Source organism: [Clostridium] aerotolerans DSM 5434, from assembly GCF_000687555.1.
GTDB lineage: Bacteria > Bacillota > Clostridia > Lachnospirales > Lachnospiraceae > Lacrimispora > Lacrimispora aerotolerans.
Map to the genome: position 1 here is coordinate 1 of NZ_JHWJ01000017.1, position 115,343 is coordinate 115,343.

The 115,343-nt window shown below is 42.0% G+C and carries 95 protein-coding genes, 3 tRNA genes, 1 rRNA gene and 2 pseudogenes (1 of these 101 running past the window's edge); 47 read left to right on the top strand and 54 right to left on the bottom strand.

The window, feature by feature from the left end:
* From T546_RS0119065 to dnaA, 13 genes are all read right to left on the bottom strand, one after another.
* A 16S ribosomal RNA gene (locus tag T546_RS0119065) occupies window positions 1-117 on the bottom strand; the annotation flags it as partial.
* A gap of 368 nt (window positions 118-485) precedes the next feature.
* A tRNA-Ser gene (locus tag T546_RS0119070) sits at window positions 486-573 on the bottom strand.
* A gap of 86 nt (window positions 574-659) precedes the next feature.
* Complete coding sequence (locus tag T546_RS24025) at window positions 660-1,373, bottom strand: lysophospholipid acyltransferase family protein (protein ID WP_034600006.1); 714 nt, start codon at window positions 1,371-1,373, stop codon at window positions 660-662.
* A complete protein-coding gene (locus tag T546_RS0119080) occupies window positions 1,370-1,927 on the bottom strand; it encodes a Fe-S-containing hydro-lyase (protein WP_026893005.1) in 558 nt (185 codons plus the stop codon). The genes T546_RS24025 and T546_RS0119080 overlap by 4 nt, the downstream gene beginning before the upstream one ends.
* A gap of 24 nt (window positions 1,928-1,951) precedes the next feature.
* Window positions 1,952-2,794 (bottom strand): fumarate hydratase, encoded by an 843-nt coding sequence (locus T546_RS0119085; RefSeq protein WP_026893006.1) that lies wholly within the window; start codon window positions 2,792-2,794, stop codon window positions 1,952-1,954.
* 92 nt (window positions 2,795-2,886) lie between these two features.
* The gene (locus T546_RS0119090; protein WP_026893007.1) at window positions 2,887-3,336 is read right to left on the bottom strand and encodes an RrF2 family transcriptional regulator; all 450 of its coding nucleotides are present in this window, start codon (window positions 3,334-3,336) and stop codon (window positions 2,887-2,889) included.
* A 191-nt stretch (window positions 3,337-3,527) separates the two neighbouring features.
* A complete protein-coding gene (locus T546_RS0119095; RefSeq protein WP_026893008.1) occupies window positions 3,528-4,850 on the bottom strand; it encodes a hemolysin family protein in 1,323 nt (440 codons plus the stop codon).
* 179 nt (window positions 4,851-5,029) lie between these two features.
* The gene (gyrA, locus tag T546_RS0119100) at window positions 5,030-7,588 is read right to left on the bottom strand and encodes a DNA gyrase subunit A (RefSeq protein ID WP_026893009.1); all 2,559 of its coding nucleotides are present in this window, start codon (window positions 7,586-7,588) and stop codon (window positions 5,030-5,032) included.
* Window positions 7,589-7,602: 14 nt separating this feature from the next.
* Window positions 7,603-9,516: a DNA topoisomerase (ATP-hydrolyzing) subunit B gene (gene gyrB / locus T546_RS0119105; protein ID WP_026893010.1), complete on the bottom strand. Its 1,914-nt coding sequence runs from the start codon at window positions 9,514-9,516 to the stop codon at window positions 7,603-7,605.
* A 24-nt stretch (window positions 9,517-9,540) separates the two neighbouring features.
* A complete protein-coding gene (gene recF, locus T546_RS0119110; protein WP_026893011.1) occupies window positions 9,541-10,626 on the bottom strand; it encodes a DNA replication/repair protein RecF in 1,086 nt (361 codons plus the stop codon).
* 8 nt (window positions 10,627-10,634) lie between these two features.
* A complete protein-coding gene (locus tag T546_RS0119115) occupies window positions 10,635-10,844 on the bottom strand; it encodes an RNA-binding S4 domain-containing protein (protein ID WP_024837897.1) in 210 nt (69 codons plus the stop codon).
* Between the two features lie 43 nt (window positions 10,845-10,887).
* A complete protein-coding gene (gene dnaN / locus T546_RS0119120) occupies window positions 10,888-12,009 on the bottom strand; it encodes a DNA polymerase III subunit beta (RefSeq protein WP_026893012.1) in 1,122 nt (373 codons plus the stop codon).
* 258 nt (window positions 12,010-12,267) lie between these two features.
* Window positions 12,268-13,644 (bottom strand): chromosomal replication initiator protein DnaA, encoded by a 1,377-nt coding sequence (dnaA, locus tag T546_RS0119125; protein WP_024837895.1) that lies wholly within the window; start codon window positions 13,642-13,644, stop codon window positions 12,268-12,270.
* Between the two features lie 461 nt (window positions 13,645-14,105).
* Here dnaA and T546_RS0119130 point away from each other — a divergent pair, with 461 nt between their 5' ends.
* The gene (locus tag T546_RS0119130) at window positions 14,106-14,735 is read left to right on the top strand and encodes an ECF transporter S component (RefSeq protein WP_026893013.1); all 630 of its coding nucleotides are present in this window, start codon (window positions 14,106-14,108) and stop codon (window positions 14,733-14,735) included.
* Between the two features lie 54 nt (window positions 14,736-14,789).
* Here T546_RS0119130 and T546_RS24785 read toward each other — a convergent pair whose 3' ends face one another.
* From T546_RS24785 to T546_RS0119190, 12 genes are all read right to left on the bottom strand, one after another.
* On the bottom strand, window positions 14,790-15,713 hold the full coding sequence (locus T546_RS24785; protein WP_026893014.1) for a DUF2628 domain-containing protein: 924 nt from the start codon (window positions 15,711-15,713) through the stop codon (window positions 14,790-14,792).
* A gap of 328 nt (window positions 15,714-16,041) precedes the next feature.
* Window positions 16,042-17,013, bottom strand: coding sequence for a phosphate acetyltransferase (gene pta / locus T546_RS0119140; protein WP_026893015.1), 972 nt, complete (start codon window positions 17,011-17,013; stop codon window positions 16,042-16,044).
* Window positions 17,014-17,133: 120 nt separating this feature from the next.
* Window positions 17,134-17,910, bottom strand: a complete 777-nt coding sequence (locus T546_RS0119145; protein WP_026893016.1) for an SDR family NAD(P)-dependent oxidoreductase — start codon at window positions 17,908-17,910, stop codon at window positions 17,134-17,136.
* A gap of 386 nt (window positions 17,911-18,296) precedes the next feature.
* On the bottom strand, window positions 18,297-18,665 hold the full coding sequence (locus T546_RS0119150) for a hypothetical protein (protein ID WP_026893017.1): 369 nt from the start codon (window positions 18,663-18,665) through the stop codon (window positions 18,297-18,299).
* 9 nt (window positions 18,666-18,674) lie between these two features.
* Window positions 18,675-20,045, bottom strand: coding sequence for a PAAR-like protein (locus tag T546_RS24790; RefSeq protein ID WP_051629983.1), 1,371 nt, complete (start codon window positions 20,043-20,045; stop codon window positions 18,675-18,677).
* Between the two features lie 13 nt (window positions 20,046-20,058).
* Window positions 20,059-20,580: a hypothetical protein gene (locus T546_RS0119160; RefSeq protein WP_026893018.1), complete on the bottom strand. Its 522-nt coding sequence runs from the start codon at window positions 20,578-20,580 to the stop codon at window positions 20,059-20,061.
* Window position 20,581: 1 nt separating this feature from the next.
* Window positions 20,582-21,181, bottom strand: a complete 600-nt coding sequence (locus tag T546_RS0119165) for a hypothetical protein (protein WP_026893019.1) — start codon at window positions 21,179-21,181, stop codon at window positions 20,582-20,584.
* Entirely contained in the window at window positions 21,181-22,578 is a 1,398-nt protein-coding gene (locus T546_RS0119170; protein ID WP_026893020.1) for a contractile injection system protein, VgrG/Pvc8 family, read from the bottom strand. Before T546_RS0119170 ends, T546_RS0119165 begins: the two co-directional genes overlap by 1 nt.
* 3 nt (window positions 22,579-22,581) lie before the next feature.
* Window positions 22,582-23,181, bottom strand: a complete 600-nt coding sequence (locus T546_RS0119175; protein WP_026893021.1) for a hypothetical protein — start codon at window positions 23,179-23,181, stop codon at window positions 22,582-22,584.
* Between the two features lie 34 nt (window positions 23,182-23,215).
* Window positions 23,216-23,716 (bottom strand): hypothetical protein, encoded by a 501-nt coding sequence (locus T546_RS0119180; protein ID WP_156951374.1) that lies wholly within the window; start codon window positions 23,714-23,716, stop codon window positions 23,216-23,218.
* A 13-nt stretch (window positions 23,717-23,729) separates the two neighbouring features.
* Window positions 23,730-23,954: a hypothetical protein gene (locus T546_RS0119185; protein ID WP_026893023.1), complete on the bottom strand. Its 225-nt coding sequence runs from the start codon at window positions 23,952-23,954 to the stop codon at window positions 23,730-23,732.
* A 2-nt stretch (window positions 23,955-23,956) separates the two neighbouring features.
* Complete coding sequence (locus T546_RS0119190; protein ID WP_166429840.1) at window positions 23,957-25,624, bottom strand: contractile injection system protein, VgrG/Pvc8 family; 1,668 nt, start codon at window positions 25,622-25,624, stop codon at window positions 23,957-23,959.
* Between the two features lie 357 nt (window positions 25,625-25,981).
* Here T546_RS0119190 and rpmH point away from each other — a divergent pair, with 357 nt between their 5' ends.
* From rpmH to rsmG, 8 genes are all read left to right on the top strand, one after another.
* A complete protein-coding gene (gene rpmH, locus T546_RS0119195; protein ID WP_013274848.1) occupies window positions 25,982-26,116 on the top strand; it encodes a 50S ribosomal protein L34 in 135 nt (44 codons plus the stop codon).
* A gap of 72 nt (window positions 26,117-26,188) precedes the next feature.
* Window positions 26,189-26,536, top strand: a complete 348-nt coding sequence (gene rnpA / locus T546_RS0119205; RefSeq protein ID WP_026893025.1) for a ribonuclease P protein component — start codon at window positions 26,189-26,191, stop codon at window positions 26,534-26,536.
* A gap of 4 nt (window positions 26,537-26,540) precedes the next feature.
* The gene (yidD, locus tag T546_RS25145) at window positions 26,541-26,756 is read left to right on the top strand and encodes a membrane protein insertion efficiency factor YidD (protein WP_081752374.1); all 216 of its coding nucleotides are present in this window, start codon (window positions 26,541-26,543) and stop codon (window positions 26,754-26,756) included.
* A gap of 19 nt (window positions 26,757-26,775) precedes the next feature.
* Entirely contained in the window at window positions 26,776-28,059 is a 1,284-nt protein-coding gene (locus T546_RS0119210; protein ID WP_026893026.1) for a YidC/Oxa1 family membrane protein insertase, read from the top strand.
* Window positions 28,060-28,073: 14 nt separating this feature from the next.
* Entirely contained in the window at window positions 28,074-28,739 is a 666-nt protein-coding gene (jag, locus tag T546_RS0119215) for an RNA-binding cell elongation regulator Jag/EloR (protein ID WP_024837886.1), read from the top strand.
* Between the two features lie 72 nt (window positions 28,740-28,811).
* The gene (gene mnmE, locus T546_RS0119220) at window positions 28,812-30,191 is read left to right on the top strand and encodes a tRNA uridine-5-carboxymethylaminomethyl(34) synthesis GTPase MnmE (RefSeq protein WP_026893027.1); all 1,380 of its coding nucleotides are present in this window, start codon (window positions 28,812-28,814) and stop codon (window positions 30,189-30,191) included.
* A 53-nt stretch (window positions 30,192-30,244) separates the two neighbouring features.
* Entirely contained in the window at window positions 30,245-32,173 is a 1,929-nt protein-coding gene (gene mnmG, locus T546_RS0119225; RefSeq protein WP_026893028.1) for a tRNA uridine-5-carboxymethylaminomethyl(34) synthesis enzyme MnmG, read from the top strand.
* Entirely contained in the window at window positions 32,157-32,888 is a 732-nt protein-coding gene (rsmG, locus tag T546_RS0119230) for a 16S rRNA (guanine(527)-N(7))-methyltransferase RsmG (protein ID WP_026893029.1), read from the top strand. The genes mnmG and rsmG overlap by 17 nt, the downstream gene beginning before the upstream one ends.
* Before the next feature lie 96 nt (window positions 32,889-32,984).
* On the opposite strand, the gene T546_RS0119235 is transcribed toward rsmG, so the two are convergent.
* Window positions 32,985-33,935 carry an alpha/beta fold hydrolase gene (locus tag T546_RS0119235; protein ID WP_026893030.1) on the bottom strand — a complete coding sequence of 317 codons (951 nt, stop codon included), beginning with the start codon at window positions 33,933-33,935 and terminating at the stop codon, window positions 32,985-32,987.
* Window positions 33,936-34,163: 228 nt separating this feature from the next.
* On the opposite strand from T546_RS0119235, the gene T546_RS0119240 reads away from it, so the two are divergent.
* The 4 genes from T546_RS0119240 to T546_RS0119255 all read left to right on the top strand — a co-directional run bounded on the left by T546_RS0119240 (window position 34,164) and on the right by T546_RS0119255 (window position 37,383).
* On the top strand, window positions 34,164-34,934 hold the full coding sequence (locus tag T546_RS0119240; RefSeq protein ID WP_026893031.1) for a ParA family protein: 771 nt from the start codon (window positions 34,164-34,166) through the stop codon (window positions 34,932-34,934).
* A gap of 2 nt (window positions 34,935-34,936) precedes the next feature.
* Window positions 34,937-35,884 carry a ParB/RepB/Spo0J family partition protein gene (locus tag T546_RS0119245; protein ID WP_026893032.1) on the top strand — a complete coding sequence of 316 codons (948 nt, stop codon included), beginning with the start codon at window positions 34,937-34,939 and terminating at the stop codon, window positions 35,882-35,884.
* Window positions 35,885-35,908: 24 nt separating this feature from the next.
* Window positions 35,909-36,415 carry a DUF4446 family protein gene (locus T546_RS0119250; RefSeq protein ID WP_024837879.1) on the top strand — a complete coding sequence of 169 codons (507 nt, stop codon included), beginning with the start codon at window positions 35,909-35,911 and terminating at the stop codon, window positions 36,413-36,415.
* A gap of 572 nt (window positions 36,416-36,987) precedes the next feature.
* Entirely contained in the window at window positions 36,988-37,383 is a 396-nt protein-coding gene (locus T546_RS0119255) for a pyridoxamine 5'-phosphate oxidase family protein (RefSeq protein WP_026893033.1), read from the top strand.
* Window positions 37,384-37,389: 6 nt separating this feature from the next.
* Here the strand turns inward: T546_RS0119255 and coaW are convergent, their stop codons facing one another.
* Entirely contained in the window at window positions 37,390-38,232 is an 843-nt protein-coding gene (gene coaW, locus T546_RS0119260) for a type II pantothenate kinase (protein WP_024837877.1), read from the bottom strand.
* Window positions 38,233-38,708: 476 nt separating this feature from the next.
* Between coaW and adhE the strand changes: the two genes are divergently transcribed.
* Together adhE and T546_RS0119270 are read left to right on the top strand one after the other, a co-directional pair.
* Window positions 38,709-41,324 carry a bifunctional acetaldehyde-CoA/alcohol dehydrogenase gene (gene adhE / locus T546_RS0119265; protein ID WP_026893034.1) on the top strand — a complete coding sequence of 872 codons (2,616 nt, stop codon included), beginning with the start codon at window positions 38,709-38,711 and terminating at the stop codon, window positions 41,322-41,324.
* A 155-nt stretch (window positions 41,325-41,479) separates the two neighbouring features.
* Window positions 41,480-42,100, top strand: a complete 621-nt coding sequence (locus T546_RS0119270) for a DUF3267 domain-containing protein (RefSeq protein ID WP_026893035.1) — start codon at window positions 41,480-41,482, stop codon at window positions 42,098-42,100.
* A 67-nt stretch (window positions 42,101-42,167) separates the two neighbouring features.
* Here T546_RS0119270 and nudC read toward each other — a convergent pair whose 3' ends face one another.
* Both nudC and T546_RS0119280 read right to left on the bottom strand, forming a co-directional pair.
* Window positions 42,168-43,013 carry an NAD(+) diphosphatase gene (gene nudC / locus T546_RS0119275; protein WP_026893036.1) on the bottom strand — a complete coding sequence of 282 codons (846 nt, stop codon included), beginning with the start codon at window positions 43,011-43,013 and terminating at the stop codon, window positions 42,168-42,170.
* Between the two features lie 135 nt (window positions 43,014-43,148).
* Window positions 43,149-43,745 carry a biotin transporter BioY gene (locus T546_RS0119280; RefSeq protein ID WP_084326536.1) on the bottom strand — a complete coding sequence of 199 codons (597 nt, stop codon included), beginning with the start codon at window positions 43,743-43,745 and terminating at the stop codon, window positions 43,149-43,151.
* A gap of 269 nt (window positions 43,746-44,014) precedes the next feature.
* On the opposite strand from T546_RS0119280, the gene T546_RS0119285 reads away from it, so the two are divergent.
* From T546_RS0119285 to T546_RS0119300, 4 genes are all read left to right on the top strand, one after another.
* Window positions 44,015-59,548, top strand: coding sequence for a doubled motif LPXTG anchor domain-containing protein (locus T546_RS0119285; RefSeq protein ID WP_026893038.1), 15,534 nt, complete (start codon window positions 44,015-44,017; stop codon window positions 59,546-59,548).
* Between the two features lie 170 nt (window positions 59,549-59,718).
* Window positions 59,719-61,053 (top strand): NADP-specific glutamate dehydrogenase, encoded by a 1,335-nt coding sequence (gene gdhA, locus T546_RS0119290; protein ID WP_026893039.1) that lies wholly within the window; start codon window positions 59,719-59,721, stop codon window positions 61,051-61,053.
* A 139-nt stretch (window positions 61,054-61,192) separates the two neighbouring features.
* Window positions 61,193-62,080: a DUF3881 family protein gene (locus tag T546_RS0119295; protein WP_026893040.1), complete on the top strand. Its 888-nt coding sequence runs from the start codon at window positions 61,193-61,195 to the stop codon at window positions 62,078-62,080.
* 84 nt (window positions 62,081-62,164) lie between these two features.
* A tRNA-Arg gene (locus tag T546_RS0119300) sits at window positions 62,165-62,238 on the top strand.
* Window positions 62,239-62,303: 65 nt separating this feature from the next.
* On the opposite strand, the gene T546_RS0119305 is transcribed toward T546_RS0119300, so the two are convergent.
* From T546_RS0119305 to T546_RS0119315, 3 genes are all read right to left on the bottom strand, one after another.
* Window positions 62,304-62,891, bottom strand: a complete 588-nt coding sequence (locus T546_RS0119305) for a hypothetical protein (RefSeq protein WP_156951375.1) — start codon at window positions 62,889-62,891, stop codon at window positions 62,304-62,306.
* Between the two features lie 28 nt (window positions 62,892-62,919).
* Window positions 62,920-63,552, bottom strand: coding sequence for an RNA polymerase sigma factor (locus T546_RS0119310; protein WP_084326538.1), 633 nt, complete (start codon window positions 63,550-63,552; stop codon window positions 62,920-62,922).
* A gap of 75 nt (window positions 63,553-63,627) precedes the next feature.
* Window positions 63,628-64,158 (bottom strand): DUF4367 domain-containing protein, encoded by a 531-nt coding sequence (locus tag T546_RS0119315; protein WP_026893043.1) that lies wholly within the window; start codon window positions 64,156-64,158, stop codon window positions 63,628-63,630.
* A gap of 429 nt (window positions 64,159-64,587) precedes the next feature.
* Between T546_RS0119315 and T546_RS0119320 the strand changes: the two genes are divergently transcribed.
* The gene (locus T546_RS0119320) at window positions 64,588-65,406 is read left to right on the top strand and encodes an alpha/beta fold hydrolase (protein ID WP_026893044.1); all 819 of its coding nucleotides are present in this window, start codon (window positions 64,588-64,590) and stop codon (window positions 65,404-65,406) included.
* 53 nt (window positions 65,407-65,459) lie between these two features.
* On the opposite strand, the gene T546_RS24795 is transcribed toward T546_RS0119320, so the two are convergent.
* The gene (locus T546_RS24795) at window positions 65,460-66,689 is read right to left on the bottom strand and encodes a hypothetical protein (protein WP_051629985.1); all 1,230 of its coding nucleotides are present in this window, start codon (window positions 66,687-66,689) and stop codon (window positions 65,460-65,462) included.
* 372 nt (window positions 66,690-67,061) lie between these two features.
* Between T546_RS24795 and T546_RS0119335 the strand changes: the two genes are divergently transcribed.
* From T546_RS0119335 to T546_RS0119350, 4 genes are all read left to right on the top strand, one after another.
* Entirely contained in the window at window positions 67,062-68,015 is a 954-nt protein-coding gene (locus T546_RS0119335) for a cell wall-binding protein (RefSeq protein WP_026893045.1), read from the top strand.
* A 146-nt stretch (window positions 68,016-68,161) separates the two neighbouring features.
* A complete protein-coding gene (locus tag T546_RS0119340; protein WP_456300580.1) occupies window positions 68,162-69,256 on the top strand; it encodes a ComEC/Rec2 family competence protein in 1,095 nt (364 codons plus the stop codon).
* A 26-nt stretch (window positions 69,257-69,282) separates the two neighbouring features.
* Window positions 69,283-69,495: a DUF3006 domain-containing protein gene (locus T546_RS0119345; RefSeq protein WP_026893047.1), complete on the top strand. Its 213-nt coding sequence runs from the start codon at window positions 69,283-69,285 to the stop codon at window positions 69,493-69,495.
* A gap of 11 nt (window positions 69,496-69,506) precedes the next feature.
* On the top strand, window positions 69,507-70,499 hold the full coding sequence (locus tag T546_RS0119350; protein WP_026893048.1) for a 3'-5' exonuclease: 993 nt from the start codon (window positions 69,507-69,509) through the stop codon (window positions 70,497-70,499).
* Here T546_RS0119350 and T546_RS0119355 read toward each other — a convergent pair.
* The 5 genes from T546_RS0119355 to T546_RS0119375 all read right to left on the bottom strand — a co-directional run bounded on the left by T546_RS0119355 (window position 70,496) and on the right by T546_RS0119375 (window position 75,297).
* The gene (locus T546_RS0119355; RefSeq protein ID WP_024837863.1) at window positions 70,496-71,206 is read right to left on the bottom strand and encodes a response regulator; all 711 of its coding nucleotides are present in this window, start codon (window positions 71,204-71,206) and stop codon (window positions 70,496-70,498) included. The two genes, T546_RS0119350 and T546_RS0119355, sit on opposite strands and share 4 nt — an antisense overlap.
* On the bottom strand, window positions 71,199-72,290 hold the full coding sequence (locus T546_RS0119360; RefSeq protein ID WP_026893049.1) for a sensor histidine kinase: 1,092 nt from the start codon (window positions 72,288-72,290) through the stop codon (window positions 71,199-71,201). Before T546_RS0119360 ends, T546_RS0119355 begins: the two co-directional genes overlap by 8 nt.
* 16 nt (window positions 72,291-72,306) lie before the next feature.
* A complete protein-coding gene (locus tag T546_RS0119365) occupies window positions 72,307-73,839 on the bottom strand; it encodes a D-alanyl-D-alanine carboxypeptidase family protein (RefSeq protein WP_034600018.1) in 1,533 nt (510 codons plus the stop codon).
* A gap of 86 nt (window positions 73,840-73,925) precedes the next feature.
* Window positions 73,926-74,621, bottom strand: coding sequence for a TIGR01906 family membrane protein (locus T546_RS0119370; protein ID WP_026893051.1), 696 nt, complete (start codon window positions 74,619-74,621; stop codon window positions 73,926-73,928).
* Window positions 74,622-74,640: 19 nt separating this feature from the next.
* Entirely contained in the window at window positions 74,641-75,297 is a 657-nt protein-coding gene (locus T546_RS0119375) for a trimeric intracellular cation channel family protein (RefSeq protein WP_026893052.1), read from the bottom strand.
* Between the two features lie 197 nt (window positions 75,298-75,494).
* On the opposite strand from T546_RS0119375, the gene T546_RS0119380 reads away from it, so the two are divergent.
* Complete coding sequence (locus T546_RS0119380) at window positions 75,495-75,914, top strand: MarR family winged helix-turn-helix transcriptional regulator (RefSeq protein WP_026893053.1); 420 nt, start codon at window positions 75,495-75,497, stop codon at window positions 75,912-75,914.
* 20 nt (window positions 75,915-75,934) lie between these two features.
* Complete coding sequence (locus T546_RS0119385) at window positions 75,935-76,615, top strand: DUF554 domain-containing protein (protein WP_026893054.1); 681 nt, start codon at window positions 75,935-75,937, stop codon at window positions 76,613-76,615.
* 73 nt (window positions 76,616-76,688) lie between these two features.
* On the opposite strand, the gene T546_RS0119390 is transcribed toward T546_RS0119385, so the two are convergent.
* Complete coding sequence (locus T546_RS0119390; RefSeq protein ID WP_330371966.1) at window positions 76,689-79,370, bottom strand: calcium-translocating P-type ATPase, PMCA-type; 2,682 nt, start codon at window positions 79,368-79,370, stop codon at window positions 76,689-76,691.
* Between the two features lie 302 nt (window positions 79,371-79,672).
* Here T546_RS0119390 and T546_RS0119395 point away from each other — a divergent pair, with 302 nt between their 5' ends.
* Window positions 79,673-80,320, top strand: coding sequence for a lactate utilization protein (locus T546_RS0119395; RefSeq protein WP_330371964.1), 648 nt, complete (start codon window positions 79,673-79,675; stop codon window positions 80,318-80,320).
* Between the two features lie 91 nt (window positions 80,321-80,411).
* Here T546_RS0119395 and T546_RS0119400 read toward each other — a convergent pair whose 3' ends face one another.
* From T546_RS0119400 to T546_RS0119445, 10 genes are all read right to left on the bottom strand, one after another.
* Window positions 80,412-81,035, bottom strand: a complete 624-nt coding sequence (locus tag T546_RS0119400; protein ID WP_026893057.1) for a V-type ATP synthase subunit D — start codon at window positions 81,033-81,035, stop codon at window positions 80,412-80,414.
* 11 nt (window positions 81,036-81,046) lie between these two features.
* Window positions 81,047-82,450, bottom strand: a complete 1,404-nt coding sequence (locus T546_RS0119405; RefSeq protein WP_026893058.1) for a V-type ATP synthase subunit B — start codon at window positions 82,448-82,450, stop codon at window positions 81,047-81,049.
* A gap of 14 nt (window positions 82,451-82,464) precedes the next feature.
* Window positions 82,465-84,231: a V-type ATP synthase subunit A gene (locus T546_RS0119410; protein ID WP_026893059.1), complete on the bottom strand. Its 1,767-nt coding sequence runs from the start codon at window positions 84,229-84,231 to the stop codon at window positions 82,465-82,467.
* Entirely contained in the window at window positions 84,224-84,826 is a 603-nt protein-coding gene (locus T546_RS0119415) for a V-type ATP synthase subunit E (RefSeq protein ID WP_026893060.1), read from the bottom strand. The genes T546_RS0119410 and T546_RS0119415 overlap by 8 nt, the downstream gene beginning before the upstream one ends.
* Window positions 84,827-84,842: 16 nt before the next feature.
* Entirely contained in the window at window positions 84,843-85,151 is a 309-nt protein-coding gene (locus T546_RS0119420; protein WP_026893061.1) for a V-type ATP synthase subunit F, read from the bottom strand.
* A gap of 2 nt (window positions 85,152-85,153) precedes the next feature.
* Window positions 85,154-85,591 (bottom strand): ATP synthase subunit C, encoded by a 438-nt coding sequence (locus T546_RS0119425; protein WP_026893062.1) that lies wholly within the window; start codon window positions 85,589-85,591, stop codon window positions 85,154-85,156.
* A 24-nt stretch (window positions 85,592-85,615) separates the two neighbouring features.
* Window positions 85,616-87,544, bottom strand: coding sequence for a V-type ATP synthase subunit I (locus T546_RS0119430; RefSeq protein ID WP_026893063.1), 1,929 nt, complete (start codon window positions 87,542-87,544; stop codon window positions 85,616-85,618).
* Between the two features lie 17 nt (window positions 87,545-87,561).
* Entirely contained in the window at window positions 87,562-88,608 is a 1,047-nt protein-coding gene (locus T546_RS0119435; protein ID WP_026893064.1) for a V0D/AC39 family V-type ATPase subunit, read from the bottom strand.
* Between the two features lie 4 nt (window positions 88,609-88,612).
* Entirely contained in the window at window positions 88,613-88,924 is a 312-nt protein-coding gene (locus tag T546_RS0119440) for a hypothetical protein (protein WP_026893065.1), read from the bottom strand.
* A gap of 217 nt (window positions 88,925-89,141) precedes the next feature.
* The gene (locus T546_RS0119445) at window positions 89,142-90,263 is read right to left on the bottom strand and encodes an SH3 domain-containing protein (RefSeq protein WP_026893066.1); all 1,122 of its coding nucleotides are present in this window, start codon (window positions 90,261-90,263) and stop codon (window positions 89,142-89,144) included.
* Between the two features lie 213 nt (window positions 90,264-90,476).
* Between T546_RS0119445 and trmB the strand changes: the two genes are divergently transcribed.
* The 3 genes from trmB (at window position 90,477) to T546_RS0119460 (ending at window position 91,535) form a co-directional block, all read left to right on the top strand.
* Entirely contained in the window at window positions 90,477-91,115 is a 639-nt protein-coding gene (gene trmB, locus T546_RS0119450; protein ID WP_026893067.1) for a tRNA (guanosine(46)-N7)-methyltransferase TrmB, read from the top strand.
* An 85-nt stretch (window positions 91,116-91,200) separates the two neighbouring features.
* Entirely contained in the window at window positions 91,201-91,353 is a 153-nt protein-coding gene (locus tag T546_RS25605; RefSeq protein WP_166429841.1) for a hypothetical protein, read from the top strand.
* A 109-nt stretch (window positions 91,354-91,462) separates the two neighbouring features.
* Window positions 91,463-91,535: transfer RNA gene (locus tag T546_RS0119460), tRNA-Lys, on the top strand.
* 295 nt (window positions 91,536-91,830) lie between these two features.
* Here the strand turns inward: T546_RS0119460 and T546_RS0119465 are convergent.
* Entirely contained in the window at window positions 91,831-92,412 is a 582-nt protein-coding gene (locus T546_RS0119465; RefSeq protein ID WP_026893068.1) for a hypothetical protein, read from the bottom strand.
* 1,019 nt (window positions 92,413-93,431) lie between these two features.
* Window positions 93,432-93,603 (bottom strand): annotated as a pseudogene (locus T546_RS26495) (IS630 family transposase); the annotation flags it as partial.
* 1,744 nt (window positions 93,604-95,347) lie between these two features.
* Between T546_RS26495 and T546_RS0119470 the strand changes: the two are divergent.
* The 8 genes from T546_RS0119470 to atpC all read left to right on the top strand — a co-directional run bounded on the left by T546_RS0119470 (window position 95,348) and on the right by atpC (window position 101,610).
* Window positions 95,348-96,010 (top strand): F0F1 ATP synthase subunit A, encoded by a 663-nt coding sequence (locus T546_RS0119470; RefSeq protein WP_026893069.1) that lies wholly within the window; start codon window positions 95,348-95,350, stop codon window positions 96,008-96,010.
* 30 nt (window positions 96,011-96,040) lie between these two features.
* A complete protein-coding gene (gene atpE, locus T546_RS0119475; protein WP_026893070.1) occupies window positions 96,041-96,259 on the top strand; it encodes an ATP synthase F0 subunit C in 219 nt (72 codons plus the stop codon).
* 87 nt (window positions 96,260-96,346) lie between these two features.
* The gene (gene atpF, locus T546_RS0119480) at window positions 96,347-96,814 is read left to right on the top strand and encodes a F0F1 ATP synthase subunit B (RefSeq protein ID WP_242842263.1); all 468 of its coding nucleotides are present in this window, start codon (window positions 96,347-96,349) and stop codon (window positions 96,812-96,814) included.
* The gene (gene atpH / locus T546_RS0119485) at window positions 96,795-97,298 is read left to right on the top strand and encodes an ATP synthase F1 subunit delta (RefSeq protein ID WP_026893072.1); all 504 of its coding nucleotides are present in this window, start codon (window positions 96,795-96,797) and stop codon (window positions 97,296-97,298) included. The genes atpF and atpH overlap by 20 nt, the downstream gene beginning before the upstream one ends.
* 5 nt (window positions 97,299-97,303) lie before the next feature.
* The gene (gene atpA, locus T546_RS0119490; protein WP_026893073.1) at window positions 97,304-98,812 is read left to right on the top strand and encodes a F0F1 ATP synthase subunit alpha; all 1,509 of its coding nucleotides are present in this window, start codon (window positions 97,304-97,306) and stop codon (window positions 98,810-98,812) included.
* Between the two features lie 3 nt (window positions 98,813-98,815).
* Complete coding sequence (atpG, locus tag T546_RS0119495) at window positions 98,816-99,712, top strand: ATP synthase F1 subunit gamma (RefSeq protein WP_026893074.1); 897 nt, start codon at window positions 98,816-98,818, stop codon at window positions 99,710-99,712.
* Between the two features lie 61 nt (window positions 99,713-99,773).
* Window positions 99,774-101,168: a F0F1 ATP synthase subunit beta gene (gene atpD, locus T546_RS0119500; protein WP_026893075.1), complete on the top strand. Its 1,395-nt coding sequence runs from the start codon at window positions 99,774-99,776 to the stop codon at window positions 101,166-101,168.
* Window positions 101,169-101,184: 16 nt separating this feature from the next.
* Window positions 101,185-101,610 (top strand): ATP synthase F1 subunit epsilon, encoded by a 426-nt coding sequence (gene atpC, locus T546_RS0119505; protein ID WP_024837832.1) that lies wholly within the window; start codon window positions 101,185-101,187, stop codon window positions 101,608-101,610.
* Window positions 101,611-101,770: 160 nt separating this feature from the next.
* Here atpC and T546_RS0119510 read toward each other — a convergent pair whose 3' ends face one another.
* The gene (locus tag T546_RS0119510; RefSeq protein WP_026893077.1) at window positions 101,771-102,577 is read right to left on the bottom strand and encodes a ZIP family metal transporter; all 807 of its coding nucleotides are present in this window, start codon (window positions 102,575-102,577) and stop codon (window positions 101,771-101,773) included.
* Between the two features lie 164 nt (window positions 102,578-102,741).
* Between T546_RS0119510 and T546_RS0119515 the strand changes: the two genes are divergently transcribed.
* Window positions 102,742-104,280: a C40 family peptidase gene (locus tag T546_RS0119515; RefSeq protein ID WP_026893078.1), complete on the top strand. Its 1,539-nt coding sequence runs from the start codon at window positions 102,742-102,744 to the stop codon at window positions 104,278-104,280.
* A gap of 91 nt (window positions 104,281-104,371) precedes the next feature.
* On the opposite strand, the gene T546_RS0119520 is transcribed toward T546_RS0119515, so the two are convergent.
* Both T546_RS0119520 and T546_RS0119525 read right to left on the bottom strand, forming a co-directional pair.
* Window positions 104,372-106,642: a sensor histidine kinase gene (locus T546_RS0119520; protein WP_026893079.1), complete on the bottom strand. Its 2,271-nt coding sequence runs from the start codon at window positions 106,640-106,642 to the stop codon at window positions 104,372-104,374.
* An 8-nt stretch (window positions 106,643-106,650) separates the two neighbouring features.
* On the bottom strand, window positions 106,651-107,346 hold the full coding sequence (locus T546_RS0119525; RefSeq protein ID WP_024837829.1) for a response regulator transcription factor: 696 nt from the start codon (window positions 107,344-107,346) through the stop codon (window positions 106,651-106,653).
* A gap of 994 nt (window positions 107,347-108,340) precedes the next feature.
* On the opposite strand from T546_RS0119525, the gene T546_RS0119530 reads away from it, so the two are divergent.
* From T546_RS0119530 to T546_RS0119565, 8 genes and pseudogenes are all read left to right on the top strand, one after another.
* Window positions 108,341-108,775 carry a hypothetical protein gene (locus tag T546_RS0119530; protein ID WP_026893080.1) on the top strand — a complete coding sequence of 145 codons (435 nt, stop codon included), beginning with the start codon at window positions 108,341-108,343 and terminating at the stop codon, window positions 108,773-108,775.
* A gap of 263 nt (window positions 108,776-109,038) precedes the next feature.
* On the top strand, window positions 109,039-110,121 hold the full coding sequence (locus T546_RS24800) for a fibronectin type III domain-containing protein (RefSeq protein ID WP_051629986.1): 1,083 nt from the start codon (window positions 109,039-109,041) through the stop codon (window positions 110,119-110,121).
* Between the two features lie 1,041 nt (window positions 110,122-111,162).
* Window positions 111,163-112,308 carry a glycosyl hydrolase family 18 protein gene (locus T546_RS0119540; protein ID WP_026893081.1) on the top strand — a complete coding sequence of 382 codons (1,146 nt, stop codon included), beginning with the start codon at window positions 111,163-111,165 and terminating at the stop codon, window positions 112,306-112,308.
* Window positions 112,309-112,552: 244 nt separating this feature from the next.
* Window positions 112,553-112,678 carry a hypothetical protein gene (locus tag T546_RS26185; protein ID WP_278246329.1) on the top strand — a complete coding sequence of 42 codons (126 nt, stop codon included), beginning with the start codon at window positions 112,553-112,555 and terminating at the stop codon, window positions 112,676-112,678.
* Between the two features lie 12 nt (window positions 112,679-112,690).
* Window positions 112,691-113,125, top strand: a pseudogene (locus T546_RS0119550) (phage tail protein); the annotation flags it as partial.
* Between the two features lie 283 nt (window positions 113,126-113,408).
* Window positions 113,409-113,990 (top strand): phage tail protein, encoded by a 582-nt coding sequence (locus tag T546_RS24805; protein ID WP_026893083.1) that lies wholly within the window; start codon window positions 113,409-113,411, stop codon window positions 113,988-113,990.
* A gap of 370 nt (window positions 113,991-114,360) precedes the next feature.
* The gene (locus T546_RS0119560) at window positions 114,361-115,224 is read left to right on the top strand and encodes a response regulator (RefSeq protein ID WP_026893084.1); all 864 of its coding nucleotides are present in this window, start codon (window positions 114,361-114,363) and stop codon (window positions 115,222-115,224) included.
* A 5-nt stretch (window positions 115,225-115,229) separates the two neighbouring features.
* Window positions 115,230-115,343, top strand: partial view of a chemotaxis protein CheX gene (locus tag T546_RS0119565; protein WP_330371965.1) — the 5' portion only. Its footprint extends 333 nt past the window's final position; the window shows 114 of its 447 coding nt (coding positions 1-114); its start codon is at window positions 115,230-115,232; the stop codon falls past the right edge of the window.

Consider the following 115,343-nt stretch of genomic DNA (forward strand, 5'->3'; position numbering starts at 1 on the left):
GCCGCTAAGTCATCTTAAATTCCATCCGAAAACTTCCTTTAAAATGCTTCGCTCGACTTGCATGTGTTAAGCACGCCGCCAGCGTTCATCCTGAGCCAGGATCGAACTCTCAAATTAAATGTTCAATCCACGGTCAAAATCAACTACTAGCTAATTTATTTCCCGTTTTACTTGTTGTTTGGTTCGTATACAATTTCTTGTATTCGTTCTGAATTTCTCATTCAAAGCCGCTCAAACGCAGCTTATTATTAGAATTTTCAGGGTTTTACATACTGTTCAATCTTCTGTTTTCAAAGTGCTTTTTGTGTTGTCCGCTTCAGGAGCAACTCGTATATCTTATCATACTGAGTTGTCTTTGTCAACAACTTTTTTGTTTTTCTTTTTTCGCTGTTTTTCGACAGCTGGTATATATTAACATATCTTCACGATCATGTCAACAACTTTTTTCACTGTCAAACCGGAAAAAGATTTCATTTGGAAATGAGCGGAGAAAGAGGGATTTGAACCCTCGCGCCGGTTGCCCGACCTACACCCTTAGCAGGGGCGCCTCTTCGGCCTCTTGAGTATTTCTCCGTAGTTCATAGCTTCCATATGATGCGTCATTCAACTATTAGGTTTCCCAGACGCATTGACAATTATACATAATATATTTCGACTTGTCAACCCATTTTTTGATTTATTTCTTCCTGAATTCTGTCGTGTACGATTTCCGCTATCTGGGTGGTTTTTAAGGTCTGATAATCTTCGGGATAGAGAGGCTTTAAAAAGGAGATCTGTACCTTCTGCCTTTTGGATGATTTCTCATCGAATGGCTTAAAGCAGTCGATCAGCGCTACAGGTACAACGGGACATTTGGCATTTACGGCACTTTTAAAGGTCCCCCCCTTAAAGGATAAGAGCTTATTTCCTTCCCGGCTTCTTGTTCCTTCGGGGAATATTACATAATTGAAACCTTCTTTTACATTCTCTGTCATCTGCATGATTATTTTCATAGAAGCTTTGATATCCTGACGGTCTATGAAAAAGCCATGTAAGGCATTGATGACCTGCTTTACTAAAATCAGGTTAGATGCTTCTTTTTTTACTACTACACTTAAGGGCTTTGGACTTGCTTCTATAAGGGCCAGCATGTCAAAGAGCCCCTGATGGTTGGGGAAGAGGATAAAACCTGGCTCGGATGGAAGATTTTCAACTCCATGGACTTCTACTTCTACTTTTCCGGACTTATTTACTTTTTTCACTACATTGCGTATGTAATCGTAACGCTCTCTATGGGAATGGTCATCACCTGGCTGGCCAAATTTCCAGATTCGGTAAAACCAGAATGGGACCCGGCCTAGATTTTTTATTACCATATAAACAATTCGGTTCATGTTAATTCCTCTCCATAGGCTTTTATGGCAGTCTCATATAGGTTGCTTCCTTTGCTGTCTATGACAACGATAACCGGCAGGTCTTTGATTGTCAGGCGGCGGATGGCTTCTGTTCCGAGATCTTCATAGGCTATTACTTCTGAAGAAAGGATGCATTTTGATAACAGGGCTCCTGCTCCTCCTACAGCGGCAAAATATACGGCTTCATTTCTTACGATTGCTTCTATTACTTCCTTGCTTCGTTTTCCTTTGCCGATCATGCTGCTCATCCCAAGATCAAGAAGGGTTGGCGTATATTTGTCCATCCGGCTTGATGTGGTGGGTCCTGCTGATCCAATGGGGCGTCCTTCTCTTGCTGGGGATGGTCCCATATAGTAGATGGTCTCGCCTGATATGTCAAAGGGAAGAGGTTCTTTCCGGTCGAGAGTTTCTATCATTCGCTTATGGGCTGCATCTCTTGCTGTGTAAATAGTTCCTGTTAAGTATACGTAATCTCCTGATCTCAATTTTCTGGCATCCTCTTTGGTGATAGGAGCATTGATATGATAATCCATGATTTCCTCCGATTCAGTTTGATATTATATAATACGGTGTGCATGTCTGTTTACGTGGCAGCAAATATTGACAGCAACAGGGAGACCGGCAATGTGAGTTGGATATGTCTCTACATTTACAGAGAGAGCTGTTACACTTCCTCCAAGGCCGCCAGGACCAATACCAAGCTGATTGATTTTTAGAAGCATCTCTTCTTCCAGCTCTCTGACGTATGGAATCTCAGGTTTTTCATCTAGATTTCTTGTCAGGGCATGTTTTGCCATCTGGGCACATTTTTCAAAACTGCCTCCGATTCCTACTCCAACTACCATTGGTGGACATGCATTGGGACCAGCTTCTTTTACTGTTGTTAAAATGGCTTCTTTTACTCCATCCAGACCGTCGGCTGGTTTCAGCATAAAAATACGGCTCATGTTTTCACTTCCAAAGCCTTTTGGGGCTACTGTGATATCGATCTGGTCACCGGATACGATTTCATAATGAATGACGGCTGGCGTATTGTCTTTTGTATTGATCCGTTCTATGGGTTCTACAATGGATTTTCTTAAAAATCCTTCGATATAGCCTTGGGAAACGCCTCGGTTAATGGCATCGGTTAAGTTTTCTCCTTCTATGTGTACATCCTGGCCTACTTTTATAAATACAATTGCCATTCCTGTATCCTGGCAGATTGGAATCATCTCTTCCCCGGCAATCTTTAGGTTTTCCTGCAACTGGCAGAGGACCTGACGGCCAAGGCTGGATTTTTCAGTATTGACTGCATTTAAAAATACTTCTTCCATGTCCTTTGACAGCACATGATTGGCTTCGATACACATTTCCTTAATGTTTCTTGTTATTTCCTCGCTTTTTACTATCCTTAACATGGCTTCCTCCATACATAGGGCTTCTTCGTATTTTTTTATCATATATGATTCAAATGATGAAATCAAGAAAAAAATGATGGCAGGGTATGATGTTATCTCTCATCCCCTGCCATCGTTTCTAAATTAAGACGATTGCGTATTAGTTTTCCCTGTATGTCCTCAATTGTAATCTGTTCCATTCTGCTTCTGCATAAGTCATTTAACTCTCCATATATATCATCCATGACGCCAGACATACCGGAGGCTACCATGCAGGGAAGATTTTCATCTCCTGATTTCCATGATGAGGCTACAAAACTGACATCCAGTGCATCACAGATCTGCTTTAAATTGATGTCTGACGGTTCCTTTACCAAATGATAACCGCCTTCCAGTCCTTCCTTGGTTTCTATGATGCCTGCTTTTTTTAGCTTTGACATTACCTTCCGGATTCTTGCCGGGTTGGTGCATACATTGGAAGCCAGCTCCTCGCTGGATGTTGTAATCTGTCTCTGGTTTAAATATACTACGCTATGGACAGCGACTGCAAATTCACTTGTCATACTAATTCCCCCATTTTCACGAACATCATATGACACCTCTTATCTGTAATCATATTGGTTTCAGTTTGTATCTTATCAAATTTGCCGGCCTCTTGTCAAGGGAACTGCATAAAATAAGCTCCAGCTTCTGAAAAAATGAAGCTGGAGCTTATTTTTAATAGCCAAAGGTTTTTCGCCCATGGAATGTAGTTTTACTCTAATTTATCCTTTATCTGTACAATGACATCCTTTATGACCTTATCCTTCATCTCAAGAATGGTATATTTATTCTTCTCATCCTCAAGTTCCAGAGGCATCTGAGATTCCTTTGGGATAAAGCCTAAAAGTTCAATTAAGTATCCGGACAAGGTATCGCAGGAGCTTTCAATCTCATCATGAAGAACCTCATCAATATCATACAGGGAAATACTTCCTGATGCCTTATATACAAACGGTTCAACTTCAACCAGCTCAGGTTCTTCATCCTCATACTCGTCATGAATATCACCTACGATTTCTTCAATCAGATCCTGCATGGTGATGAGTCCCGATACACCGCCGTACTCATCAATGAGTATTGCCATATTCTTCTTATGCTTCTGCATGTCCAGAAACAGATCATCGGTCTTTTTATTTTCCGGGATGAAGTAGGGCTTTTGCAGGATTGGTCGTATATCAATATCTGCAAGCTCATTCTTATGCATCTCGATGGTAAAGTCCTTCATGGACAAAATACCGATTATATTATCAATCTCTCCATCATAAATCGGGATTCTGGAATGACGACTGTCCAATATCTCATTCAGTACCAGTTCAAGAGGCTGGTTAATATCCACGGCCACCATGTCCTGTCTTGGGATCATGATCTCTCTGGCCCTTTTATCATCAAACAGGAAGATAGATGTAATCATGTCTTCTTCGATCTTGTTGAATACTCCACTCTCACGTCCTGTCTGGAGCATGGACCTGATTTCCTCTTCTGAAACTTCTTCTTCTAAATTGTCTGTCTTCATACCAAGCAGCTTTAAGACTCCGTTGGTCGAAACGGAAAGCAGCTTTATAAACGGCGCCAGGATTCTTGAAATGATATAAATGGGGCGGACAGCAAATAAGCTGAACTTCTCTGCTCGCTGAAGTGCCACTCTCTTTGGTACCAATTCTCCAAATACCAGGTTAAAATAAGACAGGATAATGGTCACCCCTACCATAGCTATGCTGTGGCTGTAGGGAATACCCATCAATTCAAGCTTTCCACCAAGAATCTGTGATATACCGGTTGCCGCTGATGCACTGGAAAAGAATCCGGCAAATGTGATGGCTACCTGGATGGTTGATAAAAACCCCGTAGAATCTTCTGATAATTTTTGAATCAATGCTGCCTTTTTGTTACCGCTTTCTGCTAACATACGAATCCGGTTCTTATTGACCGATACAACGGCCATCTCTGCCCCTGAGAAAAATGCATTCATTATGGTGAGGGCAATCAATAATAAAATCTGTGCGACTATCTGTGCCGCGCCTGGGTCACTCTCCAAGCTGGTATTCCTCCTTTTTTTCGGACTATGTCCTGCAGGCTGTGCCTGCTTAATTTCAATATGCAAAAGACCTTGATTGCAGTAAGTTATTGCTGCGTTCAAAGTCTTTTACCGCTTTTATTGATGACTAGTATTATAATATAAATATTAAATTATTACAATAGCTATCTTGTTAAGATTTATTCCTCGGTTTCACTTGTGCTGTCTGGAGCCTCTTCCATCAGTTCTTCGGACTCTCCATCAAGCTCATCAAATTCTTCGTCATCGGATTTGCTTCCGTCATCCCGTACCTTTGCAATGCTCGCTACACGGATATCGGAATCCTGGTCAATGTTCATAAGACGGACACCGGATGTATTTCTTCCAATGACAGAAATATCATTGACAGAAATACGAATTACAATACCTTCAGTGGTGATAAGAAGAAGGTCATGGTCATCCTCAACCAGCTTTGCACCAACGATATCTCCGGTTTTATCTGTAATCTTATAACAGAGTACACCTTTACCGCCTCTTCTCTGAGGGGAGAATTCTTCCGTTGGGGTACGTTTGCCCATACCATTTTCAGATACGATTAATAGTTTTGGACCCTGAGTCTCCATCTGCATACCGATTACCTGGTCGTCATCATTTAACTTCATACCGATAACACCCATGGATACACGTCCGGTCACGCGGACATCTTTTTCATGGAACCGGATACACTGGCCTTTTCTTGTTACCAGGAAGATATCCTTGGTATCGTCTGTTGCCTTTACTTCGATAAGCTCGTCATTTTCCCGAAGGACAATGGCCTGAAGTCCGTTCTTTCTAACATTGGCGTATTCCATCATCGGAGTTTTCTTTACCATACCGGATCTGGTGGCCATGAATAAGAATTTCTCATCGTCGTATTCCTTCATCGGAATGATGGCTGTAATGCTCTCTCCCGGAAGCATCTGCAGAAGGTTTATAATGGCGGTTCCTCTGCTGGTTCTGCTTCCCTCCGGTATCATATAAGTCTTTAACCGGTATACACGGCCTGTGTTTGTGAAGAACATCAGGTAGTGATGGGTGGTTGTCATCATCAGGTCTTCGATGTAATCCTGGTCAATGGTCTGCATTCCCTTGATTCCCTTGCCACCGCGGTTCTGGTTCTTGAAATTGTCTATTGACATTCTCTTGATGTAGCCCAGCTTTGTCATGGCAACAATGGTGCTCTCATCCGGAATTAAATCTTCCATGGACATATCGTATTCATCGAATCCGATAGAAGTTCTTCTGTCATCTCCGAACTTTGCTGAAATGATGGAAATCTCTTCTCTGATAACGGCTAACAGTTTATTCTCATCTGCAAGGATGGCCTGTAGCTCTGCGATACGGGCCTGTAATTCCTTGTATTCGTTCTCTAACTTCTCCCGTTCCAGACCTGTTAACGCACGGAGACGCATGTCTACAATCGCCTGGGACTGAACGTCGCTTAAGCCGAAACGCTCCATTAATTCTGCTTTGGCAATCTGGATGTTCTGGGATCCACGGATAATTCGGATTACCTCATCAATGTTATCCAGGGCAATCAGTAAGCCTTGTAAGATATGGGCTCTTTCCTCTGCCTTGTTTAAATCGTAACGGATTCTTCTTGTTACGACTTCTTTCTGATGTTCCAGGTAATAATTAAGCATCTGAAGGATGTTAAGTACTTTTGGTTCCAGGACTCCGGCACTATTCTTAACCAGTGCGATCATGATAACGCCGAAGGTATCCTGAAGCTGTGTATGCTTGATCAGCTGGTTAAGTACTACGTTTGCATTGGCATCACGTCTTAACTCAATACAGATTCTCATACCGGTACGGTCAGACTCATCTCTTAAATCCGTAATACCGTCTACTTTTTTATCTTTTACAAGCTCAGCGATTTTTTCGATTAAGCGGGCTTTGTTTACCATGTAAGGAAGCTCTGTTACAATGATCCGGCTCTTGCCGTTTGGCATGGCCTCAATATCACTGACCGCTCTGACCCGGATTTTACCTCTTCCGGTTCGGTAAGCTTCTTCGATTCCCCTTTTTCCCAGGATGGTTGCTCCTGTTGGGAAATCTGGTCCTTTTATGATTTCGAGAATCTCTTCCATGGTGGTTTCCCGGTTTTCTTCCACCTGGTTATCAATAATCTTGACAACGGAGTTAATGACTTCCCTTAAGTTATGAGGAGGTATATTGGTTGCCATACCTACGGCGATACCGGAGGTACCATTGACTAAAAGGTTAGGATAACGGGATGGTAATACATCTGGCTCACGCTCTGTCTCATCAAAGTTAGGACTGAAATCTACCGTATCTTTGTTGATATCCGCAAGCATCTCCATGGAAATCTTACTTAAACGGGCTTCCGTGTATCGCATGGCCGCGGCTCCGTCTCCGTCCACGGAACCAAAGTTACCGTGACCATCCACCAGAGGATATCTGGTGGACCATTCCTGAGCCAGATTTACCAGAGCGCCGTAAATAGAGCTGTCACCATGAGGATGGTATTTACCCATGGTATCACCGACGATACGGGCACATTTACGGTGGGGCTTATCAGGACCGTTATTAAGCTCGATCATGGAATACAGGACTCTTCGCTGAACTGGCTTTAGGCCGTCTCTTACATCAGGCAGAGCTCTGGAAGCAATGACACTCATGGCATAATCGATATATGATTTTTCCATGGTCTTTTTTAAGTCCACGTCATGAACTTTATCAAAGATATTTGGTTCCATTTTATTTCCTCCAATTAAATATCAAGATTCTGTACGTATTTGGCATTCGCTTCGATAAATTCACGTCTTGGTTCTACCTGATCTCCCATCAAAGTGGTAAAGGTTAAATCCACCTCGGATTTGGACTCTTCATCCATATTGACTCTTAAAAGAACTCTTCGTTCCGGATCCATGGTGGTTTCCCAAAGCTGCTCGGCATCCATCTCGCCTAATCCTTTATAACGCTGGATCTTATTGTTGGTGTCTCTTCCAATCTCTTTTAAGATAGCATCCAGCTCTTCATCGCTGTACGCGTACCATACTTTTTTATTCTTCTCAAGCTTATAAAGAGGCGGCTGTGCCAGATATACATGGCCTTCCTTGATGAGGTCCGGCATGAACCGGTAGAGGAAGGTTAATAACAGGGTACTGATATGAGCTCCGTCAACATCGGCATCGGTCATGATGATAATTTTGTGGTATCTTAACTTGCTTAATTCAAAATCATCATGGATACCCGTACCAAATGCGGTAATCATAGCTTTTATCTCTGCATTGGCATAGATTTTATCAAGCCTTGCTTTTTCTACGTTTAAGATTTTTCCTCGAAGGGGGAGGATGGCCTGGGTATTTCTTGAACGGGCTGTTTTTGCGGAACCGCCCGCACTGTCTCCCTCGACGATGTAAATCTCACAGTTTTCCGGATTCTTGTCAGAACAGTCTGCAAGCTTACCAGGAAGGGCCATTCCTTCCAGAGCGGTCTTTCTTCTTGTTAAGTCTCTTGCCTTTCTGGCCGCTGCTCTGGCTCTCTGGGCAAGAATAGACTTGTCGCAGATGGTTCTGGAGAGACTTGGATTCTGCTCTAAATAGTAGGTAAACTGCTCTCTAAGGAGGTTATCTACGGCTCCTCTTGCCTCACTGTTACCAAGCTTCTGCTTGGTCTGTCCCTCGAACTGAGGTTCTTCAATCTTAACACTGATAATTGCGGTGAGACCTTCTCTGATATCTTCTCCTGAAAGGTTTGCTTCGCTCTCTTTTAAAAGCTTATTCTTTCTCGCATAATCATTCAGGGTGGTGGTCAGAGCACTTTTAAAGCCGGCTAAATGAGTTCCGCCTTCCGGGGTATTGATGTTGTTTACAAAGCTGTAAATATTCTCTGTATAGGAATCGTTGTGCTGCATGGCAACTTCAACGTAAACACCATCCTTTGTTCCTTCGCAGTAAAATACCTGATCATAAAGAGAGGTCTTACCCTTGTTTAAGTATGTGACGAACTCTTTGATTCCGCCTTCATAGTGGAATACGTGCTCATGGCCGTCTTCTCTCTCATCCTTAAGCACAATCTTAAGATTTTTTGTTAAGAATGCGGTCTCCCGAAGACGGATCTTTAAGGTATCGTAATCGTATACGGTCTCTTCAAAAATATCTTTATCCGGAAGAAAGGTTACCGTTGTTCCGTGTTCTTCCAGGCTGCACTCTCCGATGACCTTTAATGGATACATGGTCTTACCTTTTTCGTAGCGCTGCTTATAGATCTTTCCTTCGGTACGGATTTCTACTTCCAGCCACTGGGAAAGGGCATTAACTACGGATGCGCCTACTCCATGGAGTCCGCCGGAAACTTTATATCCTCCGCCGCCGAATTTTCCACCGGCATGAAGGATGGTAAATGCGACTTCAACGGCTGGAATTCCAGCTTTTTTCTGAATTCCAACCGGGATTCCACGCCCGTCATCCACAACTGTGATGGAGTTGTCTGGATGGATTACTACTTCTATGCTGTCACAGTATCCGGCCAGAGCCTCGTCTACCGCGTTGTCCACGATTTCATATACCAGATGATGAAGCCCCCGGATGGACGTACTGCCGATATACATACCGGGTCTTTTTCTTACTGCTTCAAGTCCTTCTAATATCTGGATTTGATCTGCACCATATTCTTGACTCATTTTACCACGCTTCCTCCTGAATGGTTAATTTTCACTACCTACGGTTCCGTTTACTATCCGGAATATCTTATCGATATGGAACCGGTCATTTACAAAATCCTCCAGTCCCGTGCAGGTAATGACAGTTTGTATGTGATTAATCCCTGCCAGCAATTGATTTTGTCTGCTGCTGTCAAGCTCAGACAAAACATCATCCAGCAAAAGAATTGGATAATCATGTACAATATGTTCTACCAGTTCTATTTCTGCAAGCTTTAGGGATAAAGCAGCGGTCCTTTGCTGTCCCTGGGATCCGAACCGACGTATGTCGATTCCGTTTACCATGAAACTTAGATCATCCCGGTGGGGACCTGTTAAGGTTGTCCTTTGCTTTAAATCCTGTTGCCTGCTCCGCCTTAATGTATCTTCAAACGCATCTGCCTCTACATTTGGTTCGTAGAGAATGCGCAGAGATTCCTTGTTCCCGGAAAGCTTCTGGTGGATGGGTCCTATGATACCATCCAGCCGTTCCATAAACTCTTTCCTGTAATAAATAATTTCTTTGCCGTATTGAATCAGCTGCATGTCCCATATGTCCAGAGTCTCTTCATAATCAGGCCGAAAGGCCAGATCCTTTAACAGTTTATTTCTCTGGGTAATGATCCGGTTATACTGGACCAGAGAATGGACATAGAGTTTATTTAGTTGACATAATTCCAAGTCAACGAACCGGCGTCTTTCAGCCGGCCCATTTTTTATGAGATTTAAGTCTTCCGGAGAAAAAAATACAACATTGACAATTCCAAACAACTCGCTGGCTTTCCGTATGGGAACACCGTTGACAGCCACGCCTTTGGCCTTGTTTTTCTTCAAATGCATGTCGATCCGGTATGGAATGTCATTCTTTCTGATGTTTAGCTTGATATGTGACTCATCCCTGTCAAACTGTATGATTTCTTTATCTTTGCTGCCTCTGTGGGATTTTGTCGTTGCACAGACATAAATGGCTTCTAAGACGTTTGTTTTTCCCTGGGCATTGTCCCCATAGAGTATATTGGTTCCATGACTAAAATCCATATGTAGTTCATCATAGTTGCGGTAATTCTTAAGCTCTATCGACTCAATGATCATGGATTATATCATTCCTCAATTTTAATGGTATTGCCGTCAAAGGTAACGACATCTCCGCCCCTTAGTTTTTTTCCTCTCTGATACTCCACCTGTCCGTTAACAGAAACCAGACCATCCTCGATTACGAATTTTGCATCGACTCCGGATCCTACGAATCCTGCGGCCTTTAGGGCCTGTCCCAGCTTGATGTATTCGTCTCTCAGTTTAATTGTTTCCATGATTTCTCCATTCTGTGCCGCCTAAAGGGCACTAAAACAATTCCTATACGGATGCCGCATTAAAGTTAACTGGCAGTATCAGATAGATATATTTTCCTTCGTCATCCCGGATAAAGCATGGGGACTTTGGATTTAACATATAAAGGGTCACTTCCTCATCATCGATGATTCTTAGTGCATCCATTAAAAACTTAGGGTTAAAGCCGATCATAATATCGCTTCCGGTCTTGTGAGTCGGTACCTGGGCATTCATGGAACCAAAACTGGAATTCATCTTAAGCTGCATTTCCTGCTCTTCAATGTTGATGATGAGTGGCTTCTTATCATTTTCACGTACCAGGATGGTTGCCCGGTCGATGGAATCGAGAAGCTCCCGTCTGTTTGCAGTGACCTTTGTTTCATAGTCGCTGGAAAGCATCTGGTCAATGCGGAAGTATTCTCCTTCAATCAGGCGTGATACAACCATGGTGTGATCAAACTCGAACAAAATGTGGTTGGCTCCAAAGAAAATAAGCACTTCTTTTTCATTGTCTCCCCCAAGAATTTTGCTGACCTCGCTTAGAGTCTTGCCAGGAACAATGACTTTTATATCATGGTAGCTGTCTTTTAATTCAATATTTCGGATGGAAATGCGGTGACCATCCAGAGAAACTACTTTTAACTGGTTCCCAGTTACCTGGAAAAGCTCTCCAGTCATCATCTTATTGCTGTCGTTTGGAGCAATGGAGAAAATGGTCTGGCGGATTACTTCTTTTAAGGAGAACTGGGATAAACAAATGTAATGATCCCGCTCTATGTATGGGAGATAGGCAAACTCTTCGCCATCCCGTCCCTGAATATGGAAAACTGAATTTTCACAGGAAATGGTAGTCGTAAACTTTTCGTCACTTTCAATGGTTACCATGGAATCTCCTGCAGAGGAAAGCTTTCTTACGATTTCTGAAAGAAGCTTTGCTTCCAGAGCGATTTTACCACGCTCCAGGATGGTTCCTTCTACCTTTGTTTCGATACCAAGTTCCATGTCATTGGCTGTCAGCTTAATCTCAGATCCGCTGGCATCAATAAAGATGCATTCGAGGATGGACATGGTTGTCTTGCTGGGAACTGCTTTTAGTACAATATTAATGCCGTTTAAAATGGCATCCTGATGAAATGTCAGTTTCATAATTGTTGATAACTCCTTTGCTCTCGAAATTACAATAAATAGATGGATGATATAGTTAAATTCCGTCGTATTAGTAGTAGGGGCTGTGGGTTTGTGTATAAGCCCTCATAAGCGTTATAAAGGCTCGAAATTCTGTGTTCATAAAGATGTGAATAACGTCCACAAAAACCAAGGAAAACTTTCAAGTTATCCACAAGATGATGAGAAACGATTTGAGGGGCTTTATTATCCACATGAAATTAACATCTAATGCACAGGTTATTGTGGATTAATCTTCTTCTTTAAGATCTCAATGGTATTGCTTAACGTATCGTTCTTGTCCACATCTGCCGTAATCTTATCAATTCCATGAATAATGGTGGTATGATCCCTTCCTCCAAGGAACTTTCCAATCATCTGAAGTGGTGTGCCAACCATCTCACGGCATAGGTACATAACGATCTGACGGGGATAGACGATTTCCTTGTTACGCTTTTGGGAACAGATATCAAGGGGCGTTAAACCATAATGGTCAGCAACCACCTGGATGACAAGCTCCGGCGTGATTTCTCTTTTATCATTAGGTGAAATAATATCCTTTAATGCTTCCTCTGCCAGTTCCACCGTGATTTCTTTGTTATCGAGACGGGAGAGTGCGACAATCTTTGTTAAGGCACCTTCCAGTTCTCTGATGTTGGATTTTATGTTGGTGGCAATGTATTTGATTACTTCATTGTCGATGTTATAGCCTTCCATCTCTTCTTTTTTCCGTAAAATGGCCATTCGGGTCTCATAATCCGGAGACTGTATGTCCACAGTAAGGCCCCATTCAAAACGGGAACGAAGCCGTTCTTCTAAGGTCTCAATTTCTTTCGGAGGTTTATCGGAGGAGATGATGATCTGCTTTTTGGCTTCATAAAGGGCATTGAAGGTATGGAAAAATTCTTCCTGTGTACTTTCCTTGCCGATAATAAACTGGATGTCATCGATTAAAAGAACGTCGTTGTTTCTGTACTTTTCCCGAAATTCAGTGGGAGAGAAGTTGTTTTTATTACGGATCGCATCGATCAGCTCGTTGGTGAACTTCTCACTTGTTACATAGAGTACCTTTGCATGGGGATTGTTCTTTAATATAAAGTGTCCAATGGAATGCATCAGATGGGTTTTTCCAAGTCCAACGCCTCCGTATATGAAAAGAGGGTTGTATATCTCACCTGGAGATTCCGCCACCGCCAAAGATGCGGCATGGGCTAAGTTATTGTTGGCACCCACCACGAAGGTATCAAATATATACTTCGGGTTTAAGTTGGCAGTGATGATAGCAGACTGGCTGACCGGGTTAACCGAGTTTGTAATGAGTGTATTTCCTGCAGGAGCAGGGGCGGTCTCCTTTTGAATCTGATTTTCGACAACAAAATCAACGCTGCATTCAAAGCCAGTCACTTCTTCGATGGTGATCTTCAAAAGAAACCCGTATTTTTTGCGGATGTATCCTAAGAACTCTACATCCGGAACTGTGACGATGGCTTTTTCGCCATCCACAGCATAAACTTTCAGCGGGAGAAGCCAGGTTTTGAAAGACACGTCTGTGATTTCGTGCTCTTCTTTTAAATTCAATAAGATTTCGTCCCATTTTTCCTTTAACTTTTCTAACATTGTAAGTCTCCTACATCTAAAAAATGCAAATATGCGCATTTGCCCAATCTAAACTTCATTTTATACCATTTTGAAATAATTTTCAATGAGAATAGTAAAAAATTGTGGATAAGTGTGTGCAGAGGCTGTGTATTGCTTGTGAATGAATTGTTGATAATCATCCAGAGAGAGAGTTGTCCACAAAAAAGCGTACTTTTACAAGTCACGTTATTCACATCCTGGAAAACTTGTATTTTTCTGGGATGGGAGGACAGGCTTGTGAACAACTAAAGGGTTATCAAGATAGTATCAAGATAGTTTTCCACAAGTTATCCCCATAATGTTGATAACTTTATGTAAATTAACAAATTTCGTGTGTTTTAGAGAACAGGATTGACGAATGCCTTGGGAAGTAGGTATAATGCAGGTGTAACAAGTTGCATTGTATCTTTCAAAAGAACAGTAGCACAGGAGGTTAAAGGATGAACATTGAAAACAAAACACGTAACCTGGTACTGGCAGCTGTATTTGCTGCTATTATCGTAATCCTGGCATTTACGCCTTTGGGGTATATTCCTCTTGGTTTTATGAATGCCACCATCATTCAAGTTCCGGTCATAATTGGAGCCATTATTCTTGGACCAAAATATGGGGCATTTTTAGGAATGATGTTTGGTCTCACAAGCTTGTGGAAAAATACCTACATGCCCAATCCAACGTCTTTTGTATTTTCTCCTTTTATTAAGGTAGGAGAGTACGGAGGCAATTTTGGAAGTCTCATCATCTGCATGGTTCCCAGAATTCTAGTGGGAATTGTTGCATATTATGTGTTCCGGGCAGTGATAAAGGCGCTGGGGAGTAAAACAGGGAAACGGACCATCGCGCTTGCAGCCGCTGGAGTAGCTGGATCATTAACCAATACACTTTTGGTAATGAATCTGATCTATTTTCTGTTTGGCAAGGAGTATGGACAAGCTGCTAAGGGTCTTACGGATGGAATTTATTCTGTTATTTTAGGGATTATTTGCATCAATGGAATTCCTGAGGCAATCGTAGCCGGAATTCTTACGGTAGCGGTTTCTCAGGCATTGCTTAAAGTGATGAATCGATAGGAATGATGAAAAGGCACCTCTTATAGAAATTTAAGAGGTGCCTTTTTTGGTGTTTTATAAGGTATCGTTTGGTCTGACACTTGATATGGTATCCGCGATTTCTTTGCTGACACGATCCCAATCGCTTGGTCTGATTGTAAATGTGGTCAGTACATAATATTTGTCAAATTTCTCGCAGGTGAAGTAGAAATATAGTATGTTTGTGCCTATTGTGCTTTTATATAGGGTTTGAGGGGCCTGGTGGTCCAAGTTTAACATTTCTTTGTTGTTGACTGGACTGAGAGTATATTCTGTATTAAAATAATCTATCATGTTATCCATGAAATATTGCTCATTGACGGTATCCTGATAATCATCTTTATAATATATGTTAAATATTAATTCAGAATCTTTGATATCATCGTATAGATATAAATCATTTGAATTATCTGTTTCCCGTTCATAACTCTTTGGTGCTGTAGCAATGATTTCCTTGTTTACTGAAATTGCATCATAGGTATTTTCGTTTGGAGCTGAGGTGGTGCTGGAAGTATCTGCCAGTAATGTGAGTCCCCAAAAGATGGTGCCTATAACAATTAATATGGCGGCTATGGTGAGAATTACACCCAGGAAGTTTGTTCCACCTTTCCTTTTTAGGTATGACAGGGCATCATCATTATTATACTGTGAGGCTGTTCTTATTGTGGTGTTACAGGTTTTATAATACATGTAATTAGCATAAGCACCTGCCAGGCCATGGAGAATTAATCCTATTGGAAGGATATATCCAATTATGCTTGCGAGAAAAAAGAAGAATGAATATAAATACATTTTACGATAAATAAGCCAGTAGAAGGGAAAGAAAAATGCGGCCCAGTTCCAGCTGGTGAAGGATCGTTCAGGTGTTTGGTGTTCCCATTTTGTTTTATAATAGTAGTAATTATCTCCAACAAAGGTTTCGGTTGCCCAGTCATCCCAGGTTTTTTGTACTTGTTCCATGTAAAATCTCCTTACGTTAAGAATTATGGAACATATTATATCAGCAAAATTCGACAAAATATTTTATGGTGTAATAAATAGCAGGGTACGTGTAAAAATTAGCTGAGAGAGATGTAAATACTGGGGGATTATATGGTCAGGTGTTAAATCTTTGGTGATTATTAGATGAAAAATGGGAGAGTAATAGTGTAGAATAAGGGATAGAGAGAGGATGTTTTATCATTGATTATAAGGTGGATTATGTTAACTGGATTAAAAAGGGAAGAGTGGTGACTGGAGAGTTACCATTCTTCCCTTTCTTCATATTAAATGTGTTTAAGAATATTATTTATATTAAGGATGCTGTGATGATAGACATTTTATAAACTTCATCAGCATTGCAGCCTCTGGAAAGGTCATTGATTGGGGCGTTTAATCCCTGGAGGATGGGACCAAAGGCTTCAAAACCACCAAGACGCTGGGCAATTTTATATCCTATGTTTCCGGCGTTGATGTCTGGGAATACAAAAACATTGGCATTACCTGCTACGGCTGATTGGGGTGCTTTTGTTTTGGCGACAGTTGGTGAGAATGCAGCGTCGAACTGCAGTTCGCCATCCACTGGAAAGTCCAGATTCATGGATTTTAATTTAGTGGAAGCGTTTCTTACTTTATCTACGGATTCTCCTTTTCCGGAGCCAAGGGTGCTGTAGGAGAGCATTGCAACCTTTGGATCTATGGAAAAGGTTTTGGCTGTTCTTGCAGTTTCATATGCGATTTCAACCAGCTCATCCTCTGAGGGATCTAGATTTATGGCACAATCCGCCATGGCATACATTTCAGTTCCGTTTTCTGACTGGCGGTATAGGATAAAGCAGCTTGATACGATTTTACTGCCTGGCTTGGTTTTGATTAACTGAAGGGCTGGTCTTACGGTATCGGCAGTGGAATAGGTGGCTCCACCAAGAAGACAGTCGGCCTTTCCCATTTTCACCAGCATGGTACCGAAATAATTGGACTTTTGGAGCGCAGCTCGGCAGGAGGCTTCATCCATTTTTCCTTTTCTTAATTCTACCATTAGAGAGACCATGTCCTCCATTTGGTCGTAGTTGTTTGGGTCGATGGTTTCAATTCCATCTACGGACCATCCAGATTTTGTGGCAGCTTCTTTGATTTCAGTTGGGGTTCCCAGTAGGATAGGGGTTAAGATGCCCTCGGTGTGGAGGCGGCTGGCGGCTTCTAGGATTCTTGGGTCAGTGCCTTCGGTGAATACGATTTTTCTGTTTTCTGTTTTTAGAGTGGTGATCATTTGGTTGAACATGTGGGTTTCCTCCTGGATTTGATGGATGGTTTTGAGTTAAGTATATATTTTAGAATCAATTACCTTTTTTCATATTTATTATATCGTTCATTGATCGAATAACAAAGGTGGGTATTTACTCTATACAAGAGCGCCGCCGCCATCTACGATTATGAACTGACCTTGAACATAGCTGGAACAATCACTGGAAAGGTAGAGAATGGTACCATTTAATTCTCCTTTTTTCCCAGGGCGTCCGGATGGGTTCGATGCATTGTATTTGTTTAAAAACTCTTCTGACTTAAATAAGGTTCCACTTGTCATTTCACTTTCAAAAAGAGCCGGTCCAATGGCATTTACTGTGATACCATATTTCGCATAGGAAGCTGCCATACCTCTTGTTAAGCCGACCACGGCCGCTTTGGAGGAATTATAGGAGTGTCTGATAAAGGCATCAAATTTATCTGCAACCACTGCATTAACCGATGCAATATTAACGATTTTGCCATAACCTCTCTCCATCATTTGCGGTAGTACATATTTGCTTGCTAAAAAGATTCCCTTCACATTTGTATCGAAGGATTTATCCCAATCCTCCACTGACATGCTGTCTACTCCGCCGCGTACGGCTACGCCTGCATTATTTAATAAGATATCAATGTGACCGAAGGATTCAAGCACGGTTTGTATCGTTGTTTTTACGCTTTCCTCCTTGGTAACATCACACCCGACCGCAACTACCTTTCTGCCTAACTGCTCAATTTCAGTTTTTACCTCATTGAGCTTTTCTATCCGTCTTGCCAGTAGTGCAACATCTGCTCCTGCTTTTGCATAGGCAAGTGCCGCATCTGCTCCTAGTCCTGAACTAGCTCCTGTTACAACAGCTACTTTACCATATAAATCAAAATAATTTTCCATGCATTTACGTCCTTTCTTTTATTAAAAGAGATTACAAATGATAGATGAATAATAACAATATTATAGTATACATACATTTTAATTTCAATAAATTGGTAATATAAAAGCGGGACTTAAAGGTCCCGCCCAGATAGCTGATAGCTCTATCATAATTTACTTTGTACATCCTTGCTTGCCGCCTGTAGAAGTTTAACAATGTGGTCACGGTCTTTAATCCACGTTTAGTTTTGGGCCTACAATCGCCAGACTTGTATAATTGAATGGCTTTTTATACATACCTTTGTTAAGATATAGGCTTCCGTATGGCTTTTCCAGTAATTCCTCTAGCTAGAGATACTATTGACCAATCCCTTTCATTAACAATATCTGCTTGTCTTTTTATCATATTATTCATATGATATGTATACATTATTATTTTCTTCAATAGATTTTTTTAATAGTTCGAGTATTTTCTCAAGTATTTCCAATTCCAATTCATCAAGCTTATTCTTATCTATACCTTTAAATTGTTCGTATGCACCTTCAATATTTTCTATTAACCAAGGACTTTCATCGTACCATCCTATATTAAGATTGTAATAATATGATAATGCTGTCCATTTTCCTTCTACTGGTGTAATTTGCTGCATTATATTATCAAAATAACCAGACCATAAACTTAATCCTGATTTTTCATTGTCTTGTTTAACAACAGTAAAAATTATTTCTGGTTCTCCCTCAAATCCTAAGTAGTATTTATTATTTAAATGTTCCATAGTTTCTCCTTATTTTGCCTGATAATGACCATTTTGTAATATTTGCTTTTGTGCTTCTGTAGCTGTTCCAGATTGATTAGCTTTAACTGCTTGATTCCAGACTGACTCATTAACCCATGAATCTCCAACTTTTACCTCCACTACTTTTTGAACACCATTTGCATTACCTGGTGTTGTTTTGGTAACTACCCACGTAGTTCCTCTATCATATTGTACGGCTCCTGGTGTTTCTGTATGCCATCTTGCTTCATAATTATAATTACCATCATTCCATTTATATTTTATTTGTTGATATCCATTTTTAGATTGAGCAATTACTTTAGTTTTTTCAGGTATATTAACTGGTGAACCACCATTATTTCGAATATCTGTTGTAACTTTTACTAAGTCATCACCTGATAAAGAATCAAATTTAATATTATCATATTTAGTTTTGCCAGCCCCCTTAGCCTCAACTTTCTGAGTCACAGATTTACTATACTTGCTTTGTCCGTTACTTACGTTTTTAATACCACTATACATTATAGCCGCGTATGCGATCGTATTAACACCGTCTGCTAAAGCACTGGAAAAAACTTTATTTTCTTCCTGCCATCTATAAAAAGGTTTTGTATCGATATTATGTGCTGTTTCCTTACAATCCTTTTTAAGAAATTCAATTGTTTTCGTATTTATTTTAAGTTCATTCCAACCTTCATCATTAGATATGCCTTGTCTTACTCCGCCTGTTTGCATACCATTAACGAAACCTTCCATTGTCGAAGTATCACAGTAGGGCAGAAGATGTCCAAAAGCACTTCTTAAATAATTTCCTTCTACATTCTTCTCATCAAATAGGGTATAAAGGTCTATATCTCCTTTCTTTAGGGTCTGATCTTCAATAAACTTAATGGCTTTATTGTACATTCCTTTGTTAAGATAAAGGCTTCCGTATGGATTTTCTAACACCTCCCGAAGTCCGGGGTACTTTTGATCCATCTCTTCACAAAATAATATCTGCTTGGCAAATATTCCATCCTGTCCGGAACTAATGATTTTAAACTCTGCTCCTACAACCCTACATGCGAGAAGAGACTCTGTAGTAATGATTTCTTTTCCATTAACCTTCTCTCCTTGCGGAACTGGATTTTCCCATTTATTATTTAGATTCATTAGGGTTTCACAAGAACCTCCGGCGTAACAGTCACCAAAGGGCAGGATATTGAATAAAGCTTTAGTATCGTCTACACAAGCTTTGGGTAGATTGTTGATTTTTATATCTTCTGAATCAACATATAAGTAACTGTCTTGAGAACCATATGGGCATCGCAGTTTAGCACCTAATACCAATGGTTCTGGTGGTTTTTTTTCCTTACCAAACAGCCAGTCAAAAAATCCCATGTAATTCCTCCTTTCATTTTATCATAAACTCTTTCATTCTCATACCCGTTACCTCTCTTCGGTGAGCACTTTCTACAAAGTCCAGGTTTGCTATTATGTATCTGCCTTTTATTCCGCCAAGGCGGAAGACTGGGAATGATGGAATATTTTCTTTTGATAATATTCCTGTTATGATTTCGCTTTTGTCCTTGCTGATTTCACTATTTTCATGCAGACAGTCAATCTCTGGTAAGTTGGGTATCTGGAAGAATGCTGTTCTTTGGTTTGTTTTATCAAATAGGGTTGCATATTTAAATTGGACTTGAGGCTGGTAGAGGCGGATTAAGGATGCAAATTCTTTGGATACCATAAAATACGGATGCGATATTAAATCCATAAACTGAATTTCTTCATTCAGATCTACTAAAAAGTGGTTATGATCTTGAATTTCACAATATATTTCATGATCTGATCTACCAGGTTTAATTTTGTTGTACCAGTCCAGGAAAAGGGGCTGGGGATTTTTTGTATCAGAGTAAATACTAAAATATCTCATTTTAGAGTTCCTTTCCCAAGATATAAAGAATATCTGCTTGTCCCATGTATTCTCCGAAAAGTATGTGGACTTGATTGTCCAGACGGTCCTTACAGGGCAAAAATCCTTCTACTGATATAGCTTCATTAAGCATGGAGTGGATGAAAGCTTTGGTTATTCGATGGTAATAAGGTATATAGGCATAGCGGATATAATCAACCTCATATTCACGGATTCTTGGTAAATATGTTTCTATCTGTTTACTAATGGCTTTAACATCTTCCTCAAATAAATAATATATGTTTCGTGCGTCCCAATAGGAGGTTGAAGAGGTCGTGTCACTATAAAAGCTGCTATCCATCATATCTATTCTTATCAGGTAGTTCTTAAGAAATATACTGCTGTACAGATTAGAAAAAAGTATGTAGGACAGCTTCCCTTTTTCATCATTATCTTGACAAATCATTGCCTGTTCTTTAGCGCTCATAAATGCTTTTAGAAATTCATGAACCATTTCTCTGCTATTTTCTTCACAGGATGCAGCAATTAGTTTACTGCTTTTTATAAACTGTTCAGGAATAAGCTTGTTAATGATATTTAGTAGATTTTCTTTTCGATCCATTATTGTATCCTGAACTTTCCACCCTTAAAGGAGATGTCTTTATCAATATAGAGCCCCGCCCCGCCTTGTTTAATGTTAACACGATCTGTTCCGGCTATTGTAAGAGAGGAATCTTCACTTGATATAGTCATGTTTCCTTTGGAAGTAATGGATATATTCTTATTGCTTTCTATTCGTATTCCTTCTCCATCTTTTATCTTAATGGACATTCCTTTATTGTTTGTCATCTCTATGCTATCTGGGGTAAATAATAATTCCTTTCCGTACTTTGTTTTAAATGATTTATGATCTGGATTTACTCTGCCATTGTTGGTTTTTAGATGTATGGAACTTATTACATATCCTTGTTCTTCGATTGGGCCTGGAATTTGAAGTCGTACATGATCTTCAGGCTCTGGCATACAATACCACCCTGATCCATCTGGTGACGAATATCCGGTAGAGTAAGGAAACCATTTGTTTATGCTTTGATTAGAATTTTCATCATCTATCAGTTGGACTTTTACCATGTCACGTTTTACTTCTTTAACAATGGCCTGAAATGAGCAGCCTTGTATCTTATCATTCAAGCGCTCCATGGTTTCTAACCCACTTTCTGGTCGGAAGAAATAGGAGTGATTTAATTCTCCATTTAAATATTCACTTTGAATTTTATATATGTATCCGCCTTCATTGTTCAATATCAGCTTGTCCCAAATGTGATAAATTTCTCTTGAAGATATATGATATTCCAGATAATCATGCTCCATTGGGGAACCAATACCGTTAGATTTCTTAACCATATATTGATCCATATGTTTGCTTATACCTATAGAAACGGAATTTGGAAGTTGATAGGTAGTGATGTTTGCATTACCGATGTAGTAAAAAGCTCCTTCTTTTTCGATGGCAGGTGTAACATTCAATCCAAAGCGACTGGCAATACGAAGAATAAACTCCCAGTCAGTTTCTTTATATTGCAATAAAAAGTCAATTGTGGCAGAAGATAAGCCTCCCGTCTCCTTAACTCCCGATTCTCCATATGTCTGATTTATAGTATTTAATACCTCTAGATAGGATATCCCCGATGTTTGAAAGGAGCGAAAATGAAGGGAAGTATCCATAAGATAGGTTCCGCTTTTTAGTATTAGAGTGAGATTAGTGGTGTGTGCCTTAGACTCTAAGGAAAATCCAGCAATAACTCCAGTCATTAAGATTTTTTTTGATCCCTCATTATCCTCGGTAGTAATAGTGACCCATTTTTGTTCCATTAGCTTTCTTTTGTATTCTTCCACATCCGTATCACGTATGCAGCCAGTACAGACGGCGGTAGCGTGTTTTCCTATTTGCTGATCAATCTTAAGTGTTTCTAAAGTTAAAAATTCAAAGTGAGAAAAAAATATTTTATCAGCTTTCATCTTTTAATCTTCCTTTCTTCCAATTTTTATATAATCCAGAGATTTAAGAATGGGTTCCTTCCATTCATCGTAAAAGCACATCCTGCAATTAAACGTCCCAGCCAGCAGGTGTTCATCTGTAAGAACTAACAATTGTAAGTTATAGGTTTCATCGTCCAGTGTGAAATTTTTGTACTCGAACCACATTCCTTCTGCCTTTTCTGGCTGAAAGCAGCCTTTTCCATAAAATACAGTCTCAGGAGCAGTTTGCAGCACTGATTCCATCATTTTTTTAATAAGCTCGTCTAATTTGTTATATTCCTGATAAGCATTTCTGTTTAACAGATGGAACCCTAGATTTTCATCATAAGATGGGGAGGTGAGCAGTATGGGGGGACGATAATTGCTTATATATCGGACTTTCGCAATATTCTCAGGCATATCAATAAAATAATCAGGAACCAGAATTGTTAAATTACCGTCAAAAAGTAATTGAGGTAAAAATCGAACCTTTTTTCCGCGGATATGTATTTCATCTTTAAGTAAATGAAAGGAGGTAGTCTTACTCTGATAATAGTTTTTTAACTTAATGATCTCTTCATCCGCATAGTTACCTATATTCATAAAATTCTCCTTTTAAAGATAATGTCTATTTGACTTACGAACAATTACTAATGCGCCGATAGGAGGGGGTTCTTTCTGGGATTTCAAGAGAGTTCATTATCTGCATTAACTGTCTTACTCCGTCCTCATCTTCTAAAAGACATCCCATGGTTCCCAACATCATGCATCCCTCCACGGAAAGAATGTACATAATGTTCCGTAGAATTCCTTCTTTGCTATGTGTTTTAAAGGTAAAATATCCAAAGATTTTTTCCTCTTTTTCTAAAAGCTGTGGTGCCTCAATCAAGCAGGTAGGATAAAGACTCATAATGGAATTAGAAATGGATTGGATTCCTTGTTCTACCTGAAAATTGGATAGCTTTTGATCCTTTAGCAAAGAAAAGGTGCAAAATCTGTTAGCTTCTATCTCTTCGTAAATGAATTGTGGTCTATCTTCATTTGGAAACATTAACTCTAACTTTTCCCAATTCATTGATTCAAAGGAACTAGGAAGAGTGAGGGAAAGCAGGTTATTAAAAAGAATTATTTGATTCATGGACGTCCTCATATCATTCCTCCGAATTTAGCCTTAAGTTGCAAAGCTGATTTTTTATTTCCTTCTTGCATTTATCAAAGGATACTGGGACATCGGGATAGAGTATCTGATTGTGTCCGGTTACAACCTGTTCCATTTGCATTGGAACCTTTTCCTTGACTTGTCCTACAGATAATTGGTTTAATTTATCTATCATAGGACTTTTTCCAACAGCTCCATTTATAACGGAATATGCCATGCTTATTCTCCTTTCATTCTTCCGGCGATAGGTCGGAATCCGGCTGCGATCTGGGATAATTTATTTTTTTCTACTACTTGAGGGATGGAGGAGACAACATTAATAATTGACTTTCCTAACTCATAAGTTCGTTTGTCTTCTTCCTCTGACAGTTTTTTTAGCTGTAGGTCAAGTTTCTCTTTTACTTCCTTTTTTCTATCTTCCCTAAGATTATTTGATATAGAGGTACCTTCCGTAAGAACCCCAGGCCCTTTTGATGATGAGTTTTCATCCTTTGCCTCCAGATTTGTAAATACACTGTTTTCTCCCATGGAATCCAGATTGTGGCAAAGGTTTACAATTGCGGGACTTCCTAGCTGCCTTTTTATAGCAGTAACTTCGGTAGGGGCATTTAGTTCGATCTGTGTTCCATAAATAGAGATTTTCCCTTTTGCCTGTATGAATATTTCATTGTTGCTTTGTATGGAATTTCCAATTTCGTCCTGAATGGAAATACTAGATTGATTTCTATTAGAGGAAAAATTAATACCAGAGGGTTTGAGTGACATTGCTTTTTCGTTCTCTGTAATAAACCACCGATTTTCCGGAGTTTTTGATTCTTTTTCCAGTGATTCATTTTGCTGTGCGCAGTTAATGGCTATTGCTTTTTGTTCATCCTCTCCAGGTATTAGAAGGTTGACTCTGCTTCCAATTTCCGGCATGCAGTAAAGCATATTACCAGATTCAGGTGACCAGGGATACAAGTAAGCGTTGCCAGTATCTTGTTTTTCATCGATATTCAGATGGATACTAATTGACTCTTCCTTTTGACTTAAAACGGTGCCGGTAAAAGAAATATTTTTCAAGTTGGGATTATAGGATATAGGAGTAAAATAATGTTTATTTACAGCTAATTTGCAAATACAGTGCAGAAGGCCTTTATGTAGAATTAAACTGATGTGGTATGGCCATAAAACTTCGTTTTGAAAGAGGACACATTCATCTAAATGAAGAATCTGACTTGTATCCACTTCGTAATAAGTTGCTTCTTCGGTTCTCCAGTAAGGTGATCGATTCATTTCTGCATCCATGCACCATTTTTGCCTGGTCACATGCAGTTTTTGAGGGATTTTTTCATCCTGGAACCCGAGATAGAATCCATTGCTGTCATAATTTGAGGAAGTAATAACCGGGGCGTTTAGATGAGTTGCCAGCCTTAATATAAACTCCCAGTCTGTTTCTTTATACTGAATAAATGGTTGGGTGATTGATTGGTCTGTTGCAGAACATAAAAACTGAAAGGAATTTTCCTGCGCTATTTTTTTTATAAGTCCTGTGACTGAATCATTACAATCCTGAAAGGATCTGTTTTTTCTTTCTAAATCCATAAGCCAGGTTAAGGAGACTGCGGAAAGAGATATCGTTTCGTATATTGACTCTTTTTCAATATGGACTTTAGTAATTACCCCAGTAAATATCAGATGCTCTTTATGATCCTTTACATAATAGAGTTTAACAGGCTGATTCATAAGCTCTGTACTGGACGGGCCTAAGCTTTCAGATTCTATATTTGCCTTAATTTCAGCCATGGCATGGGAACCAATCCTTTCGCTTACAGAAAGCTGAAGGATGCGGTTTACTTTTATGTTGCATTTGATTTTAATTTCACCATATGTAATGTATTCAGCCATATATTTTTCCTTATTCTCCTTTATTATTTTGTTACCGCTTTTAAATGGAATTATTTCTATATAAGTAAGAATAATACAAAAATCGACAAAAAAATCTGTATGTATAAAATAACCCCCTGTAAGTAAAAATTTGTAACCCATCCAGAGGAAAAACTGGATGGTCATGGAAATGAATGGGAGAGGGCTTCTTAATTTGCCGGGAAAATCCGCCTGAATGCAAGGAAAATTGCATTTTTCCCTTGACGAACTATGCTTTGTTCTATATAATTGAAACGATGTTTAACTAAAATAGTCTCAATATGTTTCATCATATTGCCTATGATAAGCTATTGTAACAAGAGGAGGTGTCCGTACATTATGAAAATGACGTTTCAGCCAAAGAAGAGACAGAGATCCAAAGTTCATGGCTTCAGAGCCAGAATGAGCACTCCGGGCGGAAGAAAAGTTTTAGCTGCCAGAAGAGCAAAAGGAAGAGCAAAATTATCAGCTTAATGGACCAGGCCGCAATTAATTGTGGCCTTTTCTTTTCTCAAATTCCAGATAAACGGAAAAGGAAAGATTTTTATGAAACATTTTAATTCGATCAAGAAAAACAAGGATTTTCAGGCTGTTTATCAGAATGGGAAATCCTATGCCAATAAGCTTCTTGTGATGTATGTAAAAAAGACGGACATGCCTAAATCAAGGATTGGAATATCCGTCAGCAAGAAGGTTGGAAACAGCGTTGTGAGGCATCATATAACCAGATTAATCAGAGAAAGCTTCAGGCTTCATGAGGACATGGTGGAGGCCGGGTTAGACATCGTAGTCGTTGCCAGGGCGGCGGCAAAGGAAGAAAATTACAAAACAATCGAAAGTGCATATTTGCACTTGTGCGGACTTCATAACATTATAAAAAAAGAATCGAAGTGATCTTATGGTGAAAAAAGTCATGATTTTGTTGATCAGAGGATATCAGAAATATCTCTCTCCCCTTAAAATAAGAACTCACTGCATATACACGCCTACGTGCTCTCAATACGCCATTGAAGCACTTAATAAGTATGGCGTGTTAAAAGGTACGTTTTTGGCTTGCTATCGGATTCTTCGCTGTAATCCGTTTGCAAAAGGCGGTTATGATCCAGTTCCGTAACAGATGAGGAGGTAGTTCATTGGAATTCTTAGTACTGACTAAGGTAGGGGGCATTCTGGGCCCATTTGCAACTGTTCTGGGTGTTATCATGGATTGGCTGTTCCAGCTGACCAGCATATTTGGAATCCAGAATATTGGTTTATGTATTATCTTATTTACTCTAGTAACAAAGCTTCTTATGTTTCCACTGACGTTAAAACAGCAGAAATCTTCTAAGCTGATGAGCGTCATGCAGCCAGAAATTCAGGCCGTACAGGCAAAGTATAAAGGTAAAACTGATCAGGAATCCATGCGCAGACAAAACGTAGAGGTTCAGGCAGTTTACGAGAAATATGGAACTTCCATGACAGGCGGATGCATTCAGCTAGTCATTCAGATGCCTATCCTGTTTGCTCTTTATCAGGTAATCTATCAGATTCCTGCATACGTACCAAGCGTAAAGCGTGTATTTGAAAATGTTGTTACTGCCATTGGCTCTTTAAATGTGAACCATGTGGAGATGTTAAAGCAGTTTGCAACGGATAATAAGATAAATCTTACAAGAGTCCACGACATGTCCACAAGCAATGGAATGGTAGACTTTTTGTATCAGTTAAATCCCACACATTGGAATCAGCTTCAGGATTTATTCCCAAGCGTAAAAGATGTGATTGCAACCAATGCCGCTCAGATTGCCCATATGAATTCCTTTTTGGGAATCAATCTTGCGTCAACTCCGTCAAGTGTTATTTTCCCGGCAGGCGGCGGTTTTCATTTCAGCTTAGCTATCTTAATTCCGATTTTTGCTGGTGTCAGCCAGTGGTTCAGTGCTAAGCTTATGACAGTTAACCAGGCTCAGCCCCAGAAAGCAGGGGATGATGGTAACGCTATGGCTCAGTCCATGAAGATGATGAATACGGTTATGCCGCTGATGTCTGTTTTCTTCTGTTTTACATTTCCAGCTGGTATCGGTATCTACTGGATTGCCTCCAGTGTGTTCCAGATTATCCAGCAGCTTGCAGTAAACCGTCATTTAAACCGCATCGATATGGATGAGATGATTAAGAAAAACGTGGAAAAGGCTAACGCAAAGCGTGCAAAGAAAGGCCTTCCTCCTCAGCGGGTATCCCATAATGCGACCGCTAATTTAAAGAATCTTCAGGCCGCTGCTGAGAAAGAAGAAGCTGATCTGGATGTGAAGAAGGAAAAAATCAAGGAGCAGGTCAAAGCCTCCAATGATTATTACAGCAAGGATTCTTCCAATCCAAACAGTCTTTCATCAAAAGCAAGGATGGTACAGAAGTTTAACGATAAGCAAAAATAGCAGGAGGGTGACCTATGGATATGATTACAGTTTCAGCAAAAAGCGTTGATGAAGCGATTACAAAGGCATTAATCGAATTAGAGACAACCAGTGACAAACTGGAGTATGAAATTGTTGATAAGGGCAGTAATGGTATTCTGGGATTTATCGGCCAAAAACCTGCTGTCATCCGTGCAAAGAAGAAGGAGACTCTGGAAGACAAAGCGGAATCATTTCTTTCTGATGTGTTCGGAGCCATGGACCTTGTGGTCAACATGGAAATTTCCTACCATGCAGGTGACAGAGAGCTTTCCATCGTTATGTCAGGTGATGACATGGGCATATTGATTGGTAAGAGAGGACAGACCTTAGATTCCTTACAGTATCTGGTGAGCCTAGTAGTAAACAAAGAGAGCGATGATTATATCCGGGTGAAGCTGGATACGGAAAATTACAGAGAGAGACGAAAAGAAACACTTGAAACTCTCGCAAAAAATATCGCTTACAAGGTAAAACGTACCAAACGTAACGTTTCCCTGGAGCCGATGAATCCTTATGAGAGAAGAATCATTCACTCCGCACTTCAAAATGACAAGTTCGTTGTTACCAGAAGTGAAGGAGAGGAACCTTTCAGACATGTTGTGATATCTCTGAAAAGAGAATATCCAAAAAAGGACCGGTATCAGGAAAAGGATAAATAGTCAATCAACAATGAGGGGTTGGGGCTGTCGGAAGGCACCTCACCCCTTTTCCTTATAAACAGGTGAATAAAAATGAAGATGAATACAATTGCGGCTATCGCCACTGCCATGTCTAGTTCCGGGATCGGAATCGTGAGAATCAGCGGCGAGGAGTCATTTCAAATTATAGATAAGATTTTTAAGGCAAAGGGAAGCGGGAATAAAAAGCTTTCCAAGGAGCCTTCCCACACCATCCATTACGGTCATATTTATGATGGAGATGAAATGGTTGACGAAGTCCTGGTCATGATAATGAGAGGTCCTAAAAGCTTTACGGCCGAGGATACCATTGAGATTGACTGTCATGGCGGTGTTCTTGTAACAAAGCGGATTCTTGAAACTGTGTTAAAGCACGGAGCAAGACCAGCGGAGCCGGGAGAATTTACAAAGCGGGCTTTTTTAAATGGAAGGGTGGATTTGGCCCAGGCTGAGGCTGTGATTGATGTTATCAATGCCAAGAATCAATATGCCCTCAAATCCTCTGTGAGCCAGCTGGAAGGCTCTGTATCCAGGCGCATTAAGGATATGAGAGAAAAGATTATATATCATATTGCATTTATTGAATCAGCTCTTGATGATCCGGAACATATTTCTTTAGAAGGCTATGGCGATACTCTTTTAGAAACATTATCACCCTTAAAGGATGAGATTCAAAGCCTGATTCGTTCTGCGGATAACGGAAGAGTTCTTTCCGAAGGAATTGAGACGGTGATTCTTGGAAAGCCAAATGCAGGGAAATCTTCTCTTTTAAATGTTCTGGTGGGAGAGGAGAGAGCCATTGTAACAGATATTGCCGGAACCACCAGAGATACTTTAAGGGAGCAGATTCGTTTAGAGGAGTTAAGCCTTAATATCATCGATACGGCGGGTATTCGTGAGACGGAAGATGTGGTAGAAAAAATCGGGGTCGAGAAGGCCAGGTCAGCGGCAGAGGGAGCGGACTTAATCATTTATGTGGTGGATGGTTCCCGTGACCTTGATGAAAATGACCAGGAGATAATAGATTTTATTCAGGATAAAAAGGCACTCGTCCTTTTAAATAAAACGGATCTTGATCCGGTTGTGACGAAGGAAAGGCTAGAATCCTTAACAAACCATCCAGTCATATTAATTTCTGCAAAGGAAAGAACCGGTATCAAAGATCTGGAGGAAGAGATTACTTCTATGTTTTATGAAGGGAAGCTGGATTTTAACGATCAGGTGTATATCACCAATGTAAGACATAAAAATGCCCTGGCAGAAGCCTTAAATAGCCTTTCTATGGTAGAGCAGAGCGTGAGAAATGAGATGCCGGAGGACTTTTATTCCATTGATTTGATGGATGCTTATGAGCAGTTAGGGACCATCCTGGGAGAATCGGTTGAGGATGACCTGGTAAATGAAATATTTAAAAAGTTTTGTATGGGAAAATAGAGTCAGAATACCTTTAGCCTAAATGAGGGCACGAAAGAGGAAGGGAGAATCAAATGCAGTATTTAGAAGAATCATATGACGTTGTGGTCGTTGGTGCCGGCCACGCAGGCTGCGAGGCATCCTTGGCCTGCGCACGCCTTGGTCTTGAGACCATTGTGTTTACCGTTAGTGTCGACAGCATTGCCTTAATGCCCTGCAATCCCAATATCGGAGGAAGCTCCAAAGGACATCTAGTCCGGGAGCTTGATGCCCTTGGCGGGGAAATGGGAAAAAATATAGATAAAACCTTTATTCAGTCTAAGATGCTTAACCAGTCCAAGGGGCCTGCAGTGCATTCCCTTCGGGCACAGGCGGATAAGCAGGATTATTCAAGGGAAATGAGACGAACCCTAGAGCGTACGGAGCATCTGACCATACGTCAGGCAGAGGTAACGGAAATCATCACGGAAGATGGAGCCATTGCAGGCGTAAAGACATATTCCGGGGCTATTTACCGTTGTAAGGCGGTTGTTTTGGCCACTGGAACGTATTTAAAGGCCAGATGTATTTACGGCGACGTAAGCGAGTATACAGGCCCTAACGGATTGAAGGCTGCCAATTACTTAACGGAGTCCTTAAAAGCCCATGGAATTGAAATGCTGCGGTTTAAAACAGGTACTCCAGCCAGAGTGGATAAAAAGAGCGTGGATTTCTCCAAAATGGAAGAGCAGCTTGGAGATGAGAGAGTGGTACCATTTTCTTTTTCCACGGATCCGGAGACCATCCAGAAGGAGCAGATTTCCTGCTGGCTTACTTATACCAACGAAAAAACTCATGGAATTATCCGGGAGAATTTAGACCGTTCTCCTCTTTATTCCGGAGCCATTGAAGGCACCGGGCCGAGATACTGCCCATCCATTGAAGATAAGGTAGTAAAGTTCCCGGACAAGGACCGCCATCAGGTGTTTGTTGAGCCGGAGGGAATTTATACCAATGAAATGTATTTAGGCGGCATGTCAAGCTCACTTCCTGAGGACGTCCAGTACGCCATGTACCGCACGGTACCAGGCCTTGAAAATGTAAAAATTGTTCGTAATGCCTATGCCATAGAATATGACTGCATCAATTCCAGACAGCTTAAGCCTACTCTCGAATTTAAGGGGGTAGACGGACTCTTTAGCGGCGGACAGTTTAATGGAAGCTCTGGCTATGAGGAAGCGGCTGTACAGGGCTTTATGGCTGGAGTCAATGCTGCCATGAAGGTTCTTCATAGGGAGCCCAAGATTCTCGACCGTTCCCAGGCTTATATCGGAGTTCTCATTGATGATCTGGTAACCAAGGAAAATCATGAGCCATACCGTATGATGACCTCACGGGCGGAATACCGTTTGCTTCTTCGCCAGGACAATGCAGATCTGCGTCTCATGAAGATAGGCCATGACATCGGCCTTATATCAGAAGAGCAGCATGAGAATCTTCTTAAGAAAGAACAGTCCATAGAAACAGAGATGAAGCGCCTTGAGTCCACCAATGTGGGAGCATCCAGAGAGATTCAGGAGTTTTTAGAGGCAAATGGGAGCACACCGTTAAAAACAGGAACCACCTTGGCAGAGCTGGTAAGAAGACCAGAACTTAATTATCTTATGTTAACTAAAATAGATAAAAACAGGCCGGAACTTCCTTGGGATGTAGCCCAGCAGGTAGATATCAATATTAAGTATGATGGTTATATCCGAAGACAAAAGCAACAGGTCTCCCAGTATAAGAAACTGGAAAATAAGAAGCTCGATGTAACCTTTGATTATGAAACGGTCAAAGGATTGAGGCGTGAGGCCATCCAGAAATTAAATCTTTATAAGCCAATGTCAATTGGTCAGGCATCCAGAATCTCCGGAGTATCACCGGCTGACATTTCTGTATTACTGGTGTATTTAGAACAGCTCAGGTATCAGAAGAGTCAGGAAAAGAAGGAGGATGAAGGCAGCCATGATGGAGAGCTTTAAGGAACAGTTTCAGAAAGAATTGAACTTGTTAGATATAAAATTAGAAGAGAATCAAATAAAGCAATTTTATGATTATTTTGAATTATTAGTTGAATGGAATGAATTCATGAATCTTACGGCGATAACGGAAATGGGAGAAGTGATTACAAAGCATTTTGCAGACAGCCTTTCCCTCATAAAGTCGGTGCAAGATCTGAATGAAAAAGAGTATAAGATAATTGATGTGGGTACTGGGGCAGGATTCCCTGGTATTCCACTAAAAATAGCATTTCCTCAATTAGAGATTACACTCATGGATTCTCTCAATAAAAGAGTGAAGTTTTTAAATGAAGTGATTGATAAACTGGGATTAAAGGGAATACAGGCCATGCATGGAAGAGCCGAAGATATGGGACGTGATAAGAAGCATAGAGGACAATACGATCTTTGTGTTTCAAGAGCGGTAGCAAATCTCAGCACATTATCTGAATACTGTATGCCTTTTGTAAAAGTAGGGGGTGCCTTTATTCCCTATAAGTCAGGGAAGATAGAAGAGGAGTTGGGAGCAGCCAAGCATGCAGTATTTTTACTTGGAGGTAAGGTAGAAGGATTAGAGACATTTTTACTTCCTGGTACTGATGCAGAAAGATCCTTGGTGATGATTCGTAAGAATAGTGAGACATCTGGCAAGTATCCGAGGAAAGCTGGAATGCCATCAAAAGAACCGTTAAAATAAATGTTTCACGTGAAACATCCAGGAGCATGTGCTCCGCTGTTAAACAGGGATGTTTCACGTGAAACATTTTTTTGTATATATACTTATAGAATTGGTTTAAACGAAAAACATCTGTATGGTATGGAGAAGCTCGGCAGGATTTTCCAGTTGTGGTAAATACTTGGAATTGTTTATAAATGAGCTTTCTATAGCTGGATTATATCTTTGATATTCGTGAATAATATCTTCCATATTTTCAACATCTTTACCACCAACGATATAGATGCTGTTATCGATTTTCTTCAAAGGATTAACAATGTTGCACTTGGTGTAATTACAGGTCACGCTGGCATATAAGGATTTTGGAGAATCCCCAAGGTGGGCGGATTCATAATAGGTATCAATCAGAGAATTCTTTACAGAGTAGGGATTGGAAAAATAATCTTTTGTAAATTCCTCTTTGATGGCCTGCTTGCTGGTAGCAATGTTAAATAGCAGCGTACCGATGATAGGTAAATCTAAAATGAATTTATAGACCTTACTGTGCTTGTTGGGAATCTGGCTGCACATCAATAGACTGTCTGGATTGATCAGCATAAGTTGGTCGAATAATTCGGGAGCATTGTTACATGCCATCACTGCCAGAGCAGAAGAGGAGCCAGTAGCAATTACATTGGTCCGATGTCCAATTTCAGATTTGATAAAATCAGAAATCATCTGCACGTAGAGATAGTTAGTATAAGTAAGGTCTGGTTTTTCAGATCTTCCACATCCTAAGAGGTCAATGGCATAAACCGTGTAGTGATCTTTTAGACTATTGATCATCTGATTCCATTCTACGCCGCTTCCGTGAGCGGATAGATTGTGAATTAGTAATAGTGGTTTTCCAGTTCCTGTTTTTGTATAATGAATATTGCCGAAGCGCCATTTATAACAATGAGCCTTCGTATCAGATAATAGATTCTTGGAGGTTGCAGATAGCTTAATACATTTATTAATGACAGCAGTAGCAGCTGCGGCACTGGCGGATAAAACGAGAAGAGTCAGTAATTTGTTCTTTGTTTTCATTATTTCCCTCCTAATGTAGAATAATCTCTTCCTATTATAATATAATCAATATGGACTTACAACGGCAAACATATTAATTTATTCTTAAGCTTGGAAAAATGTTTCACGTGAAACATTTTTTATAAATTCTGTATTTTTTTTACAGGAAACCATAGGAAAAAAAAATAAAGTATGCTATACTCTAGTTTGAACTGCAATTTCCGGATGTTATACAGGAGAAAACGAATAATGGGAAGAATCATTGCGATAGCAAACCAGAAAGGCGGAGTCGGTAAAACGACTACTGCAATCAATTTGTCCGCATGTCTTGCTGAGGCTGGACAACGGGTATTAGCTGTGGATTTTGATCCACAGGGAAATGAAACCAGCGGGCTTGGAATCGAAAAAAGCACCGTGGAAAAAACCATCTATGATCTGCTGGTAGGAGAGTGTGAAATTGATGAATGTCTGATTACCAATATCCAGGATAACCTGGATTTACTTCCCTCTAATGTAGAGTTGGCAGGAGCTGAAATAGAGCTGTTGGAAATCGAGAACAAAGAAAATCTCCTTAAAACATATCTTGAAAAAATCAAGAAAAACTATGATTTCATTATCATAGATTGTCCCCCATCACTTAATTTATTGACAATCAATGCCTTAACCGCCGCAAACACTGTTTTAGTACCGATTCAATGTGAATATTATGCTCTGGAAGGACTGAGCCAGGTACTAAATACCGTAGGTCTGGTAAAGAAAAAGCTGAATCCTTCTTTAGAAATGGAAGGCGTTGTTTTTACCATGTACGATGCCAGGACAAATCTTTCCCTGGAAGTTGTGGAAAGCGTAAAGAATAATTTAAATCAAAATATCTATAAAACCATTATACCCAGAAATGTCAGACTGGCGGAAGCTCCCAGTCATGGAATGCCAATCAATTTATATGATTCCAGATCAGCCGGAGCAGAAAGCTACCGGTTACTGGCGGCCGAAGTAATAAGCAGAGGAGAAGATATCTAGATATGGCAAAGAGAACAGGTTTAGGAAAAGGACTTGGAGCAATTTTTGGAGATGAGGTCATGGAGTCGGCGGCAGAGGAGCAGGAAATAAAGAACCATCAGAAACAGGAAGCAGCGGAAGCAGCTGCAAAAAAGTCTGAGGTTCCAGATTCTGAAACCGGGAAAGAGATGTTTTTAAAACTATCTTCCATAGAGCCTAACCGGGATCAGCCTAGAAATGAATTTAAAGAAGACTCACTTTTGGAATTAGCAGAATCCATGAAAGAATATGGGGTTCTGCAGCCACTTTTGGTACAGAAAAAAGGGGATTTCTATGAAATTATTGCCGGTGAACGTCGGTGGAGAGCTGCGAAACTGGCAGGTCTGAAAGAAGTTCCGGTGGTTATCCGGGAATATACAAAGCAGCAATCCATGGAAATTGCCTTAATTGAAAACGTTCAGAGAGAAGATTTAAATCCCATTGAAGAAGCAAAGGCGTACCAAAGACTGATGCAGGAATTCAGCTTAAAGCAGGAAGAAATTGCTGCCAGAGTTGCGAAGAACAGGGTTACCATTACCAATAGCATGCGGCTTTTAAAGCTGGATGAAAGGGTCCAGGATATGCTTATCCAGAACCAGATTACAGGTGGTCACGCAAGAGCTCTTCTTTCCGTTGAGGACCCAGAGCTTCAGTTCCAGCTGGCTGGTAAGATTGTAGCGGAAAGCCTAAGTGTCCGGGAAGTGGAAAAGCTTGTAAAATCCTTATCCAAAAAGAAGGAACCAAAGGAAAAGAAGGAAGAGGACGTGAGTCTTTCTCTGATTTTCCGTGAATTAGAAGATCGGATGAAATCTGCTATGGGTACCAAGGTCAGCATCAACCGGAAAGATAAGAATAAAGGAAGAGTGGAAATCGAGTATTATTCTGAGGTCGAATTGGAAAGAATAGTAGAATTGATAGAATCCATAAGGTAACATCATAAAAGTGAGGACGAACGAATGGATAACAGTATGTTAACTCAGCTGCCGGTTGACCCAGCTTTTTTAATCTTGGGGTTGGCAGTGCTTACCATATTATTAATGATTATAGTAATCATATGTCTGATTCAGATGAGAAAGCTGTACCGCAGATACGATTATTTCATGAGGGGGAAGGATGCGGAGACCCTGGAAGAAATCATTATGGACCAGATGGAAGACATCTCAGAGCTAAAGGCAGAAGACCGGGCCAATAAGGATTCTCTTCGTAATACCAATAAAAACTACAGAAGCGCCTTTCAGAAGTTTGGGCTTGTAAAATATAATGCATTTAAGGGAATGGGTGGCAACTTAAGCTTTGCCATGGCAATGCTTGATTACACCAATACCGGTTTTGTTTTAAACTCCGTTCATAGCCGGGAGGGATGTTATGTATACATTAAAGAAGTAGATAGAGGCGAAACAGACGTTTTACTGGGAAGCGAAGAAAAGGATGCCTTGGAAATGGCCTTGGGATATCATTCCTAAATAGAATAAAAAGCAGGTGCAATTGGCTTGTACGATACTTTCAAAGTAGATTTGGTTCATTACCGGATCTATTTGAATGAGGAGTCGTACAGCTGAGCACCTGCTTTTTATATGCCATAAGGGGATTGGATATTTACATAAAAAAGTCACTTCGGTCGGAAGGGACATTACAAGCTATAGGATGATTTTTACTAAGGTGATAGAAAATCAGCTTAAGGGTCGCCAGATCGACAGTACATCAACCCTGGAGGTAATAGTGTGACAGAGCATTAGGCATACATACAGTTAATGACGTGAAAGAGCGTTAGTTCTATAGTCACTATCAGGACAAAGTATTATCTGTAGTTAATTAAGAAGCAGAGACGAATGTTAACCACGTTACCCATATACGCATATACCTGCACACGTATTTTGAAGTAATGTGTCTCAGTTACTTGCGTTCTACTATGTCCAGCGTAATCAAAATCTTTCATATAGAAAGAAGCATTATATATTTTTCTTGTAAATTTGGAACCATGATATATAATAATTATAATCAAAAAATGTAGTTTCAGGAAAGGAACTGAATGTATATGGAAGAGATTTTAAAATATTTAAAAGAATGTGGTACCTTTTATCTTGCAACCATGGATGGGGATCAGCCGAGAGTTCGTCCATTTGCGGCAGTATGTGCCTTTGAAGGAAAGCTTTACATTATCACCAATAATAAAAAGCCAGTATTTCAGCAAATGCTAAAGAATCCAAAGATTGAGATCAGTGGTATGAGTAAGGGAACCTTTATCCGGCTGGAATGTGAAGTGGTACCGGATGACAGAAGAGAAGCCAGAGTCGCCATGATGGAAGAGTATCCAGGATCTTTAAGTAAAATGTATTCGGTTGACGATAACAAGATGGAAGTCCTTTACTTAAAGAATGCCAAAGCCTCCATAAATACTCTTACCGGCGAAAGCAAAGTGATTGAATTTTAATTAAATTTATAATACCTGTTTCATGGCCATGCCCCGTTCTTCCGTGAGGGCGGCTCCGATGGCAGTGCTGTATTCTGCCTGCTCCGGAATAATAAAATGAACGTCAAACATGGTCTCCAGAGATTGGAAAATCTCCTTGCACTGAGGAAATTTAGCAAGATTTCCGGTCATTACAAAATCGTGGATGTTGCTGTTAAGCGATGAAAGGATAGCTGATTTTCCTATGACCTGGAGTACCATATGAATGATTCCGATTGCAATATCTTCCTCAGATACCAGATTGCGCACCTTGCCAAAGTTAGAGGCGGTAGCGGTCAGAGGAAGGCCAGGCAGCGGATTCTTTGATATATCCTGAATCTGTAAATCTATGTTACTTAAATCACCTCTGCTGGCTAAATCCATGATCTGGGTAATGTCCTGAGTCTTTAATAACAGACTGGAAAGTCCTACAATGGTTCCGCCGCCAATGCCGATGCCGCCAGTGTGTAAGATCTTATCTCCATTTACCTGGACAAGTGAGGTACCGGTTCCCATACTTACAACGATCAAGTCTTTTAATCCTGTAAAATATTGTCCTCCTAAACCATTTGAGGTAAATTCATCTACCTTATAGGTGGGAATTCCGTAAAGAGGCTGTTCCACATATGCACTCCCTACCCCTGTGAGCATGATTTTCTCTATATCATTTAACTGAATGTTATTGTCATATATGAATTTTCCCAAAGCACCAAAAAGAGAGGCAATGGGATTATCTGCCTTAACAAAGGTGGGTATTTTTAATGTATGATCCTGAAATCCCACGATTTTCGTAGTACTTCCTCCAAGATCGATTCCGATGGTTATTTTCATAATTCCAAAATCCCCTTATATCTTTTCTAAAACCCAAGCCATACAATGATGAAAAAAACAAGAAATTCATGTTCTGACTTATAGTATGGTTCCAGGGCTAACTATAACATACATGATATTGCTTGCCAAGTTTTTAAATCCGTTCATTAGCACTGCTTCTTAGGAATGGCAAGAAAAGGCATTTGGCAGGAAATGGAAGAGCCTAAGAGATTCCGGGATATTTTAGCCTGATAAAACCTATTAAAACACCGATTTCCTTTATAATAAAGGAAATATGACGTTAATAAGTAATTTTAATAAGTAAAAATGTATTGATATTAGGTGAGTAACAAAAAACGGAATGAATGAATAAAATGATAAAAAAATATATTGACAAAAAAATAACAATGTAATATAATGAAGTCACGATAGATCGTTAAAAAAATATCGAACTTAGTTGACCCACTATGCTCATATAAAATTGGAGGATATTCAAGATGGCAAAGAAAGAAGAACAGGTAAGAATCCCTGAGATCATTGATAGTGTAGATTCCCTCATCGCTAAGATGGACGCCATGAGAGAGGCTCAGAAAGTATTTGCTACCTTTACACAGGAACAAGTAGACAAGATCTTTTATGAGGCAGCAAGTGCAGCAAATAAATTAAGAATTCCATTGGCTAAGATGGCAGTGGAAGAGACGGGCATGGGTGTTGTTGAAGATAAAGTCATTAAGAACAACTATGCAGCTGAATATATCTACAATGCCTACAAGGATACAAAGACCTGCGGAGTCATTGAAGAGGATAAGGCATACGGCATTAAGAAAATTGCAGAACCCATTGGTGTGATTGCAGCCGTTATTCCTACCACAAACCCAACCTCAACCGCAATTTTTAAAACACTTATCAGCTTAAAAACAAGAAATGCCATCATCATTTCCCCACATCCAAGAGCAAAGAACTCTACCATCGCAGCAGCTAAAGTAGTGCTTGATGCGGCAGTGAAGGCGGGTGCACCGGAAGGTATTATCGGATGGATCGACGTTCCTTCCTTAGAGCTGACCAACGAAGTTATGAAGGGTGCAGATATCATTTTAGCGACAGGCGGACCTGGCATGGTTAAAGCAGCTTATTCCTCTGGAAAACCAGCCCTTGGTGTTGGTGCAGGTAATACCCCTGTTATCATTGATGATACGGCTGACGTTAAGATGGCTGTTAACTCCATCATTCTTTCTAAGACATTTGACAATGGTATGATCTGTGCTTCTGAGCAGTCAGTCACCGTTCTTGAAAAGGTTTATGATGAGGTGAAAAAGGAATTTGCAAAGAGAGGATGTTATTTCCTTAAGGGAGATGAGGTTGATAAGGTTCGTAAGACCATTGTCATCAACGGCGCCCTTAATGCAAAGATCGTAGGCCAGAAGGCTCACACCATTGCAAAGCTTGCAGGAGTTGATGTACCGGAATCCACAAAGATCTTAATCGGTGAAGTGGAAAGCGTAAACATTGAAGAAGAATTTGCTCATGAGAAGCTTTCTCCGGTTCTGGCTATGTATAAAGCTAAGACTTATGACGAGGCCATTGAAAAAGCAGAGCAGCTGGTAGCTGACGGCGGATATGGCCATACAGCTTCCCTGTATGTGAATGTAAATGAAAAAGAAAAATTAGAAAAGCATGCGGCTGCTATGAAGACCTGCCGTATCTTAGTGAATACACCTTCTTCCCACGGCGGTATCGGTGATCTTTATAACTTTAAGTTAAGACCATCCTTAACATTAGGCTGCGGTTCCTGGGGCGGAAACTCTGTGTCTGAAAATGTAGGAGTAAACCACCTGCTCAATATTAAGACCGTTGCTGAGAGGAGAGAAAACATGCTGTGGTTCAGAAATCCAGAGAAGGTTTACTTTAAAAAAGGCTGTATGCCAGTAGCACTGAGCGAATTAAAGGATATCTATAACAAAAAGAGAGCATTCGTTGTTACGGATTCCTTCCTATATATGAACGGCTACACAAAGCCGATTACTGATAAGCTTGATGAGATGGGAATCGTTTATACCGTATTCTCAGATGTTCAGCCTGATCCGACCCTTGCAAATGCACAGGCAGGTGCTGCAGCGATGAGAGCATTCCAGCCAGATACCATTATCGCACTGGGCGGCGGTTCCGCAATGGACGCAGCTAAGATCATGTGGGTTATGTATGAGCACCCAGAGGTAGATTTCCAGGATATGGCAATGCGTTTCATGGATATCAGAAAGAGAGTTTACACCTTCCCTAAGATGGGCGAAAAAGCTTACTTTGTAGCCATTCCAACCTCTTCCGGTACCGGTTCTGAGGTAACCTCCTTTGCGGTTATTACAGATCAGGAAACAGGGGTTAAATATCCTCTTGCTGACTATGAGTTAATGCCTAATATGGCAATCGTAGATGCAGATAACATGATGAGCCAGCCTAAGGGCTTAACAAGTGCTTCTGGTATTGACGTTTTAACCCATGCATTAGAGGCGTATGCTTCCATCATGGCTTCCGATTATACCGATGGTCTTGCATTAAAGTCCATGAAGAATGTATTCAACTATCTGCCAACCGCTTATAATGACGGTACCAATGTTGAGGCAAGATGTAAGATGGCAGACGCTTCCTGTATGGCAGGTATGTCCTTTAACAACGCATTCCTTGGAGTTTGTCATTCCATGGCCCATAAATTAGGTGCTTATCACCACATTCCACACGGTGTGGCAAATGCCCTTCTCATTACCCTTGTAATGGAATTTAACGCATCAGAGGCACCTGCAAAGATGGGAACCTTCTCCCAGTACCAGTATCCTCATACACTGGAGCGTTATGCTGAATGTGCACGTTTCTGCGGTGTAGAAGGAAAAGACGATGCTGATGTATTAAAGAAATTCCTGGTTAAGATTGAAGAGCTTAAAAAAGCCGTTGGCATCAAGGCAACCATTAAAGATTACGGCGTAGATGAGAAATACTTCTTAGAAACTCTTGATGAGATGGTTGAGAATGCGTTTGATGACCAGTGTACCGGTGCAAACCCAAGATATCCTCTGTTCAGCGAGATCAAAGAGATGTATTTAAAGGCTTACTACGGAAAATAATAACAATCAAACAAAATAAAGGTTTGATGAGAAAGGGCATAGCCATAACTGGCTATGCCTTTTTTGGCAGGATGGAACCTGGGGTGGATAGACGCTCTCATTTATGTTAATATATAAGATAGGAACTAATATTGAAACGAATTGAGGGATGTAAGATGAAATTTATTAAAAAAATACCCCCAGAGGATGAAAAGAGATCAGAAGAACTGGCGCAGCATGGTTATAGGAAGCTGAAGGAACCAAAATCTGTAGGTGCTGCCATAGCAATTTCACTGCCACTTTCCATGGTTCTTATGGTTCTGGCTGGATTCTGGTGTTATTTTTTAAACCCATCATTTTTTGATTTTATGAGCGAAGAGGGGATGTCCATAGTGTTGACCTTTAATCTTTCCTCTATTCTCTATCTGGCAGGAATGGTTCTCTGCCTTTTGGTTCATGAGTTGATTCATGCCATATTTATACCCAAGGTATGGAGGTCGGAAAAGACCTACTGGGGATTCAATGGTTTGTTTGGCTTTGTTTATACCGAAGAGGAGCTTACCAAAGAACGGTTTCTTCTGGTATCAATCATGCCCCTTATCCTCATTTCCTTTGTATTCCCTGTCATCCTCAATGCTCTTGGGATTTGGAGCCACTATTTGATTTTCTTAAGTGTGTTCAATGCAGGAGGAGCCTGTGTGGATCTTTTGAATATGGTACTTGTAACGGCTCAGGTTCCATTTCGGGGATATGTGGTTTCTAATGGGTATTCTTCCTTTTATAAGAAAGCTTCTTAATGGATGAAATAAAAAGGTGCTTTGGATGGTCAGTCATGACGATTCCAGGCACCTTTATTAATTATAATTATTGTGTTATCTTACCTTCTTTAAACAGCAGAATCATTTCGTGGGTAAGGCTTAAATTGGTGAAGTCATTGGGGATATCTTCTGGAGCCATCCAGACGGCTGTGGATAATTCGGTTTCATCCAGATGAATATCTGGAGAACCGTCAAGCTCAGCCCAGTATCCCACTAATATGGAATCGCTAAATCCCCAGGGCTGGTTCTTGTAATAACGGATATTCTTTACCTTGATCCCAACCTCTTCCATGGTTTCCCGCCTTACCGTATCCTCAAGGGTCTCCCCAAACTCCGTATATCCTGCAATGAGGGCGTACCGGGTATATTCTCTGCCTGCATATGTGGTCAGCAACAGCTTACCATTGTGAGTCACGCCTACTATGACGGCCGGAGATATCTTGGGGTAAATTGTGTTTCCGCAGGAAGTGCAGACTGCGGCTCTTTCTTTTTTGCTTTTCATGGTAGGAGATCCGCAGCAGCCGCAAAAACGGTTGGAGATGTAAAAGCGGTGGAGATGCTGGGCTGAGACCGCAGCAAAGGAAACCCACATGGGAGTCAGTTCTCTTATGATGCTAGCTTTATAAAGCTTTAAATGATGGACTTCATTTAAGGAAACCTGGGATTCATCGACCAGATAGAAATCCATCTCATCGATGGAAAAGAGATAGTCGCAATGGGACATAGCCTCTTCTTTAAGAGAGTCAAGTTCCTTAAATTGGGGAATGGTTTCTGAGCCTTCGTCTGAAAGCAGGATGCGTCCATCCAGAAAATATAAAAAATAGCTGTCCTGATCTGGAGTTTTAATTGCAAAATCATTGCAGAATCTATGAGGAAAAATTTCCTGTATCATGGTGAATACCTTCTTTTTATCTGATTTTTAATGCATTAAAAACTATTTTAAATTCTATCACCAATCCTGTCAAGCAACCCAAGGAAAAATAAGGAAATAAAAAGCCAGTACACAGGAAAGGTACTGGCTTTTTTGTCATATTAATTTCTGAACTGCCTTTCTCACTGGAATTCCAATGATGACTGCCAGGATGGTCAGAAATATGTCCTTTGGTACAAATGCCACCATGGAATAGGTAAATACGCCGTATATGGAAATATCACCGGAGAGAGCTGCCCACTGAAGACCACCAATGATTTCGTCCACGATCGTGCCTAACACCGGAAGCAGGAACATGAGAAAGGTGTTAAGGGTCTTATTCCCGGTCTTTGGCTTTAAGCCGCATAGAAAGACCATGAATACCCAGCCCCAGATGTAACCACCTGTAAGACCAAGGATAACATTAATACCGCCTCGAAAGCTGGAAAAGATAGGAAGTCCCACGGCTCCAAGAAGGATATATACAACAGTGGCTAACATGCCAAGCCTCCAGCCCAGTATGATTCCCACTAAGGCAACTCCGAATATCTGAATGGTGATGGGAACCCCTGTAGGCAAGGGAATGGAGATTTGGGAAATAACTGCAAGGACTGCAGCAAACATACCGGCAAGAGCCAGTTCTTTTGTGGTAAAAAGCTGTTTCGCTTTTGTTTCATTTCTCATATTGGTTTTTAACGATTGATCTGATCTCATGTATGATTTCTCCTGGGTTAAGTATCAATTTCTATTGGAATGTTAACATAGGAGAAATTAATTGTCAACTTAAAAGTTGTTAATGGTTTACAATGCGTTTCCCCTTAGAAAAAAAATTATAGAAAATATAAGTGTGAAATGGAAAAAATGGAAAAAATAACCACCATGTAACCAGGTTTTTATATACTTTAATTATTAATATAAAATTAAGATATTTGTCTGATAAATAATACCGTTTCTTATGGAATACGGGGAAGTGGAGGTATGATATGAAAAATATCAGAAGAAGAGCAAGCCGCTTAAAGAGAGCGGTTGCCTGGTTACTTACCGCTGCAATTGTAAGTGGTAATGTATCTCAGCTGGGAGCAATGACTTCATACGGGGCAGAGCGCAGCTTACATACGACCGCTACGCCATCAAGCGCAGATGTGGCGTCACCGTCAGAGGCAAATGCATCCGAGGCCAGAAAGGTGATTGATGTAACTGTCACCCAGTCAGCCATTTTAAAAGTACTTAAGAAAGATTCCGACCGCAGGCCGGAATTTAACGAAGACCAGGTTCCTTTTGAAGGGGAGCAGAAAGATCTTGTAATAGAAAAGATATATGAAGAGCTGGAGGGAAAAACTCTGATTCTTCAGAGAAAAGTGGGGAAAGCCATGTATCTGGTGGTGGTGTCCGACACTTTGGGGGGAGACCCATTTTCTGACTTTGACCCATCAGACAGAATCAGCCAGGAAGCAGCCCTAAAAAATGTCCAGGTGATTGGCATTAACGGATACAAAGACAGGGAGTGCCAGTTCAGGCTTAGAATCACTGGAGAAGACATGACTATTACGGATGCCTCCATCAGCGAGTTTGCTGTGGTGGGTGAGAATGAAACGGATCCAGATGGGTTAAAGTCTGTAAGCCCTGAACCCGTTAATTCCTCCGGTGGGGCCGGTTCAAATGCTTCTCAGACGGTTACAGGGGAAAACGGACAGGAACAAAGCGGCGAAACTGCCGGTGCGGGAACACAAAATACAGGAGCACAAAATACAGGAACACAAAATACGGAAATACAAAACTCGGAAACACAAGGTACAGAGACACAGAATACGGAAACGCAGAATACAGAAACGCAGAATACAGACACACAAGATACAGACGCACAAAACGCAGACACACAAGGCGCAAACACACAAAGCTCAAACACGCAAAATACGCAGACACAAGGTTCGGAAACTAAAAATAACGGAACAAAAAATAACGAAACGAATAACAGCAATTCAGAAGGCAGCGAAACAAAGAATACGGGAAATAAAAGCAACGTATCCAATTCCCATAAAACTGATTCAGAGAATCCTAAATCAGAAGCTGAAAAGGGAATTTCCAGTAATAATGAGTTGAAGCAGGGAAATGACTCTGGAAAACAAGCAGAGCGTCATGAGGCTGGAAAGGATTCTAACGAAGCAGCAGACAAGAGCGGACTTTCTGTATCCATTTCAAAGCATCAGCTCCCGGTTCTGTTTGAGTCTAAACCTGACATTGCCACAGCTTCTCAGGCTGAGGCAGATCCACAGGTGTTTGATGGAGCAGATATCATTTCTCTGGGTGACAGATCCTTATCTGATGAGGAGCGGGAATCTCTCATGGGATTAAAGGAAGAAACGTCTCTGTTTTCATTGTTTAAAGATACCACCTTTGATCTGGTGGTCAGAAGCTTTGGAATCACCACCTTAAGCTCCGAAATCAATAGTGAGGTTAAGCTGACACCTTATGAGACAGCGCTTTCCTATTACGGTCCGGATGCTGAGGATAAGAAGGACGTGGTGGAGCTTCATCTTAGCCAGAGCCAGTCAGGTGCTATTAAGGCCGGAATTATATACAGCTATACCTTGACCTACGCCATGCAGACTGCCCCTGTTTATGAGTATGCAGCCGGTGGAAAGCTCTCTCTGTTTGACCTATACGAGGATGCCAGAATAGAATTTACGGTTCCAGAAGGGATTCATTTAGAAGAAAAGGCTGGAAAGGTCACTCTGATATCTCAGGGGAACGGCCAAAGCGTTTATGAAATTCATGTAGGAAATGATAAGAGTGAAATTGTGCCTGGAAAGCTTGACAGCATCACCATCAATGCCTGGATCGACGGAAATGGAGAGCGGGCAGAAGGCGAAGCTTTTACACTGCCGGAAGACAGCGTGGTTTTCTATGCCAAGGTAAAGGTGGCAGACAAAACTGATAAAGAAAATATAACCTATCCAGGAAGCATTGAGACAACGACTTATGGGGAACAGCCGGAGGATACCTCCCTTCGTCTGGTTTCTGATGACAGCTGGCATATTAAAAAACGGGTTTATCCCAATGATAATTCCTATGTGGTGGTTCGGGATGATAACGGGACGCCACAGTATGTAGATATCACCTACCTCATTGAAGTAGGAATGAAGGGAAGCTCTGGTGACATCTCAAGGCAGCCGGGGGGAACCATTTATCAGACCTACGGGCGTACTGGATTTGAAAAGGATTCTTATAAGATTACAGACTCTCTGTCCATAAAGACTGAGGGAGCGCCGGAGGTCATGAAACCAATAAAAGTCACTGGAGTTTGGGCCGATGGATCAAAGCTTGATACCATAAGCCAGGAAGATGGTTCCATATCCATTTCCCAGTATAAGACCCAGGGGCAAAATGGAGCTGACCATATTTACGTATCGGATCAGGCACCGACCTACAGCTCTTATCTGATAACCGCCCGTTATCCTTATGAACCGTTCCTGTTAAAGTACAACGATTCCAGGATTTCTGATTCGTCTGTCTTTACCATAACCAACAAAGCCCAGCTGGAATATGCGAAGCTGGGAACAGGTACTGTGATTCGGGAAGATTCCCAGGCAGATGTTAAGATTCATGAGGTCAACCGTCCGGCAGTCATCCGCATTAAAAAGCAGATTGACGAAGGGGTAGGTACCGTTAAAGATTATGGTCTATCCATGGAACAGGAGTATCCTGGTATGGCTGGATTTCAGATTTATTCTCTGGATGGTTCTGGTAAGGAAACGCCTTATGAGAATTACACGGTCATTGATTCAAATGGGAAGAAAATAGATTCAAAGAGCATTTTAGTAAATCCATCCGTGGAACCGGGAGAAGAAGGAAGCTATGCAGCCTCTGACCGGGGATATATAGAGATTCAGGTCGATCCTGGCACCTATATCATCCGGGAAGATAAAATGCCTGCAGGCACTGCATTTGCCAGGGCGAAAGCAGGTGATAAGTCCTTCGTAACGGAAAACAACATAGAGTTTAGCTTAAAGGAAGGAGAACGGGAAGAAGTCACTGTGGTCAATGGGGTCATTGGAAAGGGTTCCATTGAGTTTTATAAAAAGGCCCAGATATGGGGAAATGAAGATACCAGTGAACCTCGTTTAACTGGCCTTGAAGGGGCGGAATTCTCCTTGCTTGAAAAGAAATCCGATGGTTCCTTTGCAGAGGTGAAAACAGTAAAATCCGACAGCAATGGATTTGTCCAGTTTAAGCCGGTATCACCTGGTGATTATGTTGTCCGGGAAAAAAGCGCCAATGGCTATATTCTTGATTCCAGGGACTATCCGGTCACTGTAAAGGCGGGAGAGATTTCACGTGTAACAGAAGGCGATAACACGATCATCAATACCTTAAATGAAGGCCGGGTGAACGTTACAAAGCTGGCTCAGAATAATGGCGGTTCTTATATTCCGGTTCCGTCAGGCTTTCAAGGTGATTTTAATGATAAGTTCTGGATTGAAAAATTTTCTGAAAGCAGTAAATGGGAAAAAGTGACCATTGGATCAAAGACTACCTATTCCCTTGACGGAAACAGCCGGTTTAATGTGAATCTCCCTGTGATGGGAAAGGATGGCCTTAAGGCGAAATATCGTCTGGTAGAGTTGGTACCAGATGGATATTCTAATGGAAATCGGCCAGAGGATGGCTTTACCCAGGAGACAATTTCTGGAAAGACCTATCTCTATAAAGAATTCACCCTGACTCCACTTAAAACAAATGAGCTGGAGGTAAAGAACAACAAGGGTGGAACCTTAAAGCTTAATAAAACGGTTTGGGCCATTAACAGCAATGGAACTTTAAATAAGAATGCTTCTAAACAGAATTACCGGTTTAAGCTTTATGCCTCAGAGAAAAATGGGGGAGGCCTTTTTGAAGTTAACAATGGAACCATTTATACTACAGATGGAAATGGAGCCATTACAATAAAAGGCCTTGATGTTACAAAGAAGTATTACTGGTATGAAGTGTCAACAGGTGCCCGTCTGGAATCGGATGACCCTGCAAAAATGATGGAAGCTTATATCGACGGCAGTAAGCAGCCGGTGATTGGACCCTTTGAGCTCAGCCGGGAGCAGGATACCAGTGTAAGCGCCTGTAATGTTCCTCAGAAGGTTCCTTACTGGTTCTATAAGTATGACATTACAGACAACAAAGCAAGCATCAGTGCTAAATTTAAAATCACCAGACAGGATAATGGCCAGCAAGTATATTCAGGAGCTATAACTCAGGGCGGAAAATATATTTTGCTGGATCCTGGCACCACATATGTGGTTGAGGAGACAGAAGCTCCTAAAAACTTTGTAAAAGAGGAAACCAGCACCATAACAACGCCAAATGGACCAGTGACAAAGAGCTTGCTGGATGGCTGGTTCTCCACCTCAAAACCCTTAAAAAAGATTTATAATAAGCCATTTAAAGAAGTCAGCTTAAAGAAGATTCTTCATCAGGCTGACGGTACCACCACAAGCAATGTTTCCGTATCCTTTGAGGCTTATACAAAGGATAATAACGGCTTTCACCAGGCAGTGCTCCCAAGCGGAAGCAATTCTTTGGTATCCAACCAATACCAGCCTGTGGCACCTGGGACATATTATTTTAAGGAATCCGTACCAGGTGGAATCATTAATCCACGTTTCCTTCTTTCCCAACAAGGAAATGGTATTTATAACGGATATGAAATTAGAGAATCTCAGATTTATTACGGTCCATTTACCATAACAGCAGCCTTAACATCAAACGAAAAGAAAATGGATCTTAATTTCAACGGCCAGCCTTTTGAAAACTATCAGAATCTTGGAAGAGTGAAGGTGACAAAAAAGGATGCCCTTAAGGATACGGTGGTAAAAGGTGCGGTCCTTGGTATCTTTAACCGGAATGAATTTAACGAAAATGACTGGGAAAACAGCATTCAAAAAGCCATTCAGCAAAAAACCAGCGATGGGAACGGTCAGGTAGTCTTTGACAGCAGTGCCTTAAGAATCTTTGATGACAACGGCAACAGAATCCCGTATGTTATTGCAGAGATATCACCGCCAGCTGGATATCTTCAGTCTTACCAGGTGCTTAACACCTATTTAAAGGAAGGAACGGTCATTACCACAGAAAATGGTGTAACAGGCGGGAATGAGCTTATCATTAAAAATGAACCTAAGCTTACCATACGGACTCAGAAGTACTGGCAGGATGGCTGGAATGACCAGTTTTATCCATATAACCGTGTCCTTGGCAATGTAAAGCTGGCTCTTTATAAGGTGAATGCTTCGAATCCTGGACTTGCGGATTACGTGAAAACAGAGACCACCAATCCTTATGATGGAATTGCCACCTTCCAGGAGATCAACCGGAATGATACGTATTATGTTGCAGAAGTAAAGGTGCCGGACAGACAGAAAACAGGTCTTTCCTTTGACCTTAACATGGGAGATAAAAGGCCCCTTCCACTGGAAAACGGGGAGCCAATAAAGACACTGAATGTAAGGGACTTAGAATCTCTCTACAATGCCGTCCGGTATACGGGAAAGGATTTAAATAATACCACAGATTCCCTGGTTCAAAACACCAGCCCCCTTTATAATTACCGGTCATGGGTTCAGTTTAACATATTAAAGGTCTGTGCCGGATTCTGGCCCAATGGAATCCCTCATTGGCAGGAGAAAGTAAATGGAGCCAAATTCACTCTTTATAAGATGCTTGATGATACCAAGTCTCTTGCGTCCATACAGTTAAAGGATTTGCAGGATAACAGCAGATTTGAAGCTGTGGATCATTACGAAAGCGGAACCAGAGTTGATCCAAAAACAGGAGCCAGGGCAGACGGTGAGTTTGATACCGCCATCCTGGAAGCAGGAAAGGTATACTGGCTGGTAGAGGATGAGGCAGCGGTGGGATACGTTCTGCCAAATGGTCCCCAGATCGTTGGTGTTTTCGTACCAAAGGATGGAGGGTATAGAGGCTGGGAGGCAATCCGCCACACCTATGAGAACGGCAGGAATAACCGTATTGCAAAAATCACCAACTTCCATGGGGATGGTCCTGGCGGACTTTCCCGGTATCATTTCCAGATATCCTTTAATAAATGGCTAAAGGATGAAACAAAAACAGGAGAGCCTACTCTTCTTGGAGGAGCAAAGTTCCAGATATGGCTCTTAGACCCGGAAACAAAAGAAAAGCTGATTCCTGTTGATGTGATTGAAACAGGACTGGAATCAGACGGAACCTATAAAACCGGCTATGGATTATCAAAAATCATCAACTTTGATACCTTAAAGAAAAAGCTGGAGGAACAGAATTTATACCGTGACGATTTATTTAAAGTGAATGAGGAGAAGCATCAGCTTCAGGCAGAGTTTGCCCTGGAAGAAATCTATGCTCCGTCCAAGGTCCGCCTTGACCCAACCCTTCATTATTTAACGGCTACGGTAGAAAAGGATAAGGATTATATTGATACCCAGTATTTCTGGGATAAGACAAAGGATAACAGCCACCGTCTCATGAATATTCTCTCCTCAGAATATCCGGTGACTCTTGTAAAATACGGTTATGTACCGGATACCAGTACGTTTGGAAAAACCGACGATGCTCTTGACGGCATGAACTTAACCAGAACCCCTCTTTCCGGAGTACAGATGGAGCTATGGAAGTATCAGTGGAAGGATACCGGATACGAATATGTGAAGCTTCAGACGTATACGACAGGAAGTGACGGACGCGTAGTGGTTCCAGGAGGGCTATCATCCGGCCATTACCGGATCAGGGAGATTCTTCCTGGTAAGCTTACTGGCACTTATATCAACATGTACAATGGGCAGGCCGGGCTTTACCGTTATTTTACGGTAGGAAGCTCACCCCTTACGGTAAATGTATATAACCCGGAAAAACCAAACCTTACCATTGAAAAGACTACCTGGAACGGGGAAAAGCCGGATGGCCTTAGTGGAATGGGCTTTACCATTAAAAAAGACAATGGGGCAACGGTAAATGCCACTGTGAAAAAGGAGGAGGATGGCAGATTCATTGCCAGGTTTACTGGACTTGAAAGCGGCCCCTATACCTTACTGAAGGAAGATTTAAGTAATAGTGCTTCCCAGATGGTTACAGGCAGCTATTTTGAACCTCAGAGGTTTTATGTAGGCTACTCACCAAAAGCAGATGGGGAACAGGTGGCTTTATGGCCGGAAGATGGCAGTGTAACAGGAAACATATCCACCTTAAGTGTTAAAAATCCAAGGCTCTCTGACCTTACCATCCGAAAAACGGATGGAGAAACAGGAATCAGTGATTCCAGCTTAAAGGGTGCCTCCTTCCATTTGGAATACATGAAGTTCCGGTCAGGAATTGACTATTCCCAGGGACAGCTATCCAATGTGGAGGACCCCGGCTATCAAAATCCGGATCAGGGCTTTAGCCAGGCAGCAGGTACGCTCATAGACCAGAGCGACGGTTCCTATGTGTTAAAGAACTGTGAACCAGGCTGGTATCGGATCACGGAGGATAAGGCACCAGAAGGCTATACAAAAGAAACAAAGCCTGTGGTGGTGGCAGTGACTGGAGACATGGGGGCTGCCTATAAGCATACAGAAGTTTCCATTGCCAACAGAAAAAAAGCAGAGCTTACCATTGTAAAGAATCTGGAGTTTGGAGAAGGCTTCCTTAAAGATGGAAACTTAGAAGAAAAGCTTCCGGCTCAGATTGTGTTTGATGTTTACACCTATTATAACAATGGATACCATCAGGTGCTTGATGAAACCGGAACACCAGTTCAGGTTAAAATCAACCAGTTTACAGCAAAAGACGGTTATTATACCGGAAGTCAGACAGTATTACTCCCTCAGAATCCGGAAGGAGGTGCCTATTACTTAAAGGAGCAGGAGCAGCCAGACTGGAGCATTTCTAAGGAGAATGGGATCGATAATGGAACTCTTTTTGGAGATGGATACTTCCAGGCAGGAGGAGGAGCTGATTTCACCTCAAAGAATCCTGTCTCAGTGACCGTAAAGAACCAGTATGCAAAAGCAAAGGTATTGTTAACAAAGGTAAATGGAGATGATCCGTCAAAGAAACTGACCGGAGGAAGCTTCCAGCTATATGCAGACCCTGAATTTAAAAATAAAGTAGGAGATTTTGCAGAAGTCGGTCAAAGCGGTATCTATGAGATTATCTTCTCCACAAAGCTTTACCATGACGGACAGTATTACATCAAGGAAGCAAGCGCACCAGCCGGTTACATTGGCATAACAACTGCCTATCCGGAAGGAGGACTTCTTGCAGAAACAGGAAAGACAACAGAAGTCACCATGCCCAATAAGAGCGGTGTAGACTTAAAAATTACAAAGTTAAGCGGTATGGGAGATACAGAAACATTAAAGCCCGGCATTACCTTTGAGCTTTATAAAAAGTCTTCTTCCGGAGTATGGAACTACGTGACCACTGGTGTTACAGACAAGAATGGAGCCCTTTCTTTCCTTGGGCTTTCCATGGAACCGTCGGAGTCTTATGCCGTTTATGAGACAGAGGAGAGGGACCATGGGTTCTTAAAGTATCAGATGGATACCTTCGAAGGAAGCAAAGGACTGATTAAGCCCATTCTTACAGATGTAAACAAGAATGGCGAGACAATCAACAGCCTGGAGCTTTATGTACTGGCGGATGAAAACACGGTCCTGCCAGGGGTATATGAGTTCAAAGCCCATAACCAGGAGGCACTGCCTCTTAAAGTATTTAAAAATGATATTAACAGACAGGATAACCCGGATTCTTCTGTGAGTGCCGTAATAAAGGTAACAGATAAGAAAACCGGGAAACAGGTGGGAGACCAGATTTCTGTTCCTTATGGTGAAACCGGAACCAGCATACTGCTTCTTCCCGGAACGTATGAGGTAGAAGAAACAGAGGTTCAGGAAAATCAGAAGGGCTATATCATAAACCGAGATGATGACAGAACCGTTTTAAAGAAAGAGGTGACCATAGAAAAGGGAAAAACACCTGAAGCCCTTGAATTTACCAACGTTAAGCAGAAAACAGAGCTGGCCATGGAAAAAACATCGCTTACCACTTCTTTAAAGGATTTATGGTGGAACGATGGCCAGACCGTAATGTATACCCTGACTACCCGTGTTACAAACACCATTCCACTTGATGGGTTCGTGATAAAGGACCGGGGGCTTACCATGCTAAACGGCGGAAAGAGTGTTCTCCCTGAATCTGAATATACCAATGAAAAGTACACCATAACTTCCATAAAGCTGGGGAAATCTACGGAACAGAACCGGATTAAGGGAGCAAAAACAGGAACCATTATGGCGGATGTGACCTTCTATGATTTTAAGGGCAGCCAGGTGGGAAGCGTTCAAAGCGTAAAGGTATCCGGTGATGGTGAAATCGCCCTGATCCGTCCGGTTAGCGGAAAGAATGTGAAGTCCTTCCAGATCAGCTACCGGGATGATACCTTAAAGAATTCAACCGACCATAAATACCTCCTGGGTCAGGATTTCACACCGGGAAGTGTGGAGGTTACGGCTAAGCTGTTCCGGCAGGATGCAAAACTGTCTGACGGCAGCTATAAGGAAGAGATCAAGTATATCAATAACCAGGCAGATGCAGTAATGAGCTACCGGGAATGGGATAGCAAAGGCACATTAAGCCAGGAAACAAAAAAGAAAGAGCAGACTTCTTTCGTAAACATTCCGATTACCCAAAGCAAGGCACCTGTCATAACCGCGGAGAAGAATGTCACTCCTATCAGGGAGGTTCAGGCAAATGACATTTTAACCTACACTCTCACTGTGAAAAATGTGACGAAAAGCAATGATCCTGACATCGTCCCATTAAGAAAACCGGTACTCATCGACCATATACCGGAAGGGGTCACTGTTTCAGGAGAATCCGAAGGAGAAGACCGAATCTTAAAGGCAGTCCGTATTGTAAGTGGGCCTTCCGGAGTTGGAATTGAAAAGACCGTGAAAAAGGTGGATGCCCATACCGGGCAGGAGACGCTGTTTATACTTCTGAACGGAGAGCTAAAGCAGAATGAACGGGTTACCGTTGAGGTTCAGGCTAAGGTTGCAGGAAATATTGTCAGCTATGGAAAGAATATTTTAAATAAGCTTTATGTCACCAGTGATGTGCTTCAGCCCCCATTTTCCTTAAATAAGACAGGTGCCTCCTTTATGGTGGAAACCAATTCAGGGGATCAGTGGCCAAGTGCCGACTTACCAGGGGGCGTTCTTCTACCAGATGAAAAATACCGCTCTTACGGGTACGTATCCGATTCTGCAGAAAACTTCATGAGCACTGGAACAGGACTCAGGCTTTTTAAGGAGGTCAAAGGTAACTTAGATACCAGATTCGTGTCAGGCACCACAGCAGGAAGGACGGCAAAGACCATTGATGGAGACGGCGATTCTTCGAATGATGGTTCTGTATTATACCGCTTGACCATTAACAATGATTCCACGACCAACTACGTCTCCAAGCTGCAGCTTATGGATATTCTTCCAACCAAGGGAGATCTAAATGCAGACAGCAACAACCGTTTGAGTGACTACAGGCTGAAATTTGAAAACATCCAGTCCATTTCCATTGAAAATCAAAAGGATGAAAGCAATCCAGGACGAAAGATTGAGGACTTTAATTACCAGCTGTCTTATTCCAATGAACCATTTGACAATAAAAATACGGTGAAGACAGCTAAAAATGGAGTCTTAAATGACAATAGCAATGGTTTCTGGTCTGGCAGCAGCAGCGATCCATCTGCGTTCCGGTTAAAGATCACTGACAATGACTTTTACCTGGCCCCAGGGGAGAACCTGGTAATCGTATACAAAACAACGGTGCCGTATACAACGGCAAAGGAGCTGGAAGAAGTCGCTTATGGTTATGCGGTAAATGATTTCGCACTTACCTACAGCTATAGGGAAGGCGGTCCGACTGGAAATGAGAAGGCAACCGGGCAGATTCAAAACAGCAACGCTCCACAGGTACTCTTAGTGCCTGGAGATGTAAAGGTGTCCGGCCGTATCTTTATTGATGAAAACAACAGCGGACTACAAAATAAGAATCCTGAAAAGGATCATCTGCTTACGGATCTTCTGCCCGTTCTGACATCTGGCTATTTTAATGTAGGCCTGATTAAGTACAGTAAGAACGGAGACGATGAGGTGGCCGGGGCAGCAGGCCCAGATGCCAGATTTACCTTTGGAGGACTGACTCCTGCCAAACCCTTTGGAATCCTGGGAACCCAATTTACCCAGGCAGAAGAAAGCAGCTGGTATCAAAACCAGGCGTTAAATGTATCAAAGCTAAAGGGAGATGATCCGGCTCACTACAGGATCCGGGTGACCACAGGTGCAATGCCGGCTGGGTTTGAAGACCTGATATTAAAACTATCAAAACCATTTATGACATCAAATGGGGAGAATGGAGAGGCTGGAAGATCCAGACTGCCCTCATCCTTAAAGGAGGACGGAAGCAATTACGCGGAGAGCCTTGACAGCAATTTTAAGGAGGGAAAAGCGGGTTACGCATCCGAAGACTTCTTCTTATGGTCCACCTCCGGGGAGTATGATACCACCAAGGATATCGGCTTTGTGCCATACCGCAATGTAAAGGTGAAAAAGACGGATTCCTATGGAAATCCAGTGGAGGGCGTGCACTTTAGCGTTTATGGGCCATTTACCAATGAAGAGCTGGCTGAGCTTGAAAGGACCGGAATTACAGATGTGAAGGTGCTAGGTGCTCCCGCAGCAGAAGGAAATACGGCTTTAAAAGACGAGGAGGCCCTCTTCCAGGCAGGAGACTTATTCTATTACCGAAACTACATCATTGCGGAAGACGGGGCGCCTGAGGGGTATGAGATGGAGCGTGCCACATCCTCGGATATGGAGCTTATGAAATCCTATCAGGTAGCAAATCAGAAAGCTTGGGTTCTTAGAAGCAAGGAATTTAAGACAGAGGAGAACCCGATCCCAAGCGTTGTTATGGTTAAGAATGCCTATAAAAATGGATCACTCACCTTTAATAAGATCGATGAGGCCACTGGAAAAGGATTATCCGGAGCCGCATTCCTGTTAAAGAAACAGGATGACGTGCCGGAATTTGCTTGGAAGGCATTTACAGCCGCTGTGATAGAAAGCCAGAATGCAATGGGAGTGGCTAAGGCAGAAGAAACAGACCAGGGACTGGAATTTGAAACACTGACGGGAGCTGTTGCCCTGACAGGAATTCCGTATGGCTCCTACACCTTATCAGAAATCCGGGTGCCGGAAGGCTATGACATCACAAAGAAAGTGAAAGATCTGGACTTTAAGATCACAAGGGATGGGCAGGAAGTAACACTTCCTGAAATCTCTGACAACAAGATCACCAATGCAAGGACCGGTTACAGTCTGACCTTGCGAAAGACTGATAACTCAGGCAACCAACAGGTAGAGGGCATATCCTTTGCCATCGAAGGACCTGGAACGTACGAGAGTAAATCCTGGATTCCATTTTCCAGGGACCGTCTCGTGATTAAGGATAGTACGAATACCGGATATGAGGTGAAAGAAACGGATCAGGAAGGGCTTATTACCTGGAATCTTCCTTATGGAGATTATCAGATTAAGGAGCTTACCAAGGAGGGGTATGAATCCATAGAACCCTTCTATGTGAGAATTGCCGCCAATGGAGACGTTTCCATTCTGGGCTCTGATATAAGAAAAGAGCTTACCCTTCTAAATTCCAAGCAGAAGGAAATCAACCTGTCCGTAGAAAATACCATAAAGACAGCACCTCTTGCCACCCAAAAGCTGGATGGGGAAACGCATCAGTCTGTAGCTGGCGCAGAATTTGAGATTAGGGGAACCTCCCTGATTCCGGGAGCATTTAAGGCCTACCAAAAGCATATTACAGGTCTTGGAGTGTCTCATGTGATATCAGGAGAAGACGAGGGCGGACTCTTTATCCGTTATCAGGTGACCGGTGATGATTTAAAAGGAACCGGAACTCTGACTCAGATTCCTTATGGAAGCTACACGCTACAGGAAACAAAGTCACCCGATGGCTATATTCTTGAGCCGGGTAAGGAGTGGAGAAAAGAATTCAAGCTGGAAAGCCCTGAGGGTCTAAGCCTGACAGGGGAAGATGGAATTGTAAATGAACCTCATGTATTAAAGATTGAAAAGCAGGATGAGTTCACGAAAAAAGTTCTATCTGGTGCGGAATTTACCCTGATTACACAAGATGGATGGTATGTGAGCCTTAATGAAGCCCTCTCATTTGTTGGTGTAAAACAAAATGAGGATAGCACCACCAGATTTATTACGGGAGAGGACGGAACGGTCACAATTAAGCGTCTGCCACCAGGAGAATACACCTTAAAGGAAACAAAAGCCCCAGCCAATTATTCACTGGCGGGTGATACAAAAATTACGGTACTATCATCCGGCAACCGGGAAACAGTGGTGATATATGATGTGAGAAGCGAGGCCAGAATCAGGCTGTTAAAGACGGCTGCCCACGACCATGATATGAAGCTTTCAGGGGCAGTCTTTGAAATCTACTCTGACCCGGATTTAAAAACATTAAAAGGTACGATTACCACTGGAACCGATGGAGCCGGCGAATCAGATATGCTGCCCCTTGGCACCTATTATGTTACAGAAAAAGGAGCCCCGGACGGTTATGAACGAAGTGACAACATCTATCCTGTCACCTTAAAGGAAGACAGTGAGGCAGTCACGGTACTTTCAGACGGAAATGATTTCATTATCAATCATTATGGTACCGGAGCACTTGTATTTGATAAGACAGATAAAGAGACTGGTGAGAAGTTAAAAGAAGCCCGGTTCTCTGTATCGGAAAAGAAGACCCAGGTAGAGGGAGCGTGGAATGACTTTATCTCCATTTTGGAAAAACAGAGTCAGGATGACCTTCTTTCTATGGGAATCAGTGATTTAACGGCAGAAGAAGGTAAGCTTCAGTTTACAGCGGTTGACGGTCATGTATCCTTAAAAGGACTTCCTTTTGGAACGTATACCTTGAAAGAGGAGAGAGCACCGGAAGGTTATTTAAGCTTAAGCGGAAAGACAGAGATTGATTTTACCCTGTCAGATGCCAAACGGGAAGCCGATTTAGGAAATAACAATATCATTGTAAATGAGCGGGCAGAATTTGAAATCCAGATAAAGAAAGTGGATAATCTGGGACGGAACATCAGCGGAATGCAATTTCGCATTCTGGGACCGGGAAAATACGAAGACGGAGGACTCCTTTCTCTGTTTGGCGCAGAACGGTTCCACTCAGACGATGACTCAGGAACCGGAATATTCACCACCGGGGAAGACGGAATCATAAAGCTGGGCTTAAAGCATGGAGATTATCAATTAAAAGAAATTGCCACAGACCGGTACGATTCCATGGAGCCCTTCTATATCCGGGTGAATAAGGATGGAACTATAACCGTGTTAAAAAATCCAGACGGAAAGGTTTCCGTACCTAGCGAAAAGCCGTCAGAACTGCTTGTGACCAATCAGATCAGCACCGGAAGAATGGAGCTTGAAAAGGTAGATAGCGAGGAAAAGACAATCCGGCTTAATGGAGCAGAATTTACCCTTACCAGTTTGGAAACTCTGGTGCCGGGTGCCTGGGACAGCTACAGAAATCTGGCTGCGTCTCAGGGAGCTGTCTGGGATAAGAACGGGGTAAAGGGAAATACCATTACCTTCACCCTTCAGGGCAAGGGTTCCATTGAGAACCTGCCTTACGGAACCTATCGGCTGACAGAAACAAAAGCCCCGAACGGCTATGTTCTTGGGACCCAGCCATGGACCAGTGAGTTTACCATTGGAAGCAGCCAAAAAGAGATTCTCTATACCACCTCCGGCCTGTTAACAAAGACGGAAGGACCAGTGGAAAATATGCCGTCAGCCATTACCGTAATAAAAACCAATGCAGTATTGGCAGATCTAAGGCTTAAGGGAGCTGAGTTCCAGCTAAAGGCATCAGATGGCAGATATGTCATGCTGTATCAGGGATCATTTTCCGGCTATACACCGGATAAAGCGGCTGCCGGAACCATTGTTACAGGGGATGACGGACAGTTTATGGTAAAGCGGCTTCCAATGGATACCTATACCTTTATAGAAACAAAGGCGCCTTCCGGTTACTACATTAACAATAACATACCGCCTGTAACCTTAGACGGTATCAATCGTTTCACCATTTCCATTCAAGATGAGAGGATAAGCAGCAGCGGAGGAAGGGACGACGGAGGCAGTGCAAGCCCAACCAGTCCAACCGTCACCATTGTGCCCGATCCCGTGCCGCTGGCTAATCTTCCTACCAATGAGAGTGCAGATCAGCTCATACAGGTGGATGACGGAAACGTACCACTTGCAAGGCTTCCAAAGACAGGAGAACGTAAAAATAATGCAGGAAATGTAATGGTGACTCTGTCGGGATTTATGTTGGCTCTCTATGCAGCGCTTACGAAAAAGAAAAAGGAAAAGGAGAATAATTAAGCAAAACCTGTTCTTGACTTTATTAAATTAACTTGCTATAATTTCTTTCAAGCAGTGAACAGGCAAAGGGGCCGGAACTATGAGAGTTCTGGCCTCTTTTTGCCTTTTTTTGGAAACTTCATTTTATTAAGCTGTCGAAGTATATAATAATCCAAGGAGGAAAGAAAATTATGTCATACGTGGATGAGGTCTATGACAGAGTCGTGAAACAGAACCCAGGGGAGGCAGAATTCCATCAGGCGGTAAAAGAGGTACTTGATTCTCTAAGACTGGTGATTGATGCCAATGAAGAGAAGTATCGTAAGATGGGATTATTGGAGCGTGTTGTTGAACCGGAGAGAATCATATCCTTCCGTGTGCCGTGGGTTGACGACCAAGGAAATGTACAGGTAAACAAAGGATACCGCGTTCAGTTCAACAGCGCAATCGGTCCCTACAAAGGAGGTCTGCGCCTTCATCCATCGGTAAATCAGGGCATTTTAAAGTTCTTGGGCTTTGAACAGGTTTTTAAAAATTCTTTAACCGGTCTTCCAATTGGAGGGGGAAAAGGTGGTTCCAACTTTGATCCCAAAGGAAAATCTGACCGTGAGGTCATGGCGTTCTGCCAGAGTTTCATGACCGAATTATCCAAATACATAGGAGCAGATCAGGATGTCCCAGCCGGAGATATCGGCGTTGGAGCAAGAGAGATCGGTTTCCTCTACGGACAGTATAAGAGACTGACCGGTCTATATGAAGGCGTTCTTACAGGAAAAGGACTGAACTATGGCGGTTCCCTGGTACGTACACAGGCAACTGGATACGGATTAGTCTACATTCTTGATGAGATGCTTAAGCACAATGGAAAAGACTTAAAGGGTAAGAGCGTGGTCATTTCCGGTTCCGGAAACGTAGCGATCTATGCAGCAGAGAAGGCAGAGCAGCTGGGAGCCGTAGTGGTTGCTTTAAGCGATTCCAGCGGCTATATTTACGATAAAGACGGAATTAACCTTGATCTGGTAAAAGAGATAAAGGAAGTACGCAGAGGACGCATTAAGGAATATACGGATGTGGTTAAGACTGCCGTATTTACAGAAGGAAAAGGCATCTGGACCATCCCCTGTGACATCGCTCTGCCATGTGCGACACAGAATGAGCTTGACTTAGAGGATGCAAAGACATTAAAGAAGAATGGCTGCTTTGCAGTTGCAGAAGGAGCTAACATGCCTTCTACCAGAGAAGCCACTGATTTCTTCCTTGATAATGAAATGTACTTCATGCCAGGTAAGGCTGCCAACGCCGGCGGTGTTGCGACCTCAGCTCTTGAGATGTCTCAGAACAGCCAGAGACTTTCCTGGACCTTTGAAGAGGTGGATGAAAAGCTTCATCAGATTATGGTGAACATCTACCAGAAGGCAGCAGATGCCGCTGAGCGCTATGGCGTAAAGGGCAATTACGTGGCAGGAGCCAATATCGCAGGCTTTGAAAAGGTAGTAGATGCCATGATGGCTCAGGGAATTGTTTAATCCCGTCATCCAAAAAATTTTACTGGAAATGTGAATGGTTTTGGTATATAATAAGCGATAAGACTTGAGGCGGAGTGTTCTTCGCCTTATTGTTTTCCTGAAAATTATCTTAGTAAAACAGAAAGCAGGTGATGATTCTATGCACAAATTCCTAAGAACCATTGGTTTTAGCCTTTATGAGAAGGACCGGGACATAGAGAAACTACTGGATCAGCTCTGTGAAGACTTATCCGATTTAAAACGGATTCAGATTGACGAAGAATCCAATTTATGTGAGCTTCGCAAGGAAGTGGCACCAGGAATGGGGATTGCCATTTTCGGAGAGATGGACCGGGAAGGCCATTTTTGCAGAAGCTACTATTATCCTTATTTAAAAACCAGTGACATGACATCATACGTGCCCTGTTCCATACAGCGTCATACGGAGCGGGAGACTTATGCCGGTCTTTTGGATGAATATAAAGTTGGTATATCCCTGATTTTTTATATAGACAATACCCTTGAATGCAGAGAGCGGATGATAGATCATCACTCCATGGATACGAAAGACACATGTCTTTCTGGTCTGTCCGTCAGCGGAAAGATCCTTCTTCCCATTCAAAAAACGGAGATTCAGAGAGAAAAAGCAAGAGTTGCGGCCAAAGACCGGAACACTCTTTTAGAGGCTGCGAAAAATGGGGATGAGGATGCCATGGAAACCCTGACCATAGAAGATATTGATTTATATTCCCAGGCTTCCAGAAGGGCCATGAAGGAAGACCTTTATTCCATCATTGATTCCTGCTTTATGCCTTGCGGTGTGGAATGCGATCAGTACTCCATTATCGGCGAGATCATAAAGATTGAGGAAAAGAAAAATAAGATTACAGAAGAAGAGGTCTATGACTTTACCTTAGAGTGCAGCGACTTGATTTTCCACGTTGGCATTGCCAAAAAGGATCTGGTAGGAACCCCTGAGATCGGACGCCGGTTCAAAGGACAGATCTGGATGCAGGGTGTGGTGAATTTTAAGGAGAAAGTAGAATAATAGAAGTTATGTCTTGACGAAAAGGACAAATGTTAATATAATAATTAGTGCACTGTGTGGCAGCATCTGCTGTGATACAGGGATGTTTCCGTAGCTCAGCTGGATAGAGCGACCGCCTCCTAAGCGGTAGGCCGGGTGTTCAAATCACCTCGGGAACGTAATGAAAAGCCGGAACCTGGTTTAAGGGTTTCGGCTTTTCTTTTACTAGGAGACCTAAAGGGCCTTAAGGAAGGATTATACTCTCAATTGTAGAGAGCATTTCCTGCCAGGAGACTCCGTTTGTTAATTGAACAGAATAGAAGTAACCAGCTGACTGCCAGGTTGCCAGGAAGCATTGAGTTTCATTTCCCTTTAAGGTAATCTCTTCACCGCTTATCTTTACTTTCTTTCCAACGGAATAATCGTTATAATCCCCGCTATTATCTTCACTGCCCTTTGATATTCTATAGGTAAGAGAGTTGTCTAATCCCATGTACTCAATCTGTGCCAAATCATTTCCGTATGAGGTATACTGAACTTCCTCAGCTTCAAATGGCAAAGTTTTTATTTCTTTAATAGAAAATCCCATTACTTTTGATAGTTTGTCAATGGTGTTAAATTCTCTGATATCAGGGGATACCTGTAACGGTGGTTCTACTAAGTCATTTATTTTATTGTGAGCAATAAGGGAACCTGCAACCAGAATAATCAAGCAGGCGGCTACTGAAAGGTACTTTTTATATACTGGAAAAAATATTAATTTTGATGGCTTTTTATTATCATTCCAATGGTTGATATTATCCATGATTCGAAACTTCATTTCTTCTGTCATCTGAATATGTTCCATAATCTGATCATATTTATTCTTCAAAGTCATATACCTCCCTTAATGTATCTTTCAGTTTGCTTCTTGCTCTTAAGAGCAAGGAACGAACGGTTGCTTCCTTCTTTGATAACATTGCCGCAATTTCCGCGGTTGAGTAGCCCTCATAATAAAAAAGATGGATGACTTCGCTGTATTTTAATGGCATCTGTTTCACTGCATCCCATACAAATGACAAATCATCGGTTTCGTTTGTCAGTAATTCATCTCTAAGCTCATCGGTTTTGCGTGTATTGAAATAGGTTAGCTTATTTTTACTCTTGTTGATTGCAACTCTGAACATCCATGCTTTCTCATGTTCAGCCGTTTCAAATTCAGGCTGAGTTTTTAGAAATTGAATTAGGGTGTCCTGCAGAATATCTTCCGCATCGTCCATATTGTGAAGATAAGAATAAGCCAGTCGTAAAACACTGTTACCGTAACATGTTAACAATCGCTCCGCCTGATGATTAATCTGCGAAGGGGAAGCTGTGCTCTGAGTGGGACGGAGTCTTTTTCCTGTCTCTGCCTCAAAGGTAGATATCAGGAAGCAAAGCAGTTTGCAGATTATGTTTTTTGTACCATAAGTACCAATCAAAAATTTGTTTTGTATTCTATGTGCTGCAGCCATTCGGCTCCCTCCTTGCATTGCAATGCACGGCAGAGAATCCCTGCCGTGCCGCCATGTTCCTTTTTCTTACAGGGATCAGTGAATGTTTTCCACCATATCCTTGATTACGTCAGTATCAACACCGGTTGTCTCTGGTTGGAAGGAGATGGAGTAAGAATAATCCCCATCAGTCCATGTGGCTACATTTACTTTTCCGTTGCTTCCTTTTGTTTCAACCGTAACGCCGTTAATAGTGATGCTCTGATTTTCCGGGTAGTTGTTATAATCCCCGCTGATATCTTCCTTTCCTACTGCTTTTCGAATTAATAATTCATCATCCCCATTTTCATAAAAGACCTGAATCAACTTATCCTTAATGGCCTGAATTAGTTTTATGGAATAGCCTTCAGGCAGATTCTTGGGCAAACTCATGGTAAACCCTGCCAGCTTTTCAGCTTCTTCCATGGTATTACAGTCAATTAAAGGGCTTGGCATACCAATATTTTCACTGATAACAGCCTTGTCATTTTCTTGGGTGGTAGATTCTTGGGCATTAGGAGCCTTTTTGCAGGCAGTGAAAGACAGGACGATAGCTGTACTTAAAAAGATAATCATAATTTTTTTCATAATAACATTCCTTTCTCTGTAGAGGCATTTAAAACTTGTAGAAACAGTTGGTTCTGTATGGGATACAAATGAGACATATATTATGTTGCAAAAAAATATAAAATCTTTAAAATAATTCATTTAAAGCTTTATATCCATTATAATTGATTCCATTATTAGTATGTACTTTTTCTTCTTAAGTATATTTTTTATGTATCATCATTCTTTTATTACATTTCAGAAAATACATGCAATGAAAAACCGGATAGAAGATTATTTTGTTTCTTCAGAGGGTAGCTTGTGAATACTGTGGAACTTCCATATCTTATACATAAATTTATACAATTATAAGGATCGTCCCGTTTGAGATAACTTTTTTTATTTCAAATAAACGAACCATGGAAGAAAAGAAGGAATAGAATAAACCAAAAGATATAGAGAATTGATATTATGGGATATTATGTTACGGTACAAGACAATGTGAATATTTACGTAGAAGATTTAAACCCGGACTGCAAGGATACTATCTTGTTCCTTCATGGCTGGCCGGGAAGTCATAAACTGTTCGAGTATCAGTTTAATGTGTTGCCAAGCATGGGATTTCGGTGTATAGGAATAGATACCAGAGGGTTCGGAGATTCGGATAAACCGTTTTGCGGATACGATTACAACCGTCTGGCAGATGACGTGAAATGTGTCATTGATGCTCTGGGACTTAAGGATATTACATTATTGGGACACTCCACAGGAGGTGCCATAGCCATACGCTATATGGCAAGACATAACCAGTACGGTGTTTCCAGGCTGGTTTTGGCAGCAGCAGCGGCTCCCAGCCTGATCAAACGTCCTGATTTTCCTTATGGAGCGGATAAGGAAACGATCTTAAATATGATTCAGGAAACTTATGAGGATCGTCCTAACATGCTCAACAGCTTTGGTAACCTTTTCTTTTTCAAGCTGGTTACCTATCCATTTTCTCAGTGGTTCTTTCAGCTTGGCCTACAGGCCGCGGGATGGGCTACGGCAGCCATTGAAAAGACCTGGATTGAGGAAGTTCTGTTTCAGGATTTAAATGAAATCACGGTTCCTACCTTAATCATTCATGGAATTCATGATAAGGTGGTTCCCTTTGAATTAGGTGAGATTCAAAATCAGTGTATTAAAAGTTCCACTTTACTGCCTTTTGAGTTCAGTGGTCATGCATCTTTTTATGATCAGAAGGATGAATTCAATAAGGTTCTTGCAGATTTCGCAAAAGGAAAATGTTAAGAATATAGAAAAAGCAAAGGGGCAGTGGGGGTGCTCCTTTGCTTTTTTACGTGTTATAGATGTGATAAAATATCATAATCTTCTGAGCTTATGGTAAACCATTGGCGAATGAGTGCTATGCCTCGCTCCGTATCGGCATTTGCAGAGACGATATGAAAACAGTTCTGTTCTACATAGCAACGGAAGCTTTCTTTTGGTATCTCTGCAGCAAAAGCTTCCTGCTCTGCGTCTCTCCAGACGCGGCTGAAAGGCTTTTCCATGGTAAGACGGTAAATCATGTCCTCGTGCTCCAGAATTCTTATCTGGCAGCCGTATTCCGCCTGTTTGTCCTTTAAAAGGGTTAAGAGATCAGGGTCCATAAAAACATATTGCTCCCTCCGTGGAAGGCGGCCTTTCTTGATGGATAGAACGTGTGAACCACCGGCAAAAATACCACCGGAAAGCAGGGGGAAAAGAAAGTTAAAATTCCTGGCTGCTTCCTTATAAGGCTGAGAGGTAATGAGATAAAGAGGCGCTGACTCCTTAAGCTCCTTAAGCTTTAAAAGATAGCTGGAATCTTCCTCTTCGAACTGGGAAACTGGAATCTCATCCCCTGGTATAAAAAAGGCTCGAATCCGTTTCGGAATCCGAAACAAAGGAAATTTTCCAAAAATCTCACATGGTTCCTCATTCGTCTCCATACCTTGTTCCTGAAAGCGCTGCTCAAAATTTTTTGAGCCTTCCACTTTAAAATAGGGATCAATGGAGCGAAAGGAGAGTTCTTCCTCCTGGGAATAGGTGATTCCAAATTCCTCTAAGGATTCAATGAATACATGGATTTCCATGGACAGGCGGCTTCGAAGCTGGCGGATCGCTTCCAGGCTTTCAGGGTCACCAGGTGTGCCTACAGAGAATGAAATATTTTCTTTTATCAGTCTCTGGCATTGCTGCAGAAATTTTGTCAGGGTTATCTTTTCCGGATAGAACATGGCGCAGAGCCTGAGCTTTTCTCTGTGCCCTCCGGAGGCATCAAAGGCTTTTAAGCTTTTGGTAATAGAACAGGTAAGATCCCAGCAGGTGCCCACCGCCTCTATGGCTTCCAGATTGCTGATGCGCCCCATGCCGTTCCAGTAGTAAGGCTTTAAAAGAGCCTGACTGTCTGGAAGTATAAATAAAGCTTTGGGACATTCTTCCTTTGTCTTGTAGATTAAGCCGACTAAAAACTCCAGAAACTGCTTTTCATCTTCTTCCAGTCCTGTTTCAGCTATATTAGACCCCTTGAAAAACGTGATTTCAGCATTCATGATATTCGGCACCTCCTCCTAGTGTTGGCTTCAAAACAGATTTTGAGGTAAATCCGAATGTGGAATGCTCTTTGCTGCATTGTGGATAAGCTTCTTCAAATGTGGTATAACAGTGCATAACTAAAAAAACTCCTTGTCTTACGAAAATAGGTTGAAAAACTAGTATAAAGAGCTGGGAGACTTCAAGAGACCATTTGGTAACATTTATACCCTTTTATTACATAATGATAGCATATTAAGTAACGGATTCCTAGAGAAAAAATGAAAACATCTTAAGCTTATGCATAAATTTAGCCTTAAAGTTTCCAAATTTTCCAAAATGAGCTATAATAGAAGCAGTATGATTACGAGTTAAGAAAGAAGAGGATATTTATGAACGGTAAAAAGTTGTTATCAGCAGTTCTTGCTGCAGTTTTGGCGTCAGGCCTATGTTCTATGCCTGCTATGGCAGCTTCCAGAAAGAAAATTATGGAAGTAAAAATGACGGTAACAGCCCAGATTAAGCCCGGGGACTCCATTTCTAAACAGGAGGCGGAGGTCACCGTGAACAATAGCCGGGTAGGCGTTGGAGACTTAGAGTTCATCAATGATGGATTTCAGTGGTACGAGGGAGACGTACCCAAGATGGAGGTCAAGCTTTATGCAGACGAAGGCTATTATTTTGCCACAGATGAAAAAGGCATTCTTGTAACCGGCGGTACCTATGTAAAGCAGAGGAGGGAAGATTTAAGCCGTACTCTTACGGTAACCATTGACCTTCCAAAGGTGGGGGAGTATTCCCAGACCATTACAAGCGCAGAGTGGGGGAACGGCAATCTTGCCTCCTGGTCAAAGACAGGGGGAACAGAGAGCTATGAAGTAAATCTCTACCGGGATGGGAAAAGCGTCAGTGATACCGTCAACATAAAAGGGAACAGCGTTGATTTCACCTATGCCATGGGAAAACCGGGCACTTATACGTATCAGGTACGTCCGGTAAGTGATATTAGTCCAGAGCAAAAGGGAGAATGGGTGGAGTCCTCCTCTAAATATATTGATTCAGCGACTGCGGAGAAAAACTATAATGCTTCGGGTGCCCATGGTGACTGGAGTCAGAATCAGAATGGCTGGTGGTTCACCTATGATACCGGCGGTTATCCGGTGAATCAGTGGGAACGGATCAATGGAGCGTGGTACTATTTCAACGAAAAAGGATACATGGCTACCGGTTGGATATCCTGGAAAGGAAAGCAGTATTACTGTGATCCTAAAAGTGGAGCCATGGTAACCAGTACAACCACGCCTGACGGCGCTAAAGTGGGATCTGACGGGGCGAGAATTTCTTAAGATTTGATTGAAACAAGAAGGGGCTGCATAAATTGCAGTCCGTCTTTTTGACTGATAAGGAACTGGTGTTCCTCTGAAAAATACTTGTAGGATGAATGATTCTATCATATAATAGCACGAAGGAGCAGATGGGAATGACAGAAAAGATGGCAGGAAAATTTTACAAACGTGTGCTTCTGGCTGTAATCATAATGATCAGCTTAATGATGACTGGCTGTGCCGGAATAGAGGTTTCTACCGGACCGGACAAAAGCGTTACAAAGGGGCAGCAAAGCGGCTCAGATTTAAAGGTACATTTTATTGATGTAGGCCAGGGTGATAGCGCTCTCATTGAGAAAGACGGTCACTATATGCTGATTGATGCAGGAGAGCGGGACCAGGGACAGACGGTAGTTTCCTACTTAAAGGATCAGGGAGTAGAAAAGCTGGATTACGTCATTGGAACGCACCCTCACTCCGATCATATCGGTGGGTTAGAGACGGTGATCCGCGCCTTTCCAGTTGAAAAGATAATTATGCCGGAAAAAGCTCATACCACCAAACTGTACGAACATTTACTCAATACCATTGAAGAGAAAAAACTAAAAATCACTCTCCCAAAACCAGGAGCGGTTTATGAATTAGGAGGAGCTTCTTTTCAGATACTTGGGCCTGACAGGGATTATGGAGATGATTTAAATAACTGGTCTGTGGGAATCCGTCTTGATTACGGCTCAAACAGCTTTGTTCTTTGCGGCGATGCAGAAAAAGGTGCGGAGGAAGATATGATGGCTAATGGTCTTTCTCTGAAAGCGGATGTGCTAAAGCTTTCCCACCATGGCAGCTCCACTTCTTCATCAGGTCCGTTTCTGGACCGGGTGAACCCGGAATATGCAGTAATTTCCTGCGGAAAAAACAATGATTACGGTCATCCTCATAAAGAAACCCTGGAAGCCTTAAAAAAACGAAATATTAAAGCTTTCAGAACGGATCAGTCAGGAACCATAGTTGCGGTCAGTGATGGATCAAAGATTACGTTTCCGGGGCAGAATATAAAGAATGAGAACGTTTCCCATACAGAGAATGAAAAAAACGCTTCCCAGACAGGGGAGTACGTGATAAATACCAATACAAAGAAATTTCATCTCCCAGACTGCAGTCTGGCAGCTTCCATAAAAGCAGAAAACAAAAAGACAATGGAAGGAACAAGGGATGAACTGATCCAAATGGGCTATGAGCCCTGTAAAAGCTGTAAGCCTTAGTTGTGGGGGCAGAAAGGGGAATGGCTATGAAATATACCATAGACCGTATTAGCGGCAATATGGCAGTCTGTGAGGACGAGAACGGGGATCTGGTGAAGCTGATATCATCGGAGCTTCCCAGTGGGGTAAAAGAAGGCGACATTCTTAAGAAGCAGGACGGAGTCTGGTATAAGGATGAAACGGAAAGCAGTGACCGCAGACAGGCCATGAAGGAGAAGCTAAACAGACTGATTGAATAAAGGACTAAAATATGAAGAATTATATTGTGCTGGATCTGGAATGGAACCAGAGTGCCGGGGGGAAGGAAGATACCATAGAGAATTTTCCCTTTGAAATCATAGAAATCGGGGCAGTAAAGCTGAACGAATCTCTGGAAGAAGTAGGGGAATTCAGAAGACTGATAAAGCCTAAGGTCTATAAGGAGCTTCACGAGAAGATTTTAGAGGTGACTCATATGGATGAGAAGCTTTTGATGGAAGAGGGTATGGACTTTGTAACGGCGTTTGAAGAATTTGCAGCATGGTGGGGCGAAGGGGCTGTTTTTTGCACCTGGGGTTCCATGGATTTAACAGAGCTGCAAAGAAATCTCACCTATTACGGACTTACCAATCCATTTGAAAAGCCTCTGCTTTACTATGATGTACAAAAGCTATACAGCCTGCTCCATGGGGACGGAAAGGACCGCCAGTCTCTTGATATAGCGGTTTTTGAATCGGGAATGATGGAAGAGAGGCCTTTTCACCGGGCGCTTGATGATGCCCATTATACGGGACGCATCATGCAGAGTATGGATTTTGAAAAGGTAAAAGAATACTGGTCTACGGACTATTACCGGCTTCCTGATTGTCCGGAAGAAGAGGTATATCTCGTATTTCCGGATTATTCCAAATACATCTCAAGGCCATTTCCCACAAAGCTTGATGCCATTGCAGATAAAACAGTTACGGATTTGCTCTGCTGTAAATGCAACCGGATGCTTCGAAAAAAGATCCGGTGGTTTTCCGTTAACCAGAAATTCTATACGGCTTTAGGATGCTGCCCGGTACATGGAAATGTAAAGGGAAAGATCCGTATGAGACGGAGCGATGATGGTCAGGTCTATGTGGTAAAAACCATGAAGCTGGTCAGGGAAGACGAGATTGGCGAGATTTACGAAAAAAAAGAAGAAGCAAGAAAAAAACGGGTGGAGAAAACCAAGGTGCGAAAGCAGAATAAAAAGAAGGGGGCACTGCCCCTCTCTTAGATTTCACTTTCCTTCATCCGGTAGCCAACTCCTATTTCTGTGAAGATATATTTGGGTTCTGCCGGATTGGCTTCGATCTTACGGCGGATATGAGCCATATTCACCCTGAGGATCTGATTGTTATTATCCGCATACGGTCCCCAGATATGGCTGATGATATAGTCATAGGTCAGAACCTTTCCGGAGTTTTCCGCAAGGAGAGACACCAGCTTGTATTCGATCTGGGTCAAATGAATCTTGTGATCATTTAGCGTAACAAGGCGTTTTGCGAAGTCAATATACAGGCCCTCACATCGGTAAGGGGTCTGTACCACACAGCCGTCGATTGCCTTTACCGTAGGCTTTCCGTGGCGCAGTGCGGTGCGGATTCTGGCTAAGAGCTCACTGGTACCAAAGGGCTTAGTAATGTAATCGTCAGCGCCGAAATCAAGAGCTGCTACCTTTTCCTGCTCCTGTGTCCTTGCAGATATTACGATGATTGGAATGGTAGTCCAGCTTCGTACACTTTTTATAATATCAATGCCATCCAGATCCGGAAGTCCAAGATCCAAAAGGATTACATCCGGACAGAGAGAATTGATCAGTGCCAGTCCATCTCTTCCGTTATAAGCAGTACTGACTTTATAATCCTGCCGTTCCAGCGCACTTTCTATAAAGTTGCATATGTTCTTTTCATCTTCGATCATGACGATTGTAAACTTACTCATAAAAATCCTCCCCTAGTGGTAATGTAAACGTAAATACAGCCCCGTGCTCTTTATTGGAAGCAATGATGGTTCCATTATGAGCCGCTACAATGGTTTTGCAGATAGACAAACCGATTCCCATCCCCTTGTGGGAATCATAGCTGTTGTTTGGCAAAGAAGTATAACCATCAAATAAAGTGGATATCCGATCAGCAGAAAGTCCCACTCCCTGGTCGCTTACTTCAAAGGACGCGTACCCATCCTTGACGGAGACGATAAGGCTTATGGTCTCTGTAGAATTGGAATGATAAACTGCATTTTCCAAAAGATTTATAATGACCTGTTCAATCAAGGTGGCATCCATGGGAACCATGACAAGCTCATCTGGTATGCTCGCATGGACCGTTGCACCTGGAAGCCTTTTTCGAAACCGCTGGAGCGCTTCCGAAACAACTTCTTCCAATGGCTCCAGATGCTTTGTCACATGGGCACCCGTATCCCGGATTCTGGTAACACTTAAAAGATTCTCCACCATGTTAAGAAGCCAGTTGGCATCTTCTTTAATATTGGAGACCAGGTTTGATTTCTCTTCTTCTGGCATACTGCTCTTATTATCCAGATAAGCATTGCTGGCACCAATGATTCCTGTGAGCGGAGTCCTTAAATCATGGGAAATGGCTCTTAGAAGATTGGCACGCATGGTTTCCTTTTCCGCTTCCATAAGCAGCTTGTCTCTTTCGCTTAATATCTGGCTCTGCTGCTTTAAATGGGTGGTGGTGGCGCTTGTTATCGTTGAAATCACCAGCAGTGTAATAAAGGTAATGGAATAACCGATCCCGGAAAACTTAAATTCCATATATGGGTATGTAAATAAGTAATTCACACAAATGATACTGATAAAAGATGCCGCCAACCCAGGGATATATCCATTGGAGAAGCGGGAGATTAAAACCACTGCCATGATGTAAACCATGCCTATGTTATTGGTAAACCCGCCGAAAAACATAATCAGGTAGGAGATAACAGTGGCTGTTAAAAGAAAGACCACTGTTATCATAATATTCCGTACCAATTCTAATTTCGCAGGTCTTTTTAACTGTCTCATGTCCCCTCCGATCAAACTAACGGAATTTGAATCGGCCGCCCCGCCGGCCCTTGCGTTTTGAAGTATAGGAACTTCTTCTCTGCTCCAGGATACTGTTAAATTCATCGGCTGAGATCCCGGATTCCTTAAGGCGTTTCATACGCTCTTCCTTTCGAAGGAGAGAAAACTCATCGTCCTTGCGCCTCTTATAAAGGATAAAAGATATGATGCCTCCCATGAGGGCAATCACCCCAACGCCTCCTAAAATCAGCCATGCAGCAAGAGGAATCTGGAAGGGCTTTAGAGCTTTTTCCTTGTATTCATCAGAAACGCCTGCACTGGTTTTGCTGGATTCAGAAACGGTAGCAGATTCTGTTTCCTTTTCCTGTTTTGCCGTTTTTTCAGGAACGGCAGGCTTCGTTTCAGAGGCTTTAAACAGTTCCTTGTTGATCTCTAAAAATGTACTTCCAACCACCCGGTCACTGTAGCGGTATATGATCTTCGCTATCGCACCTTCTGGATCACCTGCTGAAATGTCATAGCTTAATTCCGGTTTGGCATCGGTGAAGCTGGCTGTCTTTGGAAGAATGATACGGCTGCCTGGATCCAGAATGAGGGCCTCCGGCCGTTTCATGGACAATCCGCTGAAGCTTAAGTCGTTTGTGATGGAGCTGTAGGTCTTTTCATAGTCCGCAGCCTTTAGGGATACGAAATTCTCAAAACCAAAATCCAGCATATTCTTGGTATCAGACCAGTAAACCGGAGTGGAGCCTTTTAAAATGACTGTAATGAGCTTCATACCGTTTTTTTCTGCGCAGGTAATCAGTGTGTTGCCTGCTAAGGTGGTATAACCTGTTTTTCCGCCTACGATGCCAGGATAATAATAAGGATTTGACTTTCTCATCATTCTATGTCCCGGGTAGATGGTAAGCCCCTCCTTGTTGATGGAATTGGGGGGAAGCTTATAATAGGTGGTAGAGTCAATCTCTTCAAATACCGGATTGTTAAAGGCTGCCCTGGCAATGAGGGCCATATCGTAGGGTGAAGTGTAGTGCTCCGGGTTGTTTAGACCGCTTGGATTGGCAAAATGGGTATTGGTGCATCCAAGCTCCTTTGCCCTTGCATTCATCATATCTGCAAATGCTTCCGTGCTTCCTGCCACGTGCTCAGCCAGCGCATTGGCAGCTTCATTGGCTGACTTTAACAAAAGAGCGTATAGACAATCCTTAACAGACAGCTTGTCCCCTTCGTTGATTCCAGCATTGCTGCTTCCCGATTCTACATTAAAGACTGCATTATGGGAAAAGGTGACCATATCGTCCATATTACAGTTTTCGATGACCAAAAGAGCAGTCATGACCTTGGTAATACTGGCCGGGTAATATTGGTTGTGTATGTTTTGTCCCCAAAGAACGGTCCCGGTGTCTGCGTCCATGAGAATGGCTCCCTGAGCATTTACAGAAACGTTGGACGGCCACTCAGCCGCCGCCAAAACGGTCCCATGAAACGAGAAGACAAACAGGAGCAGACAGAGGAAACATACGGATAACCTTTTTGTAATTTGAGTCATATTGGATAATCTCTCCATTAATTCAGATTCAGTGTCAAACAATTCTCCACCATACAGTATAGGTTATTTAAGGTAACAAGTAAAGATTAATCGGCATTTTTCCCGTATTTGTGTATCAAAAATAGACAAAATCCGATAACAAAGAGGACAGAAATGAAGAAGATGAAACCAATCAGAAAAACGGTATCGCTGAAAAAGCCTTCCGGAACGATATTAATCAGCATGTCCGTGGAAGGGTCCAGCATCCACAAATCATTGTGAAAGAACATCTTATGGAACAGGATAAAATACCGGTTAAAGTCCGTAGAGATAATTAAAGCCGTAGCAGCGGAGCCCAGAAGGAAGAGACCGCTTCCCCAAAGTACGGCCCTTGGAAAGGTGTTTTTAAATTTTGTTTTCAATAGAAATAATAGAATCAGGCATAAGGCCATGATCATAATACAGCCTCTGCGCATGGCGATTCCGCCCAGAAAAAGCCCTCTTACATCCTCCATATGAGCAATTTCTCTGGCGTTGAAAAACTCCCGCTCCACGCCTCCCATGGTGGTGGGAACGTGAAGGTTGTCCCGTTTTCCCTTTAGATAAGCCATCATCTGGTCCGTCACATCCAAAAGGTCCTCCATATTCATAGAAACTGCCTCTGTTACGTTATATTTGGCATATTCCTTTTGAAAATAACCGGGAATCCAGTATACCGCAGCTTCCACTGAGGTAAATAAAAGAACGATCATGAGGCAGATGGAAAAAATAATTCCAAGTGCATATTGTAGCATCCGATTCATGAGTCTTCTCCTTTCTTAATCATACATTTTTTTTCGTAGCCGTTGGTAAGTTCCAGCAGTACTTTGTGGCAAGCAGGCGGATTAATATGACGGTACAGGCCCCACAAAGCATGGCTGCATTGCCATTCATGTGACCAAGAAGTACCGCATAAAGTATGGCTCCTGCAATGGAAGCACTGGCGTAGATGTGCTTTCTAAGGACATAAGGAGTCTGGCCTGCCATGATATCCCTTAAAATACCGCCTCCCACTCCTGTAATCACCCCTAAAAAGATGATGAGAAAATGGTATTCCCCATAGCCGGAAAGGATGGCAGTGTCAATCCCTACCACAGTAAAGGCGCCCAGTCCCACCGCATCAAAGATATTCATGACCTTTTCATAATTCTCAATGGAATGCCCGTCCAGAATCCTTTGATTGAGCCTCACAATAATAAATAGAATCATTACCGTAAAAAAGGCAAGTAATACATAAATAGGGTCCTTAAATAGGGCAGGAGGTACATTTCCAATGATGATATCCCGTAACATACCGCCGCCTACGGCAGTTGTGACTCCCAATACAATGACGCCTAATAAGTCCAGCTGCTTCTTGATAGCAACCATGGCACCAGAAGAAGCAAAGGCAATGGTGCCCACCGCTTCCACAAAGAAAAATAAGGAAAGTTCTACTTTCATGAATACCTCCGAATTGCTTCCATTATAGAAATTAAGGAAAGTATATGATTTTGAGGGATGTTTGTCAATATGCCCGTTCATGAAAAAGATACCTTTGCAACGGCTTTTATTCCGTGCTTGACATTTTAATCGATAAGAAATAAAATAGTTAGAAGTGAAACAATTAGAAATCTAACTATAAAAATGGAGGTGATCATATGGCTGCATTTCATTATCTGCTGATGGCAGGTCATTCCATATATCAGAAAAAGCTGATGGATGCTCTAAAGGATACAGAATTAACCCCAGGGCAGCCGAAGGTCTTAGACTTCTTAAAGGATTGCGATGGTTCAACCCAAAAGGAGATTGCGGCTGCCTGTTATCTGGAAGCAGCAACTGTGACAAGTGTTTTAAATGGTATGGAGACCAAGGGCCTTATTATAAGAAAGCGGCTCAATGGCAACCGCCGTTCCTTTCATGTATTTATGACGGAAAAGGGCCGTGTGCTGCAAAAGCAGGTGGAAGAAATCTTCCTTAGAATAGAGGAAGAGACCTTTAAAGAGCTTTCCGAAGAGAAGAGAAAGGAATTCCTTCAGATTTTTTCACAGATTCATGACAACTTGATGACAACACGATGATTGATTAAGGAGATAAGAATATGCCGCAAGGAGTAATTATTAACTGTATGACTGTATTTATAGGAGGGATACTGGGGGCGTTTTTAAAAAGCCATTTCCCAAAGAAGCTTTCAGAAGCTCTTCCTAATATTTTTGGCCTTTCGGCCATTTCCATGGGGGTATATTTGATTATCAGACTGCAAAGTCTTGCCGCAGTAGTTCTGGCAATCATCGTAGGAACCGTTCTGGGCGAGCTGCTTGGACTGGAAGAAAATCTGCTTGCCGGCTTAAAAAAGCTGGAGGGAAAGCTTCCAATGGATATGAGCGAGGAGCAGATGGAGATCATAATCAGTCTTATTATTTTGTTTTGCTTTAGCGGCACTGGGATTTTCGGGACAATGAATTATGCCATGACCGGAGATCAGTCCATACTGTATGCCAAGTCTGTGATGGACTTTTTTACAGCCATTATTTTTGGCACCACAGCCGGTTTTTTAGTTGGATTTATTGCCATTCCCCAATTTGCAATAGGAATGCTATTGTTTTTCGGGGCCACCTATATTCTGCCTTTTACCAGCGACCTTATGATATCTAATTTTAAGGCATGCGGAGGCATTATTACCCTGGCGGTAGGGCTTAAAATTTCAAATATCAAAAAGACCAGAGTATTAAATATATTACCAGCTCTTATCCTGGTATTTCCCTTTTCCCTGCTTTTATAGCTTTAGAAGGAAATGAAGAATAAAAAGCCAGAGACCCGGCTGCCTGTAAGGCAATCGTGTCACTGGCTTTTATTTATCTGCGTCTTATAAGCAGTTTTACCAATTCCGATATGATAATAACGCTGAAGCTAAGACCAAATATCTTCAGCCACATGATGATTCCAAGGGGCACAGTTCCGAAAAATGCGCCTGCAAACTGTATGATCAGTATCTGTAAAAGGAAGGTGATGGAGATGACTAAAAGCATAATCCGGTTCTTTAATAAGTGTTTAAAGATACTGGTAGCATGAAGCTCTCTGCAGTTGAATGCATTGAATAACTGGAACAATGCAAACAGGGTAAAGAGAACGGTGGTCATTTCCTGATCCGTAGCGCCTAAGAAGTTGAACATATATTGACATAAGAAAATAACTGAGATATAAAGCCCTGTAAGTCCGATTCTTAAGAACATGGTCTTTGATATAATGTTGTCGCTTCTTCCTGTGGGCGGACGGTTCATAAGATCATCATAAATCGGTTCAAGACCGAGGGTAAGGGCTGGGGGTCCGTCCATAATGATGTTGATCCATAACAGCTGAAGGGCTGTAAATGGCGCCTTGAATCCTAAGATGATGGAGGTAAATACCACAATAACGGAAGAGACATTTACCGTAAGCTGAAACTGAATGAAACGCTTAAAGTTCTCATAAATACCGCGTCCCCAGGCAATGGCCTTTACGATGGTCGAGAAGGAGTCATCAAGAAGAACAATATCACTGGCTTCTTTGGATACCTCGGTTCCGGAAATACCCATGGCGATTCCTACGTCCGCGTTTTTAAGGGCTGGGGCATCGTTAATTCCATCCCCGGTAACGGCTACTACATTGTTCTGGGACTTTAACAGCTTTACCACACGCATCTTGGTGGAAGGTGTACTTCTTGCAATGACACTGATCTTAGGAAGCATTTGAAGGAGCTCATCATCGTTCATATCTGCAATCTCGCTAGCCTCCACTGCAAGGCGTCCATTATCAAGAATATGAAGCTCATTAGCAATGGCTGTTGCGGTTATGATATTGTCTCCTGTGAGGATCTTTAAATCAACGCCAGCCATGCGGCAATGCTTGACGGCATCGTAAACATCAGCGCGGAGAGGATCGGAGATGGCAACAAATCCGTCAAAGACCATGTCCTTTTCCATGGCGTTGTGATGGAGCTCATCTTCATAATCCTTCATTTCCATCAGCTCTTTATGTGCAAAGGCAATGACCCGCATCGCCCTTTCCTGGGCTTTTACAATGTAAGCTTCAATCTCAGAACGCTTGTCATCGGAAAGCGAGCACATGGAAAATACGCATTCCGGGCTGCCCTTTACGTAGGAGATGATTTTTCCGTCTACCTTACTGATGGTGGTCATATGCTTAAGCTCAGAGGAAAATGGGAAGGCATGAAGGACGTCATGATCGGAGCGTTCTTCTTTATAAGATTTTCCACTTATTTTGCATGCCTTAGAATTCTGGTAAAAGCTTAACATGGCGCATTCCGTAGGATTTCCAATAAAGGAACTGTCAGGGGAAATATCTGCAGTGGTATTCAGGCAGATATTGTGTACCAGCCAGTCAGAATGAAGCTCCCCGGTCTTTTCTTTCCATTCTCCGTCATAAAAAGCGGAAACAGTCATCTTGTTCTCTGTCAGTGTTCCGGTCTTGTCGGAGCAGATGACATTGATACAGCCTACGGTTTCAGATGCAATCATCTTTTTAACCAGGGCATTTTGCTTTGAAAGCTTAATGATATTAATGGATAAGGATACCGCCACAATGGTGGGAAGTCCTTCTGGTACAGCGGCTACAATCAGTACAATGCTGGTAACAAAGGCATCGAGGACTGCCTCAAGAGTAAGACCGCCGGAGAGGGAAAAGGATATAAGCTCGGATACAAATACAATGGCAGCAGCAATGATACCAAGTATGGTAATGGTCTTTCCCAGTCTTGCAAGCTTTTCCTGAAGAGGTGTGCTGGCACGCTCTACACTCGTCAGTTCCCTTGCTATGTTTCCAAATTCTGTGTGGTCTCCAACGGCTGTGACCACCATTTTTCCGTATCCACTGGTAATATAATTGCCGGAATAAACCATATTGGCCCGCTCTGCAAGGGGTGTTTTTTCGTCCGGTATCAGCAGCAGCGCGTCTTTTTTCGCTGGCACGCTTTCTCCAGTCAGTGCAGATTCATCGGATGCCAGTCCGGAGCTTTGAAGAAGTCTTCCGTCAGCCGGAACACGGTCGCCGGTGGCTATAAGGACAATATCTCCCACAACGATGTCTTTTTGGCTGAGCAGCACTGTGTTTCCGTCTCTGATGACCTTAATCATGGTGTCATCACTGATTTTTGATAAAGCTTCAAAGGCTTTGGCACTTTTGCCTTCCATAATGACCGTAATCAATACGGAAAGGAAGATGGCGGCAAAAATTCCCAGACACTCTAAAAAGTCTGCCTCAGAGCCGGTAGTGGCTCGTATGATGTTTACAATAAGGGCAATGACACCAGCCATAATGAGCATTAAAATCATTGGCTCGCTGGCGGCTTCTGCAATTCGCTTTAACAAAGATTCAGGCTTTTCCTTTGTCAGCGTATTGCTTCCGTATCGTTCCCTCTGGGCGTCCACCTGTCCGGTGCTTAGACCGACTGACCCGTCGGTGTTTAATCGCTCCAGTAAATCACGCGTGTTCTCCTGAAATTCTTTCAATGCAGTTCTCTCCTTAATTTGTTTATATATAACAAAAACTCATGCATAGACCAGCTATGCATGAGTCAAAAAAAATAGACCATGTATAGCCCGGTGCTATACATGAGTCTCGTTTATTAAGACAAGCCAGACCGTAAAACGGTCAGTATGTTGACTTGGCACGCAGATAAACTGCGCAAACTACTCCCTCAAGTGTTTTCTCATCATACCATAAACGGATAATTTTTGTCAACAGTTAAGAGACAGGTTCCTTTTATTCTTTTCTTTGCTTCTATTTTATGTTAGATTATAGGAAATAATAAAATACACCGTACAGCTAAAAGGAGGCAAATATGAATGTAGATACTATGAAGGATAATCCAGTTAATCCTGAAATAGAAGCGGCTATGAAATCTCTTAAAAAACATCGTATGGGCGCATACTTTGCAGCTGACAAAGAAGAGCTGTTCACGCTTTTAAATACGTTTATTCCCGATCATACCACAGTAGGCTGCGGAGATTCTGTTACCTTAGAAGAACTTGGGGTATTTGATGAGCTTAGAAAACGGGATCTTGTATTCCTAGATAAATATGAGCCATCACTGACAAAAGAAAAAAAGCGGGAACTATATCGAAAAAATTTCTTGGCTGATACGTTTATAACCGGAACCAATGCAGTTACCATGGATGGAAAGCTGTTTAATATAGACGGCAACGGCAGCCGCGTGGCACCCATGCTTTATGGACCGGATCAGGTCCTTGTGGTGGTGGGCACCAATAAGCTTGTAAAGGACACGGAGGAAGCCATTAAGCGAACCAGACAGATTGCAGCCACATTAGATGCCAAACGGCTGAATAAGGGAACCCCATGTACCGTCTTGGACCGCTGCATTGATTGCAGTCATAAAAACAGGATATGCAATGATTTTGTTTTGATCGCGGGACAGTTCACAGAGGAGAGAATCAAGGTCATCTTTGTGGAAGGGGAGTATGGATATTAGGAAAAGAGAGTTAGAACGCGGAAGGAAGATATAGATAGAAGGATAAAAATGCGTCTTGAAACGGCTTTATGCCGTATCAAGACGCATTCTTTTAATTCCCGCTTTTTTTCGTTCGTTTAATCACCTTAAGCCTTGTAAATTCCTCCCTGTCTTTTTCCTCCAGGGAGTTTGATATGCTTTTTGTCAGTGATTCATAGCGGGGAATGGTAATATTTTTCAGTGCATTTGCCCGTTTCTGGGTTCGCTTGATGCTGTTTGCCAGACGGTAAGCGGAGTTTTCCACGGAAGAGAGCTTTAGGGTCAGCTCCTTCACCTTTTCAAACTTAGAGCGGGCCTCATCAAGGGATTCCCTGGTGCTGTAGTACGCATAGGTCAGATTTAAGGGTCTGCCCTCATGCTCTACTAGAGGGATTTCTGTTCCCATAATGCTTCTGGTCTTAATGCGAACGGTGTCATCAATGGGAACAGCCATGGCAATGTCCTTTACATAGTCAATTCCCAGCTCGATGTTTGCCTTTTGCAGCGCTTTATAGGCGGAGGTAAAGGTCACATCGATTTCAGACTGGATTCCCCTTGCCTCGTCGATCAGCTCCATCAGCTCTTTGATCAGGATATTCCGCTTTTTATCCATCAACTCATAGCCCTGTCTGGCCAGAGCGAGAGAGTTTTTAGCTAGAATTAAATTTCCCTTGGTGGGAAATGTATTGGGATTCATGGATTTCCCTCCTATTCATTCGAAGCTTCCGGGGCAGTTTCCTTGTAATATTGATCCAGGACTTTCGTATCTACACGGTCTAACTCACCGCGGGGAAGAAGTCCTAAAAGCTCCCAGCCAATGGTAAGAGTCTCTAAAATGTTCCGGTTGGTGTGGTCACCCTGTCCTACAAAGCGGTTTTCAAACTCCTTACCAAATATCAGATATTTTTTATCAATGGGAGATAGCTCATCTTCACCAATAACAGAAGCCAGAGCTCTTGCGTCTCCAACCTTTGCATAGCAGGAGAAGAGCTGGTTTGCAACACCCTGATGGTCCGCTCTTGTAAATCCTTCTCCGATTCCATCCTTCATCAGACGGCTTAAAGAGGGCAGTACGTTAATGGGTGGATATACGGACTGACCGTAAAGGCTGCGGTCGAGAACAATCTGTCCCTCCGTAATATATCCGGTCAAGTCGGGAATGGGGTGGGTGATATCATCGTTTGGCATGGTTAGGATTGGAATCTGTGTTACTGATCCGTGTCTTCCCTTTACAATGCCTGCTCTCTCATAAATTGATGCAAGGTCACTGTATAGATAGCCTGGATACCCTTTTCTGGAAGGAATCTCACCTTTTGAGGAGGAGACCTCACGGAGGGCTTCTGCATAAGCGGTCATATCGGTTAAAATAACAAGGATATGCATGCCCCGTTCAAATGCCAGATACTCTGCAAGGGTCAAAGCCACCTTTGGAGTGATAAGACGCTCCACCACAGGGTCATTGGCCAGGTTAATGAACATGGCAACGTGGTCGGAAACACCGCTCTCCTCAAAGGTTCTGCGGAAGAAATCAGCCACGTCGTATTTTACACCCATAGCCGCAAACACGACGGCAAATTTTTCGCTGGAATCCGCATCATCACCTAAGGATGCCTGCTGAACAATCTGAGCCGCCAGTTCATCGTGGGGAAGACCATTACCGGAGAAAATCGGAAGCTTCTGTCCCCGGATTAAGGTCATCAGTCCGTCGATGGCTGAGATTCCGGTACGGATATAGTCTCTGGGATATTCTCTGGTCACGGGATTTAAAGGCTTTCCATTGATATCAAGTAAATGGTCGGAGCCGATATCACCAAGTCCGTCGATGGGAACTCCGATTCCATTAAAGGTACGTCCCAGCATATCTTCGGATACGGAAAGCTCCATCGGTCTTCCCGTAAGCCGGGTGTGTACATTTCTTAGCGCCAGACCATCAGTGCCCTCAAAGACCTGGATAATGGCCTTATCCTCATATACCTCAATAATTCTTCCAAGCTTTTTTGTCTTGCCTGCCACGGTCATTTCCACAATTTCATCAAAAGCAGCATTCTGGACGCCTTCCAATACGACCAGGGGGCCGTTGATGGCACTTAAGCCTAAATATTCGATTGCCATAATCTGCCTCCTTTCTAAGCGTTTCGTTCAATGACGGAATCATAAAAGGCATCAACCTGCTTTTTATAGTCATCAAAAAGATCCAGCCGGTCATTGGGGACGTCGTATTTTAAGGAAATGATCTTATCAAAAATAGGATCCTCCCTTAATACAGACATAGGCATTCCCATGGAGATCAGGGAACGTGATTTCTTATATAGATACAGGATTAAATCCATCATTAAAAACTGTTTTTCCATGGGGACACAGGTATCCTCCTTATGGAATGCGTTCTGCTGAAGGAAGCCAATACGGATGACCTTTGCTATTTCAAGAATCAGCTTTTGGTCATCGGGCAGCATATCTCCACCGATGAGCTTTACAATTTCCATCAGGCTGCTTTCCTGAGTCAGTATGAATACGAGACGGTTTCTGTAGTCCACAAATCGTTTATCCACGTAGTCCACGTACCATGGGGCTAAATCGGTCAAATATTCCGAATAGCTGCTGAGCCAGTGAATGGCAGGGAAATGGCGTTCGTTTGCAAGGTTCCGGTCAAGGCCCCAGAAGCAACGGACGAAACGCTTGGTGTTCTGGGTGACTGGCTCAGAGAAGTCACCGCCCTGAGGGGAAACCGCTCCGATGATGGTAACAGAACCCTCCGTGCCGTTTAAGTTCTGAATTATGCCAGCTCTTTCATAAAAGGCAGATAAGCGGGAAGCCAGGTAGGCTGGGAAGCCTTCCTCGGCTGGCATCTCCTCAAGACGTCCGGACAGCTCTCTGAGCGCCTCGGCCCAACGTGAGGTGGAATCCGCCATAATGGCAACGTGGTATCCCATATCCCTGTAGTATTCTGCCAGGGTAAGGCCGGAGTAAAGGCTGGCCTCTCTGGCGGCAACGGGCATATTGGAAGTATTGGCAATGAGCGTGGTACGGTCCATTAATGGATTGCCGGAACGGGGATCCACAAGCTCTGAGAATTCCTCCAGGACCTGAGTCATCTCGTTGCCGCGCTCGCCGCATCCGATATAGATGATGATATCCGCATCAGACCATTTGGCGATCTGGTGCTGGGTCATAGTCTTACCGGTTCCAAATCCACCAGGAATACAGGCGGTGCCTCCCTTTGCCAGAGGGAAGAGAGTATCAATGATTCTCTGTCCGGTAATCAGGGGCTTGGCCGCAGGATAACGCTTTAGGGTAGGCCTTGGAATCCGGATGGGCCATTTCTGAGTCATGGTAAGTTCCTTTACGGTCCCGTCTGCCAGCTTAAGGGTCAGAATTGGCTGGTCAATGGTGTAGGAACCATCTGGGACCACGCTTTCTACAAAGCCCTCCATATCCGGTGGAATCATGACCTTATGGGTAATGGCCGGAGTTTCCGGCACCTCTGCAATAATAGAGCCAGGGAAAAGATGATCTCCCCTCTTAACGGTGATATGGGTATCCCACAGCTTCTTCGTATCAAGGGAATCAACCTGAATACCCCGGTCAATATATGGGCCGCCTGTTTTGGCAATTTCCTTTAAGGGGCGTTCAATTCCGTCAAATATGTTATTTAAGATACCAGGGGCCAGGGTAACGGACACAGGAAGTCCTGTGGAAATAACGACTTCACCCGGTTTTAAGCCGCTGGTTTCTTCATATACCTGAATGGTGGTCCGCCGGTCCGTAAGGCCGATGATCTCGCCCACCAGATGGTCTTTTCCTACGAAAACCATTTCATTCATTTTAAACCCGGTATCACCCTTTAGATAGATGACAGGGCCGTTGATACCGGAGATTTTACCTGTACTAGTCATTGGCCTCACCTCCCATAATATCCTTTAAATCAAAGCGGAAGTCGCGCTTCGCTTCGGAAAGCTTGGTCTGGAACGAATTATCGATTAAAATATGTCTCGATGGGATGACGGCTCGGATACCGCCCATAAAAGAGTATTCACTCACTAAAAGCTCCGCACTTTGGGGAATGCTTAAATCCTTAAGCTTTTCCTCATCCTGAGGATCAATGTAGATTGTGATAAAGTCTTTATCAGCCAGCTCTAAAGCTTTTCGCGCCTGATTATTTAGTAGGGTTGTATATTCCGGGGTCTTCATATATTCTGTGAGCCGGTCTAAAAGTTCCTGAAACAGCTTTTCCTTTAGTTCATCCTGCTTCTTTCCGAATTCCCGTCTGATATTAATCTGTTCCAGTGACAGCTTTTTGTTGGTTTCCCGCTCGATCTGCTTTTTCTCCAATTCCACCTGCTGTTCGGCCCGCCGGATGGCGTTTTGCTGATGCTCTGTAAAGGCCTCTTCCAGAGCGGCAGTATATTCATCAAGCATCTTCGCACTTCGGGATCTGGCATCTTCCATACAAAACTCTAGAAAATGCTGTAGTTTTTCCTCAGTTGTCAAGATGACCACCTCTTTCTTATAGTTTTAATCCGATAGCTTGGTTTACATAATCTGTGATAAAGTTGGGCTTGCGGCCGGTACCGTGGCGGTCAGGAATTTCAATGATCAGAGGCAGCTTCCGGTTTAGTTTCACATCGTCAATGATGTCCGGAAACTCCCTGCCGAAATGTTCCGTCAGGAGTATGATCCCGATTTCCTTATCGGCCAGTACTTTATCCAGTTCATTTTTAAGCTCAGCTTTTTCATGTACGACAGCTCCTTCCACCCCTGCCAGCCTCATGCCGGCCCAGGTGTCTAAGTTGTCGCTGATTAAATACATTTTCATGATTAAAGCTTTCCAAGGATCATGAAGGAAATGATCAGACCGTAAAGACAAACACCTTCGGCAAGACCTACGAAGATGAGTGACTTACCTAAAATAGTACTGTCTTCGCTAATGGCACCAAGAGCAGCACTGGCTGCAGCGGATACGGCAATACCGCCGCCCACACAGGCAAGACCGGTAGAAAGAGCAGCAGCCAGATAACCCATGCCTGCAACACCGGCAGTGGCTTCAGTGGCAGCAGCGGCTGCGGAAGCTTCCGCCTGGCCCTGGAACATGAGAACACTGGAAACGATGAGAGTGCCAAAGAATAAGAGTACATTGACAGATAATGCTGTTTTATAACGTCCCTTTGTTTTTTCACCCATGGCAAATGCGAAGAGGGGAAGAGCAATGCTTAAAGTTAAAGCAATAGCTAAGGTAATTTTTACTAATATAGACATAATAGGTACCTCCTGATATGTTTTTTATATTTTTTTTCCGTATGGCTTGAATGCGCGGCCGGTTCCCCGGTAAAAGCGGCTGAATAATTCATAATATTCCAGACGCAGCACCTGGATACCAACAATCAGTCCCTCCATGCCGCAGACGAATAAATTGCCTAAGACCACAACGAGCCAGTTTACAGTTCCGGCTTCATGACCGGAGAGCATTAGTACCACTTCCATCATGGCCGCATGACTGATGGCAAAAGCCCCCACACGGACAAAGGATAGTGTATTGGAAAAATAGCTTAAAAGCACTTCAAAGAGTTCAAAAAAGCCCTGAACTACAAACATGCCCTTTTCCTTAGGCATAATCCTTGACTTTCGCTCCACCAGATGGGTAAGAGGTTCCTTAAAGAACATGATGACAAGGGGAAGACCGAACATAATGACCAGTAAAGCAGAAGCTGGTATGGGGTTCTCGGTCATATAAAGTACAATTGTGAGCACCAGTCCGGCATAAAATACAAATCCAGCCAGGCCATTGGTATCAAAAAAGGTTCGTTCCGGGTCTCTGGAACGGTAGCTGTTTATGATGTTTAGAATCATGGTAAGGAGTATAATTCCCATACCCAATGATACTGCAACGATAAATACGGTGTTCAGACGTCCGATAAATGGAAGATTCGTCATATGCTGCATGGGCCTTAACCACACTGGATGGATGATATCTTCAAATCCGAAAATACTTCCAAACAGGAACCCGAATATGGTGGAAAAGAATCCGCAGCAGGAGAGGATGGCTCCCAGGTTGACTTTTTTCATCCGGTAAAGAAGAAACCCTCCGATAAAAAGACAAAGCCCCTGTCCCACATCTCCAAACATGAACCCAAAGAGGAAGGAATAGGTGAGACCAATTAATATAGTAGGATCGATCTCATTATAGGCAGGAAGCCCATACATCCGGATAAACATCTCAAAAGGCTTAAACAGTCCGGGATTTAAAAGCTTTGTAGGAGGACGGCTGATGATATTTTCATGGTTCTCCTCAACAATGCAAAAGGTCTTTTCATCATCGGAAATGTCATTCTGAAAGGAATCGGCATCCCGGTGGCTCATCCAGCCGCAAAGAATATAGAAAGTATTCCTGCTCTGTCTCGTACAGGCCGCTAATTTTCTTACATTAAAGTTGGTAGAGAAGCTTTCCAGCCGGTCTCTGGCGGATAAAAGATCATCACGCTTTGATTCCAGAAAGGTTGAAAGCTGTTTTCTTAAATCATTAATCTCCAATTGGACTGCCTTCATGTTATCTTCCAGGGTTTTGGTCGCCTCAAAGGGGGTACCCTTATACTCGTCCGGAACGGTAATCAGTTCAAAGTGCATGGAAGCATAAATAGCATCAATCCTGTTTGAAATCGTATCCGGTACAAAATAGACCAACCATACATACTCATCATCTTCCCTGCATTTGTATAAAACCGTATCAATGGTATCGTACACATAGTCCTCAAACTTATGGTAATACTCGTGTGAAATGCGGCCAAAGCGGAATTTGATGTACTTAAAATGAAGGATGGAGCTTAAGTCGTAATTCAATGCGGTAAATGGAAGAATCCGTTGCAGTGATTCTTTTAAAGAATCCCGCTTGGCTAACAAGGTCTCTTCTCTGGCTTTTAATTCTTCTGTTTCGCTCCCGATCGCCTCAATGATATCAGCTGCCTGAGAAACGGTCATCTTTTTGTGGCCCGTCTGTTCTCCGTCTGGAGAAAGTAGCTGGGAAAGCTCTTCGGCTCGCTGACTGATATCCTTGTATGGATTGGTCTCAACAAAAGGCCTTAAGTCTTGCACCGTTTTAAGTTCTGACAAGGCATTTTCCAGATGGATCTCATATTTGGATAGGTAGGTGTCTACTACCCGGTCGATATCCTCCTTGGGCCCGGTGATACTTAAGAATTTCATCTTTTCTATCACAGAAAATGCAACCCCCTTTACTGGTTTTCCACATAGGAGATAATTTCATCCGGACTTAGTCGGTACCGGATGCTCTCTATGAGGGTAATAACTTTTTGAATCTCAGCCTCTTTAAAGTAGAGGTAAGAATTCAGTGTTGCAATGGAGTACGGATTTTGCTGGCTGGTGGAACGGTAGATCTTGTCAAGTACCTCCTTTGTAAGCTTTTCCAGGTCCGGCAAATCAAAAACCTCTATATCCGCTTTCCGGCCATAGTAGGTGGTTTTAAGCACCCCGTAGAATTCTTCTATGGAACCGGCCTCTGCCATTTTTGTAATCTGCTCCTTGTTTAGATGATAATTGGTGGGAATGAGAAGGGAATAAATGTCCGTAGATTGTAGATTGTAGTACTTTTTGGAGCGGTAAATCCACTGGATATTAAGCAGGTCCAGCTTGCTGCCAAAGCAGCGGGAGAGCAGTTCTCTTTCTTCCTTCTTTAAATGTTTCCCCATAACCTTCCAAATCGACTTAAAATACAAAAGATCCAGATGGACCTCATAATCAAATAAGGTAGGTTCTCTTGAATCTGACAATCCTGAGAGAAAATCATAATAAATAGAGCCTTCCAGGTTTGATAAGAAGTCAGAAAGACTTCTGGATGCGGACAGTTTTATTAAGTCCAGCTTGGAATGAAGCTTGAAAAAATCCTCAAAAACAGAAAGATCGATATCCACATGATTGTTTCCTATGGCGTTACGGAGACTTTTTTTCAGAATATCGATTTCAAAGTGCATGAAATAAAGATCAAGAAACTTTCTTTGGTTCAAGTTTGCAAATCGGTATAGCTTGGCAAAATCCTTGTAAAGGGAAAGGATCAGTTTTTGTTCAATGGCTCCCCGGTGCAGACTGGTACCTTCCAGGTCCGTAAAGAGACCATCGTAGGCTTTTAAGTGGCCTAAGTAATCCACAGCCTCAGCAACCGTCGACAGCCCGGCCATTTCGCGAAACTGATTCTCTGAGATCAGATGGCTTTCCATCGCCCTTACTTTGGTGGTAATGCCGCTGTAGGACAGTAGGTCCCCCATGTAATCACTCCTTTATCATAGTTTGAAATAAATCCTCCACATACTGGCTGTGCTGCTCTTCAAAATGGGTTTCCAGTGTGGCAAGAATTCGCTTTGAATCACTTAGCTGCTTTTCAAGCTGGCGGTTCATCTCGACTTCCAGCTGGTTACGCAGTGCTTCAATCTTTTTATTTGTTTTTTCTTCTAAATCAGAATCGAATGCTGCCGTGCGGTCCTCCATTTCCTTGGCAAATGCTTTTTTTCGCTCGTTAGCGTTATCCATAATGGAAGTTGCTGCCGATTCGATATCAGATATCTTCTCAATAACCTTATCCATACCGTAGCCTCCTTAGTTATGTTTTGTTGAATAACGTATTGTATATATAATGATACTATAATTTGAAAAAAATACCATACCAAATTAGCAAAAATAGACAATTTTATGAAAATTTAATCAATAAGGACAACTTATGCATTACATAATGCAATTATGCATCATTTATACAAAAACGAAGACAGGGAAAGTCTTTTTCGCTGTCTTCGTTTTCTCAAGTTTATTGACCGGCTTTCTTCGTAGTTTCTGAAGTCGCAGTTGTCTCTTCGGTGCCGGTATCCCCAGTTTCTTCTGATACCGTTAAAAATTCTGTAGCAATGTAAGCTTCTTTTCCTTCGAACGTGATGACAGTCCATTTGTCATCATATGTCTTTACAAATTCAACCTTAGTACCGGCTGCAAGGCTGCCAAGCTTTGTGCCGTCGGTAGAAGGGGTGGAGCGCACATTCAGCTTGCTTTTTGTGGTATAAGTCTTAGGCGCTTCTGTTGCTTCTTCCGTGGCTGCCTCTGTGGTTTCCGGACTGCTGGTCGCCTCTGTCTCGATTTGGGAAGACGTCTCAGCTTGGGTCGGGTTCTGCTTCCCGCCTTTACCAGGAACCAGTTTTACAAAGATTAAAACAATAACCAGAATCCCTAAAAATATCAATGCCGGCTTTAATAAGCCGCTGGTATCCGGCGTATTCCTTGAGGAACGGCGCCTGCTCCGTCCTTTTGGAGTACCTCTTTGAACTTGTCTTGTCGTGGCTGTCCGATTGGCAGCTTTTCTATCCCCACTTCCCTGAGGGTGTGGTCTTTGAGCTTGTCTCTGTCCCTGATGAGCATTGGCTCTCCCTGGGGTGCCTCTCCCTGCGCTGCTACTGCCGGAGTTGTTTCTTGCAGCACTGTTTCTTACGGCACTGCTTTTTCCAACACGGTCGCTGGATGCAATGGGAACTGGCTTAAGGGGAGCGGAGCGCTGTCTGTAGGCTGCATCCTCCGGACTTTTCCTTTGAAATGTATTAGAAAAGGCATGTACTTCCGCTGCCAGAAGCTTTAAGGCTTCTCCGGCATCATACGGACTGTCGCTGCCTTCGTGTACGGCTTTGTTGCCGATCATTCGTATTCTGTGATAATGGTCCTTGGAAGTTTGGGAAATCAGACGTCCTTCAAATAGCTGATCAATGCTGTCCGCTAAATCTCCTTCCACAATCAGGGCTTTTTCTCCTAAATAGTTTACCATATATTCCAGTGTCTGTCGGGCTTTGATCATGGACAGATTGAACTGCTGCTGATTCATGAGTATCTCTGTCTCCCTAAGACCCTGCTGGATTCTGATCCAGAAGTTGTTGTCGGTCGTTCCCATATATTTCCTCCTTTGCAAAAACGGATGTATTCCAATATATAGGTATTATACCTGATTTAAAAGGTTTTGGCACCTGTTATTTTTTTACGATTTTTTTTCTTTTATTAATTTTTTCCCGTATCTTGCACCTGTCCCTTCTAATATGATACAATCTACCTGCTATGCAAGACGGGATAGATAGAATACGATAGAACTATTTGGAGGAATTATAATATGAGGTTACGTCACATACCAGGCTCGGAAAAAGAGATCGCAGCCAGTCCATATGTGGTTCAGAACCCGGAGGAGAAAAAGGGCCGGTGGAACGAAGTCTTTGGAAATGAGAGGCCCATTGAAATAGAAGTAGGTATGGGGAAGGGCAGATTTATTATGGAACTTGCATCCCTTCATCCGGACATTAATTATGTAGGAATTGAACGTTACCCAAGCGTACTGTTGCGTGGACTTCAAAAAAGAGAAGGCTTAGAGCTTGATAATATTTACTTCATGTGTGTCGATGCGAAAAATCTCATGGACATCTATGAGCCGGGAGAAGTTCAGAAGATCTATCTGAATTTTTCAGACCCATGGCCAAAGGACAGGCATGCAAAGCGCAGGCTTACCTCCGGGGAGTTCATGGAAGTCTATGATAAGATCTTAACGCCAGACGGTGTGGTAGAATTTAAAACAGACAATAAAGGCCTGTTCGATTACTCTCTGGAAGCTATACCAGGGGATGTGTGGGAGATTAAGGAATTTACCTATGACCTTCATCACAGCGAAATGGGTGAGGGAAATGTAATGACAGAATATGAAGAGAAGTTTTCTTCAAAAGGAAATCCCATTTATAAGCTGGTCGCAGGAAGAAAATAAAAAAATAAGTAACCGGTGCCAGTTTTTATGAACAGGGCACCGGTTTTGCATATAATATAGAAAAAGAAGATTCAGGTGAATGGTCATGGGAATGAAAGACAAGGTTACAAATAAGCTTCTTCAGGCAACCAGCGACAAGACTGACTTAAATAAGAAGCTTCTTACTTTTAACAAATCATTCGTAGAAGTGAACAAAACACTAGGTGGGAATTCAGGGAAAAATAAGAAAAATAAATAAAATCTAAAAAAGAGTAAATAATTTGTAAAAAAGGTGTTGACTTTTGTTGAATACGGTTATATAATTACACTCGTGCTTGAGACGAGAGCACATGAAAAACGAAAGACAAGCGCCTTTAGCTCAGTTGGTAGAGCAGTAGACTCTTAATCTATTTGTCCGGGGTTCGAGCCCCCGAAGGCGCACTAAAAAAGTACTGGTTTTGCAGACAGAGAGCTGCGGGGTCGGTGCTTTTCCTTTGTGTAAAAATAATGGGTGAGAATCTATTTGTCCTTTTTGAAGGGCTTAATGTAAAAAAGTACTATACTGACGGAGGCAAGCGTCGGAATAGTACTTCTTTTTGATTCTGAAAATATTATTTTATATATTTACTTCAATATAAATATAATGAGAAGCCAAAACACGCAGATCGTACGTAGTTTTGTTTCGGATACTCTTGAATTTCTCTTTAGTAATTTCTTCCTGTTAATAATTTTACTTTTAAAATTGATTCATTTCGTTATTCTTTATTTCTTTAATTAGTTTTTCGTAAATAGCATTAATATTTTTAAATTTATTATTGTAAAAGTCTACTACTTCAAATATATTTAATCTGCCTCCAAGGAGATATTCTCTTTTTGAAAAATCCATAATCGTACTAGTAGCGTCAGAAATATATCTTCGAGACTGATATTCATGCAGGAAATTTTGGGGACGAGTTTTTCCTTTCCCAACTATAAATTCATCATCATGTTCCCTCATATTTCGAATATCATCAATAGTTGTCTTACCCCAATTATTATAAATATCATTTCTTATGGCATCAAAATGATTAAATTTTTTAAAGAAGTCGATCGATTTTGCTAATGCAATAATAAAAAAGTGCTCTTCCATGAAAATTCTAAACCTATTTCTTTCGGACTCCTGTCTAAATTTAGAAGCAAGAGATAACGAAAAATCATCTCCATACATGTCGTTAAAAATCATCATGTTGTTTTGGGCTGTTTCAATCGTCCTTTCTCCTTGAAAAATAACAGCTTGCGCCCACTCTAAGGCCTTGTTTGCAAAATAATACTCCTCCATAATATTCCTCCATTGTATATTTATATAACTAACACGGCATTTTCCTCTTCTCATCTAGATAGACTTGTATTTGAAGAAATAAGTTTAAGATTTTACAACGCTTCCTTTATTAATAAACACAGATATTATCTACATATTTACTCCCATTTGTTTTTCTTGTATTCACGTAAACTTCTCCATATTGCTATTACATTAAGCTAATGCTACCCTATTTAAATAAATGAATAATTCTATTTTAATTATACTACAAGTGCAAAATCTTACAATAATTTTTAGAAATATCCAAACCAGGTCCTCGGCCGGGATGCTCTGGCAATTATGTAAGATTGATTCAGATACTTCTATTTTATCTGTCGGAAAAAACATCCTCCAGCTTATATACATCTGCTTCCATCACGCGATACTAGTTCGCCATTTTTACATAATCCCTAGTAATAGTCATATCACGAAGAAATTTCTGGTTTCCACCACCGACAAGATAGAAGACAGCAAATGTATGTCTTAATAAGTGCGGATGCAGCCTTTCAACACCAGCCTATTTTCTTATTCTGAAAAAGAGTTGTTCCAATACATTATAGTTAATAACTTCTGATCCGTTTATTTTAAGAATCAGTGCATCCATAGGTCTAACATTACGAGAATCTATATAACTGCGAATGTATATTCGTAGGTGGTACTTCGCAGCAGCTTGCGGTCTATTATGATCCTATGATGATCCGGACAGCGGTTAATTTTGTACCGCATCAGGGGCCAGGCCATCTAGAGGGATGCTTTCAATTGGTTTTTATATTCCTGCTATAAAAAGTCAAAGAAAAAACTTAAGTTCTGTTCACAATATTTACATGTATTAGTACTGTATTCCATTAGTTTTTAAAGTATAACCGGATACGATCTGGCTAATTTGATTCTTGCATCTTGTGTTTTAAACTACCAGTTTATTTTTATATATTTTCTAGTCCGTTTTATGGTCTGAATAGGAACCTGTTTTTTGAAGCTGTCCAAACCTGAAAGTGGTTTACACAAAGCCTGGCGGCTCATAATCCCAATCTCAATTTCAGCCATATCCAACCAGTTTCCATGCTTTGAAGTGTAATGCCATTCGAAGAGTTCTGCCAGCCTGCACGTTTCTTCTGGCTGAAATGCCTAATACAGGGAGGCTGGTGAATGGTTATTGAGATTATCAGTGACAAGTATTATCTTTTCTGTTCTCGGATACAGTGCTAGAATTGTTAGTGTATTTTTGAATGCTTCCTCAAAAAATGAAAGACCTAGAATTAGGACGTCTGGAAGATAAGGCTGAACAATATTCTATGTGAAAATCATCAGATTCAAAGATTGGATAAAAAACAGATGCAATGTATCACATATAACTTCCTGATCGGAACAGCTACGGGCAACCAGGGAAACAAATTATGAAACAAAAGGGGGGAGCTCTCATAAACAGAGTTTACCTCTTCTAAAAAATGTAGACGAAACGCGAAAAAGGAAATATAATGTAATAGTTGTCCCCCCTATACCTAGCAACAGAGAGGGGGTGTAACATGCATTATATATTAAGTTTTTTAGTTTCGATTATGGCGGCTGTAGTTAGCTACTACATACGTAAATGGTTAGATCGAAACGGTAAGGACAACTAACCTAAATGAAACCCTAGGAATTCGCACTTCCTAGGGTTTCGCTTTGTGTAACATGCAATATTAAGTTTTTTAGCTATCTTTATAGTACACCAAAAAAATAAAGATGTCAACTGTGCCACCACCTCGATTTTCGCACTGATTAACGGCTGCGGCTCTCGAAACGAGTACAAAACATCAACAATCCTCTTAATCGTTTGTCCGGAATTCGAGACCCCGTAGGCGCACTAAAAAGTACTGGTTTTGCAGACAGAGTGCTGCGTGATCGGTGTTTTCATTTTTTAAAAAATAAATTATTGATTCGATAATTTCAAAGTCATTACAGCTCTGGTTTTGGGTTTTTTAGATGAGCAATGTCGCTGGGGAAGAAATCAATATTTTCATAATGCAGGATATGATATGCCTGCAATAGAGAAACTGGCGATGGGGAAAGTGTTCTATGACTCCATGCCGGTTTTTTATTGCTTTAATGCGATTTAGGAACCTCTTCTTACTATAATAATGGGACTTGGTTCATGCTATCGAATAAAATGGGAGATAACAAGCATAATAGCCTTAAGAAGATGTAATTCTCATGTGGTTATCTTGTCTTAAGAAAGAGCCATAGGGAGCATGAAAAACCAACAAGTGAAATACTCCCATAAAAGCATATCGAATTAAGAATTATTAAGCTGTGCTCCCGTCATTTTTTATTTCCAGTAAAATATTTATAAACAGTAAGGCTAATTTAAGCTTATGTTAATTTAAAAGGCTTATTTATATGTTCCATTTAATAAGAAGAAAGGGTGTTAAAACTAATATATTCCCTTAGGGAGCATTTGTAGGATTTGTTATGGGGATGGAAAATACCGTGATTCATCGTATCTTTTTTTTCCATCAAATAAGTCTCTGGGATACCTTGCTTCGTAAGTAATGACGGTTAAATTTTATGTTATAAAAAAAACATAGTCATTTTTCATAAAATATAAAACAAAAAATTGTGATAAATCCTAGAAAATTGAATCTTAAAATCCCGACTTTACTTTTTTATTACATTTTAATTAAAAATATTGATAATAAAACCTGGATTATAACTGTTTAAGTTGTTTTAAATGTTCAAACAATAACCCGCATTAACAAGATGTTACGAAATACCCAAAAAGTTGACAATTTTCGCGGTTGAAAGTATGATACACCATATACCTCCAGGGAATTGTATGTCCAAAAATACAATTTTAAAAAGAGGATAAACAATATAAAAAAGAGAAAGGCTGTCTCTAAGAAAGGAAGTGAGCATTACGGAGGATTTAGCAGAGAAGTTAATGGAAGAACTTAACTGCGAAACGGTATTTACCATCCCGGTATTCGGAGGAATTGGTATCTCGGAATCTGTTGTGGTAACGTGGGTTATCATGGCGGCCCTGACGCTGCTTTCCATTATATTTGTCAGGAACTTAAAGGTTGAGAACCCTGGAAGGAAGCAGCAGGTACTGGAGTTGGCGGTCGGTGGTCTTTATGGTTTTTTTGATGACCTGATTGGTGAAGAAGGAAGACGTTATATTCCCTACCTTGTGTCTGTGGCAATTTACATCGGTGTTGCGAATCTCATTGGTTTGCTAGGGCTTAAACCGCCTACCAAGGATTTAAATGCCACCGCAGCGCTTGCTATTATAAGCATTCTGCTGATTGAATATGCAAGCTTTCACAAGAAAGGCCTTAAAGGCTTTATTAAAGGCTTTGCGGAGCCGGTCGCGATTATCGCGCCGATCAATATCCTGGAACTGTTTATCAAACCGCTTTCCTTGTGTATGCGATTGTTTGGTAATGTTTTAGGAGCGTTCGTTGTTATGGAGCTTATAAAGCTGATCGTTCCGGCGATCATTCCAATTCCGTTTTCAATGTATTTTGACATTTTTGACGGATTGATCCAGGCGTATGTATTTGTATTTTTGACGGCTCTTTTCATCAAGGAGTCAGTGGAGTAAAACTAGTTTAAATTAAAAGGAGAGATTATTATGTTTACAGCTATTGGAGCAGGACTCGCAGTATTAACAGGTTTAGGTGCAGGTATTGGTATCGGTTTAGCAACCGCTAAGTCCGTAGATGCTATTGCTAGACAGCCAGAAGCAGACGGCAAGATCAGCAAGGCTCTCTTATTAGGTTGTGCTCTTGCAGAGGCAACTGCTATTTACGGTTTCGTTATTGCCCTTCTTATCATCTTATTCCTCAAATAATGCCTGAAATCAGGATTCGATTGGAAAATATAAATAGAAAGGCAGGCGGTAGAGATGCTTAGACTGGATATGAACGTTGTGTTTAATATGTTGAATCTTATTGTCCTGTATCTTTTGCTAAGGCATTTCCTGATTAAGCCGGTTATGGAAGTAATGAATAAGCGGCAGGCGATGATTGAGAACAGCATTTCAAATGCCAAAAATTCTGAGGGCCAGGCAGCAGAGATGAAAAAGCAGTATGAAGATAAGCTGGCTGAATCCTCAAAAGAAGGATTAAAGATTATCGAAGAAGCAAAAAATCAGGCCAAGGTTCAATATGACCGTATTTTAGAGAATGCGGAAGAAGAGGCTGGCCGGGTGATTGGAGAAGCACAGAGAAAAGCGGAAGCCGATCAGGAAAAAGCGCTTAACGAAGCCAAGGCTCAGATTGCCGGCTTAGTAATCGCAGCGGCGGCAAAGGTAGTCAATCAGGAAGCGAGTGCCATGGCAAACAAGGCGCTTTATGATTCATTTATAGCAGAAGCAGGTGATTCTCATGATGCAGGCAGCAATTAATTACGGACGGGTTCTTTTTGAACTTTCCATTTCCCAGACGGCCATAGAGGAGACGGCTCTGGCGCTAAAGACAGTGCCGGAGCTTAAGCGTGCCTTAAGCAGCCCTGTGATTCCAAAGGGCAGCAAGCATAAGGTGATTGAGCGCGTGTTTCCAAAAGAGATGATAACCTTTTTAAAGGTGATCGTGGACCGGAGAGATATGGACCTTGCAGATGATATCTTCGAGGCGTATCGTACACGGGTAGCGGAGGAAGAGGGAGTTTTAGAGGCTTCCCTTTACTATGTTACGGAACCGGAAGAAGCACAGCTTCAGGAAATTAAGGCGATGCTTTGCAAAAAGTACGAGAAGAAGGACATAAGACTCCGCTTGATCGAAGACCCCGGTTTAATCGGTGGATTCATCATCCGTGTAGGAGATGTGGAGACTGACTGGAGCTTAAAGGGACGTCTGAGACAATTAGAACAAAAAATAATGCGGAGGTGAAAAACGTGGCTTCCATCAATTCAGATGAAATTATTTCAATATTGAGAAGTGAAATTGCAGATTATGACGCTCATGCCAGGGACCAGGAAGTGGGAACTGTAATAAGCGTTGGAGACGGCATTGCAACGGTATATGGTATTGACCATGCGATGTACGGAGAAATCGTTGTATTTGATAATGGAATTAAAGGAATGGTTCAGGATATCAGAAGAGAAGATATCGGATGCATCCTCTTTGGTTCTGACCGAGAAGTAAAAGAAGGTTCTAAAGTAACAAGAACCAAAAAACGTGCAGGTATTCCGGTAGGTGATAAGTTCGTAGGAAGAGTTGTAAACTCTCTTGGAGCTCCTATCGATGGAAAGGGTGAAATCGTTTCTGACGATTACCGTCCCATTGAAAATGAAGCACCTGGCATCGTTGACCGTAAGAGCGTATCCGTTCCTATGGAAACAGGTATTCTTGCCATTGACTCCATGTTCCCTATCGGACGTGGACAGCGTGAGCTTATCATCGGCGACCGCCAGACTGGTAAGACCTCCATCGCTATTGATGCGATCTTAAACCAGAAGGGGAAAGATGTGATCTGTGTTTATGTTGCAATCGGCCAGAAGGCTTCTACCGTTGCAAAGCTTGTTAACACTTTATCACATTACGGCGCTCTGGAATATACCATCGTGGTAAATTCTTCCGCAAGCGAACCAGCACCCCTTCAGTACATTGCACCTTATTCCGGAACAGCTCTTGCAGAGTATTTCATGCATAAGGGAAAAGATGTTCTGATCGTTTACGATGATTTATCCAAGCACGCAGTGGCTTACCGTTCCCTGTCACTGCTTTTAGAGCGTTCTCCCGGACGTGAGGCATATCCTGGTGACGTTTTCTATCTTCATTCCAGACTGCTGGAGCGTTCCAGCCGCTTAAAGGAAGAACTTGGAGGAGGTTCCATTACCGCTCTTCCAATCATTGAAACTCAGGCAGGAGACGTATCTGCCTACATTCCAACCAATGTTATCTCCATTACTGACGGACAGATATTCCTGGAGAGTGATCTTTTCTTCTCCGGTATGAGACCGGCTGTTAACGTTGGTCTTTCCGTATCCCGAGTTGGTGGTGCGGCTCAGACTAAGGCTATGAAAAAGGCAGCAGGAAGCATTCGTATCGATCTGGCTCAGTGTCGTGAGATGGAAGTATTTACCCAGTTCAGTTCTGATCTGGATGCAGCGACAAAGGAGCAGATCCAATACGGAAGAGGACTGACAGAGCTGTTAAAGCAGCCTTTATGTCATCCTTTAAGCCTTCATGCTCAGGTTATCAGCCTGCTTGTTGCTAACAATCGTCTTCTTATTGATGTTGAAGTTTCAAAGATCAAGGCATTCCAGAGAGATATGCTTGATTACTTTGAAAATGCACATCCGGAGATTGTCAAGGAGATTGAAGAGACGAAGGCCATCTCTGATGAGCTTAAGCAGAAGATCCTTGATACAGCGGTTGAATTTAAACAGAAACGGGTGTAAGATATGGCAAATGCGAGAGAGATACAAAGCAGGATAAACAGTATTAAAAGCACCATGAAAATTACCAATGCGATGTATACCATTTCCTCGTCAAAGCTTAAAAGGGCAAGGAAAGCCCTGACTGATACGGAGCCTTATTTTTATGCACTGCAGAGCACCATCGCCAGAATTATCAGACATACACCGGATGTTAATGATCCGTATCTGGATACCCGGCCGGAGATCAAGAAAGAAGACCGTAAGATCGGATATATCGTGGTTACGGCTGATAAGGGACTTGCGGGTGCTTATAATCATAATGTATTTAAACTGGCCCAGGAGCAGATTGACAAGGGTGGTAATCCCATGCTGTTCGTCGTAGGTGAATTGGGGCATCAGTATTTTATTAAAAAAGGAATACCGGTGGAGCAGGATTTCCGGTATACCGTGCAGAAGCCTAACATGAGCCGGGCCAGAATCATTGAAGAAAAGATCGTGGATTATTTCCTGTCTGGAAAACTTGATGAGGTGTATATGATCTACACCAGAATGGCCAATGCGATGAAGATGGAGGCAGAGGTGCAGCAGCTTCTTCCCATACCGAAACAGCAGATCACCCGGAATGTACCGCTTAATGTACATTTGGAGGAGGTCACCATGTACCCGTCACCTCAGGCAGTAATTGATGCCATTGTGCCCAATTATATCGCAGGTTTTATTTACGGCGGTTTGGTGGAATCCTATTCCAGTGAACAGAATTCCAGAATGATGGCAATGCAGGCTGCAACAAACAGTGCTCAGGATATGTTAAGCGAGCTGGCGATTACTTATAACCGTGTCCGTCAGGCAGCTATCACTCAGGAGATCACTGAGGTAATCAGCGGGGCAAAAGCCCAGAAGAAGAAAGCGAAGAAAGCGTAGCTTCATCGTGTTTTCAATAAATTGAGAGAGGAGGAGTCCTCACAACTGTGAGTAACAGATTATGAATAAAGGTAAGATCGTTCAGGTCCTTGGACCTGTAGTAGATGTTGAGTTTTTAGAGGGCAGTGAGCTTCCGGCTATTAAGGATGCCCTTGAGGTATACAATGAAGGCAGACGCTTAGTCATGGAGGTTGCTCAGCATATGGGCAACAGCACAGTCCGTTGTATTATGCTGGCATCCAGCGAAGGACTGAGCAGAGAGATGGAAGTAACTGCTACCGGAGAAGGAATTAAGGTTCCTGTTGGTGAGCAGACTCTTGGACGTTTGTTTAACGTACTTGGAGAAACCATTGATAATGGAGAGGAACTCTCCGATGGACCCAAATGGGTCATTCACAGAGATCCCCCGGCATTTGAGGAACAGAGCCCGGTTGCAGAGATCCTGGAAACAGGAATCAAGGTAATCGACCTTTTAGCTCCTTATGCAAAGGGTGGAAAGGTTGGTCTGTTCGGCGGTGCCGGTGTTGGTAAGACAGTTCTTATTCAGGAGCTGATCCACAACATTGCTACCGAGCACGGCGGATATTCCATCTTTACCGGTGTTGGAGAGCGTTCCCGTGAGGGTAATGACCTTTGGACCGAGATGGGTGAGTCCGGTGTTATTTCAAAGACTGCTCTGGTGTTCGGTCAGATGAACGAGCCGCCGGGTGCACGTATGAGAGTTGCAGAATCAGGCCTTACTATGGCGGAGTATTTCCGTGATGAAGAGCATAAGGACGTGTTATTATTCATTGATAACATTTTCCGTTTTACTCAGGCTGGTTCTGAGGTATCCGCACTTTTAGGACGTATGCCTTCCGCCGTTGGTTATCAGCCGACGCTTGCTACGGAAATGGGTGAGCTTCAGGAGAGAATCACTTCCACAAGAAATGGTTCTGTTACCTCTGTTCAGGCCGTTTACGTGCCTGCCGATGACTTAACTGACCCGGCTCCGGCAACTACCTTCGCTCATCTGGATGCAACCACTGTTTTATCCAGAAAGATCGTAGAGCAGGGTATCTATCCGGCCGTTGATCCTCTGGAATCCAACTCCCGTATCCTAGAGCCTGATGTGGTTGGAGAAGAGCACTATGAAGTTGCCCGTAAGGTACAGGAGCTTCTTCAGAAGTATAAGGAGCTTCAGGACATCATCGCCATTCTTGGTATGGAAGAGCTTGGTGATGACGATAAGACTACCGTATACCGTGCAAGAAAGATCCAGAAGTTCTTATCTCAGCCTTTCTCTGTTGCGGAGAACTTTACCGGCGTAGCAGGTAAGTATGTTCCTCTTAAAGAGACCGTACGCGGCTTTAAGGCCATTGTTGACGGTGAGATGGATCAGTATCCAGAGGCTGCATTCTTTAACGTTGGAACCATTGATGAAGTCATTGAAAAGGCCAGGAAATTAGAGGCTTAACTTGGAGGTGCTGCCTGTGGGTAAGAATACATTTTTCCTTCAGGTTCTTGCCAGCGACAAAGTCTTTTATAGAGGCTCATGCCAGGAACTTGTAATTCCCCTGGCTGATGGCGAAAAAGCGGTTCTTCCCCACCATGAAAATATGGTCATTGCCGTAGCGATTGGTGAGATGCGCATGCTTGATGGAAACGGTCAGTGGATCAGCGGTGTGGTTGGTAATGGGTTCGCCCAGATCATCAACAACCGTGTCACTGTTCTCGTGGACACAGCCGAGCGTCCGGAGGATATTGATGAACGCCGGGCCGAGGAAGCAAGGGAAAGAGCTGAGGAACAGCTTAGACAGGGCAAGAGCCTTCAGGAACATTCTCATTTTGAGGCGTCTTTAGCCAGATCACTGGCGAGACTGCGTACAAAACAAAAAATGGGATCTGATAGGAAATAGATATGTTAGAAAAGATATCCGGCAGGAAGCTGCTTTGGATATCTTTTTTTATACGATGGAGATTGGGGATAGTGAGACAGCTTAAGAGCTAAAGCACAAAAAAGCGCATGGACCAGTGACAAAGACTGATACCATGCGCCTTATTAAATAATTATAATTGTTAACCCAGGGCCACATCAAGGATCATCATGATCAGGAATCCGACCATGACCCCAAGGGTTCCTATGTTGGAGTGTTCGCCTAAGTGAGCCTCAGGAATCAACTCCTCAACGACTACATACATCATGGCTCCGGCTGCAAAGGACAGTAACCAGGGCATGAGAGGGGCGATATTTCCTGCTATCAAAACAGTTAAGATACCAAAGATTGGCTCAACAATTCCGGATAAACTTCCTTTGATAAATGCTTTTCTGGCAGAAAGGCCTTCCTGCCTGAGTGGCAGGGATATGGCAGCGCCCTCAGGAAAGTTCTGAATGCCGATACCAATGGCAAGTGCCAGTGCGGATGTATAAAGTGCCGGATCATTGCCGTGCTGGGCCGCTAACGCAAATGCAAGGCCCACAGCCATACCTTCGGGGATATTGTGCAGGGTAACAGCCATTACTAAAAGTGTGGTACGTTTCCAGGTAGATGAAATTCCTTCGGCCTCATTGCCCTTAGGATTGCTCATATCAGCATGAAGATGAGGAAGCAGAGAATCCAGGACAATCAGGAAAAGAACTCCTAATACAAATCCTCCTGCAGCCGGGATCCAGCCAATGCCTCCGGCAGCTTCTGCTTCTTCAATCGCAGGTATTAAAAGTGACCAGATGGAAGCGGCGATCATTACGCCGGCAGCAAAACCAAGAAAGGTTCGCTGAACAGACTGATTAACTTCCTTCCGAAAGAAAAACACCAGGGATGCTCCTAAGGTAGTCATTAAAAAGGTGAAGCCAGTGCCTCCGGCAGCCCATAAAATCGGTGTCATAAAAATCCCTCCTTTTTATTTCTTATCCTGTCAAATGGGAGTCCATTTGATGCTTTTACTATATCATAAGCAGTCTTTGGGCGCAATGAGATAATTTCCCTTTCCCTTTCTGACAAAATTATGCTAAAATAGACCTGATTTTACATATGAAAGGAATTCATTCAATGAACATAAAAATAATATGGAGAAAGCGTGCGATCCGTTCCTTTTTTCTGGCTGCGACAGCAACAACTTTTTTATCTGCCTGCACCAGCACGGAAACGTCTACCAATAAAAGCTCTGCAACCCCTTCCACAGCCACTGCCTCTGAAGCGAAAAAAGAGTACCAGCCCATTGCCAGGCTGCTTCCGGGAGAGGTCCTGCTTCCAAAGCTTAATGAGGTGCCGGATTTAAAAGAAAATCCAATACCAGAATACTTAAGAAACGGTGTGGAACACCCTGTGGTTGCAAGTCTTCAGGAACGCCTGATGAAATTAGGCTTCATGGATAACGATGAGCCTACCCAGTTTTTCGGTAACGTAACAGAAGCAGCCATAAAGGTCTATCAGCGCCAGAACGGACTTGCTCAGGATGGAATCGTAGGTCCTGAGACCTTTACCTCCATCATGTCACCGGCAGCGAAGTATTACGCCGTTGCGAAAGGTGTTTGCGGTGATGATATAACGAGAATTCAGACCCGACTTTATGAGCTGGGTTATCTGGCCGATGCGGCCCAGGTAAACGGAAACTTTGGAGATGAGACAGAAGTTGCGGTAAGAAAATTACAGGAAGTCAATGGTCTAAACATCGATGGAAAGGTAGGCCGCCAGACCATCAATCTTTTATACAGCGAGGAAATCAAGCCAAACCTGGTGTCCTACGGGGAAAAGAGTGATGTGGTCTTAGCCAGCCAGAAACGGTTAAAAGAGCTTGGCTACCTGATGACAGAACCAGACGGTGCATACGGCAATGATACGGTGACCGCAGTAAAGCAGTTCCAGGCACGTAATGACCTTGTAGTAGACGGATACTTAGGACCATCTACCAGAGTGGCTTTAAACAGCAAGGAAGCCCAGCCAAATGGAATGACACTGGGTGAACAGGGAGACTCTGTTACTAATGTTCAGAAGCTCCTTAACAAGTATGGTTATCTTGCTTCCTCTAATGTAACTGGTTATTACGGAGAATTAACCGTGAATGCCGTAAAAGCCTTCCAGAGCAACAACGGCCTTTCTGCAGACGGTTCTGTAGGTAAAGATACCCTTAACAAGCTTTCCGGAAGTGGAGTGAAGAGTGCTGGCTCTAAAAGCAATACCGGAAAAGGCGGCAGCGGTAACAGCGGCGGCCCTGTAAAGGGTGGTTCTGGTGTTAATGGTCTTTTATCCATTGCAAGGTCTAAGCTTGGTAAACCTTACGTATGGGGCTCTAAAGGCCCTGGTTCCTTTGACTGCTCCGGATTTATCTATTGGTCCTTAAATCAGGTAGGGGTAAGACAGAGCTACTTAACGTCAGCTGGCTGGAGAAGTGTAGGAAAGTATACGAAGATCAGCAGCTTTGGGGATTTAAGAGCAGGAGATATCGTAGTCGTAAGCGGCCATGTTGGAATTGTAGCTGGTGGTGGAAATGTAATCGATGCCTCTTCAAGCCACGGAAGAGTCGTGGAGCGTTCTTTAAGTAACTGGTGGAGAAATAACTTCATCTGCGGCTGGAGAATCTTCGGATAGGATTTGAATTTATTATAGTTTGTTGCTTGAATATAATTCGTTTCAATATAATAGGGAGTGGAAGCCTGATTCAGGCTTCCACTCCCTATTCTCATTTCCTGACAGGAAATGCAACACTTGCTTTAAATAAGTCTCCGTCAATATAAAGGTTGAACTGACCGCCCTGAAGCTCGGTCAAGCTCTTGGCAATGGAGATTCCAAGTCCGCTTCCCTCTGTGGTTCTTGCCACATCTCCCCGGACAAACCGTTCTGTCAGTTCATCCGCCTTTATGTTAAGGGGATTTTCTGAAATATTCTTCATGGTGAAGATCACCATATCGTCTTCTTTTATCATGTCTACGTACACCCTGCTGTGCTCCATGGCATACTTAAAGGCATTGTTGTAGAGATTTTCAAGGACTCTCCATAAGTATCTTCCGTCTGCTTCTATAAAAATAGATTCATCCGGCAGAGAAGACACCAGTTCCAGATGGCGGAAGGAAAATTTCTCTTCAAATTCACCATTTGTCTGCTGTATCAGCTCCACAAAGTCAATACTTAGAATTTCCAGCTTTAAGTTTCCGGAACTGGCCTTGGAAGCTTCTACTAGATCCTCAGTCAGGGTTTTAAGACGGTGGGATTTTTGCTCCAGAACATCTAAGTAACCTAATATTTTCTCATCCTTAATTCCCTCTCGCTTGATGAGATCCACATAGTTAATGATGGAGGTAAGGGGCGTTTTTATATCGTGAGACACATTGGTAATAAGATCCGTTTTTAATCGTTCACTTCGCACCTTTTCCTGTAAGGCTGCTTCCAGACCGGTGCCGATGTGGTTGATATGCTCTGCCAGTTCCCGCTCTTTTCCGTTAAAGGAAGCGGTATTGATCTTATAGGTGGTGTTACCCTGGGATATATGAAGCAGTGCCTGGTTGATCTGGTCTGTTTCCCATGCGTGGCGGTACATTTTATGAAAGACCCACAAATCAAAGGCTAGAAATAAAATGCTGATGGCGCCCATTAGGATTCGGGAAGCAAGGTCTGTATAGGTAAATAACAAGACGCAGAAGGATAATATCATAATGATGTTAAATGCCAGATAAAAAATATAGGCGAACATGATTCTGGTGGTGAAGCGGTGGTTCTTAAAGTAAAGAGATAGATTTTTCCGCCACCGGAATAAAAGACTTCCGGTCCAGAGGGTACCTGCCTTATACCGCTTTAGAAGACTTAAAGAGAACATGAGCCCTGCGGCATAGTAGATCAATACCCGTAATACCAGTTCCCCGTAATACCACTGCTCTTCGGCAAGAAACAGGTGTATGATTTTATTAAACAGCTGGTCAGCCAGAAACAGGGAGCATAAGGTAGCGGCAAGGTATAGTAAAAAGCAGCCTTCCGCTGGAAGGAGCTTTACCCGTTTCATCTTAGGCTGATAAGGTCCTTTTTCTTCCAGTCCGGTTAAGCTTACAAGGACGTAGAGGGTAGCGGCACTGCCGAGAATTCCAAACAAAAGACTTACAATACCAGAGATGTACAGCAGCCGAACCTGGTTGTAGGCTTCAGAGGCTGTTTCATAAGCATCGTGATAGGGATAGGAAGTATCCACCCCTATGGTCATGTGGTAATTGCCATTGTTATAGGGATTCATCTTTTCCAGCTGAGCGGAGACATCCTTAGGGACTGTCGTTAAGTTAGAATCTACGTAAAGTGATTCCCCGGTCACATATAAGTATTTCCCCATGGCCCTAAAATCATCCACGGACTTCCCGGCAACGTTTCGATAGAGCTTGTATTCTTTCTGTGAATTCTGGTAACGTACTTCGAATTTTAAGTTGCTTGGATTCTGGATAAAGCGGTAATAAAAGGAGTAATAATTACCCAGATGGGTAAGGACTTCATAAGAAAGCTGATCCATGGTGAGAAAGGCCTGTCCCGGCTCTGTAGCAACAAAGTCAGGCTCATAGGCTCTGTAATCCACCCGGACGTTTAAGTTCTTATTGTCGGAGTCAGGAAGATGCCCTCCGCTGACCTTAAACTGTTCATTTAAGTAATACCCCTGGGACTTGGCCCGACGGATCATCTCATCTACGGTATACTCCTTAGTAGAATTAGGGCCGTCCGTGACCCGGACTATTGGCTTTGAGTAATCAATTCTTCCGTCTGTTTCAAAAACCTCTTTGTATTTTACGTAATTGAAGATCTCATCAATATCAGCCCTTAGCTGCTTTGTAAACTCCGGGGTGTCTTCATAGGTTTCGTGGGTAATCCAGCTGATGCCTTCTCCGTAGTGGATGTTATTGTACATAATGGTAACGCCCACCACCACGAGAAAGGAGAAGATGATATGCAAAAGGACGGCTGCTTCTTTTCTCTTTTTCATAATTGCTCCTATTGTTTCTCGATCTTATACCCAACTCCCCAGACCACCTTCAAATAGCGTGGCTCTCTGGGATTGATTTCGATTTTTTCCCGGATGTGGCGGATATGCACAGCTACAGTGTTGTCTGCGCCAATGGCCTCCTCGTTCCAGATCTGCTCGTAAATTTCGTCAATGGAAAATACTTTTCCCGCATTCTTTACAAGAAGTAGCAGGATGTTATATTCGATGGGAGTCAGCTTGATTAACTCATCGTCAACGGTCACTTCCTTGTTGTCATCGTTTATGGATAGGCCGCCGCATTTATAGACTGCTCCCGCAGGCTGCTGATTCATGTTTCCAAGCTGGGTGTAGCGGCGAAGCTGGGATTTTACCCTGGCGACCAGCTCTAAGGGATTAAATGGCTTTGTGATATAATCATCGGCACCGATGTTCAGACCTAAAATCTTATCAGTGTCTTCTGATTTGGCGGATAAGATGATGATTGGGATGCTGCTTGTCTCCCGTACCTTTAAGGTGGTCCTGATTCCGTCAAGTCCCGGCATCATTACATCAAGGATCATGAGATCCACTTCATTCGCTTCTAAAAGCTCCAGGGCCTCAAAACCGTCATAGGCTTTAATGACCTGAAATCCTTCTCCTGTTAAATATATATCAATGGCTTCTACAATTTGTTTGTCGTCATCACATACTAAGATATTCTGCATAAGAAAACCTCCTTTTCAATTATTATACAACGAAGGTAGTAAAAAAGCACTTTACTTTTTTATGAAGCACGAGAACCCTTTATTTATGCGTGTTTGAAGGTTACTATGTTATCATTTGACGGTATATTGACTGCATTGTAATATGATTCCAGTTTGTCCATTTTTACATCCGCATATCCAAAATGAGTATAAGTGTCCAAGGTTATTTTAATATCATCATGTTCTAAAAGATATCGATTTCTGCTTTATAGAGATCAATTGCAAAAGTTCTCAATATGATTCTGTCTCACACATATCCCTAATGTAAGAATTTATAGTTATGAGTATGCTGCGAATAACGGTAATGGATTGATTTATCACTTTCTATTTATTCGTTGATAAGTCAGAGGTTAAATAATATGGTACACGGCTAGTACATAAGACTCTGAGAATCATAAGTATAGCACCTGGGAAAAGAAAGGTTGCTGTTCTTAATGAAGTGGGTTTTCCGGTTATTACAAAAAAGGTAGTAGGTCATATCGATACATTGTACAGCCTACTGAGAGGAAGATGGCAGCTATTGAAAGACTGGAGAAAATACTTGTAATCAAAGAAACGGAATTACTGGAGCTTATGGCGCAGGCATAGAAATATATTGAATCCGCTCCTGAAAGTAAAGAAAGTGCAATGTTCCGTTTGCATAACATAGACGGCTTTCCCTGGTGGAAGATGGTGCAGTCCATGAATCGCAGGTTTCCTAATCGAAGGGTAAGTTTAACGGAAGATAGATGTAAAAAAAGGAATTTAAGATTTTTTTAGAAATGTCTCTCAATGTCTCGATGAAAAATGGTAGTATACTAACATGCAGAAGCCAGAAAGAGTAAGTTTTCTAATTGCTACAAGATTGAAAAACCGCGTCCTATTCGTGTCCTGTTAATGACTTGTTAGATGATTTACAATTATGTTATCCAAGATACTATGAATTTGGAAAAACAAACAGAGGAGGAATTGAATTATGGAAAACAGATATTGTTTACAGATGGTAAGTTGTGGTGATGGCTGTTGCAACGAGAATGGTAATGGGACTTCATTAAACGATGAGGTACTGTTCGAAGGAGTCGCTAATGCAGTTGGCGTGGCGTACAAGCTAAAGAAATCAATTACTGAATATAAAGAGTTGATTGTAGAATACGGACGGTTAAATAAAGGGAGTTGGGTAAAATCATATGGAGTTATCCCAAACGTCAACAAGGTACCAACCGATATGTATGAAAAAATTGTCCATATTCATTATAAGGATTCAGCGCTTTTGCGTTGGTTTATGAACTGGCATTTTACTGATGATTTGACGTTCTTGTGTGATTACATTGCTAAAAGCGAGAATTCTACCACTTTAAAGAATGTTGAAGGTGAAGATACATCAATTTTAAAAATCTTTGGTATTAAGTAATTAATGGCTGCCAAGTGTAACTGCTTGGCGGCTGTTTAAAGCCGACGTTCTTTTGTTTTAATAGGCTTTTCAAATCAGATAGAAAGCAGTGATTCAGGCGGTGGAAGATGCGCTTATCAGGGTACTGGCCAGGAGGCAGAAAGCCATTGATTCTTTGCACCGTTACGGCTTTGCCGAATGACTTTCTTTTCTGCAACATCATTTACTAATTTAGTATGCTTATAATAAAAAATCACTTAAGATAAATTTTGGAGGGACATTATATGAATAAAAGATTATTGCTTAGGATTGCAACGTGTTTTTGTTTTATTGTTAGTTTAGTGTTTTTAGGGCAGGCTACTACTTTCGCTGAAGAGATACAGTATACGGACAATGTAATTCCTGCTATGACAAGTAATACATCACCTAGTGGAGAAGCAAGTGCAAGCACTGTGTATCAAAATACAAAATATCCTGCTTATTTGGCATTTGATCACATAAGTAATTCAATTTCAAGTGCATGGGTATGTGCATCTGGTTCTTCCACAGGTTGGCTAGCCTATGAATTTGAAAACAAAAAATGTATAACAAAGTACACTTTAGTTTCAAGAAATCCAGTAACTGAAATAACTGAAATGCCAAAAACCTGGACTTTTGAAGCATATAATGAAGAAACAGATAGATGGATTATCTTAGATAAACAAACAAATATAACTACATGGACAATAGGGGTAAAAAAAGAATTCGTTTTTAGAAATACATCTAATTACAAAAAATATAGAATAAATGTAAGCGCAAACTGTGATAGTTTACATTCGCTAGTGATTGGTGAATTAGAGATGATGGAAACAGTTTCTCCAATCAATCTTGTTGCAACAACTAGAGATGAACAGGTTTTTCTATCCTGGGACGTTGTTACAGTAGCTGAAAGTTACAATGTTAAACGATCAACAACTGCTGGTGGCCCATATTCAATAATTGCGACTAATATAACAGGTACTAAGTACACGGATACTAATGTTATGAATGGCACAACATACTATTATATTGTTACTGCAAATGTAAATGATAGTGAAGGTCAGAGCTCTAATGAAGCTTCAGTGACTCCACAAGCCACTGCCGATCCAAATCAGCCAATCGAGAACAAGGTTCTTCTCGTTATCACCATGGTAACTGGCGAGCGAAAAGAATACGAATTGAGTGCAGATAAAATTAATGAGTTCATTACATGGTTTAACAGTAAAGCAGCTTCAAGCCCCATGTATGTGATTGAAAAGGATTATAACAAAGCTTCGTTTATAAGTCGAAAAGACTATATTGTTTATAAACAGATTTCTAATTTTGAAGTAAACGAATATACCGATTAATAAAGTAGCCCTGGGGAACCGGGGCTTTTCTTAAGGGGGAAATATAGATGAGTATTTTGCATTCCAGTCCACCTTAAGTGTCTTAAGACATTTACATTTTATGCTATAATAGCTATGTAGAGAGGCTAATGGGATATCCGCATGAAAGATACTAAGCTTAACTCTATAAACATTATAAAATAAAATGGAAAATATGTTGATCTAAATTCTCTCTGTATGTCTCATACAAATTTATGACAAAGTCAAATTTTAGAAGTTTTATTTACGATGATATGATAGTAATTACTCCGTCAATGTTAAACTCTCAACCAGTTAATTAATTTTCTTATAAACCACTCTAAAAAATCAATCTTTACATAAAATATTTTCAAACCACCTGGGTTCCTTAATATAGGCTGTTTCTTTTCCATGAACGATATCTCTGTAAAATCCGCATAGCTTATTTTTTTATTGCAGCCTTCTTTTTCTGCAAAAAAAGGAGCATTTGTTTATATCTGGTGCCAGAATACATTTTATCGACCGTAAGATTACCTCCTGAATACATTATGAGAACAATTGTTCTGCTTGTATATTAGAATAATTTGGATATAAAATTTAAGATATAAGGATGGAACGTTTGTTCGAGATGTATAATACTGCTAAATATTAGGAGGAGGCGCTACCATAATTACTTTTGATAAACATTGGGAGATAATGCGACAAAAGGCTGTGCGAGATATTAGTCTGCAAAATTGGTGATATAGTTGAGTATAAGTAATAGATTTTAGTCGGGCAAGCTGAATTGAGAACCAGCCTTAATTTATAGAGAATTATTAGGATCATATCATTTTCTGACTGTATTAGGTGCTAAAATCTGGTGAGATCAATAACTTCAAAAACCTTGCTTTCAAGCGGAAAAGTAAAAATATAAAAGGTCTGTTTGTCTTTTATTTAATAAAGCAATTTACTTTTTTCTAAAGAAATATGAAACCAGGCGCCTTTCTGTCATGTTTTGGCATTTTTTCACATATGTTTTACCAATTCTGATTAAAGGATGCTGTTATGAAAATATATGTGGTGCAGCAGGGAGACAGCGTGGATTCCATTGCCAGTTCGCAGGGCGTCCCAGTGGATGCTCTTGTCTTTGACAATCAAATTCAGCCTCCCTATAGTCTGGCCATTGGTCAGTCGCTTTATATCCGCGGAGATGAACCTCCTGAGGACAGGACTCCTCTTTATGTATTTGGATATGCCTATCCATTTATTGAACCGGTAAACCTGGATAATACCCTTCCATTTCTGACGGATCTTTATGTCTTTTCCTATGGATTTACGGAAAATGGGGATCTGGTTCCTCCGATGGCTGATGATGACTGGATGATTGACCGGGCATTAGAGGCCGGAGTTCGTCCCATTCTTACTCTGACTCCCCTTGGACCTGACGGGCGTTTTAACAACAATCTGGTTACCAATGCGGTACATAACCTTCAGGTTCAGCAGCGGCTTATCTGGAACCTGGGACTTAAAATGCAGGAAAAAAGGTACGGCGGGCTGGATATTGACTTTGAGTATATTATGGCTGAGGACCGTCTGGCTTATGCGGACTTTGTGGGCCGTACCACTCAGATTATGAACCAGTTCGGCCTTCAGGTGACGGTCGCTCTGGCACCTAAGACTTCAGCGGAGCAGGCTGGTCTTTTATATGAGGGTGTGGATTATGGACTTTTAGGAGCCGCGGCAAACCGAGTGCTTTTGATGACTTATGAATGGGGGTATACTTACGGGCCACCAATGGCAGTCGCTCCTATTAACATGGTAAGAAAAGTGGTGGAGTATGCTCTGACGGAAATTCCTGTGTACAAAATAAGTATGGGAATTCCAAACTACGGATACGACTGGCCTCTGCCTTATGAGCGTGGTGTGACGAGAGCGGAAACCATAAGCAATCTGGAGGCAGTTCAGATTGCAATTGATAATGGGGCGGAAATTCAGTTTGATGAAGAGTCGATGAGCCCGTATTTTAGATATTGGAAATTTGGGATACAGCATGAGGTCTGGTTTGAAGATGCCAGAAGCTATAAAGCGAAGTTTGATTTGATTAAGGAATATGGATTGACTGGTGCAGGATATTGGCAGTTGATGCAGTTCTTCCGGGCGAATTGGTTGATTCTTAGCCAGATGTTTGAAGCCAGGAAGGTTGGGGGTTAAAGAGATGATGCAGGGTAATTGGGTTGGGAAAATCCATTATCCTGCATTTTATTTTTGACTCTCATGGGAAAAGTCAATATGTTAACTTGATATTATCCAGAAAGAGATTAATATGGGGTCATCTGTAGTGAATTGAGATTTAGTAGCCTTGTCCTTTTTGTGTCCTGTTAACGACTTCATAGCTGATTTACAATAGTGTTATCCAGAATAAGTTAATCTGGAAAAAACAGAGGAGGAATTATTTATGGAAGAAAAGAAAGGCTGTACTGTGATTAATCAGTATTTTGGTTGTTGTGGTAAAGGTACTGATAGTGGTACGAGTAACGATAGCGTACCAGTGGGAACTGTAATCTCATATATGGGAATGTAGGCCCCCAAACATTACTTGGCATGTGATGGAGCTATTTACGATATTGCTGACTATAAAGAATTTTCCGATTTTATAAAAGAGGAATATGGGGCATTTGATTTTTTTGGAGGTGATGGTACTAAAACCTTTGCTGTACCTGATTTGAGAAATGAATTTTTACGTGGGTACCACGGTGATAAAGAAGAGAAATTGTCCGGTGAAATAGGTGTGAATCAGGAACCTACAAATCATATTAATTTTGTGACAGGTAAAAATTCTCGTATATTTTTAAATGGCGATTATAATGAAGAGGTGAATGCTAAAAATAGAGATAAGGTTATTTTCACGAGCAACCTAAGAGGGTGGACTAACGACGGATCGTTATCTAACTGGGGTGCTGGGGGAGACACTAAATATACATCTCGCCCTACAAATACAGCAGTTCTTTATTGTATAAAATACGAATAAAACATTATCTGTTATATAGAAACAACTTAACTTTGATGGCCACCAGGGGTAACAGTCTGGTGGCTAATAATTTTATAAACAGATCCAAATTTCCATTTAAACTAATATACTTTTAAAAACCCTATCAGAGTTTAAGTTAGAAGAGATATATTAGCTTTACTTATTATACTGGTTGTACAGCTAACGTAGTTATTGAATATACAAAGAAATAATACCATAAAGACAGCCGGGTGATGCATGTTAATAATATTTATTAGAATATAACGAAAGCGAGATATAATGTATGTGTAAAGCTGATAAAGGAAGTTGTATTACAATTAATTGTGGTTGTTGTGGTAATGGCAATGATAACACACCAGTCGGAACCATTATTTCATTTATGGGAACTAGTGCTCCCAAGCATTACTTAATGTGCGACGGTACTATTTATAATATTGATGAGTATAAAGAATTTTCCCAATACATTAAAGATCAATTTGGCTCCTTTGATTATTTCGGAGGTGATGGAACTTCAACCTTTGCAGTACCCGATTTGAGAGGCGAATTTTTAAGAGGAACTAGCACTGCGACAAGAAATAGTGGAACAGGTGCAGGTGTCGGGGTACATCAGGATGCAACTATGCCACCACTCGTCTTACCTTATGTTTCTGGTGGTAATACACATCTAATATCTAGGTTTGACAATAGTACTACTTATAATGGATTTCCAAGTAATGTAGATAAAGTAATAAACTCTACTGATAAAAAACTTTACGAATCGGTACAAGACGTATCAATCACTTCAAAAACAGCTACTTATTCAGAAGTAAGATACACTGTAAGGCCAACAAATACAGCAGTTCTTTATTGTATTAAGTACGAATAAAGTGAAGTTTTTTTCTGGCATATTAATTGATTCTTATTCAGTTATTTGAAGCCAGGGCGGTTGAAATGGTAAAGAGATGATGCAGGGTAATTGGGTTAGAATAATCCATTACCCTGCATTTTGTTTTTTATGTAAAACAATCCTTCAGTACCTTTATAAAAAAGCTAAAATTAGTATTTTCTAATATAATTTGTTTCCTTTTAAAACAGCTATTATAGCGACATATTCTAATGCTAAAACCATGCTATAATAAGCCTAAAGAATAGTTTGTCGAAAAAGAAAATACTTTGACAAAATTTAGAATAACTGGTATCTTTAAGGCAAAGAATTAAATGTTACTCATTATTCAAGCAGGAGGGTTTATACTTTTATGGAAGGTACAAAAGTAGTAATAGTGGATGATTCCCCATTTTCAATTGCTTACATCAAGGGGATTCTTGAAAGACACGGACTTGAGGTGGTCGGAGAAGCCGGCACACTGGATGCAGTTAAGGAAGTGGTAAAAGATAAGATGCCCCAGCTTGTAACCATGGATATGACATTGCCGGGGACGGACGGGCTGGAGTGTACGAGGGCTATCCATGAGATTAACAAAGATATTAAGGTAATCGTTGTAAGCTCCATGATGGATGATGAAATCGTGAAGGCAGCTAAGGACAACAAGGTATCGGCTTATGTTCAGAAGCCAATTGATGAGGATAGCCTAATGACAGCCATCAGCCGTGTAATGGAATCGGATGAGTTGTATGAGGAGTTGTCTGATAAAAATATGGAAATCTTTAAGGAATCCCTTTTAGATGGAATTAATAAGATGGCTAAATCCCTGATTACATATCAGACTGAGTATCCCTGTGACAAGGAATTCGAGTCCAAGGGTCTAACCATCATTATCGGTATTATCGGAAAGTTTTCCGGAAGAATGCTCATTGATTTAAGCATGAAGACTGCCAGTCAGCTGACAGCAGCAATTATGAAAAAAGAAACCAATACAAACGAAGAAGTGATAGCAGTGATCGGCGAGCTTGCTAATATCATTTCAGGTAATGCATGCTCCGTAATTAACCGGATGAATAAGGCATTTGGGCTGCGTGTTGCTCCTCCTACCATCATGCATGGAGAAAGTGTCTGCATCACAGCTCCTGGTTTCTATACAACTTCTGTAATTGGTGAATCAGAATTTGGAGAGATTCTCCTTAACGTAGGATTTCAAAGGGGTGACGATCATTGGATGTAAAATACATGAATCCTTTTATCCAGGCATTCTTTTCCGTGATGCCTCAGCTTGGATTTGATGATATAAAAAAAGAAGGCATCAGCTTAAAGGATGATAACTTAATCAGTACAGGCGTAATT

What these genes read in the sequence shown, in the direction of transcription:
- T546_RS24025 (WP_034600006.1), bottom strand. Translation starts at nt 1,373, where the DNA reads ATGAACCGAATTGTTTATATGGTAATAAAAAATCTAGGCCGGGTCCCA.
- T546_RS0119080 (WP_026893005.1), bottom strand. Translation starts at nt 1,927, where the DNA reads ATGGATTATCATATCAATGCTCCTATCACCAAAGAGGATGCCAGAAAA.
- T546_RS0119085 (WP_026893006.1), bottom strand. Translation starts at nt 2,794, where the DNA reads ATGTTAAGGATAGTAAAAAGCGAGGAAATAACAAGAAACATTAAGGAA.
- T546_RS0119090 (WP_026893007.1), bottom strand. Translation starts at nt 3,336, where the DNA reads ATGACAAGTGAATTTGCAGTCGCTGTCCATAGCGTAGTATATTTAAAC.
- gyrA (WP_026893009.1), bottom strand. Translation starts at nt 7,588, where the DNA reads ATGGAACCAAATATCTTTGATAAAGTTCATGACGTGGACTTAAAAAAG.
- gyrB (WP_026893010.1), bottom strand. Translation starts at nt 9,516, where the DNA reads ATGAGTCAAGAATATGGTGCAGATCAAATCCAGATATTAGAAGGACTT.
- recF (WP_026893011.1), bottom strand. Translation starts at nt 10,626, where the DNA reads ATGATCATTGAGTCGATAGAGCTTAAGAATTACCGCAACTATGATGAA.
- T546_RS0119115 (WP_024837897.1), bottom strand. Translation starts at nt 10,844, where the DNA reads ATGGAAACAATTAAACTGAGAGACGAATACATCAAGCTGGGACAGGCC.
- dnaN (WP_026893012.1), bottom strand. Translation starts at nt 12,009, where the DNA reads ATGAAACTGACATTTCATCAGGATGCCATTTTAAACGGCATTAATATT.
- dnaA (WP_024837895.1), bottom strand. Translation starts at nt 13,644, where the DNA reads ATGTTAGAAAAGTTAAAGGAAAAATGGGACGAAATCTTATTGAATTTA.
- T546_RS0119130 (WP_026893013.1), top strand. Translation starts at nt 14,106, where the DNA reads ATGAACATTGAAAACAAAACACGTAACCTGGTACTGGCAGCTGTATTT.
- T546_RS24785 (WP_026893014.1), bottom strand. Translation starts at nt 15,713, where the DNA reads ATGGAACAAGTACAAAAAACCTGGGATGACTGGGCAACCGAAACCTTT.
- pta (WP_026893015.1), bottom strand. Translation starts at nt 17,013, where the DNA reads ATGTTCAACCAAATGATCACCACTCTAAAAACAGAAAACAGAAAAATC.
- T546_RS0119145 (WP_026893016.1), bottom strand. Translation starts at nt 17,910, where the DNA reads ATGGAAAATTATTTTGATTTATATGGTAAAGTAGCTGTTGTAACAGGA.
- T546_RS0119150 (WP_026893017.1), bottom strand. Translation starts at nt 18,665, where the DNA reads ATGGAACATTTAAATAATAAATACTACTTAGGATTTGAGGGAGAACCA.
- T546_RS24790 (WP_051629983.1), bottom strand. Translation starts at nt 20,045, where the DNA reads ATGGGATTTTTTGACTGGCTGTTTGGTAAGGAAAAAAAACCACCAGAA.
- T546_RS0119160 (WP_026893018.1), bottom strand. Translation starts at nt 20,580, where the DNA reads ATGAGATATTTTAGTATTTACTCTGATACAAAAAATCCCCAGCCCCTT.
- T546_RS0119165 (WP_026893019.1), bottom strand. Translation starts at nt 21,181, where the DNA reads ATGGATCGAAAAGAAAATCTACTAAATATCATTAACAAGCTTATTCCT.
- T546_RS0119170 (WP_026893020.1), bottom strand. Translation starts at nt 22,578, where the DNA reads ATGAAAGCTGATAAAATATTTTTTTCTCACTTTGAATTTTTAACTTTA.
- T546_RS0119175 (WP_026893021.1), bottom strand. Translation starts at nt 23,181, where the DNA reads ATGAATATAGGTAACTATGCGGATGAAGAGATCATTAAGTTAAAAAAC.
- T546_RS0119180 (WP_156951374.1), bottom strand. Translation starts at nt 23,716, where the DNA reads ATGAATCAAATAATTCTTTTTAATAACCTGCTTTCCCTCACTCTTCCT.
- T546_RS0119185 (WP_026893023.1), bottom strand. Translation starts at nt 23,954, where the DNA reads ATGGCATATTCCGTTATAAATGGAGCTGTTGGAAAAAGTCCTATGATA.
- T546_RS0119190 (WP_166429840.1), bottom strand. Translation starts at nt 25,624, where the DNA reads ATGGCTGAATACATTACATATGGTGAAATTAAAATCAAATGCAACATA.
- rpmH (WP_013274848.1), top strand. Translation starts at nt 25,982, where the DNA reads ATGAAAATGACGTTTCAGCCAAAGAAGAGACAGAGATCCAAAGTTCAT.
- rnpA (WP_026893025.1), top strand. Translation starts at nt 26,189, where the DNA reads ATGAAACATTTTAATTCGATCAAGAAAAACAAGGATTTTCAGGCTGTT.
- yidD (WP_081752374.1), top strand. Translation starts at nt 26,541, where the DNA reads ATGGTGAAAAAAGTCATGATTTTGTTGATCAGAGGATATCAGAAATAT.
- jag (WP_024837886.1), top strand. Translation starts at nt 28,074, where the DNA reads ATGGATATGATTACAGTTTCAGCAAAAAGCGTTGATGAAGCGATTACA.
- mnmE (WP_026893027.1), top strand. Translation starts at nt 28,812, where the DNA reads ATGAAGATGAATACAATTGCGGCTATCGCCACTGCCATGTCTAGTTCC.
- mnmG (WP_026893028.1), top strand. Translation starts at nt 30,245, where the DNA reads ATGCAGTATTTAGAAGAATCATATGACGTTGTGGTCGTTGGTGCCGGC.
- rsmG (WP_026893029.1), top strand. Translation starts at nt 32,157, where the DNA reads ATGATGGAGAGCTTTAAGGAACAGTTTCAGAAAGAATTGAACTTGTTA.
- T546_RS0119235 (WP_026893030.1), bottom strand. Translation starts at nt 33,935, where the DNA reads ATGAAAACAAAGAACAAATTACTGACTCTTCTCGTTTTATCCGCCAGT.
- T546_RS0119240 (WP_026893031.1), top strand. Translation starts at nt 34,164, where the DNA reads ATGGGAAGAATCATTGCGATAGCAAACCAGAAAGGCGGAGTCGGTAAA.
- T546_RS0119245 (WP_026893032.1), top strand. Translation starts at nt 34,937, where the DNA reads ATGGCAAAGAGAACAGGTTTAGGAAAAGGACTTGGAGCAATTTTTGGA.
- T546_RS0119250 (WP_024837879.1), top strand. Translation starts at nt 35,909, where the DNA reads ATGGATAACAGTATGTTAACTCAGCTGCCGGTTGACCCAGCTTTTTTA.
- T546_RS0119255 (WP_026893033.1), top strand. Translation starts at nt 36,988, where the DNA reads ATGGAAGAGATTTTAAAATATTTAAAAGAATGTGGTACCTTTTATCTT.
- coaW (WP_024837877.1), bottom strand. Translation starts at nt 38,232, where the DNA reads ATGAAAATAACCATCGGAATCGATCTTGGAGGAAGTACTACGAAAATC.
- adhE (WP_026893034.1), top strand. Translation starts at nt 38,709, where the DNA reads ATGGCAAAGAAAGAAGAACAGGTAAGAATCCCTGAGATCATTGATAGT.
- T546_RS0119270 (WP_026893035.1), top strand. Translation starts at nt 41,480, where the DNA reads ATGAAATTTATTAAAAAAATACCCCCAGAGGATGAAAAGAGATCAGAA.
- nudC (WP_026893036.1), bottom strand. Translation starts at nt 43,013, where the DNA reads ATGATACAGGAAATTTTTCCTCATAGATTCTGCAATGATTTTGCAATT.
- T546_RS0119280 (WP_084326536.1), bottom strand. Translation starts at nt 43,745, where the DNA reads ATGAGATCAGATCAATCGTTAAAAACCAATATGAGAAATGAAACAAAA.
- T546_RS0119285 (WP_026893038.1), top strand. Translation starts at nt 44,015, where the DNA reads ATGAAAAATATCAGAAGAAGAGCAAGCCGCTTAAAGAGAGCGGTTGCC.
- gdhA (WP_026893039.1), top strand. Translation starts at nt 59,719, where the DNA reads ATGTCATACGTGGATGAGGTCTATGACAGAGTCGTGAAACAGAACCCA.
- T546_RS0119295 (WP_026893040.1), top strand. Translation starts at nt 61,193, where the DNA reads ATGCACAAATTCCTAAGAACCATTGGTTTTAGCCTTTATGAGAAGGAC.
- T546_RS0119305 (WP_156951375.1), bottom strand. Translation starts at nt 62,891, where the DNA reads ATGACAGAAGAAATGAAGTTTCGAATCATGGATAATATCAACCATTGG.
- T546_RS0119310 (WP_084326538.1), bottom strand. Translation starts at nt 63,552, where the DNA reads ATGGCTGCAGCACATAGAATACAAAACAAATTTTTGATTGGTACTTAT.
- T546_RS0119315 (WP_026893043.1), bottom strand. Translation starts at nt 64,158, where the DNA reads ATGAAAAAAATTATGATTATCTTTTTAAGTACAGCTATCGTCCTGTCT.
- T546_RS0119320 (WP_026893044.1), top strand. Translation starts at nt 64,588, where the DNA reads ATGGGATATTATGTTACGGTACAAGACAATGTGAATATTTACGTAGAA.
- T546_RS24795 (WP_051629985.1), bottom strand. Translation starts at nt 66,689, where the DNA reads ATGAATGCTGAAATCACGTTTTTCAAGGGGTCTAATATAGCTGAAACA.
- T546_RS0119335 (WP_026893045.1), top strand. Translation starts at nt 67,062, where the DNA reads ATGAACGGTAAAAAGTTGTTATCAGCAGTTCTTGCTGCAGTTTTGGCG.
- T546_RS0119340 (WP_456300580.1), top strand. Translation starts at nt 68,162, where the DNA reads ATGGCAGGAAAATTTTACAAACGTGTGCTTCTGGCTGTAATCATAATG.
- T546_RS0119345 (WP_026893047.1), top strand. Translation starts at nt 69,283, where the DNA reads ATGAAATATACCATAGACCGTATTAGCGGCAATATGGCAGTCTGTGAG.
- T546_RS0119350 (WP_026893048.1), top strand. Translation starts at nt 69,507, where the DNA reads ATGAAGAATTATATTGTGCTGGATCTGGAATGGAACCAGAGTGCCGGG.
- T546_RS0119355 (WP_024837863.1), bottom strand. Translation starts at nt 71,206, where the DNA reads ATGAGTAAGTTTACAATCGTCATGATCGAAGATGAAAAGAACATATGC.
- T546_RS0119360 (WP_026893049.1), bottom strand. Translation starts at nt 72,290, where the DNA reads ATGAGACAGTTAAAAAGACCTGCGAAATTAGAATTGGTACGGAATATT.
- T546_RS0119365 (WP_034600018.1), bottom strand. Translation starts at nt 73,839, where the DNA reads ATGACTCAAATTACAAAAAGGTTATCCGTATGTTTCCTCTGTCTGCTC.
- T546_RS0119370 (WP_026893051.1), bottom strand. Translation starts at nt 74,621, where the DNA reads ATGAATCGGATGCTACAATATGCACTTGGAATTATTTTTTCCATCTGC.
- T546_RS0119375 (WP_026893052.1), bottom strand. Translation starts at nt 75,297, where the DNA reads ATGAAAGTAGAACTTTCCTTATTTTTCTTTGTGGAAGCGGTGGGCACC.
- T546_RS0119380 (WP_026893053.1), top strand. Translation starts at nt 75,495, where the DNA reads ATGGCTGCATTTCATTATCTGCTGATGGCAGGTCATTCCATATATCAG.
- T546_RS0119385 (WP_026893054.1), top strand. Translation starts at nt 75,935, where the DNA reads ATGCCGCAAGGAGTAATTATTAACTGTATGACTGTATTTATAGGAGGG.
- T546_RS0119395 (WP_330371964.1), top strand. Translation starts at nt 79,673, where the DNA reads ATGAATGTAGATACTATGAAGGATAATCCAGTTAATCCTGAAATAGAA.
- T546_RS0119400 (WP_026893057.1), bottom strand. Translation starts at nt 81,035, where the DNA reads ATGAATCCCAATACATTTCCCACCAAGGGAAATTTAATTCTAGCTAAA.
- T546_RS0119405 (WP_026893058.1), bottom strand. Translation starts at nt 82,450, where the DNA reads ATGGCAATCGAATATTTAGGCTTAAGTGCCATCAACGGCCCCCTGGTC.
- T546_RS0119410 (WP_026893059.1), bottom strand. Translation starts at nt 84,231, where the DNA reads ATGACTAGTACAGGTAAAATCTCCGGTATCAACGGCCCTGTCATCTAT.
- T546_RS0119420 (WP_026893061.1), bottom strand. Translation starts at nt 85,151, where the DNA reads ATGAAAATGTATTTAATCAGCGACAACTTAGACACCTGGGCCGGCATG.
- T546_RS0119425 (WP_026893062.1), bottom strand. Translation starts at nt 85,591, where the DNA reads ATGTCTATATTAGTAAAAATTACCTTAGCTATTGCTTTAACTTTAAGC.
- T546_RS0119435 (WP_026893064.1), bottom strand. Translation starts at nt 88,608, where the DNA reads ATGGGGGACCTACTGTCCTACAGCGGCATTACCACCAAAGTAAGGGCG.
- T546_RS0119440 (WP_026893065.1), bottom strand. Translation starts at nt 88,924, where the DNA reads ATGGATAAGGTTATTGAGAAGATATCTGATATCGAATCGGCAGCAACT.
- T546_RS0119445 (WP_026893066.1), bottom strand. Translation starts at nt 90,263, where the DNA reads ATGGGAACGACCGACAACAACTTCTGGATCAGAATCCAGCAGGGTCTT.
- trmB (WP_026893067.1), top strand. Translation starts at nt 90,477, where the DNA reads ATGAGGTTACGTCACATACCAGGCTCGGAAAAAGAGATCGCAGCCAGT.
- T546_RS25605 (WP_166429841.1), top strand. Translation starts at nt 91,201, where the DNA reads ATGGGAATGAAAGACAAGGTTACAAATAAGCTTCTTCAGGCAACCAGC.
- T546_RS0119465 (WP_026893068.1), bottom strand. Translation starts at nt 92,412, where the DNA reads ATGGAGGAGTATTATTTTGCAAACAAGGCCTTAGAGTGGGCGCAAGCT.
- T546_RS0119470 (WP_026893069.1), top strand. Translation starts at nt 95,348, where the DNA reads ATGGAAGAACTTAACTGCGAAACGGTATTTACCATCCCGGTATTCGGA.
- atpE (WP_026893070.1), top strand. Translation starts at nt 96,041, where the DNA reads ATGTTTACAGCTATTGGAGCAGGACTCGCAGTATTAACAGGTTTAGGT.
- atpF (WP_242842263.1), top strand. Translation starts at nt 96,347, where the DNA reads ATGTTGAATCTTATTGTCCTGTATCTTTTGCTAAGGCATTTCCTGATT.
- atpH (WP_026893072.1), top strand. Translation starts at nt 96,795, where the DNA reads ATGATGCAGGCAGCAATTAATTACGGACGGGTTCTTTTTGAACTTTCC.
- atpG (WP_026893074.1), top strand. Translation starts at nt 98,816, where the DNA reads ATGGCAAATGCGAGAGAGATACAAAGCAGGATAAACAGTATTAAAAGC.
- atpD (WP_026893075.1), top strand. Translation starts at nt 99,774, where the DNA reads ATGAATAAAGGTAAGATCGTTCAGGTCCTTGGACCTGTAGTAGATGTT.
- T546_RS0119510 (WP_026893077.1), bottom strand. Translation starts at nt 102,577, where the DNA reads ATGACACCGATTTTATGGGCTGCCGGAGGCACTGGCTTCACCTTTTTA.
- T546_RS0119515 (WP_026893078.1), top strand. Translation starts at nt 102,742, where the DNA reads ATGAACATAAAAATAATATGGAGAAAGCGTGCGATCCGTTCCTTTTTT.
- T546_RS0119520 (WP_026893079.1), bottom strand. Translation starts at nt 106,642, where the DNA reads ATGAAAAAGAGAAAAGAAGCAGCCGTCCTTTTGCATATCATCTTCTCC.
- T546_RS0119525 (WP_024837829.1), bottom strand. Translation starts at nt 107,346, where the DNA reads ATGCAGAATATCTTAGTATGTGATGACGACAAACAAATTGTAGAAGCC.
- T546_RS0119530 (WP_026893080.1), top strand. Translation starts at nt 108,341, where the DNA reads ATGGAAAACAGATATTGTTTACAGATGGTAAGTTGTGGTGATGGCTGT.
- T546_RS24800 (WP_051629986.1), top strand. Translation starts at nt 109,039, where the DNA reads ATGAATAAAAGATTATTGCTTAGGATTGCAACGTGTTTTTGTTTTATT.
- T546_RS0119540 (WP_026893081.1), top strand. Translation starts at nt 111,163, where the DNA reads ATGAAAATATATGTGGTGCAGCAGGGAGACAGCGTGGATTCCATTGCC.
- T546_RS26185 (WP_278246329.1), top strand. Translation starts at nt 112,553, where the DNA reads ATGGAAGAAAAGAAAGGCTGTACTGTGATTAATCAGTATTTTGGTTGT.
- T546_RS24805 (WP_026893083.1), top strand. Translation starts at nt 113,409, where the DNA reads ATGTGTAAAGCTGATAAAGGAAGTTGTATTACAATTAATTGTGGTTGT.
- T546_RS0119560 (WP_026893084.1), top strand. Translation starts at nt 114,361, where the DNA reads ATGGAAGGTACAAAAGTAGTAATAGTGGATGATTCCCCATTTTCAATT.